This is a genomic window from Streptomyces sp. NPDC043952 (assembly GCF_056435325.1).
On the sequence record NZ_JBWKES010000008.1, the window covers coordinates 171,728 to 277,415 of the forward strand.

Genomic DNA, 105,688 nt, shown 5'->3' on the forward strand with positions numbered 1-105,688 from the left:
GACGTACGCGCCGATCTTCGCGTCGTGCTCCCAGCGGGCCCAGTCCTGGGCGCCCCAGCCGTTGAACGTCCAGTCCACGGCGGCCAGTCGGCCCTGGTCGTCGGTGAGGAAGGTGGGGCCGATGTCGCGCATCCAGGCGTCGTCCAGCTCGCGCTCCACGAGGTCGATGTCCGGCCCGAGCAGTTCCCGCGCCTGCGCCGAGGCGCCGGGGCCGCAGACCACGGTCACCGGTTCGAAGCGGCGGACGGCGCGGGCCACCGCGGCCCAGGCGCGCCGGGAGGCGGCGAGGTCCTCGGCGTCGTCGAAGGTGGGGTTGGGGCCCGGCCACGCCATCCAGGTGCGCTCGTGCGGGGTCCACTCGGCGGGCATGCGGAAGCCGTCGGCGGCGGGGGTGCTCATCTGGGGGTCCGTTCCAAGGTCGCGGGGGCGAAGTTCACAGGAAGTAGAGGCGGTTGAGGGAGACCGAGTCGGCCGGCTCCGAGCGCAGCGGGTCGCCGTCGAGGGTGACCAGGCCGGTGCGCTGGTCGACGTCGACCGCTCCGGTACGGGCGTTCAGCCGCAGGTCGGCGGGGCCGATGCCGCGGGTGCCGCGCACGGCGACCCGGCGGCGGCGCGTCGGCATGGTGTCGTTGCCCTGGTCCACGGCCGCCTGCGCGACGAACGCGACCGACAGGTCGGCGGCCGTCGCGCCGTACGCCCCGAACTGCGGTCCCAGGACGAGGGGTTCGCAGGTGTCGGTGGCCGCGTTGGGGTCGCCGACGACGCCGTACGCCGGGAAGCCGGACTTGAGGACGAGCTGCGGCTTGGCGCCGAAGTACTCGGGGCGCCACAGCACGATGTCGGCGAGCTTGCCGACCTCGATCGAGCCGACCTCGTGGGAAAGGCCGTGCGCGATCGCGGGGTTGATGGTCAGCTTGGCCATGTAGCGCAGCACGCGGGCGTTGTCGTCGGCCTCGCCGTCACCCTCCAGGGGGCCCAGCTCGGCCTTCATCTTGCCGGCCATGGCGAAGGTGCGCCGTACCGTCTCCCCCGCGCGGCCCATGCCCTGGGCGTCGGAGGAGGTGATGCCGATCGCGCCCAGGTCGTGCAGCACGTCCTCGGCGCCCATGGTGCCGGCCCTGATCCGGTCGCGGGCCATGGCGGCGTCGCCGGGCAGCTCGGGCTTGAGGTCGTGGACGGAGACGATCATGCCGTAGTGCTCGGCGACCGCGTCCCGGCCGAAGGGCAGGGTGGGGTTGGTGGAGGAGCCGATGACGTTCGGCACCCCGGCCATCTTCAGCACGTTCGGCACGTGTCCGCCGCCGCAGCCCTCGATGTGGAAGGCGTGGATGGTGCGGCCCTCCAGCACCCTGAGCGTGTCCTCGACCGACAGGCACTCGTTCAACCCGTCGCTGTGCAGGGCGACTTGGACGTCGTGCTCCTCGGCGACCCGCAGCGCGGTGTCCAGGGCGCGGGTGTGGGCGCCCATGTCCTCGTGCACCTTGAAGCCGCTCGCGCCGCCCTCGGCCAGCGCCTCGATCAGCGGGGCTTCGTGCGAGGACGAACCCCGGCCCAGGAAACCGATGTTGACCGGCCAGGCGTCGAAGGCGCCGAAGGCGTGGCGCAGCGCCCAGGGGGAGTTGACGCCGACGCCCCACACCGGGCCGAACTCCTGCCCGATGATCGTGGTCACGCCGGAGGCGAGGGACGCCTCCATGATGCGCGGCGACAGCAGGTGGACATGGGTGTCGACGGCGCCCGCGGTGGCGATCAGGCCCTCGCCGGAGACGATCGAGGTGCCGGTGCCGACCACGACGTCCACGCCGTCCAGGGTGTCCGGGTTGCCGGCGCGGCCGATCGCGCTGATGCGGCCCTCGCGGATGCCGATGGACACCTTGCGGATGCCCTGCACCGCGTCGATCACCACGACGTTGCTGATCACCACGTCGCAGGTCTCGCGCACGGCGGCGGCCTTGAGGTGCAGTCCGTCGCGGGCCGTCTTGCCGAACCCGGCGAGGAACTCGTCGCCGTAGCGCTGGGCGTCGGACTCCACCCGGATGGTCAGGCCCGAGTCGCCGAGGCGGACCCGGTCGCCCGCGCGGGGGCCGTGGGTGGCGGCGTAGGCACGCGGGTCCACATGGATCTCCCGGCTCACCTCGCGCCCCTTGGATCGGCTCATCGGTCCTGCCCCTTCTCCTCGTCGCCCGCGGCTTGCGGATATCCGCCGCTCGTGCCCTCCCGGCAGCCCTCGCCCGTCTCCTCCCGGTCACCCTCGTTCGCGTCCTCCCGGTCGGCCTCGCCCGTGGCCCCCCGGCAGCCCTCGTCCATGACCCCCAGATATCCGCAGGCCGCGGCCCTGCGCAGCGCCTCCGTCCGGGCGCCCGGCGCGTCCAGCGGCCCGTCGACCAGCCCGGCGAAGCCGATCGCGACCCGCTCGCCGCCGATCGGCACCAGCCCGACCTCCTCGCTCTCGCCCGGCCCGAACCGCACGGAGGAGCCGGCGGGCACGGCGAGCCGCATGCCGTAGGCGGCGGCGCGGTCGAAGTCGAGGCGCGGGTTGGCCTCGAAGAAGTGGAAGTGGGAGGTGACGGAGACCGGCACGGAGGCGGTGTTGGTGACGGTGAGCCGCAGCACCGGCTCGGGGTCGGCGTGCGCGGGACCCGGCAGCAGCGCGCCGGGGGCGTCCGCGCCCAGCCCGCCGCCGATGGGGTCGGAGACCACGGCGAGCCGGGAGCCGTCGTCGAACACGGCCTCGACCATCACCTCGGTCACCACGTCGGCGACGCCCGGCAGCACGTCCTCGGGACCGAGCACGCCGCGCGCCGCCTCGATCGCCTCCGCGAGCCGCCGGCCGTCGCGGGCGGCCTCGCAGACGGTGTCCGCGATCAGCGCGGTCGCCTCCGGCACGTTGAGCCGCAGGCCGCGGGCGCGCCGGGCGCGGGCCAGCTCGGCGGCGCCGAAAAGCAGCAGCCGGTCTCGTTCCGTGGGGGTCAGTCGCACGGCGCGGCGCCTCCTTCTCGTCAACCACTTTAGAGCGGCACTCTAAAGCTTTCGAGGACCACTCTAAGCAGGCGAAGCGGGGATTGGCCAGAGACGTGTGCGTGATGGATCGAACGCCGCTCCAAAAACGCGCAGGGGCGGGGGGGGGGGGGGGGGGGGGGGGGGGGGGGGGGGTGTGGGGGGGGGGGGGGGGGGGGGGGGGGGGGGGGGGGAGGAGGGGCCGCCCCCCCCCCCCCCCCCCCCCCCCCCCCCCCCCCCCCCCCCCCCCCCCCCCCCCCCCCCCCCCCCCCCCCCCCCCCCCCCCCCCCCCCCCCCCGAGGGGCGGCCCTGTGCGAGGGGCCCGAGCGTCAGCCGACCTTGTGCATCCAGCCGTGCTTGTCCTCGGTCATGCCCCGCTGGATGCCGAGCAGCGCCTCGCGCAGGCGCATGGTGACCTCGCCGGGGGTGCCGTCGCCGTGGGTCCACTCGTCCGTCTTGGTCTTGACGTGGCCGATCGGGGTGACCACGGCGGCGGTGCCGCAGGCGAAGACCTCGGTCAGCGCGCCGGAGGCGGCGTCCGCGCGCCACTGCTCCAGGGTGACCACGCCCTCCTCGGCCCGGTAGCCGAGGTCGCGGGCGACCTGGAGGAGGGAGTCGCGGGTGATGCCCTCCAGGATGGAGCCGGTCAGCGAGGGGGTGACGATCCGGTCGCCGTAGACGAAGGCGACGTTCATGCTCCCGCTCTCCTCGACCTTGGTGCGGGTGACCGCGTCGAGGTAGACGACCTGGTCGCAGCCGTGCGCGGCGGCCTCGGCCTGCGGGAGCAGGGAGGCGGCGTAGTTGCCGCCGGTCTTGGCGTCGCCGGTGCCGCCGGGGACGGCGCGGACGTGGTCCTCGGCGACCCAGATGGTGACCGGCTTGACGCCGCCGGAGAAGTAGGCGCCGGAGGGGGAGGCGATCAGCAGGAACAGGTATTCGTTGGCCGGGTGCACGCCGAGCGCGGCCTCGGTGGCGATCATGAACGGGCGCAGGTAGAGGGCCGCCTCGCCGCCGTGCGGCGGGACCCAGTCGGCGTCCTGGACGAGCAGCGCGTCCAGGGCGGCGATGAACAGCTCCTCGGGCAGCTCGGCCATGGCCATGCGGCGGGCGGAGGTGCGGAAGCGGCGGGCGTTGGCCTCGGGACGGAACAGCGCGATCGAGCCGTCGGGCTGGCGGTACGCCTTCAGCCCCTCGAAGATCTCCTGGCCGTAGTGCAGCACGTGCGTGGAGGGATCGAGGGAGATCGGGCCGTACGGCACGAGCTGGGCGTCGTGCCAGCCGCGGCCCTCGGTCCACCGGATCGTCACCATGTGGTCGGTGAAGTGGCGGCCGAACCCCGGATTGGCCAGGATCGCCTCGCGCTCGGCGGCGGCGAGGGGGCTGGCGGAGGGCTTGAGCTCGATCGTGGGCGTCGTCATGAGTGATTGTCCTTCACCGGTTGTCGTGACGGGCCGCGCTCACACCTGACACCGGTTGGCGACCGGTGCTCGGACGTCCGAGCTTTCCCTCATACCGCGGCTCCGCGTTCGATTATCGCGCGCGGGCGTCGGCCGACGGAATCGGGTGGGCTGCGGCCCAGGGGTCGTGGTGGCGGCCCAAGGGGCGATGGTTTCACCCGGCGGGGACATGCGGAAGCCGCCGGGCGGTCGTGCGGCCCGGCGGCTTCTCGCGAAGGGAGCGCCGGGTCAGCCGGCTACTCGGGCGGCGAGCGCGTCGCCGATCTCGGCGGTGCCGCGGGCGGGCCGGTCCGCGCGCTCGGTGAGGTCGGCGGCGACCGCGGCGTCGATGCGGTCGGCCTCGGCGTCGTACCCGAGGTGGCGCAGCAGCAGGGCGACGGAGAGGACGGTGGCCGTGGGGTCGGCCTTGCCCTGTCCGGCGATGTCCGGGGCCGAGCCGTGCACCGGCTCGAACATGGACGGGAACTCGCGGCTGGGGTTGATGTTGCCGGAGGCGGCCACGCCGATGCCGCCGGAGACGGCCGCGGCGAGGTCGGTGATGATGTCGCCGAAGAGGTTGTCGGTGACGATCACGTCGAAGCGCTCGGGCTGGGTGACCAGGAAGATGGTGGCCGCGTCGACGTGCAGGTAGTCGGTGCTGACCTCGGGGAACTCCTGGGCGACCCGGTTGAAGATGTCGGTCCACAGGTGGCCGGCGAAGGTCAGCACGTTGTTCTTGTGGACCAGGGTGAGCTTCTTGCGCGGGCGGCCCTGGGCGCGGGCGAAGGCGTCGCGGACGACGCGCTCGACGCCGTACGCCGTGTTGACGGAGACCTCGGTGGCGACCTCGTGCGCGGTGCCCTTGCGGATGGTGCCGCCGTTGCCGGTGTACGGGCCTTCCGTGCCCTCGCGGACGACGACGAAGTCGATCTCCGGCTGCCCGGCGAGCGGGGTGGAGACGCCCGGCAGCAGCTTGCTCGGCCGCAGGTTGACGTGGTGGTCGAAGGCGAAGCGGAGCTTGAGCAGGAAGCCGCGCTCCAGGACGCCGGAGGGCACCGAGGGGTCGCCGATGGCGCCGAGCAGGATGGCGTCGTGCCGCTTCAGCCGCGCGAGGTCCGCGTCGGTGAGGGTCTCACCGGTGGCGTGGTAGCGCTTGGCGCCGAAGTCGTACTCCTGCGTCTCCAGCTTCACATCCTGCGGAAGGACGGCGGAGAGGACCTTCAGACCCTCGGCCACGACCTCCTGGCCGATGCCGTCACCGGGGATCACTGCGAGATTGAGGCTGCGAGACATGTCGGCACCCTACTCCTCGTCCCACGGGATGACATGGCCTGTCCGGCATTCGGACAGGCCATGTCCCGCGCGGCGGCACGGCGAGGGGGCTCAGTGGCCGGTCTGCCCGCCGTTGTCCCTGCGGTCGAGGGCGCGCTGGAGGGCGGCGGCGGCCTGCCTGCGGTCGGACTCGCTGGCGCGGTGCGTGTGGCGGACTCGGCGGACGGTCGTCTCGGCCATGGCAATCGACTCCTTCGGCAGAACCGGAGCACGGAATTGAGGGGTACGCAGGCGATACGAGGCGCCGGAAGGGGCGGGGAGCACCGGCCGCAGGGGTTGCCTGCACAGGGCCCGGCTCACAACCGCCATTCGCTGGGTCGAGCGAGATGTTCGGCTTCCTCCAAAGTAAGGGCATGCCCCTGTGCCTGTCTGCACAAATACTCGGGCTTCCTACTATCTGAGACGGGCGACCCGGCCTCCCTCCCCCTGACCTGGGTCTTTACTTATCCGGCCGCGGGCTTTCCGGGCATTTCGCCGGTTCCCTGCCCGTCTCCTGCCGGTCCTTCGGCCCCGAGGGCGCCGGCCTTCGCGCGTTCCCCGGCCGCGGCCGTGCGCAGGGCCCGGATCAGGGCGCGTACGGCGGTGGTGGCGGCCAGTTCCGGGGTGGTCACGTAGCCGACGCGGCGGTACGGCCGCTCGGGGCCGAGGCCGGTGATCCCCACCGAGGGCGGCGCCGCGGTGAGCGACAGCGCGGGCATGACGGCCATGCCGAGGCCGCTGCCCACCATGGACAGCACCGCCCCGTCGTCCTCGGCGCGGACGGTGGCGGCCGGCAGCCAGTCCTGGGCGGCCCACCAATCGCGGGTGTAGGAGCCGCAGTTCTCGGCCCAGTCCACGAGCGGCAGGCCGCGCGGGTCCGGGTGCCCCGCCGGGTGCACCAGAGCGTACGGCTCCTCCAGCAGCACCCCGCCGACCAGGGGTGCCCGCGGCGTCCCGTTCAGCGTGGCGATCCCGAGGTCGGCCCGCCCGGCGGCGACCTCGCCCGCGGTGCCCGCCCCCAACTCCCGTACGACGGTGACCTTCACCTCGGTGCCGGGGTGCGCGGCGGCCAGCCGCTCCAGGGCGCGCGGCAGCAGCTGCAGGGCCGCGCTGCGGAACGCGGCGACACGCAGCGTCCCTTCGAGCCGGCCGCCCCGCGCACCGCCCGCCGCGCCGCGCACCTCGCCGGGCATCAGCTCCAGCAGGCGCAGCACCCGCCGGGCGTGCGCGGCGGCCCGCTCCCCGGCGGGGGTGGGCCGGGCGCCGAACCGGCCGCGCTCGAACAGCACGGCGCCCAGCTTGCCCTCGATGCCGCGCACGGCGTGGGACACGGCGGACTGGGTGGTGCCGAGCCGGGCGGCCGCGGCGGAGAAGCCGCCCTCCGCGTCCACGGCGGCCAGGACCCGCAGCTCCCGCGGGGCAAGGTCTGTCACTTCGGGGCTCCCACCTGCGTCTATGAGTCCGCTTCATGGATCCGCGGCTTCCATGAGCCCAACCCCCTGCTTCCGTGCGGCATTCCTCCCTACCGTCCTGCTCATGACCGAGACCGCGCTCACCGTGCAGCAGACCGCCCGCCCCGCCGGCTTCCCCACCGCCGCCCACTTCCGCTTCGCCGAGTCCCCGGTGCCCGCACCGGCGCCGGGCACCGCCCTGGTGGAGAACCTGCTGTGGTCGGTGGACCCCTACCACCGCGAAATGATGGACGGCGGCTTCGAGTTGAACGCCCCGCTGGAGGGCCGCACCCTGGGCCGGGTCGTCGCCTCGCGCACCCCGGATCTACCCGAGGGCGAGATCGTCTTCCACCGCCGCGGCTGGCGCACCCACGCGGTACTCGCCCCCGAGGACGTACGGCGGCTCCCCCACCACCCCGGTGTCCCGCTGACCGCGTACCTCAGCGTGCTGGGCGGCACCGGTCTGACGGCGTACGTCGCCCTGACCCGGATCGCCCGGCTGCGCGCGGGCGAGGACCTGTTCGTCTCCGGCGCGGCGGGCGGCGTCGGCACGGCGGCCGGCCGCTTCGCCCGGCTCCTCGGCGCGGGCCGGGTGATCGGCAGCGCGGGCACCCCCGAGAAGGTGAAGTACCTGACGGAGCGGGTGGGTTACGACGCCGCGTTCGACTACCACGCCGGACCGGCCGCCGAGCTGCTGGCCGCGGCGGCGCCCACCGGCGTCGACGTCTTCGTGGACAACGTCGGCGGTGAGCAACTCGGCGCCGCGATCGGCGCGTTGCGGCTCCGGGGCCGGGTGGCGCGGGTCGGCACGATCAGCCGCTACAACACGCCCGACGCCCGGCCCGTCGCCCTCGACCACCGGGCCGTGGTGGAGAACCGGCTGCGCGTCGAGGGCTTCCTGGTCTCCGACTACCGGGATGTGCAGGAGGAGTTGTACGACTTCGCCGTGCCGCGTCTGCGCGACGGCGCGCTGACGGCGGACGAGACGGTGATCGACGGCTTCGACCGGATCGTGGAGGCGTTCCTGCTGATGCTGCGGGGCGGCAACACGGGCAAGATCCTGGTGCGGAAGGCGGGTTGACGGGCGGAGCGGCGTGGCGTCGACAGGCGGACCGGCGTCACGTCACATCGCCGTCGCGCCAGTCGAGCACGAGCGCGTCGGCGGGGTCCAGTCCCGGTCGTACGTAGACGCTGCCTTCCTCCTCCGGCAGCCGCACGATCCCGTCCCGCGGCGACAGGGCGCACACCTGCCCCTCCCAGCGCCGCCATCCGCGGGCGGCGTACAGCAGTGCCCCGTCCGCACTGGCGGACAGCGCGCCGAGATCGTAGGCCCGCTCGACGACCCGCTCCAGCTCCGCCATCACCCGGCCGCCGAGCCCTGCCCGCCGCGCGTCCGCGCGCACGGCCACGGCCTCCACGTACCCGGTGCGCAGCCACCGCCCGGCGTGCCGCACCCGGCGCAGGACGACCGCGCCGTGTGCGAGGAGTCCGGAGCCGTCCCGGACCAGGACGTGCATGCCGCCGAGACCGTGATCCCAGTCCTCGTCGGAGAACCGGCCGCCGAAAGAGTCGTCCAACAGGGCGCGGATCCCGGCGAGTTCGGCGGGTTCGAGGTCGGCGGTGTGGGCGAGGCGGAGCCTGATGGTCATGAACGCCAGTGTTCCACCCGGCAGTCGGGGGGCGGCGGGCGGCGGGCGGCGGGCGGCGGGAATGGGAAACGGACCGGGAAGCCTGTTCGGGGCAGGCTTCCCGGCCCGTCGTTCGGGTCGGGCCGAGGGTCAGCCCATGTGCGGGTACGTGTAGTCGGTCGGCGGGACCAGGGTCTCCTTGATGGCGCGGGTCAGGGTCCAGCGCATCAGGTTCTGGGGGGCACCGGCCTTGTCGTTGGTGCCGGAGGCGCGACCGCCGCCGAAGGGCTGCTGGCCGACCACGGCGCCGGTCGACTTGTCGTTGATGTAGAAGTTGCCCGCGGCGAAGCGGAGCTTCTCCATCGTGTACGCCGCCGCCGCGCGGTCGTTGGCGATGACCGAGCCGGTGAGGGCGTAGTCCGAGACCGACTCCATCTGGGTCAGCATCTCGTCGTACTGGTCGTCCTCGTAGACGTACACCGCGAGGATCGGGCCGAAGTACTCGGTCGTGAAGACCTCGTTCTCCGGGTCCGAGCACTCGATGACGGTCGGGCGCACGAAGTAGCCGACCGAGTCGTCGTACGTGCCGCCCGCGACGATCGTGCAGGTGGCGTCGGCCTTGGCGCGGTCGATCGCGGCCTTGTTCTTGGCGAAGGAGCGGTCGTCGATGACGGCGCCCATGAAGTTGGACAGGTCCGTCACGTCGCCCACGGTCAGGGAGTCGACCTCGGCCGCGAACTCCTCCTTGAAGCCCGAGTTCCAGATGGACGCCGGGATGTACGCGCGGGAGGTGGCGCTGCACTTCTGGCCCTGGTACTCGAAGGCACCGCGGGTCAGGGCGGTCTTCAGGACCGCGCGGTCGGCGCTCGGGTGGGCGACCAGGAAGTCCTTGCCGCCGGTCTCGCCGACCAGACGCGGGTACGAGCGGTACTTCTCGATGTTGTTGCCGACCGTCTTCCACAGGTACTGGAAGGTCTTGGTCGAGCCGGTGAAGTGGATGCCCGCGAGGTCGCGGTGCTCCAGGGCGACCTTGGAGACCTCGATGCCGTCGCCGGTGACGAGGTTGATGACGCCCTTGGGCAGACCGGCCTCCTCCAGGAGCCGCATGAGCAGCACGGCGGCGTGGGTCTGGGTCGGGGACGGCTTCCAGACCACCACGTTGCCCATCAGGGCCGGGGCGGTGGGCAGGTTCGCGGCGATCGCGGAGAAGTTGAACGGCGTGATCGCGTAGACGAAGCCCTCCAGCGGGCGGTGGTCCATGCGGTTCCACACGCCCGGCGAGTTCGCCGGGGGCTGCTCGGCGAGGATCTGGCGGGCGTAGTGCACGTTGAAGCGCCAGAAGTCGACCAGCTCACAGGGGCTGTCGATCTCCGCCTGCTGGGCCGTCTTGGACTGGCCGAGCATGGTGGAGGCGGCGATCGTCTCGCGCCAGGGGCCGGACAGCAGCTCGGCGGCGCGCAGGATGATCGCGGCGCGGTCGTCGAAGGACATCGCGCGCCAGGCCGGGGCGGCGGCCAGGGCCGCGTCGATGGCGTCGCGGGCGTCCTGCTTGGTGGCGTGGCGGCCGGTGCCGAGAACGGCCTTGTGGTTGTGCGGCTGCACGACCACGAACGGCTCGCCGCCGCCGAGCCGCTTCTCGCCGCCGATGGTCATCGGCAGTTCGACCGGGTTCCCGGCCAGCTCCTTGAGCTTGGCCTCCAGGCGGGCGCGCTCGGGCGAGCCGGGGGCGTAGCCGTGCACCGGCTCGTTGACGGGGGTGGGGACCTGGGTCACAGCGTCCATGAGATCCGAACTCCTTGTACGTGAGCGGGTGGTGGGCTCAGCCCTTGCTGACCATGCTGCGGAGGAAGAAGCGCAGGTTCGCCGGCTTCTCCGCCAGACGGCGCATGAAGTAGCCGTACCAGTCGGTGCCGTACGCCGTGTAGACGCGCATGCGGTGGCCCTCGGCGGCCAGCCGCAGGTGCTCGTCGCTGCGGATGCCGTACAGCATCTGGAACTCGTACTCGTCGAGCTTACGACCGGCCTTGTGGGCGAGCTCCTGCGCGATGGATATCAGGCGCGGGTCGTGGGACCCGATCATCGGGTAGCCCTCGCCCTCCATCAGGATCCGCAGGATGCGCACGTATGCCTTGTCGATCTCGTGCTTCTGCTGGTAGGCGACCTCGGCGGGCTCCTTGTAGGCGCCCTTGACCAGGCGGACCCGGCTGCCGGCCTCGGCGAGCCGCTTGGCGTCGGCCTCGGTGCGGAAGAGGTACGCCTGGATGACGCAGCCCGTCTGCGGGTGGTCCTTCCGCAGCTCCTCGTGGATGGCGAACATCGAGTCGAGGGTGGTGTGGTCCTCGGCGTCCAGGGTGACGGTCGTACCGATGGCGGCGGCGGCCTCCACGACGGGGCGGACGTTGGCGAGCGCCAGCTCGTGGCCGCCCGGGAATGTAGAGGCGGGCCCGGAGGGCCCTCGGTTGAGGGTGGTGGTGGGCGACGGGAGGGACTGCCCGAACATCGACAGCTTGACCGACATCTCGACCTTCTCGCCGAGTTCGAGGTCCTTGAGGTGGTCGATCAGCGCGAGGTAGGCGTCGCGGGCCTGGGTGGCCTGCTCGGGGGTGGTGATGTCCTCGCCGACGACGTCCATCGTCAGCTGGAGGCCCCTGGCCGTCAGGTCCTCGATGATCGGGACGATGTCGGACACCGTCTCCCCCGGAATGAAGCGGTCGACGACCTGCTTGGTCACCGGGGCCGCCGAGATCAGGCGACGCATCCGGTCGCTGCGCGACGCGGCGAGAATCACGGGACCCAGCACGGGGCACCTCCACAGACAAGCACCAGAAGAGGCCATCACCCGACGATTCGGGTACGGCACGGAGAACCACCGTGAAACCTACGGATCCCTCTGATCGTCGGCCATCGACAGCTGTCACGCATCCGTGCCCGCGATCTCAGACATCTGTATGAAGGTGGCCGGAAAATGGGGGAGAATGCCCGTGTGGCGTCGGTTTACAAGGGTGATTACCAGGAACTGGTCGACGAGATCTCGGAGCTGCTGGGCGTGCCCGCGACTCTGGAGAACCGCGACTTCGAGCTGCTCGCCTTCGGCGCGTACGACAGCGACGAGGAGCTGGACGCCTCGGCGCTGGACCCGGTGCGCACCCGCTCGATCCTGACCCGGCGCTCCACGGCGGGCGTGCGCACCTGGTTCGAGGGCTTCGGCATCACCCGCGCGACCGGCCCGGTCCGCATCCCGCCGAGCCCGGAGGCCGGCGTCTACCGCGGCCGGATCTGCCTGCCCGTGCGCCACCGCGGTGTCGTCCTCGGCTACGTCTGGCTGCTGGACGGCGACCCCGGCCCGACGGACGCCCAGCTGACCGCCGCGATGCGGGTGGCCGGCCGGATCGGCGCGCTGCTCGCGGACGAGGCGGAGGCCGGGGCGGGCCTGAGCCGGGAACTGCGGGCGGTCCTCACGGCGGAGGGCGGCTGGCAGCGGGACATGGCGGTGGCCGACCTGCGCACGGCGCTGGGCCCCCGCGCCGACGGTCCGCACACCCTGGTGTGCGTCGCCCCCTGGCCCTCCCCCGACCCCGACGACGCCCCGTCCGCCCGTTCCATCCCGCACGCGGCCGCGCTGTGCACGATCCCCTGGGGCACGGCGGCCCAGAGCCTCGCGGTTCTGGTGCGCCTGCGCTCCACGTCGGTGGGGGCACCGGCGCTGGCGGCGGCGGGCCGGGTCCTGGAGGAGGCGGAGGGGATGTGGGGGGCGCTGGGGGTACGGAGCGAATCCGGGCCTACGACACGGAGCGGCCCGGAAGCCGAGCCGGGCACGGGGGTGCGCGGGGCGCGGGCGGGGGGTGCGGCGCGGGGAGCTTCTGGAGTTCCGGGCGCTTCGAGCGGCACTTCGGGGACACCGAGCGGCGCTTCGGGGACTTCGCGGCCGGGGGCTTCGGGGGCGGGTGCTGCGGGGGCGTCGGGTAAGGGGGCGGCCGTGGCTCGGGGTGCCGGGGCGGTGGTGGCCGCGGCGGTGGCGGCAGGGGCCCTCGGGGCGGCCGGCTTCGCCGGGGGCCGCGGGACGGCGGCCGGGTTCGGCGGGGCGGCCGCCGGGATCGGGGAGCCGCGCCTCGGACTGGCCGAGCTGGGCACGGTCTGGCAGGAGGCGCGCGCCGCGGCGCAGGCGGCGCTGGCCGAGCGGCGCCTCGGGCCGATCGCGCAGTGGCGGGGCATCGGGCCGTACCGCCTCCTGACCGCGCTCCCCCCGGAGTCCGCGCAGGACCCGGCCGCCGGCCCGCTCCTCTCCCCCGCCCACCGCGAGCTGGCCCGCACCGCCGAGGTCTACCTCGACTGCGCGGGCCAGGCGGGCCGCACGGCGTCCGAGCTGGGCATCCACCGCCAGACCCTCTACTACCGCCTCAACCGCGTGGAACAGCTGACCGGCCTGGACCTGGACGACGGCGAGGACCGGCTGCTGCTGCACATGGCGCTGAAGCGGGCGCGGTTGTAGCCCCTACACGGACTCGCCGACGTACCCGACGAACTCCGCCCAGGCGCGGGAGGCGAGGAGGAGGACGGGACCGTGGGGGCCCTTGGAGTCGCGGACGCCGATGTGGGGGTCGAGCGGGGCCACTTCGACGCAGTTCTGACCGGGGCTGCTGTACGAGGACTTGAACCAAGCCTTCTCGGGGGCGAGTTCAGGTGCAGTGAAGCGTGGATGCATGGCCTACAGCTCTCGTTCTAGTTGTTGCATGAATGCGGGAGTGTCCTCCGGAGGCAGTGCCGATGCTGTCATGGCCTCGAACCGCCGCGCGAACCGATTGACTTCACGCGGCTTGTCCGATGTCGACACAGCTCCCCAAGCGCTGTCAGTCTGCACACGCGGCGGCAGATCGCTCCCGAAGTCCAGGATGGCGAAGTCTTCGCTGGAACGGTAACTGGGGCGGAAGGGCAACACCTGGATGCTGACGTGGTCCCACGTCGACAGTTCCTCGATCCGGGCGAACTGCTCGCGCATGACGTCCGGGCCACCGACCGGGTATCGCAGTGCTGCCTCACCCAGGATGACCTGGAGCCTTACGGGATTCTCCTGCGTGAGCACCTCCTGACGCTTCATTCGCAACTCGACGCTGCTGCTGATGAACTCCGAGGTGTATTCCTCGATCGGCTTCTGAACCTCGTGCAGGGCCAACGCGGAGCGCTCGGTCTGAAGCAAGCCGTACACCAGGGTCGGGTGGTACGCCTTCATCGACCGCGCCTCTGGCTCCAGCCCCACGAACCCCGGCATCCCCACAGGCATCAGCCCCCGGTACTGCGTGAGCCATTCCTGCTGGTTGGAGTCCTAGTTGAGGTTGATCAGCGACTCGATGACGTCCTCATCCGTGACGCCGTACTTGTCGAGTAGTTTCCGCAAGTCACCGACGTTGCGGAAGTTGAGGGCGCCGGACTCGATCCGCTGCAACGACGCCTCCGAGATACGGAGCCCGACGACGGCCTGCTTCCGGGTGAAGCCGCCGCCCCGGTCACCTCGTCCACAGTTCTCCCGTAACTGGCGGAGTTACAAGCCAAGTTCAAGTCGTTGGGCCGTGCGTCCACGTTTTGGTGCCATGTGCAGAGTGCTACAGCACCTGTGCAGCGCCCGCAGCCGAATGCGCAGAATTGGGCATAGTCCATTTCTCAAGGCACTGATTAATCAGCCGAGTTTCGATTGAAGTCGAACGGGGTGGCCCGCCACTGTGTTGGCCAGGCACAACGGAAACGGAGCCCCCCATGTACCCCACCCTCCTCACCCACGACTGGGCCATGAGCTATCCCATGACCACCCGCAGCGTCCCCGTCGCCCGCATCCAGGTCCGCCGGCGCCTCACCAGCTGGAACCGGGCGGGGGACATCGAGGACGCCGTACTGGTCGCCTCGGAACTGGTGGCCAACGCGGCGGTGCACGCGAAGGTGCCCGGTCACCAACTGTGATTGCGACTTCAGGAGTTGGAGAGTCGCGCACTGATCGTGGAGGTATCCGACCCGGTGGAGACGTTCCCCACGCCCGGCCGGCAGGGCCCCGGAGGTGAGGGCGGTCGGGGGCTGCGGGTCGTCGCCGCGCTCGCGGAGTAACTGGACTGGTTCCTCCGCGCGGACCTCGGCAAGACGGTCCGGGCCCGTCTCAACCCCGCGTGCGGCGGCGGTAGTAGTGGAGGGTGACCACGCCGAGCAGGGGTCCCCACGCCGCCAGCGGGATGTAGCAGGCCTTCACAGGGCCGGACGAGTCCCAACGCCAGCCAGGCGAGCCCCTCTTGGAACGCGCAGAGCAGCGGGAGGACGAGATAGCCCCAGCCGGGGATGAGCATGTCGTCGTACTCGGACGCGGCGAGCCCCAGCGGGACGCCGAGCACCACGGCGAGGCGCCACAGCGCCGAGGGCAGCGACGCCCAGACGACGGCCTGTGCCGTCCGGCGGGCCCAGGCGGGGACGGGCGAGGCGGTCGCGAGACGCAGGGAAACGGGTAAGGGCGCGCTGGTGGTCATGAGTCCGACTCCTTGAGCGGCGAACATGCTCCGACACCCAGGGACGTTGCCACGCGGCGATCCCCGCCACGTCCGCCCGCAGGACGGAAAGACGTACCCCTCCGGACGCACCCGAGGAGCCGCCGGTCAGACCTCGGCCGCAGAACCCGTACGACCTACGACCACAGGGACTTTGACGCGTCAGCCAGCCGCAGCCGCCTCGATGATCCGTCGCAGACCCTCCGTCAGTGCGTCCCCGTCCGGTGCGGTCGTCGGGTCGAAGGTCCATTGGGAGATCAGGCCCGTCATCAGGGTCAGGTAGAAGCGGCCGACGGTGTCGGCGGTCTCGTCGGAGACGTCCTCCTCCGGCACCCCCATCAGCGCCGAGACCAGGCCCCGGCCGCCCTCGCGCTGGGCGCGGGACAACTGGTCGCGAACCTCGGGGAGTTGGTCGCCCATCGCGAGGATCTCCACGCTGAGCCGCCAGATCGAGCCCGGTTCGCGCAGGCTGTCGACGACGCCCGACCACACCTGACGGAACCGCTCCAGCGAACCGGGAGCGCCGCCGAACCCGGCCTCACCTCCGAAGGACATCCCCTCCACCAGCGCGATGTAGGCCTGCGCCAGCAGCGCGTCCTTGGAGCCGTAGTGGTAGCCGATGGAGGCCAGGTTGGTCCCCGACGCCTTCACGATGTCGCGCGCGGTCGTCCGCGCGAAGCCCTTCTCCAGCAGACAGCGCTGCGCGCCGTCGAGCAGATCCTCGCGGTGTCCCATGCCGGCAGCCTACCGCGCTGTCCATACACGTGTCCTAGACGCATGGCTTATACAAGCGTTCTAGACAATCGTTTAAGACGCCCGTACGTTTCCCTGTCGTGAAGCGTGAATGGACCGCCCTCTACGTGCTGATGCTCCCGCTGCTCCTGGTCTCGATGGACGTCTCGGTGCTGTACTTCGCCACCCCGGCGATCAGCGCCGACCTGCACCCCACCGGCACCCAGCAGCTGTGGATCTTCGACAGCTACGGCTTCGTGCTCGCCGGGTTACTGATGACCATGGGGTCGCTCGGGGACCGGATCGGCCGCCGCAAGCTCCTGCTCATGGGCGCCGCCGCGTTCGGCGGGGCCTCGCTCCTCGCCGCCTACGCGGACAGCGCCGGGACCCTCATCGCCGCCCGCGCCCTCCTCGGCGTCGGCGGCGCCACGCTGATGCCCTCGACCATGGCCCTGCTGCGCACGATGTTCACCGACCCGGCCGAGCGGACGAAGGCGATCGGGCTGTGGTCCGGCGTGATGACCGGCGGCATCGCCCTCGGCTCGGTGATGAGCGGCATCCTGGTCGAACACTTCTGGTGGGGGTCCGTCTTCCTCGTCAACCTCCCCGCCATGGCCCTGCTGCTGGTGCTCGGACCCGTACTGCTGCCCGAGTCCCGCGACCCTGCCCCCGGCCCCTTCGACTGGGTGAGCGTGCCCCTGTCCCTGGCCGCCGTACTCCCCGTGATCTACGGCCTGAAGGAGATCCCCTCCGAGGGCTGGCACCCGCTGTACGTCGTCTCGATCACCGTCGGCCTGCTGTTCGCGGCGCTGTTCGTGCACCGCCAGCGCACCCACACCGACCCGCTGATCCCGCCCGCCCTGCTGAAGGGCCCCGGCTTCGCCCCGGCGCTGGTGCTCAACCTCCTCTCCGCGCTCGGCATGATGGGCTCGGCCGTCTTCACCACGCAGTACCTCCAGTCGGTGCTGGGCAAGAGCCCGCTCGCGGCGGCGCTGTGGAGCCTGCTGCCCTCGGTGTTCATCGGCCTCGCCGGGCCCCTCACCGCGTGGCTGGTCCAGCGGGGCGTGAACCGGGGGTCCGTCGTCGCGGGCGGTTTCGCGGCCATGGCGGGCGGATACGCGCTGCTCGCCCTCGCCGGCACCGACTCGCTGTGGCTGGTGCTCGCCGGGGCGGGCGTCCTCGCCTGCGGTGTCGTCGCGATCATGTCCCAGCTGAGCGACCTGGCGATGAGCGGCGCCCCGGTGGAGCGGGCCGGCGCCGCCTCCTCGCTGCTGGAGACCAGCTCGGAGTTCGGCGGGGCGCTCGGGATGGCCGTCCTGGGGTCGATCGGTGCGGCGGTCTACCGCCATGAGATGCCGGGCACGGCCCCGGCGGGATCCCGCGAAACCCTGGGCGGCGCGCTCGCCACGGTGGGTCGACTGCCGCGCGCGGCCGGGCAGTCGCTGCTCGCCGCCGCCCGGAACGCGTTCACCAGCGGGATGCGGGATGCCGCGCTGGCGGGGGCGGTGGTACTGGTGCTGGCGGCGGTGGGAGCGGCGGTGACCCTGCGGAAGGCCGAGGGCAGGCCCTGACGGGAAAGCCGGGGAGACCCCTGGGGGGCCGAGGTGTTCCTCGGCCCCCCAGGGGTTTCCCACCGGCCCGCCCACCCGCCGAGTCAGGTGGGCGGGTGGGCGGGAACGCGTCAGACCAGGTTCACCGAGCGGGCGGAGGCCGCGCCGATCTCGGCGGCGACCTCGGCCAGGACGTTCGGCGTCACCGTGTCGTCCACCGTGAGGACGGCCAGCGCCTCGCCGCCCACCGCGGCGCGGGCGACCTGCATGCCGGCGATGTTCAGACCGGCCTCGCCGAGGATCCGGCCGACGGTGCCGACGACACCGGGGCGGTCCTCGTAGCGCAGCACCAGCATGTGGTCGGCGAGGGCGAGGTCGACGTCGTACTCCCCGACCGAGACGATCTTCTGGATGTGCTTGGGGCCGGCCAGGGTGCCGGAGACCGAGACCTCCTCGCCGGTGCCCAGCGTGCCGCGGACCGTCACCACATTGCGGTGCTCGCTCGCCTCGGAGCTGGTGGTGAGGCGCACCTCGACGCCGCGCTCCTGGGCGAACAGCGGCGCGTTCACGTACGACACCGTCTCGGCGACGACGTCCTCGAACACGCCCTTGAGCGCGGAGAGTTCGAGCACCTTCACGTCGTGCTGGGTGATCTCGCCGTAGACCTCGACGTCCAGCCGCACGGCCACCTCGCCGGCCAGCGCGGTGAAGATGCGGCCGAGGCGCTCGGCGAGCGGCAGGCCCGGCTTGACGTCCTCGGCGATGACACCGCCCTGCACATTGACCGCGTCCGGGACCAGCTCGCCGGCGAGGGCGAGCCGCACCGACCGGGCGACCGCGATGCCCGCCTTCTCCTGGGCCTCGTCCGTGGAGGCGCCGAGGTGGGGGGTGCACACGACCTGGTCCAGCTCGAACAGCGGGGAGTCGGTGCACGGCTCCTTGGCGTACACATCGAGGCCGGCGCCGGCGACGCGGCCCTCCTTCAGCGCCGCGTACAGCGCCGCCTCGTCCACGATGCCGCCGCGGGCGGCGTTGACGATGCGCACGCTCGGCTTGACCTTGCGCAGCGCCTCGTCGCCGATGAGGCCGAGGGTCTCGGGGGTCTTCGGCAGGTGGACGGTGATGAAGTCGGAGACCTCAAGGAGCTCGTCCAGGGAAAGGACCTTCACGCCCATCTGGGCGGCGCGCGCCGGCTGCACGTACGGGTCGTAGGCGACGACCTTCATGCCGAAGGCGGACATGCGCTGCGCGACCAGGGCGCCGATGCGGCCGAGGCCGACGACGCCGAGGGTCTTCTCGGCCAGCTCGACGCCCGTGTACTTGCTGCGCTTCCACTCGCCGTTCTTCAGCGCCGCGTTGGCCTGCGGGATGTTGCGGGCGGTGGACAGCAGCAGACCGCAGGCCAGCTCGGCCGCGGTGACGATGTTGGAGGTCGGGGCGTTGACGACCATCACGCCGGCCTTGGTGGCTGCGGACACGTCCACGTTGTCCAGGCCGACGCCCGCGCGGGCGACGACCTTGAGCTTCCTGGCCGCGGCGACGGCCTCGGCGTCGACCTTGGTGGCGGAGCGGATCAGGATCGCGTCGACGTCGGCGATGGCGGGCAGCAGCTCCGCCCGGTCGGCTCCGTTGCAGTGCCGGATCTCGAAGTCGGGGCCGAGGGCGTCGACGGTCGCGGGCGAAAGCTCCTCGGCGATGAGTACGACGGGTTTCGAGCTCACGTGGGTCCTCACAAGTCCAATGCGGACGGCCGTCCCGACGGCCGCTGGCGGAGGGGTGCTAGCCGCGTGGAAGACGCACGACGCTGTGGGCCTGACGCGTATGTTGTGCAGCAGTCTAGTGGCGCCGCGGTCTTTGTTTTGCGCCGCTGCGGAAGGATCACCCGGACGGGGAACTCCACTATGGAGTGCCGCCGGAGATCGTGGCGAATGGGGGCCGGAGCAGCATGCCCCGGCCCCCTGACGCGAGGCTTACGCCTCCTCGTTCACCCAGCTCATCAGCTGGCGCAGCTGCTTGCCCGTGGTCTCCAGCAGGTGCTCGGAGTCCTGCTTCTTGTACTCGTTGTACTTCTTCAGGCCGCCGTGGTATTCGTCCATCCAGTTCTTGGCGAAGGTGCCGTCCTGGATCTCGGCGAGGACCTTCTTCATCTCCGCCTTGGTGGCGTCGGTGATGATGCGCGGGCCGGTGACGTAGTCGCCCCACTCGGCGGTCTCGGAGATGGACCAGCGCATCTTCTCCAGGCCGCCCTCGTACATGAGGTCCACGATCAGCTTCAGCTCGTGCAGGCACTCGAAGTAGGCGATCTCCGGCTGGTAACCGGCCTCGGTCAGGGTCTCGAAGCCCGCCTTGACCAGGGCGGCGGTGCCGCCGCACAGCACGGCCTGCTCGCCGAAGAGGTCGGTCTCGGTCTCCTCGGTGAAGGTCGTCTTGATGACGCCGGCGCGGGTGCCGCCGATGCCCTTCGCGTACGACAGGGCCAGCGCGAAGGCGTTGCCGGAGGCGTCCTGCTCCACGGCGGCGATGCAGGGCACGCCGCGGCCTTCCTCGTACTGGCGGCGCACCAGGTGGCCCGGCCCCTTCGGGGCGACCATGCAGACGTCCACGCCGGCCGGGGGCTTGATGAAGCCGAAACGGATGTTGAAGCCATGGCCGAAGAACAGCGCGTCGCCGTCCTTCAGGTTGGCGGCGATGGACTCCTCGTACACCTGGGCCTGGATCGGGTCCGGGACCAGGATCATGATGACGTCGGCCTCGGCCGCGGCCTCCGCCGGGGTGACCACGCGCAGGCCCTGTTCCTCGGCCTTGACCTTGGACTTCGAGCCCTCGTGCAGACCGACCCGGACATCGACACCGGAGTCGCGCAGCGACAGGGCGTGCGCGTGGCCCTGGCTGCCGTAGCCGATGACCGCGACCTTGCGGTTCTGGATGATGGACAGGTCGGCGTCGGCGTCGTAGAACAGCTCGGCCACTTTGGGTCTCTCCCTATGTGTGCAGGTGGTGCGTCCCACCGTATGCCGGTGGGCGGTGAGGTGGTTCGGGGGTCTCGGCATACGGGCGAGCGGTGCGGACCGGCCGCCCGTACGCCCGCGTGCCGGGTGTTACGCGGAGCGGTCCAGGGCACGCAGCGAGCGGTCCGTGATCGAACGGGCGCCGCGGCCGATGGCGATGGTGCCGGACTGGACCAGCTCCTTGATGCCGAACGGCTCCAGCATCTTGAGCATGGCGGACAGCTTCTCGCCCGACCCGGTGGCCTCGATGGTCACGGCCTCCGGGGAGACGTCCACGGTCTTGGCGCGGAACAGCTGGACGATCTCCACGATCTGGGAGCGGGTCTCGTTGTCCGCGCGGACCTTCACCAGGACGAGTTCGCGCTGGACCGCCTGAGTGGGTTCCAACTCGACGATCTTCAGCACCTCGACGAGCTTGTTGAGCTGCTTGGTCACCTGCTCCAGCGGCAGTTCCTCGACACCGACCACGATGGTGATCCGGGAGATGTCGGGGTGTTCGGTGACGCCCACCGCGAGCGAGTCGATGTTGAAGCCGCGGCGGGAGAACAGGGCGGCGATCCGGGCCAGGATGCCCGGCTTGTTCTCCACCAGGACGGAGAGCGTGTGCTTGGACATGGTCTTTTTACGTCTCTCTCGCTCAGTCGTCTTCGCTGTCGCCGAAGTCGGGGCGGACGTCCCGCGCGGCCATGATCTCGTCGTTCGAGGTGCCGGCGGCGACCATCGGCCACACCATGGCGTCCTGGTGGACGATGAAGTCCACGACCACCGGACGGTCGTTGATGGAATTGGCCTCCTCGATGACCTTGTCCAGGTCCTCGGGGCGCTCGCAGCGCAGCCCCACGCAGCCCATCGCCTCGGCCAGCTTCACGAAGTCCGGCACCCGCGTGCCCCGCGCGTCGGGGTCGATGTCGTCGGGACCGCTGTGCAGGACGGTGTTGGAGTAGCGCTGGTTGTAGAACAGAGTCTGCCACTGGCGGACCATGCCGAGCGCGCCGTTGTTGATGACGGCGACCTTGATCGGGATGTTGTTCAGGGCGCAGGTGGTCAGTTCCTGGTTGGTCATCTGGAAGCAGCCGTCGCCGTCGATCGCCCAGACCGTCCGCTCGGGCCTGCCCGCCTTGGCGCCCATGGCGGCCGGGACCGAGTAGCCCATGGTTCCGGCGCCGCCGGAGTTCAGCCAGGTGGCGGGCTGCTCGTACTGGATGAAGTGCGCGGACCACATCTGGTGCTGGCCGACGCCGGCCGCGAAGATGGTGCCCTCGGGGGCGAGCTGTCCGATGCGCTCGATGACGGCCTGCGGGGACAGCGAGCCGTCCTCGGGGCGGTCGTAGCCGAGCGGGTAGGTCTCGCGCCACCGGTTGAGGTCGTTCCACCAGGCGCTGTAGTCGCCCCGGTTGCCCTCGCTGTGCTCCTTCTGCACGGCCTGCACCAGGTCGGCGATGACCTCGCGGGCGTCGCCCACGATCGGCACGTCGGCCTCGCGGTTCTTGCCGATCTCGGCCGGGTCGATGTCGGCGTGCACGATCTTGGCGTACGGGGCGAAGCTGTCCAGCTTGCCGGTGACGCGGTCGTCGAAGCGGGCGCCGAGGGCGACGATCAGGTCGGCCTTCTGGAGCGCGGTGACGGCGGTGACCGCACCGTGCATGCCCGGCATTCCCACGTGCAGCGGGTGGCTGTCGGGGAACGCGCCGAGCGCCATCAGGGTGGTGGTGACGGGCGCTCCGGTGAGTTCGGCGAGGACCTTCAGCTCGGCGGTGGCCCTGGCCTTCAGGACGCCGCCGCCGACGTAGAGCACGGGCCGCTTGGCGGCGGTGATCAGCTTGGCGGCCTCGCGGATCTGCTTGGCGTGCGGCTTGGTGACCGGGCGGTAGCCGGGCAGGTCCATGACCGGCGGCCAGGAGAAGGTGGTCTTCGCCTGGAGGGCGTCCTTGGCGATGTCGACCAGGACCGGGCCGGGGCGGCCGGTGGAGGCGATGTGGAAGGCCTGCGCGATGATCCGCGGGATGTCCTCGGCCTTGGTCACCAGGAAGTTGTGCTTGGTGATCGGCATGGTGATACCGACGATGTCCGCCTCCTGGAAGGCGTCGGTGCCGATCGCCTTCGACGCCACCTGGCCGGTGATCGCGACCATCGGCACCGAGTCCATGTGGGCGTCGGCGATCGGGGTGACCAGGTTGGTGGCGCCCGGTCCGCTCGTCGCCATGCAGACGCCGACCTTGCCGGTGGCCTGGGCGTACCCCTCGGCCGCGTGCCCGGCGCCCTGCTCGTGCCGGACGAGCACATGGCGCACGCGGGTGGAGTCCATCAGCGGGTCGTACGCCGGCAGGATCGCGCCGCCGGGAATTCCGAATACCGTGTCCGCCCCGACCTCCTCAAGGGAGCGGATGAGGGACTGCGCGCCCGTGACGTGCTCGACGGGGGCGGAGTGCTGTCCGCCGGATCGGGGCCGGGGCTGCGGATGATGGGCCCCGGTGGCCTGCTCGGTCATCGGCTTCTCTTCTCGATGCTGAGGTTTTTTGCGAGGTTCGGGCGGAGTTCGGGTGTCGTACGAGGGTCACTCGTGCAACAAAAAACCCCTCGTGCCGTGAGGCAAGCGAGGGGAGCGCGCCGGTGAGGGTCGCTGGGGATTCCGGATCGCGTTCCGGTAGGTCCCAGCTCAGCCGACGCGCTGTCCAAGTACGAGAATTCGGGTGCGCATGGCACTGACCCTCCCTCCGGGGCGCACCACGTGTCAAGTGGGTGGGACGGACGTCTCAGAATGTGAGCGAAGGGCACTGCCGCCTCCGAGAACAGCGGGTACTCCTCCGGTGTACACCCCCGCGGCCCCCAGCCGCCCCTGGGTTTCCCGAACCCGGCCCGCGAACGCCGGTTCGGCCGACGGGTGCGCCCCGGTGGGCGCGTGGGGGACGGTCGGCGCGTGCGGTCCGGCGGGCGCGTGCGGGCCGGCCTGTGCGTGCGGGCCGGCCGGCAGGTGCGGTCCGGTCTGTACGTGCGGGCCGGCCGAGGGCGCCGGGCACACCCCGGCGCCGAGCGCCCGGCGCAGCCGGTACTCGTCCAGCGGGCCGGAGAACGCCGCGCCCATGCCATGGGTGCAGCCCATCGCGCGCAGGGCCAGGGCCTGCTCGGGCAGGTCCACGCCCTCGGCGACGGACTGGAGCCCGAGATCGCCCGCGATCCGCAGCAGCCCGCTGGTGATCTTGTGCAGCCGCGCGGACTCCAGCACGCCCTCGACCAGGCCGCGGTCCAGCTTGAGGATGTCCACGGGCAGCCGCCGCAGCGCGGTGATCGCCGCGTGGCCGCTGCCGAAGCCGTCCAGCGCGATGCGCACCCCGAGCCGGCTCAGCGCGGTCAGCCGCCGCTCCAGCTCGTCCAGACCGAGACCGGGGTCGGTGTCGGACAGCTCGATGACCAGCGCTCCCGGCGGCAGTCCGTATCTGGTCAGCAGCGCCTCCACGGAGCCGGGCGGCAGCGAGCGGTCCAGCAGCCGCCGGGCGCTCATCCGCACCGCCACCGGTGCGACGAGCCCGCTCGCCGCCCGCTCGGCGGCCCCTGCCACGGCCTCCTGGAGGGTCCAGCGGTCCAGCTCGGCCGTCTTGTCGCCGTCCTCGGCCACCCGCAGGAACTCGGCCGGGGTGAACAGCACCCCCTGCGAGGAGCGCCAGCGGGCCTGCGCGGAGACCGCCGTGATCCGGCCGTCGTCCAGGGACACCACGGGCTGGTGCAGCAGCGCGAACTCCCCGTCGTGCAGCGCGGCGCGCAGCCTGGTGGCCAGCTCCGCCTTGCGTACGACGTCCTGCTGCATCTGCGGCTTGTACAGCTCGACCCGGCCCTTTCCGGCCGATTTCGCGCGGTACATCGCGAGGTCGGCGTTGCGCAGCAACTCGCCCGCTCCCAGGCCGGGTTCGGCGAAGGCGACGCCGATGGAGGCGTTGACCCGGACATCGTTGCCGTCGATCGCGTAGGGCTGGGAGAGGGTCATCCTGAGGCGGTCGGCGAGCTCCAGGATGTTGCGCTCGCGGGCGGCGCGGTCATGGGTGCCGTCCCCGACGATCAGGGCCGCGAACTCGTCGCCGCCCAGCCGGGAGGCGGTGTCGCCCTGGCGGACCGCGTCCTGGAGCCGCCGGGCGGCCTGGACGAGGAGTTCGTCGCCGGCCTGGTGTCCGATGGTGTCGTTGACGGCCTTGAAGCCGTCGAGGTCGATGAAGAGGACCGCGGTGCCGCGCAGGGCGGCGCCCCGGTCGGTGGCCCGGCGGCCGGACAGGGCCTGCTGGACGCGCCGGGTGAACAGCGCGCGGTTGGGCAGGTCGGTCAGCGGGTCGTGCTCCGCGTTGTGCTGCAACTGCGCCTGGAGGCGCACGCGTTCGGTGACGTCCCGGCTGTTGAAGATCAGGCCGCCGTGGTGGCGGCTGACGGTGGACTCGACGTTCAGCCAGCCTCCCGCGCTCCCGGCTTCGCCCGGCCGGGAGGCGGCCCCGCCGCCGGAGCGGAAGCGGCACTCGATGCGGGTGGTGGGCTCCACGGCCGGGGAGGCGGCGAGGAAGCGGCGCACCTCGTGCACCACACAGCCCAGGTCCTCGGGGTGGATCAGGGCGGCCAGCTCGGTGCCCACCAGTTCCTCGGCGGGGCGGCCGTAGACCCCGGCGGCGGCCGGGGAGACGTAGCGCAGGATGCCGTTGGGCGCGGCGATCATGATGACGTCGCTGGAGCCCTGCACCAGGGAGCGGAAGTGGTTCTCCTTCTGCGCCAGTTCCTGGGTGAGGGCGATGTTGTCCAGCAGCATGATGCCCTGGCGGATCACGAGGGCGAGCACGACGCAGCCCGCGGTGATCAGCACGACGTGGTCGGGCCTGCGGCCGTTGAGGACGTTGTACAGGATGCCCAGGGTGCACACCGCGGCGGCGAGGTACGGGGTGAGCGCGCCGAGCGAGCCGGTGATCGGGCGGCCGGCCGGGTAGCGGACGTGGTCGGCGCCGGGGTAGGGGGCGGGCTCGGGTGCCGGACGCGGCCCGTGCCCGGCGCTCGGGAACAGGCCGTCCCCGGCGTCCGGGAACGGGCTGCCTCCGGCGTCGCGGGGGTGGCCCGGTTCGGTGGCCGGGTACGAGCCGTGCCCGGAGCCCTCGTACGCGTCGCGCCCGGCGCCCCCGTACGTGTCGTGCCCGGAGCCCGTGTACGCGTCCTGACCGGAGCCGGGGTCCCGGCTGTGCTCGGCGGTCGGGGCGGGGACGGACGGCGGCTGGTGACCGGTGGCGGACGGGGACTGCGGCTGGTGACCGGCGGCGGGCGCGGACGGCGTCCGGGTGCCGGTGGCGCGCGGCTGTCCGGCGGCCGCGCGGAGGTGCCCGGTGGCCGCGCGGGTGTGCCCGTCCGCCGCCCTGGCCTGCGGTGCGCTCTCCGGCCGGGGTGTGGCCCAGGGGGCGTAGGCGAGCAGCAGCGACCCGGCGAACCAGCCCGCGTCCAGCAGCTGCCCGGAGCGGTAACTGCTGTGCAGCAGCGGCGAGGTGAACAGCGCGTCGCACATCACGGTCAGGGCGAGCGCGCCGATCGCGGTGTTCACGGCGGTGCGGTTGCCGGGGGCACGCCGGAAGTGCAGCGCGAGCACCATGCTGACCAGCGCGATGTCCAGCAGCGGGTACGCCAGCGACAGCGCGGTGTGTGCCACGCTCGGCCCGTCGAACCGGGCCGCCTGGGCGAGCGCGAGGCTCCAGGACAGGGTGAGCAGCGAGCCGCCGACCAGCCAGGCGTCCAGCCCCAGGCAGATCCAGCCCGCGCGGGTGACCGGACGGCTGGCGAGCACCAGCAGGCCCACGATCGCGGGCGGCGCGAAGCACAGGAAGAACAGATCGGCGTACGACGGGCTGGGCACGGGCCGGCCGAGCACCACCTCGTACCAGCCCCAGACGGCGTTGCCCAGGGAGGCCATGGCCGAGGAGAGGCCGAACAGCAGCCAGGCGGGGCGGTAGCGCACCCGCGGCCCGCGGGCGTACAGGAAGCAGGAGACGGCGGCGGCGCCGGCCGCGGCGCTGAGCCCGAAGTCGCCCATGATCAGCGCGATTTCGTCGGTGCCCCAGTCGAACGCGGCGCCGACGGCGTACGCCGCGCAGACCAGGGCGAGGACGAGTTGCTCGGAGGCGCGGGTGCGCCGGATGCGGAGCCGTCCGGGCGCCGGCGGGTCCTGGTGCGGGTGCGGCGCGCGCACCCGCGCGTGGACGGTGGTGGTCGGCGTGGGGGCGCTCACCGGGGCCTCCCGGTGGCCGAGGCGCCCGCTTCCCGCCGCACCCGGCGCACCGGGTGTGCGTGCCTGCGGGGGCCGGCCGGCCGGCGCGGGTGGTGGGTGTGGTGAGCGGTGTGGTGGCCGCGGCTGCCCGCGGCCGTGCGCCAGGGCCGCCGTCGCCGGCTCCACCGCGTCGGATCGTTCGTCCATAGGCCGTGCATCGCCCGTCGCCCCCCTCACAAGATCTGAAATGTCATCCCCGGCGCCGATGTAGGCGGCGCTGCCCCTGTCGGGACGATACACCAGGATCGTCACTCAGGGACATAGCTTCTCTACGCTCCGTGACGAGCAGCGGGGATGCGGGCACGGGCCGCGTCCGAGAGGTCGCGGAGGGTGCCGGAAAGGCCCTAAAGCCCGTTCGTTCCGGGGCTGTCCGGGCCCTCCGGATCTGTTTCCGACGGATCACCGGGGGCCGTTCCCACCGGGTCCTTCGGGTCCTGACCCGTCGTCAGGATCACGTTCCGCAGCGGCTCGTGGTGCACGAACCGGGTCAGCTGATCGACCAGCAGCCGCCTGGCGCGCGGCAGGAAGGCGGAGGTGGGTCCGCCCACATGCGGGGTGATCAGTGCGCCGGGGGCCTTCCACAGGGGGTGGCCGGGCGGCAGCGGCTCGGGGTCGGTGACGTCCAGGGCGGCGGTGATCCGGCCCCGTTCCAGCTCCGCGAGCAGCGCGTTCGTGTCCACGACGGGCCCGCGCGCGACGTTCACCAGGAGCGCCCCGTCCTTCATCCGGGAGAGGAATCCGGCGTCCACCAGACGGTGGGTGGCGTCCGTGAGGGGGGTGGACAGAATCACGACGTCGGCGTCCGGAAGCAGAGAGAGCACATCGGCGATCGGATGCACGAGACCGCGCGCCGTGGTGCGCCGGGAGCGCGCGACGCGCGCCACCCGCGCAACCTCGAAGGGCGTGAGCCGGTCCTCGATGGCGGCGCCGATCGAGCCGTAGCCGACGATCAGCACGTTCTTGTCGGCGAGCGCGGGCCGGAACACGCCCTGCCAGCGCTCCTGTTGCTGGGCCCGCACGAAGTCCGGGATGCCGCGCAGCGCGGCCAGGGTCAGGGTGAGCGCCAGCTCGGCGGTGCTCGCCTCGTGCACCCCGCGCGCGTTGCACAGCCGTACGCCCGGCCTGATGGCCGAAAGCCGCGCGGTGATGTCGTCGACGCCGGCCGTGAGCGTCTGGATGACCTCGACGCCGCTCAGCCGCTCCAGCGGGCGCACCTTGACCGGCCCGCGCTTCATGTACGGCACCACGTACATCACGCACCGCGCGGGGTCGCCCGGAAAGTCCTGGTCGCCGTCCTCGCCGCCGTCCCAGAACAGATACCGGAAGCCCTCGGGCAGCCCCTCGATCTCCTCGGGCGGAAGCGGAAGCCATACGTCTGCGCTCATGGTCAGGAGGCTATGTCAGGTACGCGCGGCGCAGAGGTTAGGTTGGGGACCGGCCAAGGGAGGTTCCGGAGCAGGTGGAGCGCAGGACGATCGGCGCGGGGGCGCTCGCGGTGGGGGCCGTCGGACTCGGGTGCATGCCGATGAGCTGGGCGTACAGCACCTCGCGGCAACGGGGCGACGAGTCGGTGAGATGCGTGCACCGGGCGCTGGACCTGGGGGCGAGCCTGCTGGACACCGCGGACATGTACGGCCCGTTCACCAACGAGCTGCTGCTCGGGCGGGTGCTCAGGGAGCGGCGGGCGGACGCGTTCGTCTCCACGAAGGTGGGGCTGCTGGTGGGCGAGCAGCACATCGTGGCCAACGGCCGCCCCGGCTATGTGCGACGGGCCTGCGACGCCTCGCTGCGCCGGCTCCAGACGGATGTGATCGACCTCTACCAGCTGCACCGCCCCGACCCCGAGGTGCCGATCGAGGAGACCTGGGGCGCGATGGCCGAGCTGGTGCGGGCCGGAAAGGTGCGGTCGCTGGGCCTGTGCGCGCTGGGCGCGCGCGGCGGACGCCGCTCGGGCGCGGGCCTGTACGACGGCACGCTGCGCCTGTTGCAGCGGGTGCAGCAGGTGTTCCCGGTGGCCGCGGTGCAGGCGGAGCTGTCGGTGTGGTCGCCGGAGGCGCTGCGGACGCTGCTGCCGTGGTGCGAGGCGCGGGGCGTGGGTTTCCTGGCGGCGATGCCGCTGGGCAACGGCTTCCTGACCGGCACGCTCACGCCGGGCGAGGGATTCGAACCGGACGACGTGCGCGCCCGGCACCCCCGGTTCACCGCCGAGATGATGGCCGCCAACCAGCCGATCGTGGCCGGTCTGCGCCGCGTCGCCCGGCGGCACGGCCCGGAGGTCACCCCGGCGCAGGTGGCGCTGGCCTGGGTGCTGTCGCGGGGGCGTCATGTGATCGCGGTGCCGGGCACGAAGCGGGAGCGCTGGGCCGCTCAGAACGCGGCGGCGGCCGGGCTGCGGCTGTCGCCCGCGGAGCTGGCGGAGATCGCGCGGCTGCCGGGGGCGCAGGGGTCGTGGGACTGAGGGACCCTTGGGAGGGGAAGACCCCCGCTGGAACGCCGCCCCGAAGGGATCATGATCGTGCGACGTCGAGCTGTGCCGACCGTGCTGGCCGCGGCCGCCCTGCTGCTGGCGGCGGGCTGCTCGTCCGGCTCTCCGGGCGTGGGCTTTCCGGGGCAGTTGCCCCGTACGGCGCCGCCGAGCACCGCGCCCGCCGCCCCGGCCACGGAGTCGGCGGCACCGGCCAAGGGCTCGGTACGGGTGCTGCGCACGGTGGCCGAGGGCCTGAAGTCACCGTGGGGGCTGGCCGTGCTGCCGGGCGGCGATCTGCTGGTCTCCTCCCGCGACGACGGAACGATCACCCGCATCGACCCCGGCACGGGCCGTAAGACCGAACTGGGCACGGTCTCCGGGGTCGCCCCGGCGGGCGAGGGCGGTCTGCTGGGCATCGCGCTGTCCCCGCACTTCGCCTCGGACCGCATGATCTACGCCTACTTCACCTCCGCCTCGGACAACCGCATCGTCCGCATGCTGTACGACGACAGGAAACCGGCCGGTGAGCAACTGGGCGCCCCCGACACGGTGTTCAAGGGCATCCCCAAGGGCCCCGTCCACAACGGCGGCCGGATCGCGTTCGGCCCCGACGGCATGCTGTACGCCGGCACCGGTGAAAGCGGCCGGCGCGGGCTCGCCCAGGACCGGAACTCCCTGGGCGGCAAGATCCTGCGGCTGACCCCGGACGGCGAACCGGCCCCCGGCGCTCCCTTCCCCGGCTCCCCCGTCTACTCGCTGGGTCACCGCAACGTCCAGGGCCTCGCCTGGGACGACCGACAGCGCCTGTTCGCCTCCGAGTTCGGCCAGGACACCTGGGACGAGCTGAACGCCATCAAGCCCGGCGGCAACTACGGCTGGCCCGACGCCGAGGGCAGGTCCGCGAACCCCCGTTTCCAGAACCCGCTCGCCCAGTGGCACACCGACGACGCCTCCCCCAGCGGCATCGCCTACGTGCACGGCGTCATCTGGATGGCCGCCCTCAAGGGCGAACGCCTGTGGCGCATCCCCCTGCGCGGCACCCGAGCGGCGGCCGCTCCCCAGTCCTTCCTCACCGGCACCTACGGCCGCCTGCGCACGGTCGTCCCGGCCGGTGACGGCCGACTCTGGCTGCTCACCGACAACACGGACGGCCGGGGACATCCGAAGAAGGGGGACGACAGGCTGCTGGAACTCCAGGTGAGCTAGCCGCCCCTACGGCTCCCGGGAGCCTCCCTCCGTCCCTTCGGGCTCCGGCTCCGTGGTGGGGGCCGGAGCGGACAGGCGTATGACCGCCTTGCCGGAGGTGAGGTCTATGGGGCCGCGACCGGGGTCGCTGTCGCCGACCTCCTCTCGGGTCAGTTCGAGGCGGTTCTGCTCCTCGCGGGTGTGTTTGCGCCCTGGCGCGAACAGTTCACTGAAGGCGTCGAACACGGCTGCTCCCCCTTGCCGGTTGTCCTGGGGCCATCATCTCCCGCACCGCACGCGTAAGGAGCCTCGGGGAACCGCGACGTGTGCGCGAATTCCCCGAGGCCCCCGGGCGTCGTGGTCTACCGCCCGCTCAGCTCGCCGACGGCAGGGCCAGCAGGGCGTCCGAGTACTTCAGGACCGCAAGGAGCAGGCCGATGACGCCGAGTGAGACGCCTGCCCAGGCCACCGACTTGATCCAGGGCGCCTGCGGGCGGCCGGGGGTGCCGAAGGCGGGGCGGGCGAGGACGACCACGCCGGTGATCAGCGCGAGCAGGGCGAAGAAGCCGGCCCACAGCGCGGTGGTGTGCCAGGCGTCGCCGTAGACCGCCTTGATCTGCGTGGCGACGCCCGCCGTGGAGGACGTCCGCAGCTGACCGATGAGCTGCTGGCGGGCGCCCGCGACGGTGCCGACCCAGCCGCCGGTGAGCGAGACCAGGCCCAGCGCGGCGGAGACGACGGCACCGGCGCCCTGGCCGACCCCGGTGGGCGCCTTGGCCTCCGCCGCGTCGTCCGCGTCGTCCGCGTCGTCCGCGCCGTCCTCGGGCTCGTCCACGGGACCGTCCGCCGCGTCCGCAGCCTCCCCGGCGCCCTCGGCGACCGCGCCCTCGGCGACCGCGCCCTCCGCGCTCGTGCCCGCCGTCTCCGCCTTGACCGCGGTGTCCTGCCCCGCGGTGTCGCCCCCCTGTGTCGTCTCGTCGTCGTGCTGCGCCGCCGTCGTACCGGCCGCGGCGTCTTCCGATGTCTTCGTTGCCATGGCAGCAACCGTACGGATGCCGTCTGAGAGGGCGCTTAATGATCGTCAGTGGGCGTGTTGCGCGTCACCGGAACGGGCCATGCGCCATTCGGGTGCCAGCAGGGACCAGATCTCGGTGCTGGTGCGCTTCCCGTGGTGCGGGTAGTTCTCACGCAGGACGCCCTCACGGGTCATGCCGAGCCGCCGGGCCACGCCGATGCTGGGCTGGTTCGCGGTGGAGACGTGCCACTCGACGCGGTGCATGCCGCGCTCCTCGAACGCCCAGTCGAGCAGGACCCGCATGCCGCGCGTGACGAGCCCGCGTCCGGCCGCCGCGGGCTCCAGCCAGCAGCCGGCCTCGCACACCCCGCTCGGCGTGTCCCAGGTGCGGAAGAGGAGGCCACCGACCAGCGTCCCGTTCTGCCGGATGCCGTGCAGCGACCCGGCGTCGGCGGCGCGCTTGTCGGCGTACGACCGCAGATAGGCGCGGGCGCCGTCCAGGTCGGCCACCACCTCCGGCAGTCCGACGTGCTGCCCGATGAAGGCGCGTCCCCGGTCGATATGGGCCAGCAGTTCCTCGGCGTGCCAGACCTCCAGCGGGCGCAGTTCGGCGCCGTCACCCAGGGATATCGCGTACATGATGCTGTGTTTCCTCCTGCCGTCCGTCCGGTCGGTCGCGGCCGATCCGGTCGGCCGGGACCCGTGCGAGCCTCTCATGCGCGGCGCGGCACTCCGGCGGCTCGATGCTGATACGCGGCAGCCTGCGCTCCAGCCAGCCGGGCAGCCACCAGTTGGCCGCGCCGAGCAGATGCATCAGGGCGGGCACCAGGAGGGTGCGCAGCACGAAGGCGTCCAGGGCGACGGCGGCGGCCAGCGCGATGCCGAACATGGCGATCACGCGGTCGCCGCTGAGCACGAAGGCCAGGAAGACCGAGATCATGATCACGGCCGCGGAGTTGATCACCCGGCTGGTCTCGGCGAGGCCCACCCGGACGGCGCGCCGGTTGTCGCCGGTCGCCAGCCATTCCTCGTACATCCGGCTGACCAGGAAGACCTGGTAGTCCATGGAGAGCCCGAAGAGGACGGAGACCATGATCACGGGCAGGAAGGGCTCGATAGGGCCCGCGCGGCCGAGACCGAGCGGTTCGCTGCCCCAGCCCCACTGGAAGACGGCGACGACGACGCCGAACGCGGCGGCCACGGCGGCGATGTTCATCACGGCGGCCTTGAGCGGGATGCCGAGCGAGCGGAAGGCGACGAGCAGCAGCAGGCAGCCGAGCCCGATGACGGTGCCGACGAACAGCGGGAGTTTTCCGACGATCACATCGGCGAAGTCGTCGTAGCTGGCGGTCACCCCGCCGACCTGGATGTCGAGGGAGGTGCCCTGTTCCGCGCGGGGCAGCACGCTCGCGCGCAGCCGGTCCACCAGGGCGCTGGTCGCCTTCGACTGGGGCGCGGAGTCGGGCACGACGGTGAGGTAGGCGGTCTCGCCGCCGGTGGCGTAGGCGGCCGGGGTGGCGGAGGCGACACCGGGGGTGGCGCGCAGGGTGGTGTCGAGGCGGTCCAGGGCGAGCCGGTCGGCGGCGCCGTCCACGCGGGTGACGAGGGTCAGCGGCCCGTTGACGCCGGGGCCGAAGCCGTCGGCGAGCAGGTCGTACGCCTTGCGGGTGGTGGAGGTGCGGGGGTCGTTGCCCTGGTCGGAGGTGCCGAGGTGGAGCGAGAGGGTGGGCAGGGCGAGCAGCGCGATCACGGCGACGGCGAGCGCGCCGAGCAGTTTGGGGCGCCGTTCCACCAGCGCGGACCAGCGGGCGGCGAGGCCGGTGGGCACCTCGGGGCGCGGCCCGTGCTCGGCGAGCCGGCGCCGTTCGCGGCGGCTCAGGGCGCGCGGTCCGATGTACGACAGCAGGGCGGGCAGCAGGGTGACCGAGGCGGCGACGGTGAGGAGCACGGTGAGGCTCGCGGCCACGGCGACGCCGTTGAGGAAGCTCAGCCGCAGGATCAGCATGCCCAGCAGGGCGATGCACACGGTCGCGCCCGCGAAGACGACGGCGCGTCCGGTGGTCGTCACGGCGCTGACGGCGGCCTCGGTGGCGTCCAGGCCGCGTTTGAGTCCGCGCCGGTGTCTGGTGACGATGAACAGCGCGTAGTCGATGCCGACGCCGAGGCCGACGAGCATGCCGAGCATGGGCGCGAAGTCGGCGACCGTCATGGCGTGGCCGAGCAGTCCGATGCCGGCGTGCGCGGTGCCCACCCCGATCAGGGCGGTGGCGATCGGCAGCAGGGATGCGGCGAGCGAGCCGAAGGCGAGGAAGAGGACGACGGCGGCGACGAGCACGCCGACCACCTCGGCGGTGCGGTCGTCCGGCGTCTCGGTGAGCCCGATGGCGCTGCCGCCCAGCTCCACCTGGAGTCCGTCGCCCCCGGCGGCCTTGGCGGCGCCCACGACGGCCTGGGCCTCGTTCTTGCCGATGTCCTCGGCCTGCTGCGCGAAGGTGATGGTGGCGTAGGCGGTGCGGCCGTCGGCGCTGATCTGCCGGGCGCCCTGAGCGCCGTACGGCCCGTCCACGGAGGCGACGCCGGGCAGTTCGGCGATCCGGTCGAGGGCGCCGGTCATGCTCTGTTCGACGTCGGCGGCGCGGACGGTGCCCTCGGTGGTGTGCCAGACGACGGTGTCGCTGTCGCCGCCGAGGCCGGGGAAGCCCGCCTGGAGCAGCTGGGCCGCGCGGCCGGACTCGGTGCCGGGGACCGCGTAGTCGTTCGAGTACGACGTGCCGGCGACGGAGGCGGCCGCGGTGGCCCCGCCGAAGGCGCACAGCCACAGCAGGACGGCGATCAGTCGGTGCCGGACGCACCAGCGCGCGAGGGCTGCCACGGACGTGCTCCCAGGATGGTTTGTGGATCTTTGACCGGGAACGATCGTCCATAGACGGAACAGCCCGCAAAGAACGCATGAGCAATCACTGGACACTCTTGCAGGCAAAAGTGATCGTTTGCCGCGTTCGTGGGCTTACTCACAGCGGGAGCGGACGGCACCGGGAAACGCCGAGGAGGACGCGCCGGTGCGGCACGTCCCCCTCGGGTGACGGTGGCTCAGCCCTCGCTGACGCCCAGCTTCTCCAGGATCAGCTCCTTGACGCGGGCCGCGTCGGCCTGGCCGCGGGTGGCCTTCATGACCGCGCCGACCAGGGCGCCGGCCGCGGCCACCTTGCCACCGCGGATCTTGTCCGCGATGCCGGGGTTGCCGGCGATGGCCTCGTCCACGGCGGTGCCGAGCGCCGAGTCGTCGGAGACGACCTTCAGGCCGCGCTTGTCGACGACCTCGTCCGGGGTGCCCTCGCCCGCGAGGACGCCCTCGATGACCTGGCGGGCCAGCTTGTCGTTCAGATCGCCCTTCGCGACCAGCTCGGTGACGCGGGCCACCTGCTGCGGGGTGATCGGCAGCTCGTCCAGGGCGGTGCCGGACTCGTTGGCGCTGCGCGCCAGTTCGCCCATCCACCACTTGCGGGCGGACGCCGCGTCGGCCCCGGCCTCGATGGTGGCGACGATCGGGTCCAGCGCGCCGGCGTTCAGGATCGCCTGCATCTCGGTGGCGGAGATCCCCCACTCGGCGAGCAGCCGGGTGCGGCGCACCAGCGGCAGCTCGGGCAGCGCCGCGCGGATCTCCTCGACCCACTCGCGCGAGGGCGCGACGGGGACCAGGTCGGGCTCCGGGAAGTACCGGTAGTCCTCGGCCTCCTCCTTCACGCGGCCCGAGGTCGTGGACCCGGTGTCCTCGTGGAAGTGGCGGGTCTCCTGGACGATGGTGCCGCCGGAGGAGAGCACGGCCGCGTGCCGCATGATCTCGAAGCGGGCCGCGCGCTCCACCGAGCGCAGGGAGTTGACGTTCTTCGTCTCCGAGCGCGTGCCGAACTTGTCGGCGCCCTTGGGCATCAGCGACAGGTTGACGTCGCAGCGCAGCTGGCCCATCTCCATGCGGGCCTCGGACACGCCGAGGGCACGGATGACCTCGCGCAGCTCGCGGACGTACGCCTTGGCCACCTCGGGGGCGCGCTCGCCGGCGCCCACGATCGGCTTGGTGACGATCTCGATGAGCGGGATGCCGGCGCGGTTGTAGTCCAGCAGGGAGTGGGACGCGCCGTGGATCCGGCCGGTGGCGCCGCCGACGTGCGTCGACTTGCCGGTGTCCTCCTCCATGTGGGCGCGCTCGATCTCCACGCGGAAGGTCTCGCCGTCCTCCAGCTGTACGTCGAGGTAGCCGTCGAAGGCGATCGGCTCGTCGTACTGGGAGGTCTGGAAGTTCTTCGGCATGTCCGGATAGAAGTAGTTCTTCCGGGCGAAGCGGCACCATTCGGCGATCGAGCAGTTCAGCGCGAGGCCGATCCTGACGGCCGACTCGACGCCGGTCGCGTTGACGACCGGGAGCGCGCCGGGCATACCGAGGCAGACGGGGCAGGTCTGCGAGTTGGGCTCGGCGCCCAGCTCCGTGGAGCACCCGCAGAACATCTTGGTCTTGGTGCCGAGTTCGACATGGACCTCAAGGCCCATGACGGGGTCGTACGACGCCAGCGCGTCCTCGTACGACACCAGGTCGGTCGTGGTGGTCACGGTGAAAACTTCCCTCTCAGCCCAGCAGGACGTCGTCGTCGCCCAGCCGCTTCAGCTCGCGGTAGAGGATCGCGAGGCCGGTGACGATCGCGACGGCGGAGACCGTGGCGTCGATCAGCCGCAGCGTGTCGTGCTCGGCGCGGGCCTTCTTGATCTGCTTGGTGACACCGATCGCGCCGAACGCGGTGGTGGCCATGGACAGGTACGTACCGGACTTGGACTTCTTGAAGTCCTTGGCCTTGGACAGCTTGCTCACAGCGACGGAGCCTCCTCAAGCAGCGGGTGTCCCCACTTTTCCACGAAGGCGGCCTCGACGGCGGCGCCCACCTTGTACAGGCGATCGTCCCGCATCGCCGGGGCGATGATCTGAAGACCCACCGGGAGGTTGTCCTCCGGGGCGAGACCGCAGGGCAGGGACATGGCCGCGTTGCCCGCCAGGTTGGTCGGGATGGTGCACAGGTCCGCGAGGTACATCGCCATCGGGTCGTCGGCGCGCTCGCCGATCGCGAAGGCGGTGGTCGGGGTCGTCGGGGAGACGATCACGTCGACCTGCTCGAACGCCTTCTCGAAGTCCCGCGTGATGAGGGTGCGGACCTTCTGCGCGGAGCCGTAGTAGGCGTCGTAGTAGCCGCTCGACAGGGCGTACGTGCCGAGCATGATGCGGCGCTTGACCTCGGGGCCGAAGCCGGCCTCGCGGGTCAGGGAGGTGACCTCCTCGGCCGAGTGCGTGCCGTCGTCGCCGGTCCGCAGGCCGTAGCGCAGGCCGTCGAAGCGGGCGAGGTTGGAGGAGCACTCGGAGGGGGCGATCAGGTAGTACGCCGACAGCGCGAGGTCGAAGGACGGGCAGTCCAGCTCGACGATCTCGGCGCCCAGCTCCTTCAGCAGCTCGACGGACTCGTCGAAGCGCTGGATGACGCCGGCCTGGTAGCCCTCGCCGCGGAACTGCTTGACGACGCCGACGCGCATGCCCGCCACGCTGCCGTTGCGGGCGGCCTCGACCACCGGCGGGACCGGGGCGTCGATGGAGGTGGAGTCCAGCGGGTCGTGGCCCGCGATGACCTCGTGCAGCAGGGCCGCGTCCAGGACCGTGCGGGCGCAGGGGCCGCCCTGGTCGAGGGAGGAGGAGAAGGCGACCATGCCGTAGCGGGAGACCGCGCCGTAGGTCGGCTTCACGCCGACGGTGCCGGTGACGGCGGCCGGCTGGCGGATGGAGCCGCCGGTGTCGGTGCCGATGGCGAGCGGCGCCTCGTAGGAGGCGAGCGCGGCGGAGGAGCCGCCGCCGGAGCCGCCGGGGATCTTGGTGAGGTCCCAGGGGTTGCCGGTCGGGCCGTAGGCGCTGTTCTCGGTGGAGGACCCCATGGCGAACTCGTCCATGTTGGTCTTGCCGAGGATGACGACGTCGGCGTCCTTGAGGCGCTTGGTGAGCGTCGCGTCGTACGGCGGGATCCAGCCCTCAAGGATCTTCGAGCCGACGGTCGTGGGCACGCCCTCGGTGGTGAAGATGTCCTTGAGCGCGAGCGGGACGCCGGCCAGCGGGCCGAGCTTCTCGCCGCGGGCCCGCTTCTCGTCCACGGCGCGGGCCTGGGCGAGGGCGCCCTCGCGGTCGACGTGCAGGAAGGCGTGCACCTTCTCGTCGACGGCCTCGATGCGGGCGAGGTGGGCCTCGGTGACCGCGACGGCCGTCAGCTCGCCGGAGGCGATCTTCTCGGCGATCTGCGCGGCCGTGAGCTTGATGATGTTGTCCGTCATGGTCACTCCTCCCCCAGGATCTGCGGCACCTTGAAACGCTGCTGTTCCTGGGCGGGGGCGCCGGAGAGCGCCTGCTCGGGGGTGAGCGAGGGACGGACCTCGTCCGCGCGCATGACGTTCGTCAGCGGGAGCGGGTGCGAGGTCGGCGGTACGTCTTGGTCGGCGACCTCGCTGACGCGGGCGACCGCGCCGATGATGTCGTCGAGCTGGCCGGCGAAGTGGTCGAGTTCTTCGGGCTTCAGCTCCAGACGCGCCAGCCGGGCGAGGTGGGCGACCTCCTCGCGCGTGATGCCAGGCATGCAGCGATCCTCTGGGTGAGTGTGTGTGGTTTGGAGCCAATCCTATGGGGCGGGGTGGCCCGGCCGTTAAACGGTTTCCCCGCGGGCGCTCGCTCAGCGGCGCCGGCCGTCCCAGGCGGCGCTCTCCAGGAAGTGATTGTCGTACCGCTCCTGTACCTCCAGCAGGCTCTCCGGGGTGAGCTCGCCGAGGCGGATGCGCTGGAGGTGGCGGAAGTACTCGAAGCGCTCGACGCCCGGCGCGATGACGACCAGGAGGTCGGCGGTGGCGCCGGGGACCGCGGCGAAGGCGTGCGGACGGTCCGGCGGTACGACGATCAGATCGCCGCGCTCGGCGGTGACCACGTCCTCGCCGGAGAGCACCTCGGCGGCGCCGTCCAGCAGGTAGAACATCTCGGCGGAGCGGTGGTGCACATGCGGGCGGGCACCGTCGGCGCCCGCCGCGAGCGTGACGCGCACCGTGGACAGGGCGCCGCCGGTGGCGCTGCTGTCCGCCAGCAGCCGTACGGCGACGGGGTCGTCGCCGACCACCTCGGCCCCGGCCTCCCGCACCAGCGCGGTGTCCTCGAACCTCGGTACGAACAGCGACATGCCCATCTCCCCACGATGCGATCCGGTCAGGCCGCGAACAGGAGCGCGGCGCAGACGAGGACAACCACCGCGGTGGCGAAATGCATCCCGAACGCGACGGCCTTCCGTCCGCCGTGCCGCAGGACCGTCACGGTGTCGAGGAGCGGCAGGAGGGCCACGCAGACCATGAACCAGGCCTCGGCGCGCACGCCGACGAACGCCAGCAGGGCGAGGCCGATGAGACCGAGGGTGCCGTCCCTGCCGGCCTTGACCGCCAGATAGGCGCCGGCGTCGCCCGCGGGGTCGGCGGGGACGCCGTAGCCCGCGGCGGCCGGGCCGGGCTGGAACCAGAAGCGGTAGCCGAGGAAGAGGCAGAACAGGTCGAGCGGGACGGCCAGCGTGTACGCGGCGATGGTCATGACGTCTCCCGTTGGTGTTTGGCTAGCAGCGCTAGCAACGGGAGTGACGCTAACAGAGCGCCGACAGATTGCCTAGCGTTGCTAGAATTCCGGCTATGACGATCCAGACGCGCCGGGAGCGCGAACGAGCCGAGCGCAGGCAGCTGATCGTGACGGCCGCGCGGGAGCTCGCCGAGGCGGAGGGCTGGGACGCGGTGACCACGCGCCGGCTGGCCGCCGAGATCGAGTACAGCCAGCCGGTCCTCTACAGCCACTTCAAGGGCAAGGACGCGATCATGGCGGCGGTCGCGGTCGACGGCTGCGCCGATCTGGCGGTCGAGCTGCGGCAGGCCCGCGCGGGTGCGGACGGCGTCCGGGGCTCGCTCGCGGCGATCGCCCGGACCTACACCTCCTTCGCCCGGCGCCGCCCCGCCCTCTACGACGCGATGTTCACCCACCTGGTGGACCTGCCGTTCGCCACCCCCGAGGCCCCGGCCCCGCTCCAGGACGCCTTCGGCGAGCTGCTGGCCGCGGTGGCGCCGGTCTCCGCCGAGGAGGACGCCGGCCTGCTGACCGAGACCTTCTGGGCCGCCCTGCACGGCCTGGCCACCCTGATGCGCAGCGGCCGACTGCCGGAGTGGGCGCATGAACGCCGCCTGGAACTGCTGGTGGACCGGTTCGCGAGAGGGGGGCCGGTGGGAGAGTAGGGAGGCGTACGCCACTGGGTGCCGGCGCGGTCGTGGAGGGCGCGGGGAGCTGAGGGTACGCCACTGGGAGCCGGCGCGCTTGCGGGGGCGCGGGGAACTGACGCGGGGAGCTTAGGGGTACGCCACCGGGAGCCGGCGCGATCGCGGGGGCGCGTGGAACCGACGCGGGGAGCTTAGGGGTACGCCACCAGGTGACGGCGCGCTCGCGGCGGCGCGCCGGGAACCGCGTCTGCGCGCGCGGGGGCGCCGGAAACTGCCTCCGCGCTTGCGGGGCACCGGGAACTGCGCGACCGGCCGCGACGCGCCCACGGCCGGACGGTTCGCGGGACCACTCGACGGTCGCACGGTTCGCGCCACCGCCCGACACCCGCACGATCCACGCCGCCGCCCGACGCCCGCACGGTTCACGGCACCGCTCGACGACCGGACGATCCGCGGCACCGCCCGACGGCCGCACGGTTCACGGCACCGCCCGACACCCGCACGATCCGCGCCACCGCCCGACACCCGCACCATCCGCGCCACCGCCCGACACCCGCACGGTTCGGGGCGCCGCTCGGCCGTCGCCCCGGTCGTAGCCGGCAACGAGCGGCTGTGACCGGCACGTTCGCCGCAAACCCTAGGCGGACGGCTTGCGGCCCCCCGTCGTCGCCGGAGGCGGGCCGCTCGTGTCCGGGACCGGGACCTCGCCCTCGGGCAGCGGGCGGCGCGTGGGTGAGCCGACGCTGGTCTGGCGGAAGCGCAGCCATGCCGTCGTCTCCTCCGGCGGCATCGCCGCGGCCACCAGCCACCCCTGCACCGCGTCGCAGCCCAGGTCCCGCAGCCGCTCCCAGGTCTCGTCGTCCTCCACGCCCTCCGCGACCACGAGCAGCCCCAGGGAGTGCGCGAGGTCGAGGGTGCAGCGCACGATCTCCGCGTCCTCGGCGTCCACCGCGAGGCGGGCCACGAAGGAGCGGTCGATCTTCAGCTCGCTGACCGGCAGCCGCCGCAGATGTACCAGGGAGGAGTACCCGGTGCCGAAGTCGTCCAGGGACATCTTCACGCCGTGCCCGGTCAGCGCCGCGAGGGTGTCGGCGGCCCGCTGCGGGTCCTCCAGCAGGACGTGCTCGGTGATCTCCAGCTGCAACGCGCCCGCCGGCACCCCGTGCCGGGCCAGCCGCGCGGCGACCGAGCCCGCGAAGCCCGGCGTGTGCACATCGCGCGGCGAGACGTTGACCGCGACCGGCACCCGGATGCCCTGCGCCCGCCAGCGGGCGACCTGGGCGAGGGCGGTCTCCAGGACGTACTCGGTGAGATGGGGCATCAGCCCGGAGGACTCGGCGATCGCGATGAACTCGTCCGGCGGCACTTTCCCGCGCTCCGGGTGCACCCACCGCACCAGCGCCTCCAGACCGGCCACCTGGCCGTCGAAGCGCACCTTGGGCTGGTAGTGCAGCTGCACCTCGTGGGCGTCCAGCGCCCGGCGCAGATCGCCGAGCAGCCCGAGCCGGTCCGGGGTGTTGGAGTCCCGCTTGGACTCGTAGACCTCGACGCCCGTACGGTCCCGCTTCGCCTGGTACATGGCCACGTCGGCCCGCCGCAGCAGCCCCTCCGCGTCCATCGCGTGGTCCGGGAAGACGGCGACCCCGGCGCTCGCCTCCAGGACGAGGGTGAGGCCGTCCAGGTCGAGCGGGGAGCTGAGGGCGGTCACCAGGCCGCGGGCGACCCGCATCGCCGACGTGATGGAGTCGGCGGCGGGCAGTAAGACCGCGAACTCGTCGCCGCCGAGCCGGGCCGCCTCCGCGCCGCGCGGCAGGGCGAGCCGCAGCCGCTCGGCGATCTGCAACAGCAGCCGGTCACCGGCGAGATGACCGAGGGTGTCATTGACCGAACGGAAGCGGTCGAGGTCGATCAGCATCAGCGCGGAACGGGCGCCCGCGCGGTCGGCGTCGTCCAGCGCCGTCCAGATCCGCTCCTGGAGCCACTGCCGGTTGGGCAGCCCGGTCAGCGGATCGCGCAGCTGCTCCTCGGCGCGGGCGCGGGCCATCCACAGGGCCGAGTCGAGGGCGATGAGGGGGATGGCGAACAGCGGCAGCAGCACCGGCTGGGCCTCCGCGACCACGCAGAGCAGCGGCGCGATGCCGAGCAGCGCCACGGCCACCAGCCCCTGCCGGACCAGCGCGGGCCGGGGGATGCTCGGCAGGCCGTGCTCGCGCGGCGCGGTCAGGTACCACAGCAGGCCCCGGCCGACGGCGAGATAGGCGACGGCGGCCAGCACGACCTCGGGCACGGTGGCGAGGCTCCAGCTCTGCGCCCGCCAGGGCTGCTCCACGCTGGGCACCCGGCCCAGCGCGCCGAGCAGCAGGGCGGCCACGACGATGCCGAGGATGTCCGTCGCGCCGTGCAGCACGCCCTGGCGCCAGCGGTGCCGGCGGGCGATGCCGACCAGGACGACGACGGTCAGGCTGACCATGCCGGCGGGCACCCAGCCGTAGAGCAGCAGCACGGCGAGGGTGAGCGCGGCGCCCGAGCCGGTGCCGCCCCACCAGCGGGCGCGGCCCAGCATGACGAGGTGCCCGACGATGATCCCGGTGAGCAGGGCCAGCGACCAGCCGGGGGTGCCGCACGGGAAGAGGGCGTGGCCGCCGTCGAAGGCGCGGACGAAGCCGGCGGCCAGGACGAGCGCGGCGGCCGCCGTGACGGCCGCGGGCAGCGCGGGCCAGGGGCCCTGCCGGCCGGACTCCTGCCCGGCGCCGAGGCCGGTGCCCGCGCCCGCCAGGCTGGGCGCGGGTTCGATGGCGAGGGGCACGCGGGTGCCCGGCGCGCCGGCGGGGCCGGCCATGGCCGGGTGGACGCGCGGGCCGGTACGGCCGCCACCGCGTCCGGGCCGCAGGATCTCCCGCCAGGCGAGCGCGCGGCGGCGCAGGCGCAGCCGTGAGTCCGGGGCGACGCTCTCGGTCGGTTCCATTCCCGTCCCTCTCACAGCCGGCGGGCGGTGCCCACGCCGCGCGGCCCGATGTCCGACACCATCGACGGCTTCGCGCTGAAGAAACCCTCGCCGCGCCCGCGGCGGGCAGGGACATGCCCCCGTCCGCCGCCGGGCACGGCAGGTGCACAACTCAACACTAGGCCGCGCGGGGCTTCCACGGGCACCGGTCGTCGGCGGTTGCCCGAATGCGCCCGGCGCCACCCGTATGCAACTGATATGCGCCGAACGGGTGGCCTTCAACCGCTACTCCTCGGTCGGAAGCGCGGCCTCCGTCGCGGCCTCGGGACCCTGCTCCAACAGGACGCCGAATCCGTCCTCGTCGAGCACCGGAACCTTCAATTGCATGGCCTTGTCGTATTTCGATCCCGGATTGTCACCAACGACAACGAAAGAGGTCTTCTTCGAAACCGAGCCGGTCACTTTGGCGCCCCGGCTCTGCAGCGCCTCCTTGGCGCCGTCCCGTGTGAAGTTCTCCAGCGTGCCGGTGACCACGACGGTCAGCCCCTCCAGCGGACGCGGACCCTCCGCCTCCCCGCTGACCTGGTCCTCCAGCGGAACCCCGGCGGCCTTCCACTTGCGGACGATCTCGCGGTGCCACTCCTCGGCGAACCACTCCTTGACCGCGGCGGCGATGATGGGTCCGACGCCGTCGGTGGCCGCCAACTCCTCTTCCGTGGCCTGTTCGATGCGGTCGATGGAGCGGAACTCGCGGGCGAGGGCCTGGGCGGCGACCGGGCCGACATGCCGGATGGACAGCCCGTTCAGAAAGCGCGCCAGCGGGCGGGACTTGGCCGCCTCGATGTTCTCCAGCAGCGCGAGGGTGTTCTTCTTCGGCTCGCCCTTCTGGTTGGCGAAGACCGTGACGACCTTCGCCTCGCCGGTCTTGGGGTCGTGCTTGGGCAGCCCGCTGTCCGGGTCGAGGACGTACGCCTTGATGGGCAGCAGCTTCTCCACCGTCAGGTCGAACAGGTCACCCTCGTCCACCAGCGGCGGGTCGGCCGGCTCCAGCGGGCGGGTGAGGGCGGCGGCGGCCACCCCGCCGAAGTGCTCGATGTCCAGGCACTCGCGGCCCGCGAGGTAGGAGACGCGCTCGCGCAACTGGGCCGGGCAGGTGCGGGCGTTGGGGCAGCGGAGGTCGATGTCGCCCTCCTTCATGGGCCGCAGCGGGGTGCCGCACTCGGGGCACTCGCCGGGCATCACGAACTCCCGCTCGCTGCCGTCGCGCAGGTCGACCACCGGGCCGAGGATCTCCGGGATGACATCGCCGGCCTTGCGGATGACGACCGTGTCCCCGATCAGCACGCCCTTGGCCCTGACGACCTCCTGGTTGTGCAGGGTGGCGAACTCGACCTCGCTGCCCGCGACGGTGACCGGCTCGACCTGGGCGTACGGCGTGACCCGGCCGGTGCGGCCGACGCCCACCTTGATGTCGATGAGCTTGGTGTTGACCTCCTCCGGCGCGTACTTGTAGGCGATGGCCCAGCGGGGGGCGCGCGCGGTGGAGCCGAGGCGGCCCTGGAGGCGGATCTCGTCCAGCTTGATGACGGCGCCGTCGATCTCGTGCTCCACGGAGTGGCGGTTCTCGCCGTCGTAGTGCGCGATGAACTGCCGGACGCCGTCGAGGTCGTCGACCACCCGGTTGTGCGAGGAGGTGGGCAGGCCCCAGGACTTGAGGAGGTCGTACGCCTGGGACAGGCGGGTCATGCCGCTGAAGCCCTCCAGGGCGCCGATGCCGTGCACCACCATGTGCAGGGGGCGGGTGGCGGTGACGCGGGGGTCCTTCTGGCGCAGCGAACCGGCCGCAGCGTTGCGCGGGTTGGCGAAGGGCTTGTCGCCGGCCGCGACCAGGCGCTCGTTCAGTTCGAGGAACTTCTCCATCGGGAAGTAGACCTCGCCGCGGATCTCCACCAGGTCGGGGACCTCCTCGCCGTCCAGCCGGTCGGGGATGTCCGCGATGGTGCGCACGTTGGGCGTGATGTCCTCGCCGGTGCGGCCGTCGCCGCGGGTCGCGGCGCGGGTGAGACGGCCGTGTTCGTACGTGAGGTTGACGGCGAGGCCGTCGACCTTCAGCTCGCACAGGAAGTGGTACTTCTGGTCGCCGAGTTCGCGGGCGATGCGGTCGGCCCAGGCGGCCAGTTCCTCGTCGTTGAAGGTGTTGTCGAGGGAGAGCATGCGCTGGCGGTGCTCGACGGCGGTGAACTCCGTCTCGTACGCCCCCGCGACCTTCTGGGTGGGCGAGTCGGGGGTGCGCAGCTCGGGGTACTGCTCCTCCAGCGCCTCCAGGGACTTCAGGAGCTGGTCGAACTCCGCGTCGCTGATGACGGGAGCGTCCTTCACGTAGTACCGGAAGCGGTGCTCCTCGATCTGCTCCGCCAGCTGCGCGTGCCTGTCGCGGGCCTCGGCGGGCACCGCCGTGGTCTCCGCCTGCTTGTCGCCGGCCACCGTGTTGTCCTCCCGTTACTCTGGGTTGTCCGCGAGGGATCTCGCCGCCCGGACGCAATGGGCGAGCGCCTGGCGCGCGTAGCCGGGGGAAGCGCCCGCGAGACCGCACGCCGGGGTGAGGGTGACCGCCTCGGCGAGCAGGCCCGGATGCAGCCCCAGCCTGCGCCACAACGTCCTGACACCCATGACGCTACCGGCAGGGTCTGACAATGGGCCGTCCGTGCCGGGTACGACACCGGCGAACAGCCGGGTACCGGCCTCGACGGCCTCGCCGATCGCGTCGTCGTCACGTTCGGTGAGCAGCGCGAAGTCGAACGACACGGCGTCGGCGCCGGCCCGGCGCAGCAGGGCGAAGGGCACGTCGGGGGCGCAGGAGTGGACGGCGACGGGGCCGTCCGGGTGGGCGCCGACGACCTCCCGCAGGGTGTGTTCCACGACCTGGCGGTCCACGGCGCGGTGGGTGCGGTAGCCGCTGGCGGTGCGGACCCGGCCGCGCAGCACGGCGGTGAGGGAGGGCTCGTCGAGCTGGAGCAGCACGCGGGCGCCGGGGACGCGGCGCCGGACCTCGGCGAGGTGGAGCCGGAGCCCCTCGGCGAGGGAGCCGGCGAGGTCGCGGCAGGCGCCGGGGTCGGAGAGGGCGGCCTCGCCGTTCCTCAGCTCCAGGGCGGCGGCGAGCGTCCAGGGCCCGACCGCCTGCACCTTCAGGTCGCCCTCGTAGCCTTGCGTGAACTCCTCCAGCGCGTCCAGGTCCTCCCTGAGCCAGCCGCGCGCCCGCCGGGTGTCCCGCCCCGGCCGGTCCCCGATCCGCCAGCCGCTGGGCTCCACGCGCGCGTACAGCTCGACCAGCATCCCGGCGGTCCGGCCGATCATGTCCGCGCCGGGCCCGCGGGCGGGCAGTTCGGGCAGGTACGGGAAGTCCTCGAAGGACCCGGTGACGGTCTTGACGGCCTCCCGGACGTCCCCGCCGGGCATGGACCCGACTCCGGTGGCCCCGGCGAACCTGAACACGCTGTTTTCGCTCACCGGAGAAGCCTACGGAACCCGCGGGGCGCCGCTCACCGTCCCGGTCGTACCGTCAGATCGTTGACCTCGGCGTCCCGCGGGAGGTCCAGCGCCATCACGATCGTCGTGGCCACCGACTCGGGGTCGATCCACTTGCCGGCGTCGTACTCCTTGCCCTCCTGCTGGTGCACCTTGGCCTGCATGGGGCTCGCGGTGCGGCCCGGATAGACGGAGGTGACGCGGACGCCGGCGGCGTGCTCCTCCTGGCGCAGGGCGTCGGCGAGGGCCTTGAGGCCGTGCTTGGAGGCGGCGTACGCGCCCCAGCCGGCGTGCGCGGCGAGGCCCGCGCCGGAGTTGACGAAGAGGACGTGGCCGCGGGCCGCGCGCAGCTGGGGCAGCAGCAGGCGGGTCAGCTCGGCGGGGGCCATGAGGTTGACGTCGAGCTGGTGGCGCCAGGACCTGGGGGTCAGCTCGCCCACCTCGCCGAGGTCCACCACGCCGGCGATGTGCAGCAGGGAGTCCACCCGGTCGGGCAGTGTCTGGTGGGAGAGCGCCCAGGAGAGCCGGTCCGGTTCGGCGAGGTCGCCGACCAGGGTGCGGGCGCCGGGAAACTCCGCGGCCAGTTCCTTCGCGCGGCCCGCGTCCCGCGCGTGCAGCAGGAGTTCGTCCCCGCGCGCGTGCAGCCGGCGGGCGACGGCCGCGCCGATGCCGGAACCGGCCCCGGTGATCACATGTGTAGCCATACCCGCCATGCTCGCATCAGCGGGTACCGAGCTGCTCCTCCAGGTAGGCGAGGGCGCCGACCGGCTCCTCGGCGAAGAAGACCAGCTCGGCCAGGGGGCGGGGCAGGAAGCCCTCCTCCTCCATGCGGCGGAACTGCTCGCGCAGCCCGTCGTAGAACCCTGCGGTGTTCAGCAGCACCACCGGCTTCCGCGTGCGCCCGTGCTTCTTCAGCTCCAGGATCTCGGTGGCCTCGTCCAGCGTGCCGGTGCCGCCCACCATGATGACCACGGCGTCGGCCTTCTCCAGGAGCAGCTTCTTGCGCTCGGCGAGGTCGGCGGCGATCACCATCTCGTCGGCGGCGGGCCGCGCCTTGTTGGCCAGGAACTCCACGGACACGCCGACCAGCCGGCCGCCCGCCTCCTCCACCCCGTCGGCGACGACCTTCATCAGACCGACGTTGGAACCGCCCCAGACCAGGGTGTGGCCGCCCTTGCCGAGCAGCTCCGCGAACTCGCGGGCGGGGCGGGTGTACCGCTCGTCGAGGTCGGCGGCGGAGAGGAAGACGCAGATGTTCATGGCCTCTACCGTACGCGCGAGGAACCCGGCGTCGTACGCGCGAGGAACCCGGCGTCGTACGCGGGAAGAACCCGGTGCCCGGCGGCGCTGTCCTGGTATGGCCGAAGGACACACCATCACCATCGAAGCCGGCGAGCGGCACGTGCGCGTGGTGCACGGCGACCGGGTGCTCGCGGAGACCGACCGCCCCCTCGTCCTGCGCGAGACGGGCTGCCCGGACCGCTACTACATCCCGGCCGGGGACGTACGCCTCGACCTGCTGACCCCCTCCGGGACCCACACCGTCTGCCCCTTCAAGGGCACGGCGTCCTACTGGTCGCTGCCGGACGCGCCCGATCTCGCCTGGGCGTACCCGGAGCCGAAGCCGGACGTCGCGCCGATCAAGGACCACCTCTGCTTCTACGACGTCGACGTGTCGTGAGCGACGAGTCCGGCCGCGTGCGGCAGTCTGCACCGACATGGACAAGAGGACGACTTCACGCGACGGAACCCCCCTCGCCTACGCGGTGACCGGCCGGGGGCCCGCGGTGATCCTGGTGAGCGGCGCGATGTCCACCGGCGGCACCCTGGCCCCCCTGGCCGAGCGGCTCGCGGACCGGGTGACGGCCGTCGTCTACGACCGCCGGGGCCGCGGCGAGAGCGGCGACACCCCGCCGTACGCGGTGGACCGCGAGATCGAGGACCTGGCCGCGCTGCTCGACGCGGTGGGCGGGGACGCCGCGCTGTTCGGCGTCTCCTCCGGCGGCGCGCTGGTGCTCCAGGCGGCGGCGAGCGGGCTGCCGGTCACCCGTGCGGCGGTGTACGAGGTGCCATACGCGGACCAGCTGGCGGGCGGCGCCGAGCGGGTGGCCGCGTACAAACGGGACCTCGGGCTGGCGCTCGCCAAGGACCGGCGCGGGGACGCGGTCGAGCTGTTTCTGCGGCTCACCGGGCTCGGCGAGGAGATGATCGGGCGCGCCCGGCAGTCGCCCATGTGGCCCGGCCTGGAGGCCGTCGCGCCGAGCCTCGCGTACGACGACGCCGTGATGGGCGACGGACTGCTCCCCCGCGACCGCCTCGCGGCCGTCTCCGTGCCCCTGCTGGCCATCGCGGGCGGCGCGAGCCCCGAGTGGATGCGCCGGGCCTGCCGGGACGTCGCGGACGCGGTGCCCGGCGGCGCGTACCGGGTCCTGGAGGGCCAGACCCACATGGTGGAGCCGGAGGTGCTGGGCCCGGTGCTGGCCGAGTTCTGCACGGCCTAGGTGTGCTGTCCCAGGGGGGTCACACCGCTGTCGTCGCCCGTGTGGTGGAGGCGATCGTGGCCGAGCCGACGACGCGGGTGCCGTCGTAGAGCACGATCGCCTGGCCGGGGGCGACGCCGCGGACCGGTTCGGTGAAGGTGACGCGCAGTTCGCCGTCGACCGGCTCGGCCCGCACCTCGGTCTCGCCGCCGTGGGCGCGCAGCTGGGCGGTGTAGGTGCCGGGGGCGGTGGGGGCGGTGCCGCACCAGCGGGGCTTGATCGCGGTGAGGGCGGTGACGTCCAGGGCGGCGGCCGGGCCGACGGTGACGGTGTTGGTGACCGGGGAGATGTCGAGGACGTAGCGCGGCTTGCCGTCCGGGGCCGGGGTGCCGATGCGCAGGCCCTTGCGCTGGCCGATGGTGAAGCCGTACGCCCCCTCGTGCGTGCCGAGGCGGGTGCCGGACTCGTCCACGATGTCGCCCTCGGCCTTGCCGAGCCGCTGGGCGAGGAAGCCCTGGGTGTCGCCGTCGGCGATGAAGCAGATGTCGTGCGAGTCGGGCTTCTTGGCCACCGCGAGGCCCCGGCGCTCGGCCTCGGCGCGGATCTCCTCCTTGGTGGTGACCGTGTCGCCGAGCGGGAACATCGCGTGCGCGAGCTGCTTCTCGTCCAGGACGCCGAGGACGTACGACTGGTCCTTGGCCATGTCGGAGGCGCGGTGCAGCTCGCGGGAGCCGTCCTCGCGGACGATCACCTTGGCGTAGTGGCCGGTGCAGACGGCGTCGAAGCCGAGGGCGAGCGCCTTGTCCAGGAGCGCGGCGAACTTGATCTTCTCGTTGCAGCGCAGGCAGGGGTTGGGGGTGCGGCCGGCCTCGTACTCGGCGATGAAGTCCTCGACGACGTCCTCGCGGAAGCGGTCGGCGAGGTCCCACACGTAGAAGGGGATGCCGATGACGTCGGCGGCGCGGCGGGCGTCGCGGGAGTCCTCGATGGTGCAACAGCCCCGCGCGCCGGTGCGGAAGGACTGGGGGTTGGCGGAGAGCGCGAGATGGACGCCGGTGACGTCATGGCCGGCTTCCGCGGCGCGCGCGGCGGCGACGGCGGAGTCGACCCCGCCGGACATGGCGGCGAGGACGCGGAGGGGGCGCTGCGGGGTCTCAGTCATAACGCTTCCAGGGTACGGGCCCCGGAAAAATCATGGGCCGGGCTCTTTATGTCTGGTATGGGCGGTCTTATGCTGATTGCAGACCTACGAGACGAGTGAGGGAGTCCAAGCGGAGTAGCCGACGTCAGCGTGAGACCGCGAGGGATCCGCTGGTGCCGACGTCGACGCTCGGGCTGAGAGGCCGGATGGTCGTAGACCGGAAGGCGACCTCCAGACACCTGATCCGGACAATGCCGGCGAAGGGAACCCGCCTCGTAGGTCGTTTTCGTGCCCGCCGCGGGGTCCGGTTCAGGTGAGACCGGCGGCGCGGGCGCGTTCCACGGCGGGGCCGATGGCCTTGGCGACGGCGTCCACGTCCGCGCGGGTGGAGGTGTGGCCCAGGGAGAAGCGCAGGGTGCCGCGGGCCAGGTCCGGATCGACGCCGGCGGCGAGCAGGACGTGGCTGGGCTGGGCGACGCCCGCGGTGCAGGCGGAGCCGGTGGAGCACTCGATGCCCTGGGCGTCCAGCAGGAGCAGCAGGGAGTCACCCTCGCAGCCGGGGAAGGTGAAGTGCGCGTTGGCGGGCAGCCGGCCGCCGGGCGCCGGGTCGCCGCCGAGGATCGCGTCCGGTACGGCGGTCAGCACGGCGTCGGTCAACTGGTCGCGCAGGGCGCCCACTTCACGTTCGAACCGCGCGCGCCGCTCCGCCGCGAGGCGGCCGGCGACGGCGAAGGAGACGACGGCGGGGACGTCGAGGGTGCCGGAGCGCACATGGCGCTCCTGACCGCCGCCGTGCAGCACGGGTACGGGGGTGTGCTCGCGGCCCAGCAGCAGGGCGCCGATGCCGTACGGGCCGCCGATCTTGTGTCCCGAGACGGTCATCGCGGCGAGGCCGGAGGCGCCGAAGTCGACGGGGACCTGACCGAAGGCCTGGACGGCGTCGGCGTGCAGCGGGATGCCGAACTCGGCGGCGACGTCGGCGAGTTCGCGGATCGGCATGATCGTGCCGATCTCGTTGTTGGCCCACATCACGGTGGCCAGCGCGACGTCCTTCGGGTTGCGGGCGATGGCCTCGCGCAGGGCGTCGGGGTGGACGCGGCCATGGGAGTCGACGGGCAGGTACTCGACGGTGGCGCCCTCGTGCTCGCCGAGCCAGTGCACGGCGTCCAGGACGGCGTGGTGCTCGACGGGGCTGGACAGGACGCGGGTGCGGGCGGGGTCGGCGGCGCGGCGGGACCAGTACAGGCCCTTGACGGCGAGGTTGTCGGCCTCGGTGCCGCCGGAGGTGAACACGACCTCGCTGGGCCGTGCGCCGAGTGCGTCGGCGAGGGTCTCGCGGGATTCCTCGACCGCCCGACGGGCCTGGCGGCCGGAGGCGTGCAGGGAGGAGGCGTTGCCCGTGACGCTCAACTGGGCGGTCAGAGCCTCCGCCGCCTCCGGGAGCATCGGGGTGGTCGCGGCGTGATCGAGGTAAGCCATGGTGGGGAGATTCTACGGCGCGGCGGGTCGTCCGGCCGTGCGCCCCACGTCGGCCCCACCGGGACGGGGCCGCGGCGCGCCCGGCGCCGCGCTCCCCCAGCGGCCCCACGAGCGGCATGCCCGCACCGGCGAGCGGTGCGCCGGCGGGTCACAGGCTCCAGGAGACCGTGTGGGAGACCTGCATGACGATCAGCAGGACGGCCAGGTCGGCGACGCCCAGGGCGAGGCCCAGGTAGGCGCGGCCGCGGCGGGCCGTGCCGCGCCACAGGGAGACCGCGGCCAGGACGATGGCGATCGGGCCGAGGAAGAGGTTGAGGACGAGGAGGCCGAGAAGGCCGAGGATGAAGGACGCGACGGCCATGCCGTCGGCGTCACGCTTGCGGGCGGGGGCCCGGGAATGGGCCGGAGCCGGTGCGGTGAGCTGCATGGTGCTCGTCTCCTGAGGGTCGGCGGGCGGTCAGTTGGCCGAGGTGCGCCGGCGGCGGCCGAGCCGCTCGCGGACGGCGAAGACGCCGAGCCAGACGGCGATGACGGCGGCCAGGACACCGGTGACCGGCAGCGGTGCGTGGGCCACGGTGCCCAGCACCACACCGAGCAGCATGAGTGCGGCGACGAGGAACAGCATGGGATCGGATCCCCCTCCGAGATGCCTCGTGTGGCAGGCTCTGTAAAGTTTCGGTGAACAGTTGTAGTAACACTTGTTCACTCACTTTGAGTGTATCCCGTCCGGCCGCTTTTCAATTCCGGAGAACAGTTGTTAACTGGATGACATGAGTCACACCCTCGGCATCCGGCAGGCCCAGAAGCAGAAGACCCGGCAGGCGTTCCTGGACGCGGCGCTCGCGCTGCTGGAGGAGCAGAGCCTGAGCAGCCTGGGCCTGCGCGAGGTCACCCGTGCCGTCGGGGTCGCCCCCACCGCCTTCTACCGGCACTTCCGCTCGATCCCCGACCTCGGTGTCGCCCTGGTCGACGAGGCGCTGGGCAGCCTGCACCCGATGGTGCGCGAGACGGTGTCCACGACCGGTGACAGCGAGGAACGCATCACCCGCGCCGTGGAGCTGATCGCCCATTACGTCGCCGCCCACCCCTCCCACATCCGCTTCATCGCCCGCGAGCGGCACGGCGGGGTGCAGCCGGTGCGCGAGGCCATCGGCGACCAACTGGCCCGGTTCGCCGAGGAGGTGAAGGCCGAGCTGGCACAGGACCCCGAGGCGGCGGGCTGGAGCGACGACGACGTGCTGATGCTCGCCCGGCTGTACGTCGACCAGATGCTGATCAGCGCCTCCCAGTTCCTGGAGGCGCTGGACGGCCCGGCGCAGGAGCGGGACCGGGTGGCCCGGCTGGCCACCCGGCAGCTGCGGCTCATCACCATCGGCCGCGACCACTGGCTGGACTGAACCGCCGTACGGTCCGGCCCGGTCGGTCCGGCAGCGCCGTCAGCGCTTGGTGTCGCTGTTGAACAGCGAGCGCGACCAGAGGTAGCCGATCAGCGCGATCCCGGCGCACCAGGCCAGCGAGATCCACCCCTTGTCGCCGATCTCCGTGCCGCACAGCAGTCCGCGCAGCGTCTCGGTCATCGGCGTGAACGGCTGGTTCTCGGCGAACCAGCGCAGCCCCGGCGACATGGACCCGGCCGGCACGAACGCGGAGCCGAGGAACGGCAGGAACTGGATCAGCAGCGGCTTGTTGCTCGCGGACTCGACCGTCTTGGAGACCAGACCGAGCGCCACCGACAGCCAGGTCACCGCGAACGCGATGGCCGCGAGGAGGCCGGCCGCGGCGAGCCACTCCAGCGGACCCGCCCCGGAGCGGAAGCCGACCGCGAGGGCGACGCCCACGACCGGGACGCAGCAGAGCATCGTCTGGATGACGCTGCCGATGACATGCCCCGTCATGAACGACGAGCGCGTGATGTCCATGGTGCGGAAGCGGTTGATGATGCCTTCGGTCATGTCGTTGCAGACCGCGATCGACGTCGACATCGAACCGGCGGCCACGCCCATGATGACGATTCCGGGGGTGAGATAGCCGATGTAGGCGTCCCGGCCGCCCATTCCCGCGCCGATCGAGCCCCCGAAGGCGTACACGAACAGCAGCATCATCAGGATCGGCATCATGGCGGCGCCGAGCCCCACGGACGGGTAGCGGATCGCGTGCTTGAGGTTGCGCCGCAGCATCGTCCGGGAGTCGTGCACGGCGTGGGCGAACGTGCTCATCGGTTCTCCTTGAGGTGGAGCGGGGCACCGGACTCGGCGGTGCCCTGGCCGGTCAGGGCGAGGAAGACGTCGTCGAGGTCGGGGGTGTGCACGGAGAGGTCGGCGGTCCCGATGCCGGTGGCGGCGAGCCGGTCGAGCAGGGCGCGCAGGGCGTCGAGTCCCCCGTCGCCGGCGACCCGCAGGGCGAGTTCGCCGTCCTCACGGGCGGCGCCGGGCCAGGCCGCCGCCGCGCGCTCGTACTCGGCCGGGTCGGTGAACCGCAGCCGTACATGGCCGCCGGGGATGCGCGCCTTCAGCTCGTCGGCGGTGCCCTCGGCCACGATCCGGCCGCCGTCCAGCACCGCGATCCGGTCGGCCAACTGGTCGGCCTCCTCCAGGTACTGGGTGGTGAGGAAGACCGTCGTACCGCCCGCGACCAGCTCGCGGACCATCCCCCACATGGTGCGGCGGCTGCGCGGGTCGAGGCCGGTCGTCGGCTCGTCCAGGAAGATCACCTGAGGGTTCCCGACCAGCGTCATGGCGAGGTCGAGCCGGCGCCGCATGCCGCCGGAGAAGGTCGCGGCCCGCTTGCCGGCGACGTCCGCGATGCCGAACCGTTCGAGCAACTCCCGTGTACGGGCGTGCCCTTCGCGCTTGCCGAGGCGGAGCAGGTCGGCCATGAGGAGCAGGTTCTCCTCGGCGGTGAGCAGGTCGTCGAGCGCGGCGAACTGGCCGGTGACCCCGATCGCGGCGCGCACCCCGTCCGGGGCGGTGGCGATGTCGTGGCCGGCGACCCGGCCCTGTCCGCCGTCCGCGGCGACGAGCGTGGTCAGGATCTGCACGGTGGTGGTCTTGCCGGCCCCGTTGGGCCCGAGCAGCGCGAACACGGTCCCGGCCGGGATGCGCAGGTCGATGCCGTCGAGGACGGTCTTGTCGCCGTACGACTTGCGCAGATCGAAGGCGGAGACGGCGGCGGGTGCCCCCGCACCGCCGCCCCACCTTGGCGTGGGCATGACAGAAGAAGGCATGACGCCCCCATTCGAAGGCTGAAGCGGATGAAAAGGCCGAAGTGGGTGAAGTGGTGAGCGGGTTGGAGCCCCTGCTCAGCGCCGGGCGCGGCGCACGTCGATGCTGCCGTAGCGGGTACGGGCGCGGACCTTGACGGTCTCCTCGGACTGCTCGGGCGCCCCGGAGGCGGTGAGCGCGTTGCGCACGTGCCCGCGCTCGGAGCTGACGTCGAGCCAGGCGGCCGTGCCCTCGCGGACGCCGACCTCGATGGCGCCGTAGGAGGTCTCCAACTGGACGCTGCCGCGCACGACTTCGCTGGCGCGCAGGGTGCCGTGGGCGGTGGTGGCGACGACGTCGCCCTCGGCGCACTCGATGTCGATGTCGCCGTTGGCGCCGTTCACCCGCAGGTCGCCGGTCACGAGGCCGACGACCGTGCTGCCGTGCGAGTTCTTCAGGACGGCGGGGCCGTGGACGGTGCCGACGCGCAGGCTGCCGGAGCTGGTGGTGATCTCGGCCCCGCCCGCGGCCCGGTCGACGCTGATCGAGCCGTGGGAGACGGTCAGTTTGAGCGGCCCTGCGGTATCGAGGCGGACGTCGCCGACCGAGGTCTTCACGCGGGTCTCGCCGAGCGCGCCCTCGCCGAACACCTGGACCCAGGAGCCGCCCACGTCGACGCGCGAGCCGGTGGGCAGTTCGACGGTCACCTCGACGGTTCCGGTGGGCCCGATGAAGGTGCGCTCCCTGGTCCGCACGCTCAGCTCGCCGTTCGCGTACGCGACCTCGGTCTGCTCGGCGGCCCGTACGTCCTTGCCCCGCTTGCCGCCGGGCAGGACCTCCACGACGGTGTCGCGGCGGTCGCTCGCGACGAACCGGACGGAACCGGCGCCCACATGGGCGGTGACCGAAATGGGTTCGGGTGTGTCGAAAGCAGGCATGGCTGTGCCGTCCTCATGAGTCCGTGGGGCGTCCCCGCTGGTGGGACGTGGTGTGGGTGAAGAGGTCGGGCGGGGCGCGGCTAGCGCACCCAGCCCGTGAAGCTCTGTCCGAACGCCTGCGTCTTCTCGGTGGGGCGCGGCCGGGTCCCGCCGTCGACCGCGGCCGACACGGCCCGTACGAGCCAGGCGTTGACCGACAGCCCCTCCCGGCTTGCGGCCTCCTCGGCCCGCGCCTTGAGCTGGGCCGGCAACCGCAGATTGACCCGTGCGGTGCCGCCCTCGTCGGTGTCGGCGGGCACCTGCGGCGGCGCGACCGGCTCGGCGGCGGCCTCGACGGGCCCGCCGGTCTCCGGCAGCGTCACCACGAAGTCGGGATCCAGTCCCCGCAGCCGCACATCGACCGAGCCGGGCGCCAGGTCCCGAGTGATCTCGTCCATCGCCGCGGACAGCACATTGAGCATCGTCAGCCGGGCCGCCGACTCCAGCGGAGCGGTCAGCCGCTCGGCCAGCTCACGGGCGTCCTCTCCGCCCGCTTCGGCGGCGATGGAGAGTTCGCGACGGAGGTTGTCGACATAGGGGGTGAGGTCCATAATGCCATCATGGCACCATCATGGTGCCATCCGCAAGCGGGGATGGCGCCACGGGGGCGCAAATCTGCGGCGCACCCCAAACATGACTGCCCTGACCTGCATAAACGCCAGCCAGAGGCACTGGGTGCCAAAGTGGCGCCGGGCGGCGCTGCGTGGCGCCATGTGGTGCCACCCGGTTCACGCGCGCGTCGGCACGGGGAACGCCCGGCGGGCTTCGGCGTCTCGACCAGGCGGGCGGTGAGCCGGCCGGTGTGGCGCGCGGCCAGGGACTCGCCGAGGACGGCGACCGCGAGATCGCGGGCCGCGAGGTCGGCGATGGCGTCGGCGGCGGTGGCCTGGAGGGCGATGACAGGGTGATCCGCTCCAGGTCGACGGCGCCGGTACACACCCCTTCGGGGAACCGGCCGGAGTCGTCCTCCAGGACGCGGCGCTCGCCTGCCCGCCGGGCGAGCGGGCCGTGGGCCAAGAGGCGATCCGGGCGCTGTGGAGAAGGTGCCGACGGCCCGGCCCCGGTTCGAGCCGGGGCCGGCGCTGCCCGCGCCGGTCGGCGGCGGCATCGCGCTCACCGCCGACCCCGCCGGGGGACGGCCCCGGCGCCGGTCCGGCGGAAGCCGGCCGCGCCTGCCCGACCAGCCGGAGTTCGTCGCGCCCGCCGACCGGGGCTCGGGGCGCGCCCGATCAGGCCAGCCTGACCCGCGCCAGCTGACGGGACTGGGCCACCAGCCGGTCCGCGCTGTCCCAGACCTCCGCGTCCTCCTCCAGGAAGCCGCCGGCGAGGTTGCGGGTCGTGATGGCGACGCGCAGCGGGCCCGGCGCGGGGCGGTGGCGGATGTGGGCCGTGAGCTCGACGGTGGGCACCCAGCCCTTGAGGCCCATCTCGAAGGCGGTCGGGGGCAGGGCGTCCACCGCCAGCAGCAGGGAGAGCGGGTCGGCGTCCCGGCCGTCCGCGAGCCCGAACCAGGCCCGCATCTCACCCTTGCCCGAGGGCTGCCCGAGCGCCCAGCCGAGGGTGGCCGGGTCCAGCTTGAGCAGCAGCCGGTCGGTGATGGCCGAGGTGCCCTTGAGCGGGTCGGGGCCGTCGGCCGGGCCGAAGCACTGCTCGAAGGGCGGGATCGCGGGCGGCTTCGCGGTCGTACGCACGTCGTCGGGGAGGGCGGCGAGGTCGCCGTAGGAGGCGAGGACGCGGATGCGTTCGACCTCGTTGCCCTCGTCGTCGTACTGGAGGAGCGAGGCCTGGCCGGTGGAGAGGGTGCGGCCGGTGCGCACGGTCTGCGTGCGGATCACGGCCCTGCCCGGCCGCGACGCGGTCAGATAGTGCGCCGAGATGGTGAAGGGGTCCGAGTGCGGAAGGGCGTCGCCGAGGGCCCGGCCGAGCACGGCCAGCAGATAGCCGCCGTTGACGGCGCCGAGGATGGTCCAGCCGGCCGAGAGGTCGAGGTCGTAGACACCGGGCGCGCGGCGGGCGACGGCGGTGTCGCGGTCGAACTCGCTGTCGCCGATCACGGCCCGCGACGAGGAGGACGCGGAAGCTGCTTCTGACATGGTGAAACGGTACAACAGGCAATTACTAAGCGGTAGCTTTCTGGTCGGATCACCCCTCGCCGTCACGGTAGGATTACGGGAGGTGAGGTTTCGGCAATTTCTCGGTAAGTGTCAGGACACGTCCGTAACCCCGAGCCCTTGTTTCCCCTCTATGGGGACATGAGCCTCACCGGGACTCCGTTCCTCTACACGACCATCGTGCTGGCCGTGGTCGCCCTCATACTGCCGCTTCTGCTGTGGTCGAAGATGCGCGGCCCCAGACACCTGCGCACCGCCGCCCGCGTCCTGATGCTGCTGTTCGCCCAGGGCACGGCCGTCACGCTGGTCTTCGTGCTGGTGAACAACCAGAACAACCTGTACGACAACTGGGCCGACCTCTTCGGCACCGGCAGCCACGTCGAGCAGGCCGCCGACCTCGGCCGCGACGGCACCGGCGGCATAGCGGTCAAGAACCTGCCGAAGGTGAAGCAGACCTTCACCCAGGCCACCGGCCCCGGCATGCACTCCGCCGGCGGCGTCCGCGTCACCCAGCTCAAGGGCCGGGTCTCGGGCGTCGACGCCGAGGTCTACGTCTGGCTGCCGCCGCAGTACAACGACCCGGCCTACAGGCACAAGAAGTTCCCGGTGGTCGAGGTGCTGCCCGGCTACCCCGGATCGGCGCGCGCCTGGTTCGGCTCGATGAAGGCCCATGAGCAGCTGCTGCCGCTGATGCGCAGCGGCCAGGTGGCCCCCTTCATCATGGTCGCGCCGCGCACCAACCTGCTGGCCGGCGTGGACACCGGCTGCGCCAACATTCCGGGCCAGGTCAACGCCGACACCTGGCTCAGCATCGACGTGCCCAAGATGGTCATGGACAACTTCCGCGCCCAGCCGGCCCCGCAGGGCTGGGCCATCGCCGGGTACTCGGCGGGCGCCCAGTGCGCGGTCAAGCTGGCCGTGGCGCACCCGGACCGGTACCGGGCCGCGGTGAGCATGTCGGGCTACAACGACCCGATCGGCGAGCGCAACTCGCTGGCCGCGCAGAACCCCACCCTGCGCGCCGAGAACAACCCGTACCTGCTGCTGAAGAAGGCCACCGTGCCGCCGCCCGTCGCGCTCTACGTCTCCGGCGAGTCCGGCGACGGCTACGAGGCGGGCATGGCGCTGGAGTCCGTCGCCAAGGCGCCGACCACCGTGCACGTGGTCTTCCTGCCGAAGAGCGCGGGCGGTCACACGATGGCGCTGTGGCGGCCGCAGGTGCCCGCGGTGTTCCGCTGGCTCACCCTCCAGATGGGCCAGAACCACGCCAAGGGCCGGGACCGCTCGGTCACCGGCACACCGGGCACCGGTGTCGGGGCGGCCGGGGACGCCGGGGCCGCCGGTACTACTCCTCCGTCACGGTCGACCGGCGGTTCCACGCACGCGGAGCTCGCCAGTGGAACCGCATCGCGAGCAGGCGCAGCACAAAAGCGGTGAGGGCCGCGATCCCACTGGTGAGGGGGGTCAGCGCGTCGTAGCGGATGCACAGCGCCACCATGCCCGCGCCGACCATCGCCGGGACCGCGTACAGGTCGCGGTCCCAGCGCAGCAGCGAGGGCACCTCGTTGGCCACCAGGTCGCGCAGCACACCGCCGCCGACCGCGGTGGCCAGCCCCAACGTCGCCGACGCGGTCAGGCCGAGGCCGTAGCCGTACGCCTTCGTCGTACCGCTGACACAGAACAGGCCGAGGCCGGCCGCGTCGAAGACGAGCACCGCCGTCTGGATCCGCTCCACGTGCGGGTGCAGGAAGAAGACGACGAGGGTGGCGAGCAGCGGGGTGACGAAGTACCCGAGGTCCGTGAAGGCCGCCGGGGGTACGGCTCCGATCACCACGTCGCGGAAGAGTCCCCCGCCCAGCGCGGTGACCTCGGCGAGCACGGCGATGCCGAACACGTCGAAGTTCTTCCGCACGGCCAGCAGCGCGCCGGAGATCGCGAAGACGAAGATGCCGATCACGTCGAGCGTGTGCTGGACGGAGGGGCTGAAGAACTGTTGGAGCTGCACCCTGACATTTTCACCTGTCGAGCGGGTCAAACCTTACAAAGCCAGGCTCACAGGGCCGGTTTACCTGTAGTGAACAGCCAGGTGTCGAACAGATCGCCGAGTTGCTGTCCGCTGATCCGTTCGGCGAGCCGGATGAAGTCGGCGGTGTCGGCGTTGCCGTACCGGTGCAGCCGGGTCCAGGCGGGGAGCAGCTTGAAGAAGGCCCTGTCCCCGATCCGCTCGCGCAGCACCTGGAGGGTCATGGCGCCGCGGTCGTAGACGGCGCCGGCGAACATCGTGTCGCGCTTCGGGTCGGCGACCTTCGTCTGCCAGAACGACGAGTCGGCCGGGATGGAGTCGTAGTCGGCCAGGAAGGAGTCGTGGGCGGTGCGGGTGCCCTGGTGCTCGGCCCACAGCCACTGGGCGTAGGTGGCGAAGCCCTCGTTCAGCCAGATGTCCTTCCACTGGGCCACGCTCACCGAGTCGCCGAACCACTGGTGGGCCAGCTCGTGCACGATGGTCGTCTCGTTGCGCACGGCGGAGTACGCCGGCTTGGACTGCACCTCCAGCGAGAACCCGGCCTCGGGCATGTCGTCCACGATCGCGCCGGTCTCCTCGAACGGGTACGGCCCGAAGACCTTCGACCAGTAGTCGGTGGCCGCCGCGGTGACCCCGTACACGTCGACCTTGTTCGCGTTCTTCAGCACCGGGTCGACGGCGACGTAGATCGGGGTGCCGCCGGGGGTGCGGCCGGTGCGGACGTCGAACTTGCCGATGGTGGCGGTGGCGAGATAGGTCGCCATCGGCCTGGACTCCCGCCAGTGGGTGTACGTCGAGCCGCCCCGGTCGCGCGTCGACACCAGCAGGCCGTTGGAGACGGCGGTCAGGCCCTTGGGGGCCTTGATCCGGATGTCGTAGGTGGCCTTGTCGGAGGGGTGGTCGCTGGAGGGGAACCAGGTGGAGGCGGCATTGGGCTCGCAGGCGACGAAGACGCCGTCGGGCGTCTTCATCCAGCCGTACTGGGAGCCGAAGACGATAGGTCCGCTCAGCGGCTGGGGCACACCGCCGTAGGTGACGCGCACGGTGAAGCGGCGGTTGCCGGCCAGCGGGTGGCGCGGGGTGACGGTGACCTCGTCGCCGTTCCGGCTGAAGCGGGCATTCCTGCCGTTCACCTGGACCTGGGATATCTCCAGCTTCTGGAGGTCCAGGTCGAAGGAGGAGAGGTTCCGGGTGGCGCGGGCAGTGAGGGTCGTACGACCGTCCAGGCGGCCGGTGCCGGGGGCGTACGCGACGTCGAGGTCGTAGTGCAGGGCGTCGAAGCCGCCGTTGCCCAGCTCGGGGAAGTACGGGTCGCCGACGCCGGGGGCGCCGTGGACGGGGGCCGGGGTGGCGGCGATGAGCAGGAAGGAGGCCGCGGCGGTGGCCAGGATCCCCGCGCGTGCCGAACGGGAGAGTGCCATGAGTCGTCCCTTTCGAGCGTGTACCGATCAGCTGTCGGACACGGACGACTCTGCACTCTCCCGTTCGGTCATGTACATGCCCTTGCCGGAACTCGGCCGGTGGATGACCTTTCCCGGCTACTTGCCCTTCGGCTCCGGCGACGTGGGGGCGTCGCCGGATTCGCCGCCGGCCTCCGCCGAGGGCTCGGCGGCCTCGGCCTCCGGCTCGGGCTCGGCCTCCTCGGCGGCGGACTCCGGCTCCACGGCGGCCGCGGACCCGGCGGCCCCGGCTTCCGCCCCGGACTTCTCCGTGGCCTCTGGCTTCGCCCCCGCGTCCGGCGAAGTCCCGGCCGACTCCCCGGACTTGCCCTCGGCCGCGCCCTTCACCGCGGACTCCGACTCGGTCGCGGCCTCCGGCTCCGGCGAAGCACCGGCCACGGCCCCGGACCTGGCCTTTGCCCCTGACTCCGAATCGGTCCCGGCACCCGCCGCCGCCTCCGGCTTCGCGTCCGATTTCGGGGAAGTCCCGGTGCCGGCCTCCGCCGAAGACTCCGACCCGGCCCCGGCCTCCGCCGCCGCCTCCGGCTTCTCCGCGGACTCCGGCTTCGCGTCGGACTTCGGGGAAGTCCCGGTCACCGCCGCGGACTTGGCATCGGACTTCGCCGCTTCCTCCGCCGCCGGCTTCGCCTCGGCCCCGGTCTCCGCCGCGGACGCAGGCTTCTCCGCGGACTCCGGCTCGCCGGTCAGTACCGCGTCCGGTACCAGTTCCGACGCCTCCTTCGCCGCCGACAGCAGGACCGTGTCCTGCGGTGCCTGGTCGGCGAAGTTCTCCGGGTGGTGGCATGCGACGCGCTGGCCCGGCTTCAGTTCCAGCAGCGGCGGCTCGGTCGTCGTGCAGATCTGCGTCGCCTTCCAGCACCGGGTGTGGAAGCGGCAGCCCGACGGCGGCGCGATCGGCGAGGGCACGTCGCCGCGCAGCAGGATGCGCTCGCTCTTGAGCCCCCGGCGCTTGGTGTCCGGCACCGGCACCGCCGACATCAGCGCCTTGGTATACGGGTGCATCGGCGCCTCGTACAGCGCGTTGCGGTCGGCCAGTTCGACGATCTTGCCGAGGTACATCACCGCGATCCGGTCCGAGACGTGCCGGACGACGGAGAGGTCGTGCGCGATGATGACGTAGGTCAGGCCCAGCTCCTGCTGGAGGTCGTCCATGAGGTTGACGACCTGGGCCTGGATCGACACGTCCAGCGCGGACACCGGCTCGTCGGCCACCACCAGCTTCGGCTTCAGGGCGAGCGCGCGGGCGATGCCGATGCGCTGGCGCTGGCCGCCGGAGAATTCGTGCGGGTAGCGGTTGTAGTGCTCGGGGCTCAGACCGACCAGTTCGAGCAGCCGCTGGACCTCCTTCTTCACCCCGCCCTCGGGCTCGACGCCCTGGAGCCGGAAGGGCGCCGAGACGATCGAGCCGATGGTGTGCCGGGGGTTCAGGGAGCCGTACGGGTCCTGGAAGATCATCTGGATGTCGCGGCGCAGCGGGCGCATGCCGCCGGTGGACAGCCGCGTGATGTCCTGGCCCTCGAAGGTGATCGTGCCGCCGGTCGGGTCCTGGAGGCGGGTGATGACCCGGCCCATGGTCGACTTGCCGCAGCCCGACTCGCCGACGACGCCCAGGGTCTCGCCCTTGCGCACCTCGAAGTCGATGCCGTCGACGGCCTTCACCGCGCCGACCTGGCGGCGCAGGATGCCCTTCCTGATCGGGAAGTGCTTGGTCAGGCCCTCGACCCTGAGCAGCACCTCCCGCTCGTCCGGAGCCGGCGCCTGCGCGGGGACCGCGGCCTTCGCGGCGGCGCCCGCGGTGTCCGCGGTGTCCGTCTTCTTCGTCTCACTCACAGCTTCGGCGCAATCTCTTCGGTCCAGATCCGCTCACGGTCCTCGGCCGCCAGGTGGCAGGCGGACCAGTGTCCGGCGCCGACCAGCTCCAGCTCGGGGCGCACCGTGCGGCTGACGTTTTCCGCGGGGATGTCCGCGTACGGGCAGCGCGGGTGGAAGGCACAGCCCGAGGGGACGTTGATGAGGCTCGGCGGCTGGCCCTTGACCGGGATGAGCCGTTCGGAGGTCTCGCGGTCGATGCGGGGCATCGAGCCGAGCAGGCCCCAGGTGTAGGGGTGCTGCGGCTTCTCGAAGACCTCGGTGGCGGTGCCGCGCTCCACGCACCGGCCGCCGTACATCACGAGGACGTCGTCGGCGATCTCGGCGACCACGCCGAGGTCGTGCGTGATCATGATGACCGCGGAGCCGAACTCCTTCTGGAGGTCCCGGATCAGGTCGAGGATCTGCGCCTGGACGGTCACGTCGAGTGCGGTGGTCGGCTCGTCGGCGATGAGCAGTTCGGGGTTGTTCACCAGCGCCATGGCGATCATGGCGCGCTGGCGCATACCGCCGGAGAACTCGTGCGGGTAGCCGTCGACGCGCTTGGCCGGCTCGGGGATGCCGACGCGGTCGAGCATCTCGATGGCGCGCTTGCGGGCTTCCTTCTTGCCGACCTTGTGGTGCACCCGGTACGCCTCGACGATCTGGTCGCCGACCTTGTAATAGGGGTGCATCGCGGACAGCGGGTCCTGGAAGATCATCGCCATCTCGCGGCCGCGGAGCCTGCGCACCTCGTCCGGGGAGGCGCCGACCAGTTCCTTGCCGTTGAGCCAGATCTCGCCGGACATCCTGACGTTCTTGCCGCGCGCGCCGAGCCGGTGCAGGCCCATCACGGCGAGCGAGGTGACCGACTTGCCGGAGCCGGACTCGCCGACGATGGCGAGGGTCTTGCCCTTGTCCACCGAGAAGGAGAGCCCGTCGACGGACTTGACGAGGCCGTCGTCGGTCGGGAAGTGCACCTTGAGGTCGCGGACCTCGAGGAAGGCCGAGGGCGCCTCGACGGTGGCGTCCTTCTCACCGGCGGCGGTCTTGGAGAGTTCGGTCACGAAAGCCTCACCCGCGGGTCGGCGGCGGCGTAGACCACGTCCACCACGAGATTTGCGATGACGACGAAGATGGCGGCGAGCAGGGTCACGCCCAGGATCTTCGGCAGGTCGTTGTCGGTGATGCCCTGCACCGCGTACTGGCCGACGCCGGGGAGCGAGAACACGGACTCGGTGATCACCGCGCCGCCGAGCAGCAGACCGACGTCCATGCCGAAGACGGTGATGATCGGGGTGAGGGCGGCGCGCAGGCCGTGCCGGACGACGACCGTGCGTTCGGGCAGGCCCTTGGAGCGGGCCGTGCGGATGAAGTCCTCGTTCATCGTCTCCAGCATGCCCGAGCGGGTGAGCCTGGCGTAGATCGCGGAGTACAGCAGCGCGAGCGAACACCAGGCGGGGAACAGGGTGTTGGCCCACTGCGCGGGGTTCTGGGTGAACGGGACGTAGGTGCGGCCGAAGATCGGCCAGGTGTAGGTGAACAGCAGGATCGCCAGGTTGCCCGTGAAGAACATGGGCAGCGAGACGCCGGCGAGGGCCACGCCCATGAAGGTGCGGTCGAACAGCGAGCGCGGCTTGAGCGCGGAGACGACACCGACGGCCACCCCGGAGAGCAGCCAGAGCACGGCGGCACCCGCGGCCAGCGAGAGGGTGATCGGGATGCGCGAGGTGAGCTGCGACCAGACCGCGACGTGATCCTTGAAGGAGTAGCCGAAGCAGGGAACGCCGCAGTGCACCGTCTTGGGACCGAGGTTGTAGTCGGTGCCGACCACGATGCCCTTGATGAAGTGCCAGTACTGGACGTAGAGGGGCTGGTCCAGACCGAGGTTGTGCTTGACCGCGGCGATGTCCGCCTTCGACGGGCTCTTTCCGATGTACTGCTGCGCCAGTTGGTCCGCCGACTGGCCCACGAGCCGTGGCAGCAGGAAGAAGATGGCGAAGGTGACCGCGGTGACGACCAGCAGCAGGATCACTGCCGCGAACGTCCGGCGGAGGATGTACGAGATCACGGGGACCGGCGCTGGTGCCCGCGGGCCGCGAAGCCCGCGGGCACCAATGCCTTCACCTGCCTTCCGGGGCTGCTACTTCTTCGTGGTGCCGAGGTTGAGGTAGTCGTACTGACCGCTGAAGGCGGCCGTGGAGACCACGTTGGTGGCGTACGGCGAGCGGTACAGCAGAACCTTGAAGTAGGTCAGCGGGACCAGGACGGCGTCGTCCATCGCCTGCTTGTCGATCTGCGCGTACAGGGCGTTGCGCTTGGCCGTGTCCGGCTCGGCGATCGACTGCGCGAGCAGGTCGTCGACCTTCTTGTTCGTGTACTGCGACAGGTTGGTGTTGCCCGACTGGCTGATCGCCTTGCTGTTCAGGATCTGCTGGAGGAAGCCGTAGCCGGAGGGCCAGTCGGCACCCCACTGCATCATCATCAGGCCGATGTTCTGCTTCTTGTCGAAGCTCGGCACACCCGCGTAGTCGGTGAAGTACTTGCCCTGCGGGTACTGCTTGAGGCTGGCGTTGATGCCGACCTTCTTCAGCGAGTTGATGATCGCGGTGGCCGCGTCCACCTCGCCCGGACGGTCGGAGCGGGCCGTGATGTTGGTGTTGATCGTCTTCTGGCCGCAGGCCTTCAGCTGCTCCTTGGCCTTCGCGACGTCGCCCTTGTCGCCCGGCGTCGCGTAGGTGTCCGCCTTCTGGTAGCCGGTGATGTCCGGCGGCAGGACGGTGGAGGCGATGTCACCGCGGATCGGGCCGCCCATGGCGGTCTGCACGGAGACCTTGTCGATGGCGTACTCGACGGCCTTGCGGCAGGCGACGTTGTCGAACGGCTTCACCTTGGTGTTGATCGCCGCGTAGACGAGCCGGCCGCCGTAGGTGTTGTCGGTGCTGGCCTTGCCGTCCGCGGAGTTGAGCAGATCGGCCTGGGTGGAGGCCTGGACGCCGGTGCCCGCGAGGTCCACGGTGGCGTCGCCGGACTGGAGGTCCTTGTCGATCGTCTCCGCGTTGACCTTCAGATTGACGACGATCTTGCTGGCCAGCTGCTTGCGCAGCGGGTCGGTCTTCGGGTCCCAGTTCTTGTTCGGGACCAGCACGACCTGCTTGCCGTCCTGGTAGCTCTGGAACTGGTACGAGCCGGAGGACACGATGTGCTTGACGTAGTCGACGCCGTCGTCCTTGGACTGCGGCACCGGGGCCGTCTCCGGCGTGGCGACCAGGTAGTCGAACTCCTGGAACGGCCGGTTCAGGTGGAAGACGATCGTGGTGGCGTCCGGGGTCGCGATCGAGGCCAGGCCCTTGGCGCTCTTGTCCTTGTAGGGACCCTTGTACTTGTCGCCGCCCACCAAGTACTGCTGGAAGTAGTTCGGGCCGAGCGAGAGCACGTCACGGGCGAAGTTCGACCGCTCGACGGCGTACTTGACGTCCTTCGAGGTGATCGGGGTGCCGTCCTGGTACTTCAGGCCCGAGCGCAGCTTGTACGTCCAGGTCTTGCCGCCGTCGCTGGAGACGCCCTTGCTCGCCGCGAGGTCCGGGACCAGGGTGTTGCCCTTGGAGCCGGGGGCGGGCTCGAACGTCATCAGCGGACGCGCGTACAGCCGGCTGAAGTTGTACATGTACGCGTAGTACGTGTTGCCCGGGTCGAACGAGTCCGGCACGTCCGACATCTCGTAGGTGACCGTGCCACCCTTCTTGTCGGACGCGTTGACGACGCTCTTGGTCGCCGCGTTGGCGCCGGCCGCCTTCGGAGTGTCCTTGTTGTCATCGGCCTTGCTGCAGCCTGCGAGCAGCAGGCTTGCGGAGCCGATGGCCGCGACCGCGGCCAGCGCTGACCTTCGCATGATGGTCTGCTTCCCCTCCATTGATCGGAAAACTTGGGTGAGCTCTCTGGCTGCCTAGCGGCTGCGCGGGTCGAGAGCGTCGCGGAGACCGTCGCCGAGCAGGTTGAACGCGAGGACGGTGATGAAGATGGCGAGGCCGGGCACGATCATGTACTGGGGATCGACCTGGTAGTAGGTGACCGCTTCGCGGAGCATGCCGCCCCAGGAGGCCTGCGGGGGCTGGATGCCCACCCCGAGGAAGCTCAGGGACGCCTCGAAGAGGATGTTGGTCGGGATGAGCAGCGTCGAGTAGACGATGATCGGGCCGACCAGGTTCGGCATCAGCTCGCGGAAGAGGATGTACGGCGCCTTGGCGCCCATGCCGCGGGCCGCGTCGACGAACTCGCGCTCGCGCAGGGCCAGCGTCTGGCCGCGCACGATCCGGCCCAGATAGGGCCAGTTGAAGAAGCCGATCACGAAGATGAGCACGGCGAGGTGGAGCGGAAGACCGTTCAGACCGAAGGCGCCGCCCTGGAGCGTTGCGGAGATCGCGATGGCGAACAGGAGCAACGGGAAGGCGAGGAAGGTGTCCATCAGCCGGCTGATGACCGAGTCGACCCGGCCGCCGTAGTAGCCCGCGATCACGCCCATGATCGCGCCGATCACATTGGACAGGATCGTGGCGCCGAAGGCGACGACCAGCGAGACCCAGGAGCCCTCCAGGACGCGGGTGGCGATGTCCCGGCCGAACTTCGGGTCCACACCGAGCGGGTGGGCCAGGCTCATGCCGCCCATGCCGCCCTTGGGCAGCGAGGTGTCGGGGACGATCAGGTCCTGGTGGAAGGCGTTGGGGTCGAGGCCGAGGGCGGCCTGGAGCGGGCGCGAGAGGATGGCCAGCAGGATCAGCAGGATCACGATGACGCCGCCGGCCACGGCGGCTCTGTCACGCTTGAAGCGGGTCCAGGCGATCTGGCCCAGGGAACGACCCTCGATCCGCCCCTTGTCGGCTCCCGCCAGCACAGCCTCAGGCTGCGCGCCGGCTGCCGCCCCGGTGGTCTCGATCGGTGCGGTCACGATGTGCGACCCCTCTCGCCGGTGGTGACCGGCCTGCGCTGCCGCGGTTTGCGGCTTTGTCGACTTGCAAGCGAACACGAGTTCTGAAGGCTCGTGGTCTGAGTGGGGAGTCTTCAGCGTCCTCGCGATCACTCGCCAGAGCTGACGGTGAAAGTATGCGCAACCGTGATGCACCGCGGAGGATTCCGTTATCCGGACAGTGGGTAACGGCCCCCGGACAGGGGCTAGTTGGGACACACCGGCGTAATGCCGCGGTTCAGGAGGTAGGGCGGCAACGGCACCGGAAGCGGCGGAAGCTCAGTAACCGCCGTGCACCGGTGGATAGCCGTAACCCGGCGCGGGGGCCTGGAGTCGGGGTCCGGGGCGGCCGGCGGGGGCGGGGGCGTGGGCCTCGCGGTCGTAGAAGGGGCGGGCGGTGGCCCGCATCCACATCACGACCGGGTCGTGGTCGTCGGTCAGCGCGACCGTGGACACGGGCAGGCCCTCGGGGACCGCGGTGACCGAGCGCTGCATCATCGCGCGCACCGAGTCGACCGCGGCGGGCGAGGTCTCGTACAGGTCGAGACCGATGGCGAGGTACGGCGCGCCGAGCGCGGGCTGCACCCAGGCGCGGCGCAGGGAGCGCAGGGCGGGGGTGCGGTGGGCGTGCTGGGTGAGCAGGGCGTAGAACTGCGGGATCTCGATGCCGGGTTCGGACAGCCGGAGGGGTCCGGCGGGCTGGCGGTCCAGGCCGGTGGCGATGCGGCGCAGGTCCAGCCAGGGGATGCCGACGCCGCCGCCGGGGGCGTGCGGGTTGAGCCAGAGGCCGTAGTGGTCGGGGTAGAGGGTGCGGGCGACGTCCAGGCCGTCGACCACCTCGTACGAGCGGTTCCAGCCGCTGGCGGACAGTTCCTGGGCGGAGGTGACACAGGGCGCGTAGTGGCAGCCGTCGACCTCCATGTCTCCGTACTGCGCGTCCGGGGAGCCGGCCTGGCCGTGCCACAGCAGCATCCAGATCTGGCCGGCGGAGGGGGTGGCGAGGGCGCGGAGAAGGGCCTCGTAGGCATCGTAGCGTCCGGGCGTGACGTGGCGGAGCGTGTGTTCGACGCTTCCGCTGTGGGTGGCGCTCACCTGGTCATGCCCTTCTTCTCCATCGTGCCCCGCGTGTGCAGACAGCTTATGCGCCGACGGGCACGGGGCCCGTTGTCCGTTCGCCCCGGCCGGGGCTAGCGGACGTAGAAGGGCCGGACGCTTGACTTCAGCCATTCGGCCACCGGGTCGTCCGTCACGTCCAGGAGGATCAGGTTGACCGGCCAGGCGGTGGGGACCAGGGCGAGGGCGCGGCCGAGGGCTTCCAGGGGCAGGGCGCGGAAGTCGCCTTCCCAATGGGAGAGTTCCACGCCGACGAACATGACCGGGTCGGCGTTCTCGATGGCGGCCAGGCAGCGGCGGGCGGTGACGACGACGCCGGTGGTGGCGAACTCGGCGGAGGCGGCGGAGAGGAAGTCGACCGGGTCGACCTGCCAGTCGGGCTCGAAGAGGCGGACCCGGCCGCCGGTGGCGGGGCCGTCCAGCGGGGTGCGTCCGGCACGGCACAGCTCGGCGACGGCCTCCGGCGGGAGCGGAATCCCGACCGTGCCGCCGGGGTTGACCGCGATGCCCGCCTGCGGGGGCAGACCGCGGGCGAACTCCACGGCCGGGGCGATGGTGTACGACATGTGGGAGCCGACCGCCTGGCGGAACTGCTCCTCGGAGCTGAACACCGGGACGTACGCCTGGCCCTCGATCTCCAGCGTGGGCAGGTCCAGCGGGCCGCTGCCCGGTCCGCCGCCGGACGGCAGCGGCACCCAGACGAAGCTGCGGCCGAGGACCTCGATGATCCGGCCGCCCGCCGCGGGTATGCCGAGGGAGGCCGAGAGCACCTCCTCCAGCTCGTTGCCGGGCCAACCGCCGTGCGGGTGGGGGTGCGCCTGTGCCGGGAAGTCCGCGGGAAAGTCCGCCGGGAAGTCCATCTGCCTACCGCCTGCTGGAAACCACTGGTGACCATGAAGGCTAACGGGTACCGGTGACAGAGCCGTACTCCGTGAACACGATCCGCTGTACGGCGTCGGCCGCGGCCCGGTCCAGCAGCACCGCCGAACCGCAGCCCGCGGGCACCTCGCCCCGCCCGAGCGCGCCGAGCAGCCGGGCGGTCGTGCGCCGGTGGCGTGCGAAGGCGCGGCGGGAGACGGTCCGGCCGCGCCGGTGCTGGCCCGCGCGGGCCGCCTCCGCGGGCACGTCCAGCAGGAGCAGGTGCAGGGTGGCGCCGGAGCGGCGGGCGGCGCGGGCCAGCCAGCGGCGCACCCAGGGCTGGGTCCCGCAGTCGTGCACCACCAGCCCTTGTGCCGTGCGCAGGGCGCGGCGCAGGGCCCAGTAGTGCGCGGCGCGCGCCAGGGGGCGGTAGAGGGCGTACGGCAGCGGGCGGGGCAGGCGGGCGGCGAAGCGGGCGCGGGTGTCCTGGGAGTCGAGGCGGCGGGCGGTGACCGCGCGGCGCATCAGCGTGGACTTGCCGCTGCCGGGCAGTCCGGTGACCACCACGATGTCGCGGGGGCCGAAGCGGAGGGTGTCGGGCCGCCGGGGCGGCCGGCCGCGCAGGTCCAGCACGCCGGGCGCGGGGCGGGCGGCGCGATCGGGGAATGCCGGGCGCTCGCGCGGCGCGGCGTGCTCGCGGGGCGTGGGGCCGCTCGGCGCCGGGATGCCGGTCGCGTGCGCCATGGTCCTGTTCACCGTGATCATCCTCCCCTTGTGGTTCGCAATATCCATGCCCAGTGGAAGTAAAGGGAAGGTAATGGCCGGTGTGCCACGGGTGGGTGCGCGTACCGCCACAGGTCGGTTACGGAAGCGGCCCCTGACGGGCGGCGGCCCGACGTGCAATGATGTGGCCGCCAACTGCATACCGGCCGTTTGAATCCGCGCGGGAGAGTCCCCAGCAGGCTTCGCTGGGGCGCCGAAGGAGCAAGTCCCTCCCTTGAATCTCTCAGGCCCCGTTACCGCGCGGGCGAGGCACATCTGAAAAGCGGGCCGCCGCGACGGCGGCCCCACCCAAGGTGCAAGCCGTGGTCGCCCCCGTGGCGGTCCCGGCGAACCTCTCAGGTTCCGATGACAGATGGGGAGGAACGTTCCTCGCCCCATCCCTGTTGCCCTGGGAGACGACCGACCGATGAGCAGTACCGAACTCCGACACACCGCGCTGGACGCCGTGCACCGCTCGCTCGGTGCGACGATGACCGACTTCGCGGGCTGGGACATGCCGCTGCGCTACGGCTCCGAGCGCGACGAGCACCTGGCCGTGCGGACCAAGGCGGGTCTGTTCGACCTCTCCCACATGGGCGAGATCACCGTCACCGGCCCCGAGGCCGCCGCCTTCCTGAACACCGCCCTGGTCGGCAACATCGCCTCCGTCGGCGTCGGCCGCGCCCGCTACACGATGATCGTGCGGGCCGACGGCGGCATCCTGGACGACCTGATCGTCTACCGGCTCGCCGAGACCGAGTACATGGTCGTGGCCAACGCCTCCAACGCCCAGGTGGTCCTGGACGCGCTGGCCGAGCGCTCCGGCGGCTTCGACGCCGAGGTCCGCGACGACCGGGACGCCTACGCCCTGCTCGCCGTCCAGGGCCCGGCCTCCCCCGGCATCCTGAAGTCCCTCACCGACGCCGACCTGGACGGTCTGAAGTACTACGCGGGCCTGCCCGGCACCGTCGCCGGCGTCCCCGCACTGATCGCCCGCACCGGCTACACCGGCGAGGACGGCTTCGAGCTGTTCGTGAAGCCCGAGCACGCGGTCGAGCTGTGGCAGGCGCTGACCAAGGCGGGCGAGGGCGCCGGCCTGGTGCCGTGCGGACTGTCCTGCCGGGACACGCTGCGCCTGGAGGCGGGCATGCCGCTGTACGGGCACGAGCTGACCACCTCGCTGACCCCCTTCGACGCCGGACTCGGCCGGGTGGTCAAGTTCGACAAGGAGGGCGACTTCGTGGGGCGCGCGGCGCTCGCCGAGGCCGCCGAGCGCGCCGCGCAGAACCCCCCGCGGGTCCTGGTCGGCCTGATCGCCGAGGGTCGTCGGGTGCCGCGCGCCGGGTACCCGGTGGTCGCGGACGGCAAGGTGATCGGCGAGGTCACCTCCGGCGCCCCCTCCCCCACCCTGGGCAAGCCGATCGCCATGGCCTACGTGGACGCCGCGCACGCCGCGCCCGGCACCGAGGGCGTCGGCGTGGACATCCGCGGCACCCACGAGCCCTACCAGGTCGTGGCGCTGCCGTTCTACAAGCGCCAGAAGTAGACAGCGAGCCCGCTTGCGCCCCGCCCCCGCCGGGCGGCCGCGTGACCCTGCGCACATTCGCCCGCCCACCGGCGGTCACCGCGCTCCCCCCGTCATCAGCACTCCCGCGCGTACAGGAGAATTCAGGCCATGAGCAACCCCCAGCAGCTGCGCTACAGCAAGGAGCACGAGTGGCTGTCGGCCGCCGGCGACGGCGTCTCGACGGTCGGCATCACCGAGTTCGCGGCCAACGCGCTCGGCGATGTGGTCTACGCCCAGCTCCCCGAGGTCGGCTCCACCGTCGAGGCGGGCGAGACCTGCGGTGAGCTGGAGTCCACCAAGTCGGTCTCCGACCTGTACTCCCCGGTCACCGGCGAGGTCACCGCGGTCAACGAGAACGTCGTCGACGACCCGTCGCTGGTGAACTCCGAGCCCTTCGAGGGCGGCTGGCTGTTCAAGGTGCGCGTCACGGAGGAGCCGGGCGACCTGCTCTCCGCCGCCGAGTACGACGCCCACATCGCCGGCTGAGGAGTCGTAGCCGTATGACTGTCCTGAACACGCCCCTGCACGAGCTGGACCCGGAGATCGCCGCCGCGGTCGACGCCGAGCTGCTCCGCCAGCAGTCCACGCTCGAGATGATCGCGTCCGAGAACTTCGCGCCGCTCGCGGTGATGGAGGCCCAGGGCTCGGTCCTCACCAACAAGTACGCCGAGGGCTACCCCGGCCGCCGCTACTACGGCGGCTGCGAGCACGTCGACGTGGCCGAGCAGATCGCCATCGACCGGATCAAGGAGCTGTTCGGCGCCGAGTACGCCAATGTGCAGCCCCACTCCGGCGCCTCCGCCAACCAGGCGGCCCTGTTCGCGCTGGCCCAGCCCGGCGACACCATCCTCGGCCTGGACCTGGCGCACGGCGGCCACCTGACCCACGGCATGCGGCTGAACTTCTCCGGCAAGCAGTTCGACGTGGTCGCCTACCACGTGGACGAGGAGAGCGGCCTGGTCGACATGGCCGAGGTCGAGCGGCTCGCCAAGGAGCACCGCCCCAAGGTGATCATCGCCGGCTGGTCCGCGTACCCGCGGCAGCTCGACTTCGCGGAGTTCCGCCGGATCGCCGACGAGGTCGAGGCGTACCTGTGGGTCGACATGGCGCACTTCGCCGGCCTGGTCGCCGCCGGTCTGCACCCGAACCCGGTCGAGCACGCGGACGTGGTCACCTCCACGACGCACAAGACCCTGGGCGGCCCGCGCGGCGGCATCATCCTCGCGAAGAAGGAGTTCGCGAAGAAGCTGAACTCCTCCGTCTTCCCGGGCTTCCAGGGCGGCCCCCTGGAGCACGTGATCGCGGCGAAGGCGGTGTCCTTCAAGGTCGCGGCCTCCGAGGAGTTCAAGGAGCGCCAGCGGCGTACGGTGGACGGTGCCCGCATCCTCGCCGAGCGCCTGACGGCCGACGACGCGCGCGCGGCCGGGATCAACGTGCTGTCCGGCGGTACGGACGTACACCTGATCCTGGTCGACCTGCGCGCCTCCGAGCTGGACGGTCAGCAGGCCGAGGACCGGCTGCACGAGGTCGGCATCACGGTCAACCGCAACGCGGTCCCGAACGACCCGCGTCCCCCGATGGTCACCTCGGGCCTGCGGATCGGCACGCCCGCCCTCGCCACCCGCGGCTTCACGGCCGAGGACTTCGCCGAGGTCGCGGACGTGATCGCCGAGGCGCTGAAGCCGTCCCACGACGCTTCGGCGCTGAAGGCTCGGGTCGAGGCCCTGGCCGCCAAGCACCCGCTGTACCCGGCTCTGAGCAAGTAATCCCCCGGTGGGGCACTCGCCCATGGTCGGGTGCCCCACCACTGCCCCAAGGAGTGACCGTGGCCATCTCGGTCTTCGACCTGTTCTCGATCGGCATCGGCCCGTCCAGCTCCCACACGGTCGGCCCGATGCGCGCCGCGCGCATGTTCGCGCACCGGCTGCGCAACGAGGAACTGCTGGCCTCGGTCGCCTCCCTGCGCTGCGAGCTGTACGGCTCGCTGGGCGCGACCGGACACGGCCACGGCACCCCCAAGGCGGTGCTGCTCGGCCTGGAGGGCGACTCCCCGCGCACGGTCGACGTGGAGACCGCCGACGACAAGGTGGAGTCGATCAAGCGCTCGGGGCGGCTGTCGCTCCTCGGCGAGCACGAGATCGCCTTCTCCTTCGACGACGACCTGATCCTGCACCGCCGCAAGGCCCTGCCGTACCACGCCAACGGCATGACGATATGGGCGTACGACGCCTCGGGCGCGGAGCTGCTCACCAAGACGTACTACTCGGTCGGCGGCGGCTTCGTGGTGGACGAGGACGCGGTCGGCGCGGACCGGATCGTGCTGGACGACACGGTCCTGAAGTACCCCTTCCGCACGGGCGACGAGCTGCTGCGCCTGACGAAGGAGACCGGCCTGTCGATCTCCTCCCTGATGCTGGAGAACGAGCGGGCCTGGCGCACCGAGGACGAGATCCGCGCCGGTCTGCTGGAGATCTGGCGGGTGATGCGCGGGTGCGTGCAGCGCGGTCTGACCCGTGAGGGCATCCTGCCGGGTGGCCTCAAGGTCCGCCGCCGGGCGGCCGGTTCCGCCCGCCAACTGCGCGCCGAGGGCGAGCCGCTGGCGCGCGCGATGGAGTGGATCACGCTCTACGCGATGGCGGTGAACGAGGAGAACGCGGCCGGCGGCCGGGTGGTGACCGCCCCGACGAACGGCGCGGCCGGCATCATCCCCGCGGTGCTGCATTACTACATCGACTTCGTGCCGGGCGCGGACGAGGACGGCGTGGTCCGCTTCCTGCTGGCCGCGGGCGCGATCGGCATGCTGTTCAAGGAGAACGCCTCCATCTCCGGCGCCGAGGTCGGCTGCCAGGGCGAGGTCGGCTCCGCGTGCTCCATGGCCGCCGGCGCCCTCGCGGAGGTCCTGGGCGGCACCCCCGAACAGGTGGAGAACGCCGCCGAGATCGGCATGGAGCACAACCTGGGCCTGACCTGCGACCCGGTCGGCGGCCTCGTCCAGATCCCGTGCATCGAGCGCAACGGCATGGCGGCGGTGAAGGCGGTCACGGCGGCCAAGATGGCGATGCGCGGGGACGGTTCGCACATGGTCTCCCTCGACAAGGTCATCAAGACCATGAAGGAGACCGGCGCGGACATGTCGGTGAAGTACAAGGAGACCGCGCGGGGCGGCCTCGCGGTGAACATTATCGAGTGCTGACATTTACATGATCGGTCCGCGGCACAATCATGGCTTCCATGGACCGACCGAGTCAGCTCATCGAGTGCGCGGAATTCGCGCTCCGGCGTTTACGGGGCGAGCGTGATTTCGCTCAACTGTTCACGCTGATAGCGGAATCCAGGGATCATCTGCGGCCGTGGATGCCCTGGGCCGACGGTCACGACGAGCAGAGCACGCGGGAACTGCTGGCGCGTTCCGAGGCGAAGTGGGAGAGCGGGGAGCTGTACAACTACGCCGTCGAAATGGACGGCCGGCTCGTCGGGATGTGCCAGGCGTACCGCGCCGAGCCCCGTGGGCTGCGGCTGGGGTACTGGCTGCATCCCGCGGCCGTGGGGCGGGGCATCGCGACGCGGGCGACGGCGGCGCTGGCCGGGGAGCTGTTCGCGCTGCCGGACGTGGACTACCTGGAGATCGCGCACGACTTGGCGAACGCCCCCAGTCGCGCCGTTCCGCGCCGACTGGGCTTCACCGAGCTCCGGCGTGAGCAGGCGCCCGGGCCGGCGGCGCCGTCGGGCTGCGGTATCGACGCGATCTGGCGTCTGAATCGCCCCGCGACCGGGGGCAAGTTTCCGGAGGGCCCTGCGGGGGGCACAAACTCTGCATGCTCCACGGCATCGACGTAAGTTCTTTCCAGTCCACGTCATATGACACGGACGGCCTTTCCTTCGTCTTCATGAAGGCGACCGAGGGCCGTTCGTATGTGAACCCCCGCCTCACCGCGCAGACCAAGACCGGCCGCGACGCCGGACTGGTCGTGGGTTTCTACCACTTCCTGTGGCCGGGCGATCTCTCGGCCCAGGCCGACTACTTCCTCCAGCACGCGCCGGAGCGCTCCGGTGACATCCTCGCCGTCGACTGGGAGCCCACCAGCGACGGCACCCATGCCAGCAACGCGGAGAAGGACTCCTTCATCCGCAAGCTGAAACAACTGCGCCCGCACAACCGGGTCGTGCTCTACACCAACCGGGACTTCTGGCTGAACATCGACCGCACGTCGTATGCGGGCGACGGCCTGTGGATCGCCGACTACGTCACCGCGGGCAAGCCCCGCATCAAGGCCAAGTGGCGCTTCCACCAGTACGCGAGCCAGCCCCTCGACAAGGACGTGGCCGACTTCTCGTCCAAGGCGGCGCTGAAGGAGTGGGCGGCCGGCTGACGCACGCAGGGGTGCCCGTTCCCGTGAGACGGGGCACCCCTGCCGGCCCGTGTCACTTGTTCAGGTAGGTCCAGAACTCGTCGAAGGACAGGACCTGGTCGCCGTCGAGGTCACGGGACTTGATGATGGCCTCCGCGACCGTGTCGGTGACGTTCCAGTCGCCGCCCTGAGCCAGGGCGGACTTGAACTCGGCGGCGGTGATGAAACCGTCTCCGTCCGCGTCGATCCGCTGGAATTCCTTGCGTGCTTCCTCGATGTCCGCCACCGATCCGCCCCTTTTTGTTCGTGTTTCTTGTGCCGTGCAGGCGTACTGACGCTGGTCAGATTAGCTGTCCGTGCGGGCACGCAGTGCCGCGACCACCCAGGCGAAGTCCTCGGCGTGCGGCGGCGCGGGGGCGCGGTTGACCAGGGCGACGAGTTCGCGGTAGCGGGCGACCCGGTCGTTGAAGCCGGCGGCCATGCGCTCCAGGACGTCCTCGTACGCCGCGTCGCCGAAGAGGTCGTGCAGCACCGGCTCCGCCGCCGGTGACTCGGGGGCGACGCCCCGCTCACGGGCCGGGGCCACCAGTTCCACCAGCCGCTTGGCGAACCAGAGCGAACGGCCGCGCCCCTCCCCCGGCGCCCCGTCCGCCGCGTTGAGCTCCATCGCCCGGCGCATCTGCGCGCGGAACTCCGGGTCCTGGAGCATCTCCGCCAGCTCCACCCACGCGTCCACCTCCTCCGGCGTGGGGTCGTCCGCCAGGTCCACCGTGGTGGCGCGCAGCCGCTCGCGCACCTCGGGGTCCACCGCGTCGAGCCCCTGGAGGGCCTCCGCCACGAACCCCGCCACGATCCGCTGCCGTTCGGCCGCCGACAGCCGGGCCAGTTTGTTCATCAGGGTCGTCTCCTTCGCACTCGAACCACGTCTCGCGACCGACGACAGCACCGCACGGGTCACCTTCAGCGACCTGATCTGCGCGTCCAGCGCGGCCACGTGCGCCGCCGCGACCTGTGCCACGGTCCGCTCTCCCGTCAGCACCCGTCGCACGTCGTCCAGGCCGAGCCCCAGCTCGCGCAGGGTGCGGATCAGCTCGAGCCGGGCGACGCTCGGGGCGTCGTACAGCCGGTAGCCGCCCGAGGAGCGGGTCACCGGGGTGAGCACGCCCTCGTCGGACCAGTAGCGGATGGTGCGCACGGTCAGTCCGGTGGCCCGTGCCAGCTCGCCGATGGTGAGAAGTCCGGTGCCGTCGTCGTTCATGTCTGGGAGTCTGGGCCTTCCAGCGGGTGGAGACTCAAGGGGGACGGGTTGGCGGCCTTGCGGGAGATTCTCGACGGTGCGGTCCGGGGCGTGTTCCCGCCGGCGGACGGGGGTACGACGGTCCTGCCGCAGCCCTCGCCGCGGCACGCGGGCGTGCTGGCGTTCACCGCGCACTCCGTCGTCGTCACGGACGAGGACCCGGCGTGGGTGTACGAGGCGCTGCGCGGCCCGGAGTGCGATCCGTTGGCCGCCGCCCTGCACCCGCGCTTCCTGACCGCGCTGCTGGAGCGCACCGGGCGGCGGGCGGAGACGGTCGACGCGGTGCTGGCGGCCACTCCGCTCCCCGGCGCGCCCCCGCTCGCGCTGACGGAGATCCGGGACGCCGGTCATCCCCGCATCCGCTACGCCCGCGAGCGCCGCGAGGCGGTGCGGGCCTGGCGGGCGGCGGGCGGGGTGCTGGTGACGGGCCGTGGGATGGCCGGGCGGCTGGAGGTCTCGGTGGAGGTGGACGAGGGGGCGCGGGAGAGGGGTCTGGGGCGGCTGCTGGCGGGCGCGGCCCGGCACCTGGTGGGCGAGCCGCTGTGGGCGCAGGTGGCGCCGGGGAACGCCCGGAGTCTGCGGGCGTTCCAGGCGGCCGGTTACGCGTCCGTCGGCGCGGAGCTGCTGCTCCAGCCCCCCGCCTCAGCGGAAGACGCCCGTGTGGCCCAGTGAGTAGCGGCCCGGCTGGGGGTAGACCGCGAGGCCGTGCGGGCCGCTGCCGACCGGGATGCGGGCCAGTTCCCGGCCGGTGCGGGTGTCGATGGCGTACACCTCGGCGTCGTAGCGGCCGGAGAGCCACAGGACCTTGCCGTCGGCGGAGACGCCGCCCATGTCGGGGCTGCCGCCGCCGGGCAGCTCCCACTTCCTGGTGAGCTTGTTGCGGGCGAAGTCGAAGACGGAGATGCTGCCCTCGCCCCGGTTGGAGATGTACATCTCGCGGGAGTCGCGGCTGACGTAGAGGCCGTGCGCGCCCTTGCCGGTGGCGAGGAAGGCCGGCTTGGTGAAGCGGTCGCCGTCCAGGATCCACACCCCGCCCGCCATCATGTCGGCGATGTAGAAGCGCTTGCCGTCCGGGGAGATCTTGACGTCCTGCGGCATGGAGCCGTGCACGGGCAGCTTCTGCTGGCCGATCACCCGCATCCCCGCGGTGTCGACCTTCAGGATCTCGCCGCTGAACTCGCAGGAGACGATGAAGTAGCGGCCGTCGCGGGAGAAGTCCGCGTGGTTGACGCCGTAGCAGTCGACCGGCACCGCCTTGACGGTCTTCATGGTGTGGGCGTCGCGGAAGACGAGCTGGCGGTCCATGGAGGCCATGACGACCGCGTACTTGCCGTCGGGCGTGAAGTACAGGTTGTACGGGTCGTGCACGGCGACCGGCTTGCCCGCCTTGCCGGTGCGCGGGTCGAGGGGGGTGAGGCTGTTGCCGAGGTCGTTGTTGACCCACAGGGTCTTCAGGTCCCAGGAGGGCACCACGTGCTGGGGCTGGCGGCCGACCGGGATGGTGTCGATGACCTTGTAGGTCTTCGGGTCGATGACGGTGACGGTGTCGGAGTTGGTGTTGGGCACGTACACCCGTGAGGGGAAGTCCCTGACCACCGGGGAGAGCAGGCCCGGCCGGTCCGCCGCGTAGACGTCCGCGGGGTCCTGGACCGGGGGCATGCCGGGCAGCACGTTCACCCGCGCCTGGTCCACCTGGGGCTGGGCCGGCGGCTTGCTGCCGAGGCTCTGGGTCTCGTGCCGGGCGCCCTGCCCGCTGCACGCGGACACCAGGGCCAGGGCGGCGAGGGCGGCACCGGCGGCCAGCCGGCGGGCGGCTTTCGTGGTTCGCATCAGCTCAGCAGCTCCGTGGTGGTGACGGCGCGCAGGTGGCGGCGGCCGAGTTCCGTGAGGACGTCGGGGAGGGCGGCGACCGTGTCCTCGTACCCGAAATGCAAACTCACCACCGACCCCTCGCGCACCTCCGAGAGGACCTTGCGGGTGACGGCGGCGGCGCCGGGGCGGGTGTAGTCGAGCGAGTCGACGTCGTACGACAGTACGTGCGGGTAGCCCGCTTGGCGGGCCAGTTCCGCGACGAGCGCCGACGCCGTCGGGGCGCGGGAGGGGCGGAACCAGGTGCCGATGGAGCCGGTGAGCCGGCGGAGCCGGTCGGCGCAGTCGGCGATCTCCTTGCGGGCGTCGGCCTCGGCGAGGTCGTTGACGGAGATGTGGTGCTGGGTGTGGTTGCCGAGGTCGTGGCCGCCGTCGAGGATGCGGCGGGCGATGCCGGGGTGTTCGTCCAGCCAGGTGCCGACGGCGAGCACGGTGAGACGGGCGCCGTGCCGTTCGGCTCTGGTGAGCAGGGTGCGGGCGAGGTCCGGGTCGCCCTGGCCGTGGAAGGTGAGCGCGACCTGTGGCCGGGTGCGCGGGCCGTGGGTGATCTGGGCGGGCAGGCCGGGGTAGGCGCGGGGGGCCGGGGCGGTGGACGCGCGCACGGTGGCGGAGGGGGCCTGCGGGGTGGCGGTGGGGGACGCGGTGGCGGCGGTCGGGGCGGCCGGGCCGGTCGCGCAGCCGGCGGCGAGCGCGCCGCCCGCGAGCAGCCCGGCGCCCGCGCGCAGCGCGTCACGGCGGTTGGTGGTGGTCACGCGCGCCATTTAAGGGATGAAAGGTAAGAAACACGCGTTTTGTCCGAATCGGCGTCCGGGGGGCGCGCCGCGGGCGCCGCCTATCGCTCGTTCACCCGGATCTCGAACCACGTCGTCTTGCCGCGCGGCAGCAGGTCGACGCCCCAGCGGTCGGACAGCTTGTCGACCAGGAACAGGCCCCGGCCGCTGATGTCCAGCTCCTGGACCGGCATCAGACAGGGCAGCCCGCGGGAGGGGTCGCGCACCTCGACGCGCATCCAGCCGGGGCGGCAGCGCATGCGCAGGCCGAAGACGCGGGCGCCGGTGTGCCGTACCGCGTTGCCGACCAGTTCGGACACGAGCAGGACCGTATCCTCGGCCAGCTTGGGGGTGAGCCGCCAGGTGCGCAGGACGACGACCTGGGCGAGGCGGCGGGCGGTGGCGGCGGATTCCGGGCGGGAGGGCAACTGCACCTCGCGCTCCGTCGGATTGCCGAACAGTTCGAGCGCCTTGAGCGCCTGTTCGTCCTCGACCGTGGGCGACCAGCGTGCCGCGGATGCGCGGCTGTGTCCCCGCGGCTGTTCGATGCCCTCCAGCCCCGCCATGCCCCCATGATGGCCGCCGCAAGCCGTCTTGGGGGCCGTTCCGGAGGAATACGCCCCCCGTACGCCCCCGTTGCACACCGCGCACCTGGCATATGCCGACGGCATGTCACTAGCCGGTACACCCCGGCTGAGCTGCGAGGACGACTCACTTCCGGGCAATCGCGGGGCTCCCTCGACCGGACAGACTTAAGGGTGCTTTAAGGCTCCCATAATCCGCCCCATCGAGGGACCCGTATGAGACGACACGTCAACTGGTGGTGGACTCAAGGGAGTTCAGTCCGCGTTTCAAGAAACTCCGGAGAGCCTTCGCCAACCACGCGCCATCTAGAGGAACTTGGCCTTGCCCGGCCCTTCCTCCACGAAGCTGCGCATGCCGCGCTCGCGGTCCTCGGTGGCGAACAGACCCGCGAACCAGTTGCGTTCGACGGCGAGTCCGGTGTCGATGTCGGTCTCCAGACCGACATCGACGGCCTCCTTCGCCGCGCGCAGCGCGACGGCCGGGCCCTGGGCGAGCCTGGCGGCCCAGGCGTGCGCCTGCTCGTAGACCTCGGCGGCCGGGACGACCCGGTCCACCAGGCCGATCGCGAGGGCCTCCTCGGCCTTGACCATGCGGCCGGTGAAGATGAGGTCCTTGGCCTTGGAGGGGCCGACCAGGCGGGGCAGGCGCTGGGTGCCGCCGGCGCCGGGGATCAGGCCGAGCAGGATCTCGGGCTGGCCGAGCTTGGCGTTGTCGGCGGCGATGCGGAAGTCGGCGCACAGGGCGAGTTCGCAGCCGCCGCCGAGGGCGTAGCCGGTGACGGCGGCGACGACGGGCTTGGGGATGCGGGCGACGGCGGTGAAGGCGTCCTGGAGGCCGCGGGAGCGCAGGACCATCGCGGTGTGGTCCATGTTCTGCATCTCCTTGATGTCCGCGCCCGCCGCGAACACCCGTTCCCCGCCGTAGATCACCACGGCGCGTACGTCCTCGCGGCGCGTGGCCTCCTCGGCGAGTTCCCTCAGCCGGTCCTGAGTGGCGACGTCCAGCGCGTTCATCGGGGGGCGGTCAAGACGCAGCGTGCCGACGCCTTCGGCGACATCGAGTGTGACGGTCATACGGCTCAGGTTAACGGCGACTAACGGCGGCGGGCCCGGTGCCGTAGGTCACAGCACCTGGCCCGCACACCGCGGGAGGCACACCTAGCCCCGAGGAGGGGCTACTTCTTCCAGTCCGCCCAGGACATGTTCCACCCGTTGAGCCCGTTCGCCGGGTCCACGGTCTTCTCGTGGGAGTTCTTGACGACGACCACGTCACCGAGGATCGAGTGGTCGAAGAACCAGGCGGCCGGCGTCGAGGAGTCGTAGCCGCCCTTGACGTCGCGCAGGCCGATGCAGCCGTGGCTGGCGTTGTAGTTGCCGAAGGCGTCGCCGCCCCAGTAGTTGCCGTGCGCGAAGGTGCCGGAGGTGGTCAGGCGCATGGCGTGCGGGACGTCCTTGATGTCGTACTCGCCGCCGTAGCCGACCGTGTCGCCGTTCATCCGGGTCACGGCCAGCTTCTCGCTGATGACCATCTGGCCGTTCCAGGTGTCGTAGCCGGGCTTGCCGGTGGTCACCGGGAGGGTCTTGATCACCTTGCCGTCGCGGGTGACCTTCATCGTGTGCTTGCTCGCGTCCACGACGGAGACCTGGTCGCGGCCGATGGTGAAGGACACCGTCTTGTGCTGCTTGCCGTAGACGCCGGCGCGGCCCTCGACGCCGTCGAGGTCGAGGTCGACGGTGACCTTGGTGCCGGGCTTCCAGTAGTGCTCGGGGCGGAAGTCGAGGCGGTCGTTGCCGAACCAGTGGCCCTCGACGTCGACCGGCGGGTCCGTCTTGATCTTGATGGACTTCTCGACGGCTCCGGGGTGGGTGATGCCCCGCGAGAAGTTGACGGAGAACGGCATGCCGACGCCGACGGTGGAGCCGTCCTCGGGCGTGAAGTAGCCGGTGAAGGTGGCCTTCGGGGTGAGGGTGGTGAAGCTGGAGTCCTTGGTGGTGGTCTTGCCGTCGGTGTCCTTGGCGACGGCGTGCACCGTGTACCTGGTGCCGGCGGCCAGATGGGCGGAGGGCGTCCAGGAGGCGCCGTCGGCGGTGATGCTGCCGTCGACCTTCGCGCCCTTGGCGTCCTTGACAGTGACGTCGGTCAGTTTGCCGCGGGCCGCGCTGACTTTGAGGGCGCCGTCGGTGGCGACGCCCGTGGCACCCTGCTCCGGGGCGATGCTGACGTCGGCCGTGGCGGGCCGGCCCTGCTGGGTCGCGACGCCCTTGCCGTCGTCCTTGCCGCCCCCGCCCCCGCCGCACGCCGCGAGCGCGAGCACCAGGGAGCCGGCTATGAGCCCCCCGGCCGCGCGCCGCCGCCTCGCCACCGACGCCCCCGATATCGGCCGCACGTTCACGTCGTTCTCCCCTCGCAGGGCCCTGCCCGGCCCGCTCCCCACCACAGTTGGTGCGCGCATATTAACTGCCCTGATGTGAGCGGGATGTCAGGCGTCGGTCACCGTTCCGTCGCAACGTCCGCCTGCCACCCGAACCGTCCCCCCGCGCACCGCCCGTGGCCGTCCACGTGGTTATTTCACCGCGGAACCCGCCTTCCATGCCTGCCAGGACAGGTTCCACCCGCCGAACCCGTTACCGGGGTCGACGGTCTTGTCCTGGCTGTTGACGATCTCCACCACGTCACCGACGAGGCTGCGGTCGAAGAACCACCCGGCGGGGGTGTCCGAACTGCCGCCCTGGACGTCCCTGAGACCCACACAGCCGTGGCTGACGTTGGCCACGCCGGGGGCGGTCGGGTCCCAGTAGTTGCCGTGCAGGAAGGTGCCGGAGTCGGTGAGCCGCATGGCGTGCGGGACGTCGGGGATGTCGTACTCGCCGCCGAAGCCGACCGTCTGACTGTTCATCCGGGTCTCCTCCAGCATCTCCATCACCACCATCTTGCCGTTGTAGGTGGGGTTCTCCGGGGAGCCCGCGGTGATCGGGACGGTGGCCAGCAGCCGGCCGTCGCGCCGCACCTGCATGGTGTGCGCCGCCGCGTCGACCAGGGAGACCTGGCTGCGCCCGATGGTGAAGGAGAAGGACTTGGACTGGAGCCCGTAGACCCCCTTGGCGGCCTCCACGTCCCGCAGGGCGAGGTCGACGGTGACCTTGGTGCCGGGCTTCCAGTAGTGCTCGGGGCGGAAGTCGAGGCGGTTCTTGCCGAACCAGTGCGCCCGGACCTCCACCGCGGGCCGCGCGGTGATCCGCACCGCGCGTTCGACGGCGGCCTTGTTCACGATGTCCGTGCTGAAGGCCAGGGAGACGATCTCCCCGGTGCCGACGAGGGAGCGGTTCTCCGGGGTGGCGTAGGCGATGAACCTCTTGTCGGGGACGTAGGTGGTGAAGGAGGCGTGCCGGGCCGAGCGGCGCCCGGCGGAGTCCAGCGCCACCGCGTCCACGGTGTACCGGGCGGCGAGCGCCAGCCGGTCGTCGTCCGGCCGCCAGGTCAGCCCGTCGGCGCTGAGGTGTCCGCGCACCGGGGTGGCCCGCGCGTCCTGTTCCCTGACGACCTTCACCTTCTCCAGGCGGCCGTCGGGCACACTCACCCGCAGCCGCCGGTTCTGCGGGACCGCCCTGCTGCCGTCGTCCGGGGCGATCCGGATCGCGTCCTTCGGTGCCGAAGTCCCGCCGGGTCTGCCGCCCAGGCCCAGCGGGCCCGAGCCGCCCGCGGAGCAACCGGCCAGCAGTCCGGCCCATGTCAGTACGGCCGCCAGTGCGGCCCCCGCGCGCCGTGCGCGCCCATGTACGTGCCTCACGCGCTGCTCAACGACCGGGCATGCTCCGGGGAAACGTGAGTGCGAGCCATGCGGTGGGCAGAACTGTGGGAAGGACGACACGTCAGGGAGCCGACCGCCGCGCCCGCACCGGAGCCGGGGGGCGCGGCCGCACCGGGCGGCCGGGTTCGCCGGCGGCCCGGAGCGCCGGGCCGCGCCGGGTCCGTCCGGGTGCCTTCGGGGCCGCCCGGCGGCCCGGCGCGCGGGGCTGCGCCGCTCCCGGCCGAGCCACTGGAAGAGGGGCCGACAGGTGACGAGCGCAGCCGAGCAGCGGGCACCGGCCGGAGGGCGGGCCGTGGTGCCCTCGACGAACGGCGCCCGGCGCGCCCCGGTGCCCGCCCCGGCGGTGTGGCCGGGGTCGCCGACCCCGCTGGGGGCCCGGTTCCGGGTCGGTCCGGACGGGGTGGAGGGCACCAACTTCGCGCTGTGGGCGGCCGGGGCGCAAGCGGTCCGGCTGTGCCTGTTCGACGCGGACGGCCGGGAGACACGGGTGCCGCTGACCGAGCTGACGCACGAGATCTGGCACGGCTTCGTGCCGGGTGTGCTGCCCGGACAGCGGTACGGCTACCGGGTGGACGGCCGCTGGGACCCGTGGACCGGCGCCCGCTGGAACCCCGCCAAGCTGCTCCTCGATCCGTACGCCCGCGCGGTGGACGGCGAGTTCACCCTGCCGGCCGAGGTGTACGGCCATGTGCGGGACTGGCCGGAGCAGCACGCCGCCGACACGGTGCGCGACGACCGGGACTCGGCGCCGTACGTCCCCAAGGGTGTCGTCGTCCACGATGACGACGACTGGTCCGACGACCGCCGCCCCAAGACGCCCTGGGCCGACTCGGTCATCTACGAGCTGCACGTCCGCGGCTTCACCAAGCTGCACCCCGGCATCCCCGGACACCTGCGCGGCACCTACGCGGGGCTCGCCCACCCGGCCGCGATCGAGCACCTCATGAAGCTGGGCGTCACGGCCGTGGAGCTGCTGCCGGTCCACCAGTTCGCGCACGAGGACCACCTGCTGCGCCGGGGCCTGGCCGACTACTGGGGCTACAACTCCATCGGCTACTTCGCCCCGCACGCCGGCTACGCCGCTACCGGTACGGCCGGGCAGCAGGTCGGCGAGTTCAAGCGGATGGTGCGCGCGCTGCACGCGGCCGGCATCGAGGTCATCCTCGACGTGGTCTACAACCACACCGCGGAGGCCGGGGAGCTGGGGCCGACGCTGTCCCTGAAGGGTATCGACAACCGCGCCTACTACCGGCTCCAGGACGACGCCCGCCGCTACGCCGACTACACCGGCTGCGGCAACACCCTGCACGTGGTCCGGCCCCAGGTGCTGCGGCTGATCACCGACTCGCTGCGCTACTGGGTGACCGAGATGGGCGTGGACGGCTTCCGCTTCGACCTGGCGGCGGCGCTCGCCCGCTCGATGCACGACGTGGACATGCTCTCCCCCTTCCTCGCGGTGATCGCCCAGGACCCGGTGCTGCGCCGGGTCAAACTCATCGCCGAGCCCTGGGACATCGGCTCGGGCGGCTACCAGGTGGGCGCCTTCCCGCCGCTGTGGGCCGAGTGGAACGACCGGTACCGGGACACCGTGCGGGACTTCTGGCGGCACGCGCTGCCCGATGTGCGCGAGATGGGCTACCGGCTCTCCGGCTCCAGCGACCTGTACGCCTGGGGCGGGCGCCGCCCGTACGCCTCCGTCAACTTCGTCACCGCGCACGACGGTTTCACGCTGCGCGACCTGGTGTCGTACGAGCGCAAGCACAACGAGGCCAACGGGGAGGAGAACCGGGACGGCACCGACGACAACCGGTCCTGGAACTGCGGCGCGGAGGGCGAGACGGCGGACGAGCGGGTCCGCGCCCTGCGCCGCCGCCAGCTGCGCAATCTGCTGACCACGCTGCTGCTGTCCACCGGCGTGCCCATGCTGGTGGCAGGCGACGAGCTGGGGCGCACCCAGGGCGGCAACAACAACGCGTACTGCCAGGACAACGCGACGAGCTGGCTCGACTGGTCGCTGCTGGAGGAGCCGGGCTGGCGGGCCCTGTTCGCCCTCGCCGCCCGGCTGATCGCGCTGCGCCACCGGCATCCGGTGCTGCGCCGCCGCGCCTTCTTCTCCGGGCGGGCGCAGACCGCGGACGGGCTGCGGGACCTGGCCTGGTTCACGGCGCGGGGCGCGGAGATGACCGAGGCCGACTGGTACGCGCCCGCCGCCACGCTGGGCATGTACCTGTCCGGGCGGGACATTCCGGGCCGCGACGAGCGGGGCGCGCGGGTGGTGGACGACAGCTTCCTCGCGGTGCTGCACGCGGGCGAGACCCCGGCCGGCTTCGTGCTGCCGGGTCCGCCGTGGGCCGAGCGGTACGAGGTGGTGGTGGACACCTCCCGCGAGGACCAGTCGGCGGCGCCCGGCACGGTGCACCCGGCGGGCGCGGAACTCACGGTGCCGGGGCGGGCGGTGCTGCTGCTGCGGGTCGTCTGAGCCTGTGCGCGGGCTGTGCGTGACATGGATCACGCACGTCCGGTGCAGCGCGCGCGGGGGTCCAGGGCCTTACCTCTGGTGAGAAGCGCCGGCGAGAGACGAGGACCCGTGGGAATGGAGCAGGCTCGGGCCGGTGAGTACGACGCGTTCGTGGCGGCCCGCTGGTCGGTCCTGTGCCATCTGGCCCGTCTGCTCACCGGGGGCGATCGGCATCGGGCCGAGGACCTGTTGCAGGAGTCCCTGGTCAAGCTGTGGTTCGCCTGGCCGAGGGTGGCCGGCGAGGCGCCGGAGGCGTATGTGCGCACCGTGCTGGCGCGGGCGGCGGCCCGTTCGGCGCGGCGGCGCTGGTGGGGCGAGCGGCCCGTGGAGCAGCTGCCCGAGGTGGCGGCGGCCGGCGATCTGTCGGCGACCGTGGCCGAGCGTTCCCGGCTGGAGGCGGCGCTCGCACAGCTGACGCCGCGGCAGCGGGCCGCCGTGGTGCTGCGCTACTACCAGGACATGCCCGACCGGCAGGTCGCCGAGACGCTCGGCTGCCCGGTCGGCACCGCACGCTCCCATGCCGCGCGCGGGGTGGCCCGGCTGCGGCAACTGCTGTCGGACGTCATCGAGCCGGTGGGGTGAGTGATGAAGCTCGGTAATCACAGGGACGCGACCGGCGAGGCCGAGGGGGCCGACGGAACCGGTGGGGTCGAGGGGCCCGGCGGGGCCGGCGGGCCCGACGGATTCGAGCAGGGGCTGGCGCGGCTGATGCACGGGACGCTGGAGCCGGCCCCGTTCGAGGCGCGGCACCGGGAGCGGCTGCGCGCCCGCGTGCGCACCCGGCGCCGGGTGCGGGCGGTCTGCCGGGCCGCCGGTTCCGCGGCGGTGGTCGCGGGGCTCGGCCTCGGGCTGTTCCTGTGGCCGCACGGGCCCACCGAGGTGCGGCCCGGCGCGCCGGGGCCCCGGCCCACGACCAGTCCGGCGCCCTCGCCGTCGGCCGCGCCGAGCACCACGCCGACTGCTCCGCCCACGTCGGCCCCGGACCCGTCGTCGAGTTCGGTACCGCCCGGCGCTCCCAGTACGGCGCCGACCACGTCGTACCCGCCGCCGCCCACGACCACCACGACCACCGCCAGGTGACACCGAACGGGGGATCCCCTTTGCTCAGCATCCGACCGGGCCGGTACTCCGCGCCGGCCCAGGCCCCGGCGCCCCGCCGCGCCCCGCTGCCCACCCACCACGACGAGCCCGTACTCGACCTGGTCGTCCCGGTGTTCAACGAGGAGAAGGACCTGGAGCCGAACGTCCGGCGGCTGCACGCGCATCTGCGGGACACCTTCCCCTACCCCTTCCGGATCACGATCGCCGACAACGCGAGCACCGACGGCACCGAGCGCATCGCGGCCCGACTCGCCCTGGATCTGGCCGAGGTGACCTCGCTCCGGCTGCCGGTGAAGGGCCGCGGGCGGGCGCTGCGGGCGGCCTGGTCGGGTTCGCGGGCGCCGGTGCTGGCGTATCTGGACGTCGACCTGTCCACGGGGCTCGCGGCGCTGCTGCCGCTCGTCGCGCCGCTCATCTCCGGCCACTCCGACCTGGCCATCGGCACCCGGCTGGCGTCCGGCGCGCGGGTGGTGCGCGGGCCCAGGCGCGAGGTGATCTCGCGGTGTTACAACGTGCTGCTGCACTGGGCGCTCGCCGTCGGCTTCTCGGACGCGCAGTGCGGGTTCAAGGCGGTGCGCCGCGAGGCCGCCGAGCGGCTGCTGCCGCTGGTGCGGGACGAGGAGTGGTTCTTCGACACCGAGTTGCTGGTGCTCGCCGAGCGGGCCGGGCTCAGGATCCACGAGGTGCCGGTGGACTGGGTGGACGACCCGGACAGCAGCGTCGACATCCTGGCCACCGCGCTGGCCGACCTGCGCGGCATCGCCCGGATGCGGCGCACCCTGGCCGCCTCGGGTCCGCGCGCCCGCCGTCCCCGCCCGGCAGCGTGACCGCGACCCTGCCGCGGCCCCTCGCCCCGGCCCTCGCGCCCGGCTCCCGGTTGCGCGCCGCCGCCCGCCGGCACGGCCCGGTCCTCGGTGTGTTCGGCGCGCTGAAGCTGGCCGGGTTCCTCTCCTTCATGTACCTGCTGTCCGCCGCCGGTGACTACCGCGGCAAGGACCCCCGCTTCGGCGGCGGGGCGCACGCCTGGGACGTGCTGGCCACCTGGGACGGCTGGTGGTACCAGCAGATCGCGCTGCACGGCTACGACCCCAAGCTCGTCCCCGTGCCGGGCGCCACCGGGATGATCACGCTGGAGGGCAACTCGGCGGCGTTCTTCCCGCTGTACCCGGCGCTGATCCGGATGACCTCCGCGGTGACCGGCCTCGGCTCGTACGGCGCCGGGCTGCTGGTGTCGATCCTCGCGTCCTTCGCGGCCGCGCTCGGCGTCCACGCGGTGGCGGAACGCTTCGGCGGGCGCCGCGCGGGGCTCGCCGCGGCCGGGCTGTGGGCGGTGTGGCCGGGCTCGGGCGTGGAGTGGGCGGTCTACTCGGACTCCCTCTACGTGGCCCTGGCCGTCTGGGCCTGCCACGCCGTGCTGACCCGCCGCTGGCTCACCGCCGGGGTGCTCACCTTCGCGGCCGGCCTCAACCGGCCCACGGCCGGGGCCCTGATCGCCGCGCTCGCGGTGGCCGCGCTGCTGGCGGTGCGCCGGGGCGAGGACGGAGTGGCGCGCCCGCTGGCCGCGCTGGCGCTGGCCCCGCTCGGGCTGCTCGGCTATCTGCTCTGGGTCGGCGACCGGATGGGCGACCTCGGCGGCTACTTCAAGCTCCAGTCGGGGGCGTGGGCGCACCGCTTCGACTACGGCAGCCAGACCCTGGACGTGCTGCGCTCGGTGCCGGTGGGCCGGTTCGGCGACTACCTGTTCGCCTACCCCTACGCGGACATGATCGGCGTCGGCGTGGTGCTGCTGGCCTTCACGCTGCTCCCGCTGCTGATCCGGCTGCGCCCGCCGGCGGTGCTGGTCGTGTACACCGTCCTCACCCTGGCCCTGGTCCTCGGCAGCCAGCAGATCTTCGCCAACGTCTCGCGCTACCTGCTCCCCTGCTTCCCCCTCTTCCTGCCGCTCGCCACCGCGCTGCGCCGGCTGTCGCTGCCGATGCTGTGCACCGTGCTCACCTTCGCGGCCGTGGCCTCGGGTTCGTACGCGGGGTACGCGCTGTTCGAGCTGGGGGTGCCGTAGTCCAGAGCACCTCGCCGCCGATGCCCCGGCCCGTCGGCCGCAGGCCGAGCGCCCGCGCGATGCCCTGGGACGCCTCGTGTCCGGGGTGGATGTGCGCGGTCAGCCGGTCCACCCTGCGGGCGCGCAGCCACGCGGCCATGGCGAGCGCGCCCTCCCGTCCGTAGCCCTCGCCCTGGTGGCCGACGCCGATCACCCAGGCGAGTCCGGCCTCGGTGTGGCCTCCGTCCGATGCCGAGAGGGTGGCCTGCACGGTGCCGACGAGCCGCCCGTCCGCGAGCCTGCGCAGCATCCAGTTCAGCCAGCCCTGCGAGCCGTCCGGGGAGTGCCCGGCCGACTGGCGCCGGTACCGGGCCTCCAGTTCGGCCAGGGTGGCGGGTGCGCCGCCGGTCCAGGTGTGCAGTCGTACGTCGTCGAAGACGCGTACCGCCTCCGCCGCGTGCGCGACGCGCAGGGGTTCGAGGCGCAGGCGGGGTGTGTCCAGGGGGGTGGCGGTCGGTCGGATCACGGAGTCTCCCGGTCAGGCCAGGCTGTCCTGCCACGCCTGGTGCAGGTCGGCGAAGCTGCCGGTGCCCGCGATGAGTTCGGCGGGCCGGCCGTCCTCGACGACGCGGCCGCCGGCCATCACCAGGACGCGGTCGGCGATCTCCACGGTGGACAGGCGGTGGGCGATGACCACGGCGGTACGGCCGCGCAGCACGGTGGACATGGCGCGCTGGACGGCCCGTTCGCCGGGGATGTCCAGGGAGCTGGTGGCCTCGTCCAGGATGAGGACGGCCGGGTCGGCGAGCAACGCGCGGGCGAAGGCGACGAGTTGGCGCTGGCCCGCGGAGATACGGCCGCCGCGCTTGCGCACGTCGGTGTCGTAGCCGTCGGGCAGCGCGCTGATGAACTCGTGGGCGCCGATCACCTTCGCGGCCCGCTCGATCTCCGCCCTGGAGGCGTCCGGGCGGCCGATCGCGATGTTGTCCGCGACGGTCCCGGAGAACAGGAACGCCTCCTGGGTCACCATCACCACCCCGCGCCGCAGCTCGGCCGTGGGCAGGTCGCGCAGGTCCACCCCGTCGAGCAGGACCCGGCCCCGCGTGGGGTCGTAGAAGCGGGCGAGCAGCTTGGCGAGCGTGGACTTGCCGGCGCCGGTGGAGCCGACCACCGCCACCGTCTGCCCGGCCGGCAGGGTCAGGTCGAAGCGGGGCAGCACCTCGCCGCCGGTGCGATAGGCGAACGCGACCCCCTCGAACCGCACCTCGCGGCCGGGGAACTCGCTGCGGGCGGGCGGGAGTTCGGCCGGGGTGACCGGCTCGGGCACGGACGGCGTCTGGGCGAGCAGGCCCGCGATCTTGTCCAGGGAGGCGGCGGCCGACTGGTAGGAGTTCAGGAACATCCCGAGCCGGTCGATCGGGTCGTACAGGCGGCGCAGGTAGAGCACCGCCGCCGCCAGCACGCCCAGCTCCAGCGAGCCGGACGCCACCCGGTAGGCGCCCCAGAGCACGATGCCCGCGACCGCCGTGTTGGCGACCAGCCGGGAGCCCACCACATAGCGGGCCATCTCCAGCATCGAGTCCCCGTTGGTCCGCTCGTGGGCGCGGTTCAGCTCGGCGAACGCGGCGTCGTTGGCCGCCTCCCGGCGGAAGGCGCGCACCGGGCGGATGCCGTTCATGGTCTCCACGAACTTCACGATCACCGCCGCGATCGCCGTGGACCGGGACCGGAACACCCGTCCCGCGCGCCGCTGGTAGAGCCGGATGAGGTAGTACAGCGGGACGAAGGACGCCACCGCGACCGCGCCGAGCCCGAGGTCCAGCCACAGCAGCATCGCCGAGATGTAGACGAAGGACAGGACGACCGTCACCAGCTCCTCAAGGCCGTCCTCCATCAGCTCCCGCAGCGACTCGACGTCGGTGGTGGAGCGGGAGATCAGCCGCCCGGAGGTGTACCGCTCGTGGAAGTCGATGCTGAGCGCCTGCGCGTGCCGGAAGATCCGCCCGCGCAGGTCGAGCAGGACGTCCTGGCTGACCCGCGCGGACTGCCGTACGAACGCGACCTGGAGGCCGCCGGAGAGCAGCGCGCACAGCAGATAGCCGGCGCCCACCGCGATCAGCGGACCGTACCGGTGGTCCCGGAACGCCGGTACGGCGCGGTCGATGGCGTACGCCACCAGCAGCGGGCCCACCTGCACGGCCGCCTGCTGGAGCAGCACCAGGGCGGCGGCCAGGGCGGCGCGGCCCTTCATCGGCGCGAGCAGCGAGCGCAGCAGGGCGGCGGTGGCGCCGGGCGGGGAGGGCAGCACGTCCCGGTCGAAGGGGTTCTCGGGGCTGGTGGCGGTCAACGGTGGTCCTCCTCGCCGGACATGAGGTGCGCGTATTCGGCGTTGCCGCGCAGCAGCTCCTGGTGGGTGCCCACGGCCGCGATCCGGCCGCCGGAGAGCAGCGCCACCCGGTCGGCGAGCAGCACGGTGGAGGGGCGGTGCGCGACGATCAGCGCGGTGGTGTCCGCGAGCACCCGGCGCAGCGCGGCCTCCACGGCGGCCTCGGTGTGCACGTCCAGCGCGGACAGCGGGTCGTCGAGGACCAGGAACCGGGGGCGGCCGACGACGGCCCGTGCCAGCGCGAGCCGTTGCCGCTGGCCGCCGGAGAGGCTGAGGCCCTGCTCGCCGACGCGGGTGCCGGTGCCCTGGGGCAGCGCGTGCGCGAACTCGGCCTGCGCGATGGCGAGGGCGCGGTCGAGCTCGTCCCTGCCGGTGCCGTCCGGGGCGCCCATGAGGACGTTCTCCCCGACGGTGGCGGAGAAGAGGGTGGGTTCCTCGAAGGCCACGGCGACCTTCGCGCGCAGCTCCTCGCGGGGCATGGCGGTGATGTCCACGCCGTCGAGGGTGATCCGGCCCGAGGTGACCTCGTGGAGACGGGGGACGAGGGCGGTGAGCGTGGTCTTGCCGCTGCCGGTGGCGCCGACGAGGGCCATGGACTCGCCGGGGCGGATGTGCAGGTCGATGTGGTGGAGGAGGGGCGGGGAGCCGGGGGCGGCGTCGGGATACCTGAACTGGACGTCCTCGAACCGGAGTCCGGCAGTCGGTTCGGCCGCGGGCAGTCGTGCCGCTGGGGCGATGGGGGTCCCCCCGCGCGAGCGAAGCCGAGCGTGGGGGAGGGTGGGCGCGGCGGCACCCGGCGAGCGCCGGTGAGCGTCCCCACGCCCGGCCGGTTCGCCCTCCGGGGCCTCGTCCATCGCCTCGAAGTACCGTTCCGTGGCGGTGGCCGCCTCCTGGCTCATCGCCAGCAGGAACCCGATCGACTCCACGGGCCAGCGCAGCGCGAGGGCCGTGCTGAGGAAGGCCACCAGCGTGCCCGCCGACAGGTTCCCGTCCGCGACCTGGACCGCGCCCAGCACCAGCGCCGCCCCGATCGCCGCCTCCGGCAGGGTGACGATGACGCCCCAGATGACCGCCAGCAGCCGCGCCTTGTGCAGCTCGGTCCCCCGCAGTTCGGCGCAGAGGGTGGCGAACGCCCGCGCCTGGCTGCGGTGCCGGCCGAACCCCTTGACGACACGGATGCCGAGCACGCTCTCCTCGACCAGCGTGGTCAGGTCCCCCACCTGGTCCTGGGCCCGCCGCGCCGCCCGCGCGTACCGCCCCTCGAAGACCACGCACGTCCACAGCACCGGCACCGCGGGCACCAGCACGACCAGCCCGAGCAGCCAGTCCTGGGCCAGCATGATGGCCACGCCGACCAGGATCGTGACGCCGTTGACCAGCAGGAACGTCAGCGGGAAGGCGAGGAACATGCGCAGCAGCATCAGATCGGTGGTGCCCCGCGACAGCAGCTGACCGGATGCCCACCGGTCGTGGAAGGCGACCGGCAGCCGCTGGAGATGCCGGTACAGATCGGCCCGCATCCGCGCCTCGACGTGCGACAGCGGCCGGGCCACGAGCCAGCGCCGGATGCCGAACAGCACCGCCTCGGCGATCCCGAGCAGCAGCAGGTACAGCGCGCCGAGCCAGACCCCCGCCGGGTCCCGGCCGGCGACGGGGCCGTCCACCATCCACTTGAGGACCAGCGGGATCACCAGGCCCGTGCAGGAGGCGACGATCGCGACGAGGGCCGCGGTGAGCAGCCGCGCCCGCACCGGCCGTACATACGGCCACAGCCGCAGCAGGCTGCGCACGGCGGATCTGTCCTGGGCGGTTTCACGTGTCGTGGGCATCGCGAACGAGCGTACGGAGTGGCACCCGGATCGCCCACCGAGTTTTGACCGGCCCCCGCTCCGCCGCTGGTCCTACGCTTCCTGGGCGCCCGCCGGGTCGTAGTCCGGCATCAACCGATCGGCTGATGCGACATCGGGCGGGCCGGCCGATGTGCCGGGCCGTCGCCGGACGGGATTCTCGGTGCATGCCATCCGTCATCGAAGTCACCGATCTGCGCAAGTCGTACGGCGGCCGGACCGTCGTGGACGGCGTCTCCTTCGCCGTCGAGGAGGGCGAGATCTTCGGGATCCTCGGCCCGAACGGCGCCGGCAAGACCACCACCGTCGAGTGCGTCGAGGGCCTGCGGGTCCCCGACGGCGGCCGGGTCCGGGTCGCCGGGCTCGATCCGGTCGCCGAGCACGCGCAGGTCGCCGGGCTCCTCGGCGCCCAGCTGCAACAGAGCGAGATCCAGGCCAAGTTGACTGTGCGGGAGGCGCTGGAGCTGTACGCCGCCTTCTATCCGCGGCCCGCCGACTGGCGGCCGCTGGCCGAGCGGCTGGGGCTCACCGACAAGCTCGGCACCCGGTTCGGGAAGCTGTCCGGCGGACAGCAGCAGCGGCTGTTCATCGCGCTGGCGCTGATCGGCGGCCCCCGGATCGTGGTCCTGGACGAGCTGACCACCGGCCTGGACCCGCGGGCCCGCCGGGACACCTGGCAGCTGATCGAGGACGTCCGCGCGAGCGGGGTCACCGTGCTGCTCGTCACCCATTTCATGGAGGAGGCGCAGCGGCTGTGCGACCGGGTCGCGGTGATCGACAAGGGGCGGGTGGCCGCCCTGGACACCCCGGCCGGACTGATCCACCGCTCGGCGGGCGCGACCGTCATCAGCTTCACCCCGTCGGCGCCGCTGGACGAGCGTGAGCTGGCCGCGCTGCCCGCGCTCGCCTCCATCGCGCACCAGAACGGCCGGCTCGTCCTGTCCGGCACCGACGCGACCGTCGACGCGGTCCTCACCCTGCTCGCCCGGCACCGCGTCACCGCCCATCAGCTTCGCGTCGTGGACGCCACCCTGGACGACGCGTTCCTCGACCTGACCAAGGAGGCCACGGCATGAACACCGCCGTCCTGCAAACCGAGTTCCGGCTCTTTTGGCGCGAACCGGCCGCCGTCTTCTGGATGTTCCTGTTCCCCACGCTGCTGCTGGCGATCCTCGGCTCGCTCCCCGCGTTCCGGAAGGCCGACGCCTCGATGGGCGGGCTGCGGCCCATCGACGCCTATGTGCCGGTGGCCGTGCTGATCGCGCTGCTGCTGTGCGGGGCGCAGTCGCTGCCGCAGGTGCTCACCGGCTACCGGGAGCGGGGCATCCTGCGCCGGATGTCGGCCACCCCGGTGCGGCCGGTGGCGCTGCTGACCGCGCAGATGACGGTGCAGGGCGGGGTGGCGCTGGCCTCGGCGCTGTTCGCGCTGCTGACCGGCCGCCTGGTGTTCGGCGTACGACTGCCCGCGCAGCCGGGCGGCTATCTGCTGGCGCTGCTGCTCACGGCGGCGGCCTCGCTCGCCCTCGGCTCCCTGCTGTCGGCGCTGTCGCGGACCACGAAGATCGCGGGGGCGGTCGGATCGGCGGTGTTCTTCCCGATGATGTTCTGCGCGGGGGTGTGGCTGCCGGTGCAGAGCATGCCGCACACGCTGGCCCGGATCGTGGGGTGCACCCCCTTCGGGGCGGCGGCCGAGGCCCTGAACCAGGCGGCCGCGGGCCACTGGCCCGGCTGGGCGCACCTGGGTGTGCTCGCGCTGTGGGCGGTGCTGCTCACGGCGGGCGCGGCGCGCTGGTTCCGCTGGGAGTGAGTACGGCCGTGCCGGACACTGGCCGCATGACGCACGCGACCGGCTGGCAGCGCAGGGCCTCCTTCGACCGCTGGGGCCCCTATGTGATGCTCGCCGTGGGGCTGGTGACGTCGGCCGCCTCGGCCCGTGTGATCGGCATGTCGGGGGGCGAGATGGCGGCGGCCGGTGCCCTGGCGACCGCCGCCGTGCTGCTCCAGCTGGCGTGGCGGCGGGTGACTCCGGACACACCGGGGCCGAACCGTGTCACCGCGTGCCTGTACTTCGTGCGCTGGGGGCTGGCGTTCGCGCTGACCTGGCTCAACCCCTTCTTCGGGATCTACGCGGCGGTCGGCTACTACAGCTCGGGCCTTCAGCTGCCGCGCCGGCTGGCGCCGCTCGGGCTGTTCCTGACCGCGGTGACCATGGCGGGCAGCGAGGTCGGCGGGATGCCGCCGCACGGGCCGATGATGTGGCTGATCTTCACCGCGGTCTTCTGCACCAACATCGGCCTGGTCGGCCTGCTGTTCCGGTTCGCCGACCAGGAGCAGCGGCGCATCGAGGCGCAGGCGGACACCATCGGCGAACTGGAGCGCACCAACGCGGCGTTGCAGCAGGCGCTGGACGAGAACGCGGCCCTGCACGCCCAGTTGCTGGTGCAGGCGCGGGAGGCGGGCGTCGCCGACGAGCGGCGCAGGCTCGCCGCGGAGATCCACGACACGATCGCGCAGGGCCTGACCGGGATCATCGCCCAGCTCCAGGTGGTGGCGGGGGCGAGGGACCTGGCGACCGCCCGCACCCATCTGGAGCGCGCCTCCTCGCTCGCCCGGCACAGCCTCGGCGAGGCCCGCCGCTCGGTGCACAACCTCGCCCCCGTCGAACTGGCCGCCGCCGGGCTGCCGGAGGCGCTGAAGAAGACCGTCGCCGACTGGGGCGAACGCACCGGTGTGCGGGCCGAGTTCGCCGTCACCGGCACCGCCGAGACGCTGCACGAGGAGGTCTCGGCGACGCTGCTGCGGATCGCCCAGGAGGCGCTGTCCAACGCGGCCCGGCACGCCCGCGCGGGCCGTCTCGGCGTCACGCTGACGTTCCTCGGGGACGAGGTGATCCTGGACATCCGCGACGACGGCACCGGCTTCGACCCGGCCGCCGTCCCCGCCCGCACCCGCGCCGGGGGTTTCGGCCTTGCCGGGATGCGGGCGCGCGCCGAGCGGATCGCGGGCTCCCTCGCGGTGGAGTCGGAGCCGGGGCAGGGCACCGCGGTGTCGGCTCGCGTACCGTTGGTCCGCGATGACCACTGAGCCCCTCATCACGCTGCTGATCGTCGACGACCACCCGGTCGTCCGGGACGGTCTGCGCGGCATGTTCGAGTCCGCGTCCGGCTTCCGGGTGCTCGGCGAGGCCGCGAGCGGTCCGGAGGGGGTCGCGCGGGCGGCCGAGCTGGACCCCGACGTGATCCTGATGGACCTGCGCATGCCGGGCGGCTCGGGCGTCGCCGCGATCCGCGAGCTGACCCGGCGCGGCGCCCGCGCCAAGGTGCTGGTGCTCACCACGTACGACACCGACTCCGACACGCTTCCCGCGATCGAGGCCGGTGCCACCGGGTACCTCCTCAAGGACGCCCCGCGCGACGAGCTGTTCACCGCCGTGCGCGCCGCCGCCGAGGGCCGTACCGTCCTCTCCCCGGCCGTCGCCTCCCGCCTCGTGCGGGCCGTGCGCTCCCCCGCTCCCGGCAACGAGCCCCTCTCCGCGCGCGAACGCGAGGTCCTCGCCCTGGTCGCCAAGGGCACCTCCAACCGTGAGATCGCCCGCGAACTCTTCATCAGCGAGGCCACGGTCAAGACCCATCTGACCCACCTCTACACCAAGTTGGGCGTCAAGGACCGGGCGGCCGCGGTGGCGGCGGCCTACGACCGGGGCATCCTCGGCTGACCCCTGCCGTCCCGGCCGGATGACTGAATCGGCCAATGAGCGGTGGGTTCGGGTGGTGGAAATCAGGCCACGTACGTCGTGCCCGCACGGGGCGGCCGGAATACGGCGTTCCCGTAAACCGCATCTCAACGGCCCGAGAAATCAAGGTTGTTGAGGCACGCCACCCCCTTGAGCGCCACTTGTTCACACCACTGCAACATTTCCCGGCCAATCAGTTTTCAGCCAACATCACTTCGGGGTCCTGACATGTACGCGCCCTTGATGTCACTCTCTCTCCACGCCGCAAGCAGCACAGCAGCTTCACAGCGAAATACCCGGCCAGTAACCCCACGCTGACCGGCCTCCCCCACGAAGGAGCTTGCGTGAGCCCCCTCTCCGCGCGTCATAAGCGCACCACCCTGGCCATCGCCACCGCCGTCGCCGCCGGAGCCCTCGTCTCCGCCTCCCTGGCCACCAGCGCCTCGGCCGCCCAGACCCCGGCCGCCGCCAAGCCGCTGGCCGCCGCGCCCGCCGCGCTCTCCGCCGCCGCCCACACCTCGCTGATCAAGCAGGCGCAGGCCGACGCGCCCGAGACGGCTCAGGAGATAGGCCTCGGCGCCAAGGAGAAGCTGGTCGTCAAGGACGTCGTCAAGGACGTCGACGGCACGGTCCACACCCGCTACGAGCGCACCTACGCGGGCCTGCCGGTCCTCGGCGGCGACCTGGTCGTGCACACCGCCAAGTCCGGCAAGACCGAGGGCGTCACCAAGGCGACCAAGGCCACCATCAAGGTCGCCTCGCTCACGCCGAAGCTCACCCCGGCCAAGGCCGAGAAGCAGGCCGTGTCCGCCGCCAAGTCCCTCGGCTCGGCCAAGTCCACCGCGGACGGCGCCCGCAAGGTGATCTGGGCCGGCTCCGGCACCCCCGTCCTCGCCTACGAGACGATCGTCGGCGGCCTCCAGGACGACGGCACCCCGAACCAGCTGCACGTCATCACCGACGCCGCCACCGGCAAGAAGCTGTTCGAGTACCAGGGCATCGAGAACGCGACCGGCACCGGCAAGACCCTGTACTCGGGCTCCGTGAGCCTGACCACCACCCAGTCCGGCTCGTCGTACCAGCTCACCGACGCCAGCCGCGGCGGCCACAGCACCTACAACCTGGCGCACAAGACGTCCGGCAAGGGCACGCTGTTCACCGACGCGGACAACGTCTGGGGCACCGGCACGGCCTCCAGCTCCACGACGGACCAGACGGCCGCCGCGGACGCCGCCTACGGCGCGCAGGAGACCTGGGACTTCTACAAGAGCACGTTCGGGCGCAGCGGCATCAAGAACAACGGTGTCGGCGCGTACTCCCGCGTGCACTACGGCAGCCAGTACGTGAACGCGTTCTGGGACGACAGCTGCTTCTGCATGACGTACGGCGACGGCTCGGGCAACAACCACCCGCTCACCGCGCTGGACGTGGCCGGCCACGAGATGAGCCACGGTGTCACCTCCAACACCGCGGGCCTGAACTACAGCGGCGAGTCCGGCGGTCTGAACGAGGCCACCTCGGACATCTTCGGCACCGGTGTGGAGTTCTTCGCGAACAACGCGTCCGACAAGGGCGACTACCTCATCGGCGAGAAGATCGACATCAACGGCGACGGCACCCCGCTGCGCTACATGGACAAGCCCAGCAAGGACGGCGGCTCGGCGGACTACTGGTCCTCCTCCGTCGGCAACCTGGACGTCCACTACTCGTCCGGCGTCGCCAACCACTTCTTCTACCTGCTGTCCGAGGGCAGCGGCGCGAAGACGATCAACGGGGTGTCGTACAACTCCCCGACGTACAACGGCTCCACAGTCACCGGCATCGGCCGGGACAAGGCGCTTCAGATCTGGTACAAGGCGCTGACGACGTACTTCACGTCGACCACCAACTACAAGTCGGCCCGCGCGGGCACGCTGTCCGCGGCGTCCGCCCTGTACGGCTCCTCCAGCGCCGAGTACAAGGCGGTGGCCGCGGCCTGGTCGGCGGTCAACGTCAACTGACCCCCGTACGGCGGTGACGCGGGCAGGGTTGTGAAGAGGGCGGCACCCGGAGCGGATCTCCTCCGGGTGCCGCCCTACTCTTGGGCCCCATGTCCTCGGCACCCTTCACGTACGAACCGGTCGGAGCGACCCACGACGACCTGACCTTCTGCCCGCCCGGCTTCCGCCCCCTGCTGGTGCGCGCCCGCCTCGGCGAGGGCGAGGAGGTCTTCAGGCGGGCCGCCGAGGCGGTCCTCACCTGGGAGATGCACCGCGCGCTCGGCGTGGGCATAGACGCCACCGCCGAGCGCGCCGCCCCCGGCGTGGACGTCACGGTCACGCTTGCGGGCCTGGTCAGGGCGCCCTGCCGGATCATATGGACCGCCGAGGAACCCCGCCGCGCGGGCTGGGCCTACGGCACCCTGGAGAGCCACCCCGAATGCGGCGAGGAGGCCTTCCTGGTGGACCGCACCGGCGACGGCACGGTCTGGCTCACCGTCGCCGCCTTCAGCAAACCGGCCAAGTGGTACGCCAAGGCCGCCGGCCCGGCGACCCGCGGCTTCCAGCACGCGTACGCCCGCCGCTGCGGAACGGTCCTGAGGAAGCTGTGCGCCGGGCTGGAACCCGACTGACCTTCTTCAGGTGAGCGCGGTGACCGTCCGCGGGCACCGGACCGGGGCCGCCCTCACAGCTTGCCGAAGACCACACCGCGCCAGGTCCAGCCGGACGCGAGGACGGCCTCCCGCAGTGGCTCCCGCAGCCGCGCGCTGTCGAAACGGAAGGTCTCCGTCACCGCGAGACGGCCGTTCTCCCCACGACCGACGGTCCAGCGCCGGCTGACCGTCCGGCTGGGACCGCGGGTGTACCGCTTCGACAGCGGGAGCCCCGTGGGAGAGCCGAGCCGGGTGACCTCCCACTGCTCCTCGAGCGCCCGCAGCACATGGTCTTCCTGAACGAGCCGCATCCGGATCCGAACGGCGTGACCGACGTGGGACTGCGCGAAGAACTGCCGCCGGGCCGGCTCCGTCAGCCGCCACTCGGCCACGAGGTCGCACCGCTCCCCGGCGCTGTACCGGACCACGTACGGAACATCGGGCCGGTTGAGACCGAGCAGGGATCTCCGTAACTCCTCCCGCGAAGCGGGTGAAATGCCCGCCGGTGGATGCCGGGTACCGGTCAATCTGTCGAAGAGTCCCATGCCGCCCAAGCTACGGAGGGCGCGCTCGGCGGCACAAGGCCCGCGCTCAGCGCAGCAGCACCCCCGCTCCCTCCCCCGTGTCCTCCGTCGGCAGGGTGACCAGGCCCAGGTCGGCCGGGGAGGCGAGGAGGCGGTGGGTGGGGAGGATCCGGACCGTGCAGCCGTAGGGGCCGGTGCGGTCGAGGGAGAGGTTGCCCTCGTAGAGGCGGCGGCCCTCCAGGTCGGGGGTGCCGGCCGGCTTGAGGGGGACGACGGTGGTGTCGGTGATGCGGTCCTGGGCGTCGACCCGTCCGGAGACCGCCTGCACCTCGACGTCGTCAGGGGTGAGCGCGCCGAGCCCGACGCGCACCCGCAGCCCGATCGTCGCCCCCAGTTCCGCCGTGGCCGTCGTCTCGGTCGTCTCCACGTGGTCGACGCTCACCCCGTGCCAGCCGTCCCGCACCCGCGCCTTCCACCCGGCCAGTTCCCGCGCGGTGTCCGGGGTCAGCGCGCGGTGGGAGCGGGCGGCCGGGGCGTAGAGCCGTTCGACGTACTCGCGGACCATGCGGCCCGCCAGCACCTTGGGTCCGAGCAGGGTGAGGGTCTGGCGGACCATCTGGATCCAGCGGTCGGGCAGCCCGCCCCGGCCGCGTTCGTAGAAGCGCGGCGCGATCCGCTGCTCCAGCAGCTCGTACAGCGCCGCCGCCTCGATGTCGTCGCGCCGCTCGGCGTCCGTGCCGGTGCCGTCGGCGGTCGGGATGGCCCAGCCGAAGTCCGGCCGGAACCACTCGTCCCACCAGCCGTCCCGCACCGAGAGGTTGAGGCAGCCGTTCAGCGCCGCCTTCATCCCGGAGGTGCCGCACGCCTCCAGCGGGCGCAGCGGGTTGTTCAGCCACACGTCGCAGCCGGGGTAGAGCTTCTGCGCCATCGCCATGCCGTAGTCGGGCAGGAAGACGATCCGGTGCCGCACCCGGAGGTCGTCCGCGAACCGGACCAGCTCCTGCACCAGCCGCTTGCCGCTGTCGTCGGCCGGATGCGCCTTGCCCGCCACCACGATCTGCACCGGCCGCTCGGGGTGCAGCAGCAGCTCCCGCAGCCGGTCCCGGTCGCGCAGCATCAGCGTCAGCCGCTTGTACGACGGCACGCGCCGCGCGAACCCGATGGTGAGGACGTCCGGGTCGAGCACCCCGTCGATCCAGCCCAACTCGGCGCCGGCGGCCCCTCGTTGACGCCAGGACGCACCGAGCCGCTCGCGCACCTCCAGCACCAGCTGTTCGCGCAGGGTGCGGCGCAGCTCCCAGATGTCCTGGTCCGGGATGTCCGCCACCGAGTCCCAGCGCTCGGAGCCGCCGACGGCGAGCGCGTCCTCCGCGCGCTGGGCGCCGATCTTCCGGGCGCCGAGCCGCAGCACCTCCGGGGCCACCCAGGTGGGGGCGTGCACCCCGTTGGTCACGGAGGTGATCGGCACCTCCCCGGCGTCGAAGCCCGGCCACAGCCCGGCGAACATCTCCCGGCTGACCTGTCCGTGCAGCAGCGAGACCCCATTGGCGCGCTGGGCCAGCCTGAGCCCCATCACGGCCATGTTGAACAGGTTCGGCTCGCCGCCCGGATAGGTCTCCATGCCGAGCCCGAGGACGCGGGACGTCTCGATGCCGGGCAGCTCGGCGTCCGGGCCGAAGTGCCGGGCGATCAGGTCGCGTTCGAAGCGGTCGATGCCGGCCGGGACGGGGGTGTGGGTGGTGAACACCGTGCCGCCGCGCACCGATTCGAGCGCGGCGTCGAAGTCCAGCCCCCGCGCGCACAGTTCGGCGATCCGCTCCAGGCCGAGGAAGCCCGCGTGCCCCTCGTTGGTGTGGAACACCTCCGGCTCGGGGTGCCCGGTGAGCCGGCAGTACGCGCGCACCGCCCGGACACCTCCTATGCCGAGCAGCATCTCCTGGAGCAGCCGGTGCTCGCTGCCGCCGCCGTAGAGCCGGTCGGTGACGGAGCGGGCGCCGGGGTCGTTCTCCTCCACGTCCGAGTCGAGCAGCAGCAGCGGCACCCGGCCGACCTGCGCCAGCCAGATCCGCGCGGTCAGGACCCGGCCGCCGGGCAGCGCGAGGCAGACCCGGACGGGCGTTCCGTCGGATTCCGCCACCTGGGTGAGGGGCAGCTCGTTGGGGTCGAGCACCGGGTAGTGCTCCTGCTGCCAGCCGTCGCGGGACAGGGTCTGCCGGAAATAGCCGTGCCGGTAGAGCAGCCCGACCCCGACGAGGGGCACGCCGAGATCGCTGGCCGCCTTCAGATGGTCGCCCGCGAGGATGCCGAGCCCCCCGGAATACTGCGGCAGGGCGGCCGTGATGCCGAACTCCGGGGAGAAATAAGCCACCGCGGAGGGCAGTCCCTCGGGCTGTGCCTGGTACCAGCGGTCACCGGTCAGATAGTCGTCCAGGTCATCGGCGACCGCGTTCAGGCGCCGCCGGAACCGCCGGTCCCCGGCGAGTTCGGCGAGCCTCGCGGGCCGCACCCGGCCCAGCAGCCGCACCGGGTCGCACCCGGCGGCGGCCCATGCCTCCGGGTCGACGGACTGGAACAGATCGCGCGTCTCCGCATGCCATGACCAGCGCAGATTGTGCGCCAGCTCGCTCAGCGGCCGGAGGGGTTCGGGGAGAACGGGACGGACGGTGAACCGACGGATCGCCTTCACATGCCACCTCGACGGGCGCGTTACGGGGTGAGACGCACGGCGCCGTACGTCTCGTCGTCCCTTCGACGGTAGTGGTTACCGGGGCGTCGGTGGGGACGTACCGGCGGGGGTGTCGGGGCGTGGGGAGGCGGGCCGGGGGCACCCGTACAAGTGGGCCGGTCTGGTGGGTGGACATACGCGCGAGTAGTTAACAAAGTTCCGGATTGCCCACCCGAAAAGGATGGGAAGGCTCCACCGGTACCCACCCCACAGGCACCCCCCAGCACCGCCCGCAGGACCCACCTCCCCTAGTCATTTCACGTTGACGCGGACAGGAGCGGTCATGCCCGCCACGCACCAATCGTCAGCCGCAGCGCACACACCGTCAGGCGCCACGCACACCTCGCCGGACGCTACGCACACCCCGCCGGCCGCCGCGCGCGGCTCCTCGGCCGCCGCGCGCACCTCGTCGTCGTCCCCGCCGGGCGCCGCGCCACCCTCCGGCGGCGCGCCCGCGGCGGCCGGGAAGCCGGCGGCGAAGAAGGCGGCGGCGCAGAAGGCGGCGGCGCAGAAGGGGGCGGCGGCCCGCAAACGCGCCAAGTCCCCCGCCCGGACGCCATCGAGGCAGGCCACCGCCGTCGGCCGGATCCCGGTCCTCGACGTGCGCCCGGTGGTGCAGCACGGGCGCCGGCCCGCCAAGGCGGTGACCGGCGAGTCGTTCGAGGTCTCGGCCACCGTGTTCCGCGAGGGGCACGACGCGGTGGCGGCCAATGTGGTGCTGCGCGACCCGCGGGGCCGGCGGGGCCCCTGGACGCCGATGCGGGAACTGGCGCCGGGCACCGACCGCTGGGGCGCCACCGTCACGGCGGGGGCGCCCGGCCGCTGGACGTATACGGTCGAGGCCTGGGCCGATCCGATCACCACCTGGCGGCACCACGCCGGGATCAAGATCCCCGCCGGCCAGGACACGGAACTGGTGCTGGAGGAGGGCGCCCGGCTGTACGAGCGTGCCGCCGCCGGGGTCCCGAAGACGCACCGGCGCAAGCTGCTGGACGCGGCGGCCGTCCTGCGGGACGAGGAACGCCCGGCCGCCTGGCGGCTCGCCCAGGCGCTGCGGCCCCCCGTGCGGGAGGTCCTGGACCGTTACCCGCTGCGGGAGTTGGTGACCGCGTCCGATCCGATGCCGCTGCTGGTGGAGCGGGAGCGGGCGCTGTACGGCTCCTGGTACGAGTTCTT

General features: G+C 72.2%; 95 protein-coding genes, 3 pseudogenes and 2 riboswitches (1 of these 100 only partly in view). Of the genes and pseudogenes, 31 read left to right on the forward strand and 67 right to left on the reverse strand.

Annotation, left to right across the window (positions count from 1 at the left end):
• The 7 genes from AC069R_RS12340 to AC069R_RS12370 form a co-directional block, all read right to left on the reverse strand.
• A protein-coding gene (locus AC069R_RS12340) for an agmatine deiminase family protein (RefSeq protein WP_478766771.1) crosses the window boundary here: on the reverse strand, positions 1–399 show its beginning. 651 nt of this gene lie to the left of the window's left edge; the window shows 399 of its 1,050 coding nt (coding positions 1–399); its start codon is at positions 397–399; the stop codon falls past the left edge of the window.
• A gap of 34 nt (positions 400–433) precedes the next feature.
• On the reverse strand, positions 434–2,158 hold the full coding sequence (locus AC069R_RS12345) for an urease subunit alpha (protein WP_478766773.1): 1,725 nt from the start codon (positions 2,156–2,158) through the stop codon (positions 434–436).
• Positions 2,155–2,979 carry an urease subunit gamma gene (ureA, locus tag AC069R_RS12350; RefSeq protein ID WP_478766775.1) on the reverse strand — a complete coding sequence of 275 codons (825 nt, stop codon included), beginning with the start codon at positions 2,977–2,979 and terminating at the stop codon, positions 2,155–2,157. The genes AC069R_RS12345 and ureA overlap by 4 nt, the downstream gene beginning before the upstream one ends.
• Before the next feature lie 347 nt (positions 2,980–3,326).
• Positions 3,327–4,415 (reverse strand): branched-chain amino acid aminotransferase, encoded by a 1,089-nt coding sequence (locus tag AC069R_RS12355; protein ID WP_397983864.1) that lies wholly within the window; start codon positions 4,413–4,415, stop codon positions 3,327–3,329.
• 267 nt (positions 4,416–4,682) lie between these two features.
• Positions 4,683–5,726 carry a 3-isopropylmalate dehydrogenase gene (locus AC069R_RS12360; protein WP_478766777.1) on the reverse strand — a complete coding sequence of 348 codons (1,044 nt, stop codon included), beginning with the start codon at positions 5,724–5,726 and terminating at the stop codon, positions 4,683–4,685.
• A 90-nt stretch (positions 5,727–5,816) separates the two neighbouring features.
• Complete coding sequence (locus AC069R_RS12365) at positions 5,817–5,945, reverse strand: hypothetical protein (RefSeq protein ID WP_471066981.1); 129 nt, start codon at positions 5,943–5,945, stop codon at positions 5,817–5,819.
• Between the two features lie 263 nt (positions 5,946–6,208).
• Entirely contained in the window at positions 6,209–7,177 is a 969-nt protein-coding gene (locus AC069R_RS12370) for a LysR family transcriptional regulator (RefSeq protein ID WP_478766780.1), read from the reverse strand.
• Between the two features lie 103 nt (positions 7,178–7,280).
• Here AC069R_RS12370 and AC069R_RS12375 point away from each other — a divergent pair, with 103 nt between their 5' ends.
• A complete protein-coding gene (locus AC069R_RS12375; protein WP_478766781.1) occupies positions 7,281–8,276 on the forward strand; it encodes a zinc-binding dehydrogenase in 996 nt (331 codons plus the stop codon).
• 37 nt (positions 8,277–8,313) lie between these two features.
• Here the strand turns inward: AC069R_RS12375 and AC069R_RS12380 are convergent, their stop codons facing one another.
• The 3 genes from AC069R_RS12380 to AC069R_RS12390 form a co-directional block, all read right to left on the reverse strand.
• Positions 8,314–8,844 (reverse strand): GNAT family N-acetyltransferase, encoded by a 531-nt coding sequence (locus AC069R_RS12380; RefSeq protein ID WP_478766783.1) that lies wholly within the window; start codon positions 8,842–8,844, stop codon positions 8,314–8,316.
• Between the two features lie 129 nt (positions 8,845–8,973).
• On the reverse strand, positions 8,974–10,605 hold the full coding sequence (pruA, locus tag AC069R_RS12385) for an L-glutamate gamma-semialdehyde dehydrogenase (protein WP_478766785.1): 1,632 nt from the start codon (positions 10,603–10,605) through the stop codon (positions 8,974–8,976).
• A 37-nt stretch (positions 10,606–10,642) separates the two neighbouring features.
• On the reverse strand, positions 10,643–11,623 hold the full coding sequence (locus tag AC069R_RS12390) for a proline dehydrogenase family protein (protein WP_478766787.1): 981 nt from the start codon (positions 11,621–11,623) through the stop codon (positions 10,643–10,645).
• A gap of 165 nt (positions 11,624–11,788) precedes the next feature.
• Here AC069R_RS12390 and AC069R_RS12395 point away from each other — a divergent pair, with 165 nt between their 5' ends.
• Complete coding sequence (locus tag AC069R_RS12395; protein WP_478766789.1) at positions 11,789–13,312, forward strand: PucR family transcriptional regulator; 1,524 nt, start codon at positions 11,789–11,791, stop codon at positions 13,310–13,312.
• A 3-nt stretch (positions 13,313–13,315) separates the two neighbouring features.
• Here the strand turns inward: AC069R_RS12395 and AC069R_RS12400 are convergent, their stop codons facing one another.
• The 3 genes and pseudogenes from AC069R_RS12400 to AC069R_RS12410 form a co-directional block, all read right to left on the reverse strand.
• Positions 13,316–13,525: a DUF397 domain-containing protein gene (locus AC069R_RS12400; RefSeq protein ID WP_478766791.1), complete on the reverse strand. Its 210-nt coding sequence runs from the start codon at positions 13,523–13,525 to the stop codon at positions 13,316–13,318.
• Positions 13,526–13,528: 3 nt separating this feature from the next.
• The gene (locus tag AC069R_RS12405; protein WP_478766793.1) at positions 13,529–14,101 is read right to left on the reverse strand and encodes a DUF5753 domain-containing protein; all 573 of its coding nucleotides are present in this window, start codon (positions 14,099–14,101) and stop codon (positions 13,529–13,531) included.
• Between the two features lie 42 nt (positions 14,102–14,143).
• A pseudogene (locus AC069R_RS12410) lies at positions 14,144–14,347 on the reverse strand (helix-turn-helix domain-containing protein); the annotation flags it as partial.
• A 224-nt stretch (positions 14,348–14,571) separates the two neighbouring features.
• On the opposite strand from AC069R_RS12410, the gene AC069R_RS12415 reads away from it, so the two are divergent.
• Together AC069R_RS12415 and AC069R_RS12420 are read left to right on the forward strand one after the other, a co-directional pair.
• Positions 14,572–14,772, forward strand: coding sequence for a hypothetical protein (locus AC069R_RS12415; protein WP_478766795.1), 201 nt, complete (start codon positions 14,572–14,574; stop codon positions 14,770–14,772).
• A gap of 15 nt (positions 14,773–14,787) precedes the next feature.
• Positions 14,788–14,913 carry a hypothetical protein gene (locus tag AC069R_RS12420; protein WP_478766797.1) on the forward strand — a complete coding sequence of 42 codons (126 nt, stop codon included), beginning with the start codon at positions 14,788–14,790 and terminating at the stop codon, positions 14,911–14,913.
• Between the two features lie 590 nt (positions 14,914–15,503).
• Here the strand turns inward: AC069R_RS12420 and AC069R_RS12425 are convergent.
• A complete protein-coding gene (locus AC069R_RS12425) occupies positions 15,504–16,076 on the reverse strand; it encodes a TetR/AcrR family transcriptional regulator (RefSeq protein ID WP_478766798.1) in 573 nt (190 codons plus the stop codon).
• A 131-nt stretch (positions 16,077–16,207) separates the two neighbouring features.
• On the opposite strand from AC069R_RS12425, the gene AC069R_RS12430 reads away from it, so the two are divergent.
• Positions 16,208–17,644 (forward strand): MFS transporter, encoded by a 1,437-nt coding sequence (locus AC069R_RS12430; RefSeq protein WP_478766876.1) that lies wholly within the window; start codon positions 16,208–16,210, stop codon positions 17,642–17,644.
• A 110-nt stretch (positions 17,645–17,754) separates the two neighbouring features.
• Here the strand turns inward: AC069R_RS12430 and serA are convergent, their stop codons facing one another.
• The 6 genes from serA to AC069R_RS12460 all read right to left on the reverse strand — a co-directional run bounded on the left by serA (position 17,755) and on the right by AC069R_RS12460 (position 28,290).
• Complete coding sequence (gene serA / locus AC069R_RS12435) at positions 17,755–19,344, reverse strand: phosphoglycerate dehydrogenase (protein ID WP_478766799.1); 1,590 nt, start codon at positions 19,342–19,344, stop codon at positions 17,755–17,757.
• Positions 19,345–19,593: 249 nt separating this feature from the next.
• Positions 19,594–20,592, reverse strand: coding sequence for a ketol-acid reductoisomerase (gene ilvC / locus AC069R_RS12440; RefSeq protein ID WP_478766800.1), 999 nt, complete (start codon positions 20,590–20,592; stop codon positions 19,594–19,596).
• A gap of 129 nt (positions 20,593–20,721) precedes the next feature.
• Positions 20,722–21,246, reverse strand: a complete 525-nt coding sequence (gene ilvN / locus AC069R_RS12445; RefSeq protein WP_397983877.1) for an acetolactate synthase small subunit — start codon at positions 21,244–21,246, stop codon at positions 20,722–20,724.
• A gap of 22 nt (positions 21,247–21,268) precedes the next feature.
• The gene (locus AC069R_RS12450) at positions 21,269–23,119 is read right to left on the reverse strand and encodes an acetolactate synthase large subunit (protein ID WP_478766801.1); all 1,851 of its coding nucleotides are present in this window, start codon (positions 23,117–23,119) and stop codon (positions 21,269–21,271) included.
• Between the two features lie 243 nt (positions 23,120–23,362).
• Positions 23,363–27,052 carry a putative bifunctional diguanylate cyclase/phosphodiesterase gene (locus tag AC069R_RS12455; protein WP_478766802.1) on the reverse strand — a complete coding sequence of 1,230 codons (3,690 nt, stop codon included), beginning with the start codon at positions 27,050–27,052 and terminating at the stop codon, positions 23,363–23,365.
• Positions 27,053–27,249: 197 nt separating this feature from the next.
• Positions 27,250–28,290, reverse strand: a complete 1,041-nt coding sequence (locus tag AC069R_RS12460; protein ID WP_478766803.1) for a 2-hydroxyacid dehydrogenase — start codon at positions 28,288–28,290, stop codon at positions 27,250–27,252.
• Between the two features lie 74 nt (positions 28,291–28,364).
• Here AC069R_RS12460 and AC069R_RS12465 point away from each other — a divergent pair, with 74 nt between their 5' ends.
• Both AC069R_RS12465 and AC069R_RS12470 read left to right on the forward strand, forming a co-directional pair.
• A complete protein-coding gene (locus AC069R_RS12465) occupies positions 28,365–29,363 on the forward strand; it encodes an aldo/keto reductase (RefSeq protein WP_478766804.1) in 999 nt (332 codons plus the stop codon).
• Between the two features lie 51 nt (positions 29,364–29,414).
• Entirely contained in the window at positions 29,415–30,578 is a 1,164-nt protein-coding gene (locus tag AC069R_RS12470; RefSeq protein ID WP_478766805.1) for a PQQ-dependent sugar dehydrogenase, read from the forward strand.
• A gap of 6 nt (positions 30,579–30,584) precedes the next feature.
• On the opposite strand, the gene AC069R_RS12475 is transcribed toward AC069R_RS12470, so the two are convergent.
• The 10 genes from AC069R_RS12475 to AC069R_RS12520 form a co-directional block, all read right to left on the reverse strand.
• Positions 30,585–30,803: a DUF6191 domain-containing protein gene (locus AC069R_RS12475; RefSeq protein WP_478766806.1), complete on the reverse strand. Its 219-nt coding sequence runs from the start codon at positions 30,801–30,803 to the stop codon at positions 30,585–30,587.
• A 127-nt stretch (positions 30,804–30,930) separates the two neighbouring features.
• Entirely contained in the window at positions 30,931–31,593 is a 663-nt protein-coding gene (locus AC069R_RS12480; RefSeq protein ID WP_478766807.1) for a hypothetical protein, read from the reverse strand.
• Positions 31,594–31,638: 45 nt separating this feature from the next.
• Entirely contained in the window at positions 31,639–32,211 is a 573-nt protein-coding gene (locus tag AC069R_RS12485) for a GNAT family N-acetyltransferase (RefSeq protein ID WP_478766808.1), read from the reverse strand.
• Complete coding sequence (locus AC069R_RS12490; RefSeq protein WP_478766809.1) at positions 32,189–34,444, reverse strand: MMPL family transporter; 2,256 nt, start codon at positions 34,442–34,444, stop codon at positions 32,189–32,191. Before AC069R_RS12490 ends, AC069R_RS12485 begins: the two co-directional genes overlap by 23 nt.
• A gap of 218 nt (positions 34,445–34,662) precedes the next feature.
• Entirely contained in the window at positions 34,663–36,177 is a 1,515-nt protein-coding gene (gatB, locus tag AC069R_RS12495) for an Asp-tRNA(Asn)/Glu-tRNA(Gln) amidotransferase subunit GatB (RefSeq protein ID WP_478766810.1), read from the reverse strand.
• Between the two features lie 16 nt (positions 36,178–36,193).
• The gene (locus tag AC069R_RS12500) at positions 36,194–36,433 is read right to left on the reverse strand and encodes a hypothetical protein (protein ID WP_053662973.1); all 240 of its coding nucleotides are present in this window, start codon (positions 36,431–36,433) and stop codon (positions 36,194–36,196) included.
• Positions 36,430–37,926 carry an Asp-tRNA(Asn)/Glu-tRNA(Gln) amidotransferase subunit GatA gene (gene gatA, locus AC069R_RS12505; protein WP_478766811.1) on the reverse strand — a complete coding sequence of 499 codons (1,497 nt, stop codon included), beginning with the start codon at positions 37,924–37,926 and terminating at the stop codon, positions 36,430–36,432. Before gatA ends, AC069R_RS12500 begins: the two co-directional genes overlap by 4 nt.
• A gap of 2 nt (positions 37,927–37,928) precedes the next feature.
• Positions 37,929–38,225 carry an Asp-tRNA(Asn)/Glu-tRNA(Gln) amidotransferase subunit GatC gene (gene gatC, locus AC069R_RS12510; protein WP_006130840.1) on the reverse strand — a complete coding sequence of 99 codons (297 nt, stop codon included), beginning with the start codon at positions 38,223–38,225 and terminating at the stop codon, positions 37,929–37,931.
• 93 nt (positions 38,226–38,318) lie between these two features.
• Positions 38,319–38,813, reverse strand: coding sequence for a cupin domain-containing protein (locus AC069R_RS12515; RefSeq protein ID WP_478766812.1), 495 nt, complete (start codon positions 38,811–38,813; stop codon positions 38,319–38,321).
• A 26-nt stretch (positions 38,814–38,839) separates the two neighbouring features.
• On the reverse strand, positions 38,840–39,211 hold the full coding sequence (locus tag AC069R_RS12520; RefSeq protein ID WP_478766813.1) for a DUF4267 domain-containing protein: 372 nt from the start codon (positions 39,209–39,211) through the stop codon (positions 38,840–38,842).
• Positions 39,212–39,306: 95 nt separating this feature from the next.
• Between AC069R_RS12520 and AC069R_RS12525 the strand changes: the two genes are divergently transcribed.
• Positions 39,307–39,897: a TetR/AcrR family transcriptional regulator gene (locus AC069R_RS12525; RefSeq protein ID WP_478766814.1), complete on the forward strand. Its 591-nt coding sequence runs from the start codon at positions 39,307–39,309 to the stop codon at positions 39,895–39,897.
• 619 nt (positions 39,898–40,516) lie between these two features.
• Here AC069R_RS12525 and AC069R_RS12530 read toward each other — a convergent pair.
• From AC069R_RS12530 to AC069R_RS12550, 5 genes are all read right to left on the reverse strand, one after another.
• Complete coding sequence (locus AC069R_RS12530) at positions 40,517–42,844, reverse strand: putative bifunctional diguanylate cyclase/phosphodiesterase (protein ID WP_478766815.1); 2,328 nt, start codon at positions 42,842–42,844, stop codon at positions 40,517–40,519.
• 264 nt (positions 42,845–43,108) lie between these two features.
• Positions 43,109–45,307, reverse strand: coding sequence for an NAD-dependent DNA ligase LigA (gene ligA, locus AC069R_RS12535; protein WP_478766816.1), 2,199 nt, complete (start codon positions 45,305–45,307; stop codon positions 43,109–43,111).
• A gap of 15 nt (positions 45,308–45,322) precedes the next feature.
• The gene (locus tag AC069R_RS12540; RefSeq protein ID WP_478766817.1) at positions 45,323–46,330 is read right to left on the reverse strand and encodes a methionine synthase; all 1,008 of its coding nucleotides are present in this window, start codon (positions 46,328–46,330) and stop codon (positions 45,323–45,325) included.
• Between the two features lie 32 nt (positions 46,331–46,362).
• On the reverse strand, positions 46,363–47,061 hold the full coding sequence (locus AC069R_RS12545; protein ID WP_478766818.1) for an SDR family oxidoreductase: 699 nt from the start codon (positions 47,059–47,061) through the stop codon (positions 46,363–46,365).
• Between the two features lie 7 nt (positions 47,062–47,068).
• Positions 47,069–47,608 (reverse strand): LOG family protein, encoded by a 540-nt coding sequence (locus AC069R_RS12550; protein WP_478766819.1) that lies wholly within the window; start codon positions 47,606–47,608, stop codon positions 47,069–47,071.
• 97 nt (positions 47,609–47,705) lie between these two features.
• On the opposite strand from AC069R_RS12550, the gene AC069R_RS12555 reads away from it, so the two are divergent.
• Together AC069R_RS12555 and AC069R_RS12560 are read left to right on the forward strand one after the other, a co-directional pair.
• The gene (locus tag AC069R_RS12555; RefSeq protein ID WP_478766820.1) at positions 47,706–48,029 is read left to right on the forward strand and encodes a DUF427 domain-containing protein; all 324 of its coding nucleotides are present in this window, start codon (positions 47,706–47,708) and stop codon (positions 48,027–48,029) included.
• A 37-nt stretch (positions 48,030–48,066) separates the two neighbouring features.
• A complete protein-coding gene (locus AC069R_RS12560) occupies positions 48,067–48,849 on the forward strand; it encodes an alpha/beta fold hydrolase (RefSeq protein ID WP_478766821.1) in 783 nt (260 codons plus the stop codon).
• Positions 48,850–48,868: 19 nt separating this feature from the next.
• Here AC069R_RS12560 and mnmA read toward each other — a convergent pair whose 3' ends face one another.
• The 4 genes from mnmA to AC069R_RS12580 all read right to left on the reverse strand — a co-directional run bounded on the left by mnmA (position 48,869) and on the right by AC069R_RS12580 (position 52,073).
• Positions 48,869–49,990: a tRNA 2-thiouridine(34) synthase MnmA gene (gene mnmA / locus AC069R_RS12565; RefSeq protein ID WP_478766822.1), complete on the reverse strand. Its 1,122-nt coding sequence runs from the start codon at positions 49,988–49,990 to the stop codon at positions 48,869–48,871.
• A gap of 288 nt (positions 49,991–50,278) precedes the next feature.
• Positions 50,279–51,448 (reverse strand): cysteine desulfurase family protein, encoded by a 1,170-nt coding sequence (locus tag AC069R_RS12570; RefSeq protein WP_478766823.1) that lies wholly within the window; start codon positions 51,446–51,448, stop codon positions 50,279–50,281.
• Between the two features lie 148 nt (positions 51,449–51,596).
• Positions 51,597–51,875 carry a DUF4190 domain-containing protein gene (locus AC069R_RS12575; protein WP_478766824.1) on the reverse strand — a complete coding sequence of 93 codons (279 nt, stop codon included), beginning with the start codon at positions 51,873–51,875 and terminating at the stop codon, positions 51,597–51,599.
• Between the two features lie 30 nt (positions 51,876–51,905).
• A complete protein-coding gene (locus tag AC069R_RS12580) occupies positions 51,906–52,073 on the reverse strand; it encodes a hypothetical protein (RefSeq protein WP_397983900.1) in 168 nt (55 codons plus the stop codon).
• A 145-nt stretch (positions 52,074–52,218) separates the two neighbouring features.
• Between AC069R_RS12580 and AC069R_RS12585 the strand changes: the two genes are divergently transcribed.
• The gene (locus AC069R_RS12585; RefSeq protein WP_478766825.1) at positions 52,219–52,845 is read left to right on the forward strand and encodes a TetR family transcriptional regulator; all 627 of its coding nucleotides are present in this window, start codon (positions 52,219–52,221) and stop codon (positions 52,843–52,845) included.
• Between the two features lie 39 nt (positions 52,846–52,884).
• Here AC069R_RS12585 and AC069R_RS12590 read toward each other — a convergent pair whose 3' ends face one another.
• The 5 genes from AC069R_RS12590 to AC069R_RS12610 form a co-directional block, all read right to left on the reverse strand.
• Complete coding sequence (locus AC069R_RS12590) at positions 52,885–53,664, reverse strand: ABC transporter permease (protein WP_478766826.1); 780 nt, start codon at positions 53,662–53,664, stop codon at positions 52,885–52,887.
• A complete protein-coding gene (locus AC069R_RS12595) occupies positions 53,661–54,656 on the reverse strand; it encodes an ATP-binding cassette domain-containing protein (RefSeq protein WP_478766827.1) in 996 nt (331 codons plus the stop codon). Before AC069R_RS12595 ends, AC069R_RS12590 begins: the two co-directional genes overlap by 4 nt.
• A gap of 90 nt (positions 54,657–54,746) precedes the next feature.
• Positions 54,747–55,586 carry a DUF4097 family beta strand repeat-containing protein gene (locus AC069R_RS12600; protein WP_478766828.1) on the reverse strand — a complete coding sequence of 280 codons (840 nt, stop codon included), beginning with the start codon at positions 55,584–55,586 and terminating at the stop codon, positions 54,747–54,749.
• An 80-nt stretch (positions 55,587–55,666) separates the two neighbouring features.
• Positions 55,667–56,176: a toxin-antitoxin system HicB family antitoxin gene (locus tag AC069R_RS12605; protein WP_478766829.1), complete on the reverse strand. Its 510-nt coding sequence runs from the start codon at positions 56,174–56,176 to the stop codon at positions 55,667–55,669.
• Between the two features lie 678 nt (positions 56,177–56,854).
• Positions 56,855–57,718, reverse strand: a complete 864-nt coding sequence (locus AC069R_RS12610) for a thioesterase family protein (RefSeq protein WP_478766830.1) — start codon at positions 57,716–57,718, stop codon at positions 56,855–56,857.
• Between the two features lie 159 nt (positions 57,719–57,877).
• On the opposite strand from AC069R_RS12610, the gene AC069R_RS12615 reads away from it, so the two are divergent.
• Positions 57,878–59,173: an alpha/beta hydrolase gene (locus tag AC069R_RS12615; protein ID WP_478766831.1), complete on the forward strand. Its 1,296-nt coding sequence runs from the start codon at positions 57,878–57,880 to the stop codon at positions 59,171–59,173.
• Here the strand turns inward: AC069R_RS12615 and AC069R_RS12620 are convergent.
• The 10 genes and pseudogenes from AC069R_RS12620 to AC069R_RS12665 all read right to left on the reverse strand — a co-directional run bounded on the left by AC069R_RS12620 (position 59,082) and on the right by AC069R_RS12665 (position 70,757).
• A complete protein-coding gene (locus tag AC069R_RS12620; protein ID WP_478766832.1) occupies positions 59,082–59,741 on the reverse strand; it encodes a trimeric intracellular cation channel family protein in 660 nt (219 codons plus the stop codon). The two genes, AC069R_RS12615 and AC069R_RS12620, sit on opposite strands and share 92 nt — an antisense overlap.
• Before the next feature lie 47 nt (positions 59,742–59,788).
• A complete protein-coding gene (locus AC069R_RS12625; protein ID WP_478766833.1) occupies positions 59,789–61,180 on the reverse strand; it encodes a M1 family metallopeptidase in 1,392 nt (463 codons plus the stop codon).
• A gap of 426 nt (positions 61,181–61,606) precedes the next feature.
• Positions 61,607–63,049, reverse strand: a pseudogene (locus AC069R_RS12630) (ABC transporter ATP-binding protein); the annotation flags it as partial.
• Positions 63,046–64,134 (reverse strand): ABC transporter ATP-binding protein, encoded by a 1,089-nt coding sequence (locus AC069R_RS12635; protein WP_478766834.1) that lies wholly within the window; start codon positions 64,132–64,134, stop codon positions 63,046–63,048. The pseudogene AC069R_RS12630 and the gene AC069R_RS12635, both read right to left, overlap by 4 nt.
• Positions 64,131–65,138, reverse strand: coding sequence for an ABC transporter permease (locus AC069R_RS12640; RefSeq protein WP_478766835.1), 1,008 nt, complete (start codon positions 65,136–65,138; stop codon positions 64,131–64,133). Before AC069R_RS12640 ends, AC069R_RS12635 begins: the two co-directional genes overlap by 4 nt.
• Before the next feature lie 72 nt (positions 65,139–65,210).
• On the reverse strand, positions 65,211–66,959 hold the full coding sequence (locus AC069R_RS12645) for an ABC transporter substrate-binding protein (RefSeq protein ID WP_478766836.1): 1,749 nt from the start codon (positions 66,957–66,959) through the stop codon (positions 65,211–65,213).
• 54 nt (positions 66,960–67,013) lie between these two features.
• A complete protein-coding gene (locus AC069R_RS12650; RefSeq protein ID WP_397983914.1) occupies positions 67,014–68,012 on the reverse strand; it encodes an ABC transporter permease in 999 nt (332 codons plus the stop codon).
• Positions 68,013–68,309: 297 nt separating this feature from the next.
• Positions 68,310–69,122, reverse strand: a complete 813-nt coding sequence (locus tag AC069R_RS12655; protein WP_478766837.1) for an enhanced serine sensitivity protein SseB C-terminal domain-containing protein — start codon at positions 69,120–69,122, stop codon at positions 68,310–68,312.
• A gap of 95 nt (positions 69,123–69,217) precedes the next feature.
• The gene (locus AC069R_RS12660) at positions 69,218–70,003 is read right to left on the reverse strand and encodes an enhanced serine sensitivity protein SseB (protein WP_478766838.1); all 786 of its coding nucleotides are present in this window, start codon (positions 70,001–70,003) and stop codon (positions 69,218–69,220) included.
• A 40-nt stretch (positions 70,004–70,043) separates the two neighbouring features.
• The gene (locus tag AC069R_RS12665) at positions 70,044–70,757 is read right to left on the reverse strand and encodes an AAA family ATPase (protein ID WP_478766839.1); all 714 of its coding nucleotides are present in this window, start codon (positions 70,755–70,757) and stop codon (positions 70,044–70,046) included.
• Positions 70,758–70,935: 178 nt separating this feature from the next.
• Positions 70,936–71,033, forward strand: a riboswitch (glycine riboswitch).
• Positions 71,034–71,146: riboswitch (glycine riboswitch) on the forward strand.
• 44 nt (positions 71,147–71,190) lie between these two features.
• On the opposite strand from AC069R_RS12665, the gene gcvT reads away from it, so the two are divergent.
• The 6 genes from gcvT (at position 71,191) to AC069R_RS12695 (ending at position 76,700) form a co-directional block, all read left to right on the forward strand.
• Positions 71,191–72,309 (forward strand): glycine cleavage system aminomethyltransferase GcvT, encoded by a 1,119-nt coding sequence (gcvT, locus tag AC069R_RS12670; RefSeq protein ID WP_478766840.1) that lies wholly within the window; start codon positions 71,191–71,193, stop codon positions 72,307–72,309.
• Between the two features lie 129 nt (positions 72,310–72,438).
• Positions 72,439–72,816 (forward strand): glycine cleavage system protein GcvH, encoded by a 378-nt coding sequence (gene gcvH, locus AC069R_RS12675; protein ID WP_397983919.1) that lies wholly within the window; start codon positions 72,439–72,441, stop codon positions 72,814–72,816.
• Between the two features lie 14 nt (positions 72,817–72,830).
• Positions 72,831–74,096: a serine hydroxymethyltransferase gene (gene glyA, locus AC069R_RS12680; RefSeq protein WP_478766841.1), complete on the forward strand. Its 1,266-nt coding sequence runs from the start codon at positions 72,831–72,833 to the stop codon at positions 74,094–74,096.
• A gap of 59 nt (positions 74,097–74,155) precedes the next feature.
• Positions 74,156–75,523 carry an L-serine ammonia-lyase gene (locus tag AC069R_RS12685; RefSeq protein ID WP_478766842.1) on the forward strand — a complete coding sequence of 456 codons (1,368 nt, stop codon included), beginning with the start codon at positions 74,156–74,158 and terminating at the stop codon, positions 75,521–75,523.
• Positions 75,524–75,561: 38 nt separating this feature from the next.
• Complete coding sequence (locus AC069R_RS12690) at positions 75,562–76,167, forward strand: GNAT family N-acetyltransferase (protein WP_478766843.1); 606 nt, start codon at positions 75,562–75,564, stop codon at positions 76,165–76,167.
• Positions 76,146–76,700, forward strand: a complete 555-nt coding sequence (locus tag AC069R_RS12695; protein ID WP_478766844.1) for a glycoside hydrolase family 25 protein — start codon at positions 76,146–76,148, stop codon at positions 76,698–76,700. The genes AC069R_RS12690 and AC069R_RS12695 overlap by 22 nt, the downstream gene beginning before the upstream one ends.
• 52 nt (positions 76,701–76,752) lie before the next feature.
• On the opposite strand, the gene AC069R_RS12700 is transcribed toward AC069R_RS12695, so the two are convergent.
• Together AC069R_RS12700 and AC069R_RS12705 are read right to left on the reverse strand one after the other, a co-directional pair.
• On the reverse strand, positions 76,753–76,965 hold the full coding sequence (locus AC069R_RS12700; RefSeq protein ID WP_478766845.1) for an EF-hand domain-containing protein: 213 nt from the start codon (positions 76,963–76,965) through the stop codon (positions 76,753–76,755).
• A 60-nt stretch (positions 76,966–77,025) separates the two neighbouring features.
• Entirely contained in the window at positions 77,026–77,937 is a 912-nt protein-coding gene (locus AC069R_RS12705) for a MerR family transcriptional regulator (RefSeq protein ID WP_478766846.1), read from the reverse strand.
• A gap of 48 nt (positions 77,938–77,985) precedes the next feature.
• Between AC069R_RS12705 and AC069R_RS12710 the strand changes: the two genes are divergently transcribed.
• Complete coding sequence (locus AC069R_RS12710) at positions 77,986–78,648, forward strand: GNAT family N-acetyltransferase (protein WP_478766847.1); 663 nt, start codon at positions 77,986–77,988, stop codon at positions 78,646–78,648.
• Here AC069R_RS12710 and AC069R_RS12715 read toward each other — a convergent pair.
• From AC069R_RS12715 to AC069R_RS12740, 6 genes are all read right to left on the reverse strand, one after another.
• Positions 78,619–79,806, reverse strand: coding sequence for a YncE family protein (locus AC069R_RS12715; RefSeq protein ID WP_478766848.1), 1,188 nt, complete (start codon positions 79,804–79,806; stop codon positions 78,619–78,621). The genes AC069R_RS12710 and AC069R_RS12715 overlap by 30 nt on opposite strands.
• On the reverse strand, positions 79,806–80,606 hold the full coding sequence (locus tag AC069R_RS12720; protein ID WP_478766849.1) for a polysaccharide deacetylase family protein: 801 nt from the start codon (positions 80,604–80,606) through the stop codon (positions 79,806–79,808). The genes AC069R_RS12715 and AC069R_RS12720 overlap by 1 nt, the downstream gene beginning before the upstream one ends.
• A 71-nt stretch (positions 80,607–80,677) precedes the next feature.
• Positions 80,678–81,181: an ATP-binding protein gene (locus AC069R_RS12725; protein ID WP_478766850.1), complete on the reverse strand. Its 504-nt coding sequence runs from the start codon at positions 81,179–81,181 to the stop codon at positions 80,678–80,680.
• A 324-nt stretch (positions 81,182–81,505) separates the two neighbouring features.
• The gene (locus AC069R_RS12730; protein WP_478766851.1) at positions 81,506–82,273 is read right to left on the reverse strand and encodes an enoyl-CoA hydratase/isomerase family protein; all 768 of its coding nucleotides are present in this window, start codon (positions 82,271–82,273) and stop codon (positions 81,506–81,508) included.
• 101 nt (positions 82,274–82,374) lie between these two features.
• Positions 82,375–83,592: a L,D-transpeptidase gene (locus AC069R_RS12735; RefSeq protein WP_478766852.1), complete on the reverse strand. Its 1,218-nt coding sequence runs from the start codon at positions 83,590–83,592 to the stop codon at positions 82,375–82,377.
• Between the two features lie 171 nt (positions 83,593–83,763).
• Positions 83,764–84,987 carry a L,D-transpeptidase gene (locus AC069R_RS12740; RefSeq protein ID WP_478766853.1) on the reverse strand — a complete coding sequence of 408 codons (1,224 nt, stop codon included), beginning with the start codon at positions 84,985–84,987 and terminating at the stop codon, positions 83,764–83,766.
• Positions 84,988–85,255: 268 nt separating this feature from the next.
• On the opposite strand from AC069R_RS12740, the gene glgX reads away from it, so the two are divergent.
• The 5 genes and pseudogenes from glgX to AC069R_RS12765 all read left to right on the forward strand — a co-directional run bounded on the left by glgX (position 85,256) and on the right by AC069R_RS12765 (position 90,686).
• Positions 85,256–87,487, forward strand: coding sequence for a glycogen debranching protein GlgX (gene glgX / locus AC069R_RS12745; RefSeq protein ID WP_478766854.1), 2,232 nt, complete (start codon positions 85,256–85,258; stop codon positions 87,485–87,487).
• Positions 87,488–87,601: 114 nt separating this feature from the next.
• A complete protein-coding gene (locus AC069R_RS12750) occupies positions 87,602–88,108 on the forward strand; it encodes a SigE family RNA polymerase sigma factor (protein ID WP_478766855.1) in 507 nt (168 codons plus the stop codon).
• 3 nt (positions 88,109–88,111) lie between these two features.
• On the forward strand, positions 88,112–88,606 hold the full coding sequence (locus tag AC069R_RS12755; protein WP_478766856.1) for a hypothetical protein: 495 nt from the start codon (positions 88,112–88,114) through the stop codon (positions 88,604–88,606).
• A gap of 86 nt (positions 88,607–88,692) precedes the next feature.
• Positions 88,693–89,412: pseudogene (locus tag AC069R_RS12760) on the forward strand (dolichyl-phosphate beta-glucosyltransferase); the annotation flags it as partial.
• 38 nt (positions 89,413–89,450) lie between these two features.
• Positions 89,451–90,686, forward strand: coding sequence for a hypothetical protein (locus tag AC069R_RS12765; RefSeq protein ID WP_478766857.1), 1,236 nt, complete (start codon positions 89,451–89,453; stop codon positions 90,684–90,686).
• On the opposite strand, the gene AC069R_RS12770 is transcribed toward AC069R_RS12765, so the two are convergent.
• The 3 genes from AC069R_RS12770 to AC069R_RS12780 are packed head-to-tail and all read right to left on the reverse strand — an operon-like array spanning position 90,619 to position 94,880.
• On the reverse strand, positions 90,619–91,191 hold the full coding sequence (locus tag AC069R_RS12770; protein ID WP_478766858.1) for a GNAT family N-acetyltransferase: 573 nt from the start codon (positions 91,189–91,191) through the stop codon (positions 90,619–90,621). The genes AC069R_RS12765 and AC069R_RS12770 overlap by 68 nt on opposite strands.
• Before the next feature lie 12 nt (positions 91,192–91,203).
• Positions 91,204–93,012 (reverse strand): ABC transporter ATP-binding protein, encoded by a 1,809-nt coding sequence (locus AC069R_RS12775; RefSeq protein ID WP_478766859.1) that lies wholly within the window; start codon positions 93,010–93,012, stop codon positions 91,204–91,206.
• Entirely contained in the window at positions 93,009–94,880 is a 1,872-nt protein-coding gene (locus AC069R_RS12780; RefSeq protein ID WP_478766860.1) for an ABC transporter ATP-binding protein, read from the reverse strand. The genes AC069R_RS12775 and AC069R_RS12780 overlap by 4 nt, the downstream gene beginning before the upstream one ends.
• 185 nt (positions 94,881–95,065) lie before the next feature.
• On the opposite strand from AC069R_RS12780, the gene AC069R_RS12785 reads away from it, so the two are divergent.
• The 6 genes from AC069R_RS12785 (at position 95,066) to AC069R_RS12810 (ending at position 101,242) form a co-directional block, all read left to right on the forward strand.
• Positions 95,066–95,974 (forward strand): ABC transporter ATP-binding protein, encoded by a 909-nt coding sequence (locus AC069R_RS12785; protein WP_478766861.1) that lies wholly within the window; start codon positions 95,066–95,068, stop codon positions 95,972–95,974.
• The gene (locus tag AC069R_RS12790) at positions 95,971–96,705 is read left to right on the forward strand and encodes an ABC transporter permease (RefSeq protein WP_478766862.1); all 735 of its coding nucleotides are present in this window, start codon (positions 95,971–95,973) and stop codon (positions 96,703–96,705) included. Before AC069R_RS12785 ends, AC069R_RS12790 begins: the two co-directional genes overlap by 4 nt.
• Before the next feature lie 26 nt (positions 96,706–96,731).
• Entirely contained in the window at positions 96,732–97,982 is a 1,251-nt protein-coding gene (locus AC069R_RS12795) for a sensor histidine kinase (protein WP_478766863.1), read from the forward strand.
• Entirely contained in the window at positions 97,972–98,613 is a 642-nt protein-coding gene (locus AC069R_RS12800) for a response regulator (RefSeq protein ID WP_478766864.1), read from the forward strand. The genes AC069R_RS12795 and AC069R_RS12800 overlap by 11 nt, the downstream gene beginning before the upstream one ends.
• A gap of 362 nt (positions 98,614–98,975) precedes the next feature.
• Entirely contained in the window at positions 98,976–100,631 is a 1,656-nt protein-coding gene (locus tag AC069R_RS12805) for a M4 family metallopeptidase (RefSeq protein ID WP_478766865.1), read from the forward strand.
• 89 nt (positions 100,632–100,720) lie between these two features.
• The gene (locus AC069R_RS12810) at positions 100,721–101,242 is read left to right on the forward strand and encodes a DUF1990 domain-containing protein (RefSeq protein WP_478766866.1); all 522 of its coding nucleotides are present in this window, start codon (positions 100,721–100,723) and stop codon (positions 101,240–101,242) included.
• A 53-nt stretch (positions 101,243–101,295) separates the two neighbouring features.
• Here AC069R_RS12810 and AC069R_RS12815 read toward each other — a convergent pair whose 3' ends face one another.
• Both AC069R_RS12815 and glgP read right to left on the reverse strand, forming a co-directional pair.
• The gene (locus AC069R_RS12815) at positions 101,296–101,808 is read right to left on the reverse strand and encodes a hypothetical protein (RefSeq protein ID WP_478766867.1); all 513 of its coding nucleotides are present in this window, start codon (positions 101,806–101,808) and stop codon (positions 101,296–101,298) included.
• 46 nt (positions 101,809–101,854) lie between these two features.
• On the reverse strand, positions 101,855–104,473 hold the full coding sequence (gene glgP / locus AC069R_RS12820) for an alpha-glucan family phosphorylase (RefSeq protein ID WP_478766868.1): 2,619 nt from the start codon (positions 104,471–104,473) through the stop codon (positions 101,855–101,857).
• Between the two features lie 322 nt (positions 104,474–104,795).
• Here glgP and AC069R_RS12825 point away from each other — a divergent pair.
• Positions 104,796–105,688, forward strand: an 893-nt coding sequence (locus AC069R_RS12825) for a maltotransferase domain-containing protein (protein ID WP_478766869.1), incomplete at its 3' end; no start/stop codon positions are given.

Coding starts and splice junctions, on each gene's coding strand:
- AC069R_RS12615 (WP_478766831.1), top strand. CDS start 57,878: ATGAGCCTCACCGGGACTCCGTTCCTCTACACGACCATCGTGCTGGCC.
- AC069R_RS12470 (WP_478766805.1), top strand. CDS start 29,415: ATGATCGTGCGACGTCGAGCTGTGCCGACCGTGCTGGCCGCGGCCGCC.
- AC069R_RS12585 (WP_478766825.1), top strand. CDS start 52,219: ATGAGTCACACCCTCGGCATCCGGCAGGCCCAGAAGCAGAAGACCCGG.
- AC069R_RS12365 (WP_471066981.1), bottom strand. CDS start 5,945: ATGGCCGAGACGACCGTCCGCCGAGTCCGCCACACGCACCGCGCCAGC.
- AC069R_RS12690 (WP_478766843.1), top strand. CDS start 75,562: ATGGACCGACCGAGTCAGCTCATCGAGTGCGCGGAATTCGCGCTCCGG.
- AC069R_RS12405 (WP_478766793.1), bottom strand. CDS start 14,101: ATGCCTGTGGGGATGCCGGGGTTCGTGGGGCTGGAGCCAGAGGCGCGG.
- AC069R_RS12810 (WP_478766866.1), top strand. CDS start 100,721: ATGTCCTCGGCACCCTTCACGTACGAACCGGTCGGAGCGACCCACGAC.
- AC069R_RS12545 (WP_478766818.1), bottom strand. CDS start 47,061: ATGGCGGGTATGGCTACACATGTGATCACCGGGGCCGGTTCCGGCATC.
- AC069R_RS12795 (WP_478766863.1), top strand. CDS start 96,732: ATGACGCACGCGACCGGCTGGCAGCGCAGGGCCTCCTTCGACCGCTGG.
- AC069R_RS12375 (WP_478766781.1), top strand. CDS start 7,281: ATGACCGAGACCGCGCTCACCGTGCAGCAGACCGCCCGCCCCGCCGGC.
- AC069R_RS12590 (WP_478766826.1), bottom strand. CDS start 53,664: ATGAGCACGTTCGCCCACGCCGTGCACGACTCCCGGACGATGCTGCGG.
- AC069R_RS12360 (WP_478766777.1), bottom strand. CDS start 5,726: ATGTCTCGCAGCCTCAATCTCGCAGTGATCCCCGGTGACGGCATCGGC.
- AC069R_RS12695 (WP_478766844.1), top strand. CDS start 76,146: ATGCTCCACGGCATCGACGTAAGTTCTTTCCAGTCCACGTCATATGAC.
- AC069R_RS12355 (WP_397983864.1), bottom strand. CDS start 4,415: ATGACGACGCCCACGATCGAGCTCAAGCCCTCCGCCAGCCCCCTCGCC.
- gatA (WP_478766811.1), bottom strand. CDS start 37,926: ATGACGGACAACATCATCAAGCTCACGGCCGCGCAGATCGCCGAGAAG.
- AC069R_RS12450 (WP_478766801.1), bottom strand. CDS start 23,119: ATGACCGAGCAGGCCACCGGGGCCCATCATCCGCAGCCCCGGCCCCGA.
- AC069R_RS12580 (WP_397983900.1), bottom strand. CDS start 52,073: ATGCTGTTCCTCGTCGCCGCACTCATGCTGCTCGGTGTGGTGCTGGGC.
- AC069R_RS12425 (WP_478766798.1), bottom strand. CDS start 16,076: ATGGGACACCGCGAGGATCTGCTCGACGGCGCGCAGCGCTGTCTGCTG.
- gcvH (WP_397983919.1), top strand. CDS start 72,439: ATGAGCAACCCCCAGCAGCTGCGCTACAGCAAGGAGCACGAGTGGCTG.
- AC069R_RS12395 (WP_478766789.1), top strand. CDS start 11,789: ATGGGGGAGAATGCCCGTGTGGCGTCGGTTTACAAGGGTGATTACCAG.
- AC069R_RS12380 (WP_478766783.1), bottom strand. CDS start 8,844: ATGACCATCAGGCTCCGCCTCGCCCACACCGCCGACCTCGAACCCGCC.
- AC069R_RS12625 (WP_478766833.1), bottom strand. CDS start 61,180: ATGGCACTCTCCCGTTCGGCACGCGCGGGGATCCTGGCCACCGCCGCG.
- AC069R_RS12815 (WP_478766867.1), bottom strand. CDS start 101,808: ATGGGACTCTTCGACAGATTGACCGGTACCCGGCATCCACCGGCGGGC.
- AC069R_RS12460 (WP_478766803.1), bottom strand. CDS start 28,290: ATGAGCGCAGACGTATGGCTTCCGCTTCCGCCCGAGGAGATCGAGGGG.
- ilvN (WP_397983877.1), bottom strand. CDS start 21,246: ATGTCCAAGCACACGCTCTCCGTCCTGGTGGAGAACAAGCCGGGCATC.
- AC069R_RS12520 (WP_478766813.1), bottom strand. CDS start 39,211: ATGACCATCGCCGCGTACACGCTGGCCGTCCCGCTCGACCTGTTCTGC.
- AC069R_RS12715 (WP_478766848.1), bottom strand. CDS start 79,806: ATGCGAACCACGAAAGCCGCCCGCCGGCTGGCCGCCGGTGCCGCCCTC.
- AC069R_RS12415 (WP_478766795.1), top strand. CDS start 14,572: ATGTACCCCACCCTCCTCACCCACGACTGGGCCATGAGCTATCCCATG.
- AC069R_RS12525 (WP_478766814.1), top strand. CDS start 39,307: ATGACGATCCAGACGCGCCGGGAGCGCGAACGAGCCGAGCGCAGGCAG.
- AC069R_RS12555 (WP_478766820.1), top strand. CDS start 47,706: ATGGCCGAAGGACACACCATCACCATCGAAGCCGGCGAGCGGCACGTG.
- pruA (WP_478766785.1), bottom strand. CDS start 10,605: ATGGACGCTGTGACCCAGGTCCCCACCCCCGTCAACGAGCCGGTGCAC.
- AC069R_RS12750 (WP_478766855.1), top strand. CDS start 87,602: ATGGAGCAGGCTCGGGCCGGTGAGTACGACGCGTTCGTGGCGGCCCGC.
- AC069R_RS12595 (WP_478766827.1), bottom strand. CDS start 54,656: ATGCCCACGCCAAGGTGGGGCGGCGGTGCGGGGGCACCCGCCGCCGTC.
- AC069R_RS12705 (WP_478766846.1), bottom strand. CDS start 77,937: ATGAACGACGACGGCACCGGACTTCTCACCATCGGCGAGCTGGCACGG.
- AC069R_RS12345 (WP_478766773.1), bottom strand. CDS start 2,158: ATGAGCCGATCCAAGGGGCGCGAGGTGAGCCGGGAGATCCATGTGGAC.
- AC069R_RS12550 (WP_478766819.1), bottom strand. CDS start 47,608: ATGAACATCTGCGTCTTCCTCTCCGCCGCCGACCTCGACGAGCGGTAC.
- glyA (WP_478766841.1), top strand. CDS start 72,831: ATGACTGTCCTGAACACGCCCCTGCACGAGCTGGACCCGGAGATCGCC.
- AC069R_RS12560 (WP_478766821.1), top strand. CDS start 48,067: ATGGACAAGAGGACGACTTCACGCGACGGAACCCCCCTCGCCTACGCG.
- AC069R_RS12570 (WP_478766823.1), bottom strand. CDS start 51,448: ATGGCTTACCTCGATCACGCCGCGACCACCCCGATGCTCCCGGAGGCG.
- AC069R_RS12730 (WP_478766851.1), bottom strand. CDS start 82,273: ATGACCGTCACACTCGATGTCGCCGAAGGCGTCGGCACGCTGCGTCTT.
- AC069R_RS12455 (WP_478766802.1), bottom strand. CDS start 27,052: ATGGACGAACGATCCGACGCGGTGGAGCCGGCGACGGCGGCCCTGGCG.
- AC069R_RS12720 (WP_478766849.1), bottom strand. CDS start 80,606: ATGGCGCGCGTGACCACCACCAACCGCCGTGACGCGCTGCGCGCGGGC.
- AC069R_RS12480 (WP_478766807.1), bottom strand. CDS start 31,593: ATGGCAACGAAGACATCGGAAGACGCCGCGGCCGGTACGACGGCGGCG.
- mnmA (WP_478766822.1), bottom strand. CDS start 49,990: ATGACTGAGACCCCGCAGCGCCCCCTCCGCGTCCTCGCCGCCATGTCC.
- AC069R_RS12755 (WP_478766856.1), top strand. CDS start 88,112: ATGAAGCTCGGTAATCACAGGGACGCGACCGGCGAGGCCGAGGGGGCC.
- AC069R_RS12605 (WP_478766829.1), bottom strand. CDS start 56,176: ATGGACCTCACCCCCTATGTCGACAACCTCCGTCGCGAACTCTCCATC.
- AC069R_RS12600 (WP_478766828.1), bottom strand. CDS start 55,586: ATGCCTGCTTTCGACACACCCGAACCCATTTCGGTCACCGCCCATGTG.
- AC069R_RS12610 (WP_478766830.1), bottom strand. CDS start 57,718: ATGTCAGAAGCAGCTTCCGCGTCCTCCTCGTCGCGGGCCGTGATCGGC.
- AC069R_RS12800 (WP_478766864.1), top strand. CDS start 97,972: ATGACCACTGAGCCCCTCATCACGCTGCTGATCGTCGACGACCACCCG.
- AC069R_RS12790 (WP_478766862.1), top strand. CDS start 95,971: ATGAACACCGCCGTCCTGCAAACCGAGTTCCGGCTCTTTTGGCGCGAA.
- gatC (WP_006130840.1), bottom strand. CDS start 38,225: ATGCCTGGCATCACGCGCGAGGAGGTCGCCCACCTCGCCCGGCTGGCG.
- AC069R_RS12575 (WP_478766824.1), bottom strand. CDS start 51,875: ATGCAGCTCACCGCACCGGCTCCGGCCCATTCCCGGGCCCCCGCCCGC.
- AC069R_RS12400 (WP_478766791.1), bottom strand. CDS start 13,525: ATGCATCCACGCTTCACTGCACCTGAACTCGCCCCCGAGAAGGCTTGG.
- gcvT (WP_478766840.1), top strand. CDS start 71,191: ATGAGCAGTACCGAACTCCGACACACCGCGCTGGACGCCGTGCACCGC.
- AC069R_RS12530 (WP_478766815.1), bottom strand. CDS start 42,844: ATGGAACCGACCGAGAGCGTCGCCCCGGACTCACGGCTGCGCCTGCGC.
- AC069R_RS12660 (WP_478766838.1), bottom strand. CDS start 70,003: ATGGACTTCCCGGCGGACTTTCCCGCGGACTTCCCGGCACAGGCGCAC.
- AC069R_RS12785 (WP_478766861.1), top strand. CDS start 95,066: ATGCCATCCGTCATCGAAGTCACCGATCTGCGCAAGTCGTACGGCGGC.
- AC069R_RS12645 (WP_478766836.1), bottom strand. CDS start 66,959: ATGCGAAGGTCAGCGCTGGCCGCGGTCGCGGCCATCGGCTCCGCAAGC.
- AC069R_RS12780 (WP_478766860.1), bottom strand. CDS start 94,880: ATGCCCACGACACGTGAAACCGCCCAGGACAGATCCGCCGTGCGCAGC.
- AC069R_RS12485 (WP_478766808.1), bottom strand. CDS start 32,211: ATGTACGCGATATCCCTGGGTGACGGCGCCGAACTGCGCCCGCTGGAG.
- AC069R_RS12430 (WP_478766876.1), top strand. CDS start 16,208: ATGCTCCCGCTGCTCCTGGTCTCGATGGACGTCTCGGTGCTGTACTTC.
- AC069R_RS12515 (WP_478766812.1), bottom strand. CDS start 38,813: ATGTCGCTGTTCGTACCGAGGTTCGAGGACACCGCGCTGGTGCGGGAG.
- AC069R_RS12725 (WP_478766850.1), bottom strand. CDS start 81,181: ATGGCGGGGCTGGAGGGCATCGAACAGCCGCGGGGACACAGCCGCGCA.